Raw genomic sequence first — 115,343 nt, 5'->3', positions numbered from 1 at the left:
CTACAAGCGTACGCGATACCAGTGTGCTCGCCAATAATCCTACGTGTCAATACGACTAGGGAGTCTGTGTCATGAAGAAGGGGATTCATCCAACCTATGTCGAGGCCACAGTCGTCTGTTCCTGTGGCAATACCTTCCAGACCATGAGTGTCAAGCCGGTGCTCAAGGTCGACATCTGCTCAAAGTGCCATCCGTTCTTCACGGGTCAGCAGCGCATCCTCGATACGGCTGGCCGTGTGGAACGCTTCCGCAAGCGCTTTAACCTGCAGGAAGAAGAAGCAGCCATGAAGTGAGGACAGTTGGCAGATGGAACGGGCCGATCGCCTACCTACTACCGTTGCGCGCTCCGGTCTCATTTGACTCAGCTAGACTGAGCTGAACGGATCAGAGCCGCGCGGTTCCTGGGTAGGCGATCGGCTTTGCTATCTGCCGCCCTATCCGTGCACACGGTGTTATATCATGCAGGAGCAGCGGGAGCGAGTGCTGCTTGCTTCTCTGTTCCGGGCTATGCTATACTCGGCCTACCGGTTCCTGCCAGGGAGCCGGGCAGTGAACGGAAGGGGGAGCGTGCCCCAGTGAGTCAACGCTGTATTGTTTTTCTGATCTCTGATACGGGAGGAGGCCATCGTAGTGCGGCCCTGGCCATCAGCAGCGCCATTCAGCTGCTGCAGGAGCGCGCAGCGAGCAATGGAGACAGCGGGCGAGTAGAGCGAAGCGAGGCGGAAGCAACGGCGGATGCCCGGCCCGGCCAGGGCAATGGAGCTGATGCCGGGGCCGAATCAGGCGCAAGAGAGGCTGGTCCACAGCTCAAGCTTGAGATCGTTGAGGCCTTTGAGGAGTGTGGAGCCTTTCCCCTGCGCCAGTTTGCCAGGCTGTATGGCCCGGCCAGTCGTTACACGCCTGGCCTCTATGGGCTGATCTTCCATCTTTCCAACCATCCCGGGCGCATCAACGAAGTGCAGCACTTTCTCAGCCCTCTCATGCTCAAGGGACTGGAGCGGCGCCTCAGCGAGCTGCGACCTGACGTCATTGTCTCAGTTCATCCTTTGCTCAACTATGTCACTGTGGCCGCGCTGCGGCATCTGGCGCGCCCAGTGCCCTTCCTTGTCGTTGTCACCGATCTCATCTCTGCTCATCATTCCTGGTTTACTGAAGGCGCCACAGCCTACGTCGTTCCCACCGAAGAGACCAGGCAGCTCTATCTGGCGCGTGGGCTGGACCCGGAGCGTGTCCATCTCCTCGGCATGCCGATTCACCCGCGCTTTACCCTGCCCGTAGCCAGCCGCGAAGAGCTGCGGGCGCAGCTTGGACTGGAGCCGGAGCGTCCGGTCGTGCTGCTGGTTGGAGGAGGCGAGGGCAGCGGCGGCCTGCGCACCGCGGTTGAAGCCATCTCCCAGGCGCGGCTACCGGTGCAGCTGCTGGTTGTCACAGGGCGCAATCGGCGTCTCTATACGCAGCTGCAGAGAGAGCAGAGAAAGTGGCAGGTGCCCGCCAAAATCATGGGCTTTGTAACCAATATGCCCGAACTGATGCATGCTTCTGATGTCATTGTCACCAAGGCTGGCCCGGGCACCATTTGCGAGGCTCTGTCCTGTAACCTGCCCATCATCCTCAGCGGCTACGTTCCTGGCCAAGAGGAGGGCAACGTCACTTTCGTCGAGCGCAACGGTGTTGGAGTCCTGGCGCGGGAGCCGCACCAGCTGGTGCGGGCGCTGCAAGAGTTGCTGGAACCGGGATCGACTCTTCTGCAGCAGCGAATCGAGAGCGCACGGCGCCTGAGCCGTCCGCAGGCGGCCTTTGACATCGCCCGCCTCATTCTCAGCTACCTACCGCCTCCAGGCCAGCCTGGTCCCTGGGAAGAGCGGCAGGCTGTGACCCAGGTTGCTACTGCCAAAGTGAAGGGAAGATGATGGCCAAGCGCTTCAAAGCGAGTTTCTCCAAATTTTACTACGGTGGACAGGCCGTCATGGAGGGCGTCATGATGCGCGGACGCACTTCGGTCGCGATGGCTGTGCGCCGCCCTGACGGCAGTATCTACCTCTACGAGGAGCCGCTGCAGCCGCGGCTCTATCGCAATCCCCTGTTTCGTCTTCCGTTTCTGCGAGGCCTCTTGCTCCTGTGGGAGACGCTGGTGCTGGGGACGCGCATGATGGCGCTCTCGACCAACATAGCGCTGGGACTGGAGGAGTCGGCGAGGAATGGCGAGGCTGCTGGGGAGCAGAAGCCAGCGCGAGCTGGGGGGGTGACTCTGGCCGGTACGCTGGTGATCTCGCTCGGCTTCGCCATCGCGCTCTTCTTCTTGCTACCGGTCTTTCTGGCCGGTCTGGTACCGCTGCCTCCTGGGAGCAGCTGGCTTAATCTCTTGCTGGAGGGGCTGATCCGCCTGGTGCTTCTCATCGGCTATTTGCTCCTGATCGGGCGCCTGGCTGAGATTCAGCGCGTCTTCGGCTACCACGGGGCTGAGCATAAGGCCATCAATGCGATGGAGCAGGGAGAGCCGCTCGATGTGCTCCACGTACGCACCGCCTCGCGGGTGCACACGCGCTGCGGCACCGGTTTCCTGCTCCTGGTCGTCGTTGTCTCAATCGTGGTCTTTGCCCTGCTTGGCTTCCCCTCCCTCTGGTTGCGGCTTCTTTCGCGCGTGCTGCTTGTGCCTGTCATCGCGTCGGTTGCCTACGAACTGCTGCGTCTGGGGGCGGCTTGCTACCATCTGGCGCCGGTACGCTTTCTCTTAACTCCTAGTCTGGCGCTTCAGGGTTTGACGACGCGCGAGCCTGATGATAGCATGATAGAGTGTGCAATCGTGGCGCTAGAGCGCGTTATGCAGCGCGACGCTGCCGAAGAGCGAGGACAGACTGCTGACTTGCCACCGTTAGTGGCCTCGTTCTAGTCCAGGCGCTGCGTCTGGCCTGATTGGTCCAGGTCCAGGTACCGAGGAGGCTCTGACTGCCGCTGGTGATCGGGGCGTCGCGCAGGAGGGCTGCGGTGGAAGGAGACGGGATGAGGAGGCGGGGTGAGGCGATACGGACGAAAATGAAGATGAGGGGGGCATTTCTTAATAGAGAGCATGGAGCACAAGCAGACGAGCGAACAGCTAAAAGAAGGCTATAGACCGCAGCAGCCGCTCGTGGGGAATCCTGTCTACGCTGATCCGCCGGCGCCAACGGTGGCCGCGACCCCGGAGACCGGTGAGGCCCCACGTCTCCAGTTCTCGCGCTGGCGCTGGGCCTTGACCGGGGTTGTCCGCGTCCTCTATCGTCGCTGGACGCGCATTGCGGCTCGTCTCTTCCCGGAGAACTCGCCGAGCGAGCGGCTGGCGCGTGCCCTGCATATTCCTCTCCCTGATCAGCTCAACCTGAGTTGGATCACGGATCAGCTGGCAGTCGGGGGGCGTATCCACCCGCAGGACATCAAGGCGCTGGCGCGTCTGGGCGTCACCCATGTCGTCGATACACGTGCCGAGTATGTCGATGATCGCCAGGCCCTGGCCAGGGTTGGCATTGAACTGCTCCATTTGCCCACGCCCGATACGCAGCCGCTCTCGCTAGAGCAGCTGCTAGAGGGGGCCCGCTGGGTCAACGAGCGCATCCAGCGCGGCGGGCGTGTGCTCGTCCATTGTGAGCATGGGGTAGGTCGCAGCGCCCTGCTGGCCTGCGCCGTTCTCGTTGATGGGGGCATGCATGCGCGCGATGCCCTGGCGCTGGTGCAGCAGCGGCGCTGGCAGGCGGCCCCGAATCACAAGCAAGTCGAGCGACTGCGCGAATTCGAATCGCTGGTGCGGGCCGCGCGGAGCAAGTAGCGCTCGATGGCGTAGGCCACACCATCCTCGCTATTGCTGGTGGTTGTTGCGCGTGCGGCCTGCTTGACTGCGGCGCTGGCCTGACCCATCGCGATCCCGAGGCCGACCCGCGAGAGCATGCCGATATCGTTCTCGTTGTCGCCGATGGCCATGACCTCGGTCAGCGGGATGTGCAGCAAGTCGGCCAAGGCGGCCACCGCAGTGGCCTTAGAGCAGCCGGCGCGCAACAGGGACAGCTCGCCGCACTGGTAGTTGCCGCGCTCCAACAGAAGCCAGGAGCAGTCAAGCGCGGCCACGGCTGGCGCCAGCAGGCGGAGCCGCTCCGGGGCCTCCAGGGCCACCAGGCGCAGCACTGGTTTGCTTAGCCTCAGCAGCTGCTCACGCGGCAGCCGATGCAACTCGGCGGCGTGGACCGTAAAGTAAATTTGTTGCCAGGGGGAATCCAGCTCGACGGGGCCGGTCCATACTTCCTCGTGCAGAGGGTCGCCGAGTGGTTGGATCACCGGCTGCAAGCCTTCGGCCAGGAGGAGCGAGATGCCCTGTTGGGCAACCTGGTCCGGTAGCGGGTTGCTATAGAGGACGCGCCCGCTGGGATGCTCAACGATCAGGGCGCCGTCGTAGAGGATCAGCGGCGCGGTTAAGGCCAGCTCGTGCGCGATACTGGCGGTGTTGCCGTAGCGGCGGGCAGTGGCCAGGGTCACGATGACGCCAGCAGCCCGGGCCTCGGCAATGGCGGCACGCGTCCCCTCCGTAATCTCGCCCCCGGGCGTCAGCAGCGTGCCGTCGATATCGATCACCAGCAGCTTGCAGGTTGGTTGAGCTGGTGGCGTGGTCATCAATGCTTGTTCTCCCTCTTTCCACATATTCCAGAGACAGATAGAACAATGGGTGTGGGCAGGAAAGCGCAACACAAATGAGAAAGCGACGGGAATAAAGCGCCCGTCGCTTGCACAGCACGCTGTCTGGCTTCCCTGAAAGATAGACTTATTATAGGCGCCGCTCTGAGGGAATGCAAGCACAGGGGGCCATTGCTAGGGCAAGAGTACTGGCCCGTCTGGCAGGGTTGCCGCGCCTTCCTCCCCTCACTGCTTGCCGGGCTGGCTGGTCCTTTGCCGATCCTGCCAGGCACATAGCCAGCCAGCTAGAGTGAGGCAGGCTATGACAGGGTGAGGGCTGGCTCTCCTGGCCAGGAAGCTGGTAGAATCGAAGCATGAGCATGAAGGAGCAAGCAACAGATTCGCTCGCACTTGAGCGTCAAGGAGCGCTGGCGGAGGCGGAGGAAGCGGAGCCGCTGGAGGGGCTGGAGGTGGCGCAGCCGGGCATGTGGCAGCCCTGGCGTGATCGTCGTGGCCTACCGCTCCTACCCGACGAAGAACCCGTCAGCACCGTGCGCGATAGCCTCTATGATCTGATCCCTCTCGGTCCGCGCGAAATCAAGCTGATCGGCAGCGCCCCCTTCTTGCGTCTACAGAAGGTCAAGCAGTTGGGCTTTGTCTATCGCATCTGGCCGGGGGCGACGCATACACGCTATGAGCACAGCCTGGGTTGCTACCATCTGGCCGTGCGCGCCGTGCGGGCACTACTGCAGCGCGGCAGCAACGGTGGTCTCTACGGCGTCTCCCTTAAGAGTGTACAGACGCTCATTGTGGCGGCCCTGCTCCACGATATCGGACACTATCCGTTTTCCCACGTCATTGAGGAGCTGGGTCATCCGATCATTGCCCATGAGCGCGTCGGGCGCTCGATTATTGAGAATAGCGAGATCGCTGCGATCCTGGAAGAAGAGTACCAGCTCTCTCCCGAGCGTGTGGCGGACTTTATTGATCCGCCGCCGGGCAAGCGCTTGCCCGAGGATGACGAGCTGCTACGCAGTCTGCTGAGCGGGGCCCTGGATGTCGACAAACTGGACTATCTCCCACGAGATGCGCGGGCCTGCAATGTGCCCTATGGAGGCGTCGATGTGGCGCGGCTGCAGGGGGCGCTGCGTGTCCATCCCAATGTTCAGGGACAGCGGCGCATCGTGGTGACGCATAAGGGGATTAGTCCACTACATTCGTTGCTGCACGCCCGTCAGGAGATGTTTGACAATATCTATTGGCATCATACCAATCGTGCCTTTCAGGTCATGCTGATGCGGGCCGTGCAGGAGGCGCTCCTGGCGGGGGCACTGAGCGCCGAGCGGTTGACCGGACTAGACGACGCCTCCCTGCTGACTTTGCTGGCTGAGCCACAGATGCCGCCAGCCTCGCGGGCACTGACGGAAGCTCTGGAGCTGCGTCGACCCTATAAAGATGCGCTGGAGATCAGCCGCCCGGCGGGTCAGCTCTTCCAGCGTCTGGATGCTCTCTACTGGGATGCTCAGCGCCGTCGGCGCGTTGAGCAGGCTCTGGCAGCAGAGTTAGCGCGGGCTTTGGGGACAGAAATCGCCGACTATGAGGTGCTGATCGATATCCCGCGCCCGGTCAATTGGGAGATGGATGTCTGGGTCTGGTTCGCCAATCCGCCGGTGGGAATGGAGGCCCTGGTGACCTGGGTTGAGGCGACGGGCCTGCAGCCAGATGATCTGGCGCGCTACGAGCTCCATCAGCGGCGCATTCGGGTGTTGGTGCCTGAGCGTCTGCGAGCGCCGCTGCGCGCCCATCGCCAGGATCTGCTGCTCCCCCTGCTGCAGCGACTGCTGGCGATGTAGTCGAGTAAGAGCAGCCTGAGCAGCTGGGGCGCCTGACGACCTGCACTGAGAGCCGGAAACAGCCGCTCAGCGCAGGCGACGCTCCTTGTGCTGGTACATCAGGCGGACGGCTTTTTCATGGATGCGCTGAGCCGGGCGATAATCGGGGGCCAGCTGCAAGGCGTAGCTGGCGACGCGCGCCGCCTCGCGGTAGCGGCCCAGGCGATAAAGATTATCGGCCTTGATGGTCCAGAAGCGCACATTATGCGGATCAAGCTCCAGCACGCGCTCGATGGCCTCGATGGCTTCCTCGAAGCGTCCCAGGCTGCGCAAGGCCCGCATATGCATCTCCCAGGCCAGCAGACTGCCAGGGGTCAGGTGTGTCAACTGGCTGGTGACCTCGAACAGCTCTTCCATCTCGCCGAGGGCGCGCAGGGCCTGAGCCAGCAACGACAACGAGAGAGGATCATTCGGGGCGAGCTGCAGAGCGCGGTGCATCAGTTCGCGCACTTCCTGGGGGCGGCCCAGGCGCCGTAGCAGCTCGCCTTTCATCTGAAGAACAAAGAGATAGTCGGGGTCGCGGGCCAGGCTTTGGTTGAAGGCTTCGAGGGCCTCGGAAAGCCGATTGAGATTGAGCAAGGCCGTGCCCTTGTTGGCCCAGGCGCGGGCATCATTGGGATCAAGCTCCAGCGCGCGCTCGGCGCTGCGCAGGGCCTCGGGAAAGCGCTGCTGGAGGATTTGCAGGCCGCTGCGGTTGAGCCAGGCGAGCGCCAGGTGATGATTGAGCAGCAGGGCCTGATCATTGGCGATCGTGGCCTCGGAGAGGCGCTCCAGCTTTTGCAGAGCACGCGCCTTACATGCCAGGGCCAGGGCAGAATGAGGCTGCAGCTCCAAGGCCTGCTCGCTGACGGCCAGCATCTGCTCATAGGCTCCGCTGCCATCGAGGGCGAGGGCCAGCCCGGCTAAGGCCTCCTCATCTTCAGGGTTGAGCGCCAGCAGTTGCTGATAGCTGGCAGCGGCGGCCTGCCAGTTACGGCGCTGGAGCTGTTCTCTGGCCTCATAACAGAGGTCCTCGACTGTTGAATGCCTTTGTCCCCCTTGGGGTGTTTGCTTCTCTGCCATTCCTTTTCTGCCTTGGAGGCTGCCTCTTCTCTGTCCTGCAAGCAGAGTGCGCAGCCTCGCTATCTGTAGGTACCATTATCTCATGAGAAGGAGCGTCCGGGCAAGAGGGGTCTCCGTCACTGCTTGCGCTCTAAGCCTGTTGCCGGCTTACAAATCCTTTACACATCTCTGAGGAATCTCTGACGATCTCCCGCTATAGTACAGGCAGAAACACAAAGGTGCGAACCCGGTTGTGTGCGATATCATCCTCTTTAGAGTACATAGTAGAGGCAGCGTGGCCGGGGACCGCCTGATCGACGGCCCGGTGCGCACGAAGCGACGAATGAGCAAGCTTCGTGCCCTGTTTAGCCTGCCCACTGTCTCGCCGGGGACCTTCTCTTTAGTAGTATTATAGAAAGCAGTGTCGGGAGAGAGTATCGACGGAGGTTGCAGGCTCATGTATAATCCGCACGCAGAAGACGAAGCAGGGATGACCGATCCCTACAATCAGCAGGTAGTGGCTGCTCAATATCATCCAGGTGAGAGCGCAGCGGGAACGGGCGGCCCGTATTATGGAGGAGGCGGACCGCTTGTGCCACCGGCGTCGCCGCCTCGACGCGGTTCCTCGTTCCGCGCTGTGCTGATCACCCTGGTCCTGGCCGTGGTCTTCGGTGGACTGCTCTTCGCCGCCGGCTGGGAGTTTGGCAATGCCAACGGTGTTGCCTCGGCGACGTTGCAGACGGGCAGCAGTAACAGCGCTCCAACCACCAAGGTGGTGACGACCGACGAGCAGGCGCGAGAGGCCGCCATTGCCAAGGTCCAGCCTGCTGTGGTGCAGATCAATGTCTCGACGGCCTCGGGCGCTTCGGGCATCGGCTCCGGCGTTGTGATTGACAAGCGTGGCTACATCGTGACCAACTACCATGTGGTGGAGAACGCCCAGCAGATTGAGGTCGTGATGGCCGATGGCACCCACCTGACAGCCCAGGTAGCCGGCACTGATCCCGCCGATGATCTGGCGGTAGTCAAGATCAATCCGCCAAGCAACATCACCGTTGCCACCTTGGGCGACTCTTCGAAGTTGCAGGTGGGGCAGGAAGTGCTTGCCATTGGGAACCCTCTCGGCGAGACGCAGACGGTGACCCACGGCATCATCAGCGCGCTGGGTCGCACAGTCTCTGAGGAGGGCCAGGGAACAGCGGTGATCGCCAACGCTATTCAGACCGATGCCCCGATCAACCCGGGCAATAGCGGCGGAGCGCTGGTCGATCTCTCGGGCAATGTCATTGGTATCCCAACGGTGGCGGCTATTGATCCCGAGTTCAATACACCGGCCAACGGCGTCGGTTTTGCCATTCCTTCGAATCGGGTGCGCTTCATTGTACAGCAGATTATTGCAACAGGGCAGGTGACGCATACGGGGCGGGCGGCCCTGGGTGTGCGGGTGGCCTCAGTCACACCCCAGTTGGCCGCTCAGGATAATCTGCCCGTTGACTATGGCTCCTTGATCGTCTCAGTCACGGCCAATGGGCCAGCGGCCCGCGCAGGCCTGCGGGCGGGCGATATCATCGTCGCTATCGATGGCCAGAAAGTCACCGATAACCAAACGCTCAGCGATATCCTGGTGAATAAGAGTCCTGGCCAGACCGCCAAGGTAACGGTCTACCGTGGCAACCAACAGCTAACAGTCACCGTGACCCTGGGCGAGCTGCAGGCCGGCAGCTAGGCTGAGTTGAGCTGAGCCTGAGCTGGGGCCGCATCTGGTTCCCGGGCCAGCCTAATGCTCCGGCTCGGCAGCCATCCTGTGGAGTGCAGACGGTAGGGAGCAGGCGAGAGGTTGAGAGCCTCTCTCTCGCTTGCTCCCTCCTTGTGTTTTGTTTGCTCAGCAAGAGCAGACAGACAGACAGACGGATCGGTGGCGAGTTGGCCAAGGCGCTACGCTAAGATGAGACTGGTTGCTGACTGGAGACCGAGACTTCAGGTGTAGCAGTGCTGGCCGGCGCTGGCTGACGGGGTCGGCGCCCGGTGAGCAGGACACCGCAGAAGAAGATAATCCAGCCCAGGGCCATAAAGAGCCAGAAAGTGCTTTCCAGTCCCATGAAGCGCGCGAAGCTGCCAGCGGCAGCGTTGAACAGCTCCCCAACCAGTATCAGAATGTTGCCCCAAAAGATGTTGCTGGTCTGCAGGCCGCGGATCGAAGGCTGGCGCCGTAGCAGCTTCCAGAGCGAGTAAAGCAGCACGCCGACGACAGCCACTACGCCAGCGGTGTTCAGGATGATAATAGTAGCGACGCCCGCGCCGAGCTGGAGGACGCCGCGCCCCGAGCTGCCAATGACATGGCTGAGGGCTTGCTGATCAACACCTGCCGTGGCCAATGAGATGATGGCCAGCAGACTAACGAGGGCGAGCGCAATCAGACAGGCCAGAGTCACGCGCCGGCTGCTGACGAGCGCGATGCTACCCAGGCCGAGCCAGGCTGAGGTCAGAGCAGCGCCTAGTATATAGTAGATACGGAAGAGGATGATTCCCAAGGCACTTGTCGGCTGCGCGGGAATCATCAGGACGTAGGCCAGCGTGGCGACGAAGGCCATCGCCAGCGCCAGGGACCAGTAGAGCTGATGGGGCCGATGACGTTGCAGATATTGGGCAAGGACGACGCCAGCAAAGGCGGCGGTGACGATGACATTAACGATGGCAAAGCTTACTAGAAGAACTGTCTCCATAGATGGCCTCCCGCAGGCAGTGCCCCATTGAGAGCGGTGAACCCTGCAAAAGCTTGATCGGATCGTGTAGATTATACAAAAACCTATGCAAACTTGCACTGTCTGCCGCCTGCCCTCCCTCCCCGCTTGCTGGTCTGCCCGCCGACCTTCTGTGAGCTGGCTGTGCGGCTGGCGGGCGCTCTTCCCTGGCTGCCTTACCTGTTCGCTACTGTGGAGGCGCGTGTTGGCCGCCTGGTCCTACCGGATGCGTTCAGCCAGGCTCTCGGCTTCGCTCCGGGTTATCCTATCGCAGGTCTCCCTTATGATATTCCAGATCTGGAATATCAGATCAGAATTTCTCATGAACAATATCACGAGTGACATACCTTTTTTAAGAGATCTCCCCTGTATATCAAGGCAGATTTGCACACGAGAAAGGCCCTATGGTTCGTCTGGAAGCCAAAGAGATCCTGGCGCAGCGTGGCATCAGCATGAGCAAGCTCTCGAAGATGTCGGATGTCTCCTTTAGCCCCATTAACCGAATCTGCAATGATCCGAGCTATAGCCCAACGGTACACACGCTAGAGCAGCTAGCAAAAGCGCTAGGGCTGCATGTCGCGGATCTGCTAGAAGAGGTGCCGGACCCGCCGCAGGAGTGAGCGGGTCGCGAGGGAGGGGAAGGAGGAGCCTGGTGGTGGTGTCAGGACTTGCACGAGGGGAGTGGTCCGGCCTATAGTATGGGATAGATCTAGATGGGTGATCCTCCTGAGCGGAGCGCATCAGACCCTCGCAAGGTTGAAAGCATGGCACAGAAACGAGGAGTTCTTAGCAAGGAGCAGACAGAGAGACAACTGGTGCGCGAGCAGCGACGTGAATTTGAAGCCGAGCTAGCCGCCCACTATGAGCAGCAGGTGGGGAGGCCACGTGACCGGCGGCGCCTGATTTTTATGGGGGTGCTGGTCCTGGTGGTCCTGCTGGCTGGAGGCTACATTGTCCTGACTCTCCTGCCTGCCCCGGCCCAGACGCCGACCCCGGGCATTGCCGTTGGGCAGCCGGCGCCGGACTTCACCCTGCCCGTCTATGGTGGGAGCGGTGGCCCGACCGTCAGCCTCAAAGCTCTGCGTGGCCATCCGGTCGTCATCAACTTCTGGTCGGAATCCTGCGACCCCTGTCGGAGCGAAGTACCGCTACTCCAGCGCACCTATGAACAATATGGAGCGCACGGCGCCTTTGTCCTGTTAGGCATCAACCAGGCTGATCCTAAAGAAGACATCGCCAGCTTTGGGCGAGCCTTCAAGGTCACCTATCCCTTGCTCTTTGACGTCGGCGGCAACGTTAACGCCGCTTACCATATCACAGCCATCCCAACTACCTACTTTATTGATCGCCAGGGCATCGTCCGTGCCGTAGCCATTACCGAACTCACCGAGCAGAGTCTGCGCCAGGGCCTGGCCGACATCGGAGTTCAGCTTCCCTGAAGCCTGAGACTCTGCCTAATGAGCTGTCTGGCTGTTGGCCTCATCTCGATCGTGGCCGGGCCAGGAGGGCGAGCGGGCTTTACGCGTCATCAGCAGGCCGACCAGAGCGACGATCAACAGCAGGCCGCCCAGCAGCAGGCGTCCCACAGGGGCGCTCAGTGCCGCTCCCAGGAGAGCAGCGAGGTGGTGATCCGGCTGCTTCTCGGCAGTGTGGCTGGCGGATGCGGGTGTCGCCGTCAAGCCTGGTCGCACCCCGCGCGGCTCCGTCGTTGAGGCGGCGGGCGTACTAACGGGGTGGCCCTGCTGAGCAAAAGGTGGAGTAACGGAGGCCTCCACTGCCTTCTGGACCGCCATGCTCATGCTGCTCGAAGAGCCTTCTCTCAACGAGGTCAGTAACCCAGAGAGCAGCAGCGCCAGAGCGATCACCGCCGCTAGAGCGCTGAGGACCTGTACAAAGCGGCGCAGATTCTGGCGTCTTGCGCCAGCTCCGCCTGTGGGCCGTAACTGATGCGTCTGAGGCGAGAGCACTGAGGGAGCTGAGAGAGCGACAGGCTCCTCTGCTGCCGCCGGTGCATCAGAAGCGACGCTCTCCGGCCTTTCGAGCGTGGAGGAGGCGCGCAGCAGCTCAGGAGTCAAAGTAAAAGTGCGCGGTGGCGTGGCGCGCGGCAGCGCTCGCAGCAGATCGCGCGTCAGGCGCAGGCTTGCCAACTCTGAGCGGCATGACGCACAGTGGGGCAAGTGAGCAGCGCAGAACGCCTCTTCCTCGACAGAGAGGGCCCCGTCCAGATAGGCCGAAAGCTGCTCAAGTGTCGGATGCTCCTGATGATCCTGTGCCACGACTCTCTCACTCCAGTGCCAGAAGAATGCCCCTCTGCGGACAAGCCTGCCTCGCAGTGGCGCTGCCCCCTTCCTCTTCTCCTCTGCAGCACACCTGCCGGGACGTCGTGTAGAGACAGCACCTCTTAGGGTGAACGAAACTGGCGCGGCAAAAGTTCCTGATAGCGAGCCAGGTAGGTCCGCAGACGGGCGCGGCCTCGTGCGATACGCGAGCGTACCGTCCCGAGCGTCGTATGTGTTACCGCCGCGATCTCCTCGTAGGGGAGTCCCTCGATATCGCAGAGGATCACCGCCAGGCGTTGCTCGGGGGGAAGCTCGGCGAGGCCGCGCTGGATTAGCTCCTGTAGCTCCTGATGGAGCAAGTACAGCTCGGGATTGGCCTCCAGAGCTGGTGATGCCAGCTGAGCCAGGGTGGCCGGCGACTGCGGATCGTCCTCGTCACGGGCCGCCTCCAACGATTCATTGGGGTGACGGCGTTGGCGGCGCCAGTGATCGTAGATCAGGTTGGTGGTGATACGCAACAGCCAGGAGCGAAAAGCCGTCCCGCCGCGGAAAGTCGCCAGATGGCGGAAAGCCGCAAGAAAGGTGTCCTGCGTAATATCGGCGGCGAGATCCGCATCGCCCAGCATGCGCAGAGCCACATTATAGACGCTGGACTGGTAGCGCAGGACCAACTCGTTAAAGGCGTTCACATCGCCGCTCTGACTCCGGGCGAGCAGCTCCCCCTCATCTGCGTCTGGCCGTGCGTGCATCAAGCAGCCTCTCCTCCTGGTCAGATCTCCTCCAGTGTAGCATAAAAAGGCAACAGCGACTACATCTCCTTCTGCCAGACAGAGCGCTGCCTCTCCCCGTGTCGCCGGGCCGGGTCAGCGGTGCCGGGGCTGGCCATAGCCGAATGGATCGCTCGCTCAGCAACCGATCAGAAAATTGCTGGCGCCAGCCCCTTGACAGAACGACCCTGTCCCGGTACACTTATCAGCGTGGTGAATATTTTTTCAGCAATGAATAATTATTCAGAGGCGAGGAGATAGCGACCATGAGCAGCGGCCTCCAGTTTGGCGCAGGTATCTGGCTCTTCGGCCAGTTTATCGACCGTTATGCCACCAACGCTTACGGGCCGCCGGTTGGCACCATTGAGGCCATCGAGCGGGCCGGGCGTGTTGGGGGGTTGGTCGGACTGGACATCAACTATCCCTTTCCCGAAGAGGACCTGAGCCTGGAACAAGTTAAAGAGGCGCTGGAGCGCAACGGTCTGCGCGCGATTGCCGTGACCCCAGTCATCTATGACCAGCGTTTCGCACGCGGCAGCTTTACCCACCCTGATCCCGCGGTGCGGCAGCAGGCTATTGAGCTAGGCAAGCAAGCCACCGACGTCGCGCGGGCCCTTGGCGCCGATTATGTCAAATTCTGGCCTGGGCAGGACGGCTACGACTACCCTTTCCAGGCTGATCATCTGCAGCTCTGGGACTTCACCGTCAACGGCATTCGAGCGGTTGCCGAGACCAACCCTGACATGCAATACGCCATCGAATACAAAGCCAAAGAGCCGCGGGTCCATCTTGTCCTCAGCTCCTCAGCGCGTACCCTGCTGGCCATTCAAGAGATGGGGGTCAAAAACGTCGGCATCGTGATGGATCTTGGCCATTCCCTCTTCGCCAAGGAGACGCCGGCGGAAGCGCTCCAGTTGATCGCACGTCATGGCAAACTGACAAGTATCGAAGTCAATGACAACTGGCGTGAATGGGACGACGACCTGGCCGTTGCCTCCATTCACCTCATCGAAACGATTGAATTTCTGCAAGCAGTCGAGCGTATTGGCTGGCAGCGTCCTATCCTGCTGGATCAGTTTCCCTTCCGCGAAGATCCTGTCGAGGCGGCTCGTGTCAGCATCAAGCGCATCCAGGCTCTTGAGCGCCTGCGCCAGCGGCTCGACCAGGCAGCCCTCAAGGAGGCTCAAGAGAAGCAAGACGCCTTGCAGGCGCAGCAGCTCATCTTTGCGGCCCTGCTAGGACTGGACGGAGGCGAAGAGTAAGCATGGCCCAGGATCGTGAGGACCAGCTTGCGGCCCTGCGCAGGAAAGCCAACCTTTTACGGCAGCGGGACCTTGTCATGATCCAGCGTGCTGGCATGGGGCACATCGGCGGCGACTTCTCCGCGCTCGACATCCTGGTCACGCTCTACTTTGCCGTTCTGCGTGTGGACCCGCAGCATCCCGATGCTCCTGATCGTGATCGCTTCATCCTGAGCAAAGGGCATTGTGCTGGGGCCCTCTACAACACCATTGCCGAAGTGGGCTTCTTTCCAACGAGCGAGCTAGAGACCTTCATGAAGCCGCTCTCGCGTCTCAACGGTCACCCAGATCGCACCAAGGTGCCGGGGGTTGAAGCCAGCACTGGCCCACTAGGTCACGGCCTCCCCATTGGGGTGGGGGCAGCTCTGGCAGCCAGGCTTGACGGGGCCGCCTGGCGTACCTATGTGCTCACTGGGGACGGAGAGCTGCAGGAGGGCAGCAACTGGGAGGCGGCGATGGCCGCCGCTCACTACGCACTGGACAACCTCACCGTCATCATCGACCGTAACCGACTGCAGCAAGGAGCGCCAACCGAGGACACTATCCGGCTGGAGCCGCTGGCCGACAAATGGCGTGCCTTCGGTTGGGCGGTGCGTGAGGTTGACGGGCACGACTACGCGGCACTCCTGGAGATGCTACAGAGCGAGAGCTGGGAGCCTGGGCGTCCGCGCTGCCTGATTGCCTACACACACAAAGGTCAAGGGGTTTCCTTTATGTGCGACAATGTTGACTGGCACCATCGCGTACCGACGCCCGAAGAGGCCGAGCGGGCTTTACAGGAGCTACGGGAGGCGGTGCACGGATGAGCCAGCTCTACGACTGTCGTGATGCCTTTGCCCAGGCTCTCGAAGAGGCGGCGCGCAATGACCCGCGTATTGTCGTAGTCATCAATGATTCCCTCGGCTCCAGCAAGCTCAAAGGCTTCAAGGCGGCCTTTCCGCAGCGGCTGGTCAACGTAGGCATTGCCGAGCAGAACATGGTCGGGGTAGCTGCCGGTCTGGCTAACGGCGGCAAGATCCCCTTTGTCAGCGGGGCCTCGCCCTTTCTGACAGCGCGCGCCCTGGAGCAGATCAAAGTCGATCTTGCCTACTCGCGGGCCAACGTCAAGCTCTGCGGCATGAGCAGCGGCCTGGCCTATGGCGAACTGGGGCCGACCCATCACTCGATCGAAGATCTGGCCTGGACGCGGGCCATCGCCAACCTCACTGTCATCGTGCCTGCCGATCCGCTGGAGACCACTCAAGCTGTACACGAAGCAGCTCGCCTCTCTGGCCCCTTCTTTCTGCGCATCAGCCGTATGCCTGTGCCGCAGGTCCATCCAGCGGACTATCGCTTCCGCCTCGGCAAAGCAAGCTGGCTGCGGCAGGGGAGTGATGTGGCGATTATCGCCACTGGGGTAATGGTAGCTCGTGCCCTGGAGGCTGCCGTGCTGCTGACCAATGACGGCATTGAAGCGGCGGTGATCAACATGGCGACCATTCGCCCACTGGACCGCGAGGCGGTGATCGAGGCCGCGCGGCGCAGCGGCGCCATCGTCACCGTGGAAGAGCATACCGTCTACGGCGGATTGGGAGGAGCGGTCGCCGAGGTTGTGGTGACCACCTATCCCGTTCCCATGCGTATCCTGGGCGTGCCCGGCGTCTTCGCGCCCACCGGCTCGCCTGAGTACCTCTTAGAACATTTCGGCCTGACGCCTGCTGGCATTCGAGCCGCAGCGTTAGAGCTTCTCAGGGCGAGAGCAGAGCAATGAAGCAGACGGCAATCCTGGCCATTGATCAGGGAACTACCAATACCAAAGCTTTGCTCGTCAGTGCAGCGGGCAACGTTCTCGCGCGGGCCAGCCGCCCTGTACAACGGCGCTACCCGCGTCCAGCCTGGGTCGAGCAGGACCCTCTGGAACTCTGGCAGAGTGTGCTAGAGGCCAGTGCGGCCTGTCTGGAGCAGGGCGGTTCCAACGTAGAGCTGGTGGCCGTGGCCATCAGCAACCAGCGCGAGTCGGTCTTGCTCTGGGAGCGGGCCAGTGGTCGGCCCCTGGGGCCCTGTGTGAGCTGGCAATGTCAGCGCTCGCGTCAGCTCTGCCAGTCCCTACAGGATCGGGGGTTGGAACCATTCATTCGCGAGCGCAGCGGCCTCACCATTGATCCCATGTTCTCCGGGACAAAGATCCGCTGGCTGTTGGAAGAGCAGGATCTCCTGGTGCGAGCTGAGGCTGGCGAGCTGTGCGCGGGCACTATCGATAGCTGGCTCTGCTGGCAGCTCAGCGGGGGGGCGGTCCATGTCTGCGACGTGACCAACGCCTCGCGTACGCAGCTCTTCAATCTGCAGCGGCGTGACTGGGACGAGGAGCTGCTGCAGCTGCTGGGTGTGCCGGCGGCCATTCTGCCAGTGGTTGAGCCTTCGGCGGCCATTCACGCCCGAACGGTGGCCTGTGGAGTCATCCCGGCGGGTCTACCGCTAGCGTCCCTGATCGGGGACTCCCACGCCGCCCTCTTTGGCCAGGCCGGCTTCCTGCCGGGCGCCGTCAAAGCTACCTATGGTACTGGCTCATCGCTGATGACGCCAATTCCGGAGCTGCGCCTCTCGCAGAGCGGCCTATCAACCACTATCGCCTGGGCTATTGGCGAGCGGGTCACCTATGCCCTCGAAGGCAATATTTACATCACCGGAGCCGCTGTCGAGTGGCTAGGGCGCTTCCTTGGCCTCAGCGACCCCGTCGTCGAGTTGGCGGCCCTGGCCGACCGCGTGCCCGACAGCGGTGGCCTCTACTTCGTCCCTGCTCTTAGCGGCTTAGGAGCGCCCTACTGGGACAAAGAGGCGCGCGGCCTCATCTGTGGTCTGACCCAGGCCAGTACGCTGCCGCAGCTAGCGCGGGCCACCGTCGAGGCCATTGCCTATCAGGTGCGTGCCGTCTTTGACGCCATGCAGGCCGAAGCGGGCGTTGAACTCCAGGTATTACTTGCCGATGGTGGTGCCACTCGTAACGACCTGCTCATGCAATTTCAGGCCGACATCATTGGCAAACCGGTGCTGCGCTGTGAATCGGCTGATGTTTCCGCGCTGGGAGCCGCCTATCTGGCCGGCCTGGCAGTGGGCCTCTGGGTGAGCGAGGAGGAGATCGCTGCCCTGCCGCGTCCCCGCCAGCGCTTCACGCCGACCCTGTCTGCAGAGGAGCGCGAGGCCCATTACAGTGGCTGGCAGGAGGCGGTCGCGCGCGCCACGCTGCACCGATCCGCAGGGCGCCGGTAGGAAGGATCTTATCCGGCGTAAGGAGTAACGCACGTTATGGCTCGCATTGACGATCTGCGCTTGATGGCCAAGGTTGCCAGTCTCTACTACGAGCGCGGCCTCTCGCAAGTAGAAATTGCCGAGCGGCTGCAGCTCTCGCAGTCCAATGTCTCACGCCTGCTCAAGCGGGCCCAGCAAGAGCAAATTGTGCGTATTACGGTGAGCATGCCGCGAGGGGTCTATACCGACCTTGAAAACCAGCTGGAGGCACTCTATGGCATCAAAGAGGCTATTGTTGCAGATTGTCCGGAAGATGCCAACAACGAACAAATACTTCAAGCTATTGGAGGAGCGGCGGCCTTCTGGCTGGAGTCCAAAATCACGCCGGGAGAGATCGTCGGGATCTCCTCCTGGAGCGCCTCGCTGCTGGCGATGGTAGACGCCATGCATCCGCTGGCGCAGCCCTCGCGGGCCAAAGTTGTTCAGATCCTGGGCGGCATCGGCAACCCGGCGGCGGAAGTCCATGCCACCCAGCTGACGCGTCGTCTGGCTGAACTCCTGCACGGAGAGGCCGTCTTTCTGCCAGCGCCGGGCGTTGTCAGCTCACCGGAGGCCCGCCAGATCTTTTTTGAAGATCCATTTGTGCGCGAGGCCTACCAGCTCTTCGACAGCGTCACGGTGGCGCTGGTTGGGATCGGAGCTGTCGAACCTTCGGCCCTGCTGGCCAGCAGTGGCAATATCTTCTCGCTCGAAGAGCTGCGCATGCTGCGTGAGCATGGGGCCGTTGGCGACATCGTGCTGCGCTTCTTCGATGCCCAGGGGCGTCCGGTCGTGACCCCGCTTGACGAGCGTGTCATCGGCATGCGTCTGGAGCAACTGCAGCGCGTCAAGTATGCGGTTGGAGTCGCGGGTGGCCAGCGGAAGCATGCGGCCATTCGAGGGGCCCTCGAAGGACGCTGGATCAATGTGCTGATCACCGATCATCTGACGGCGCGCTGGCTGGTGGAGCAGAGACAAGAGCAAGCAGCTGCCTCTGAGAGCAGCGGAGGGGCCAGCGCTGCCGCGCCCTAAATAGACCAGAGCGAGAGCAGGCGACCTGTCATGCGTGCAGGAACGCGAACCCAACAACGACCGACCATTGCCCGGTTGGGAGGACTCTATGTACGACCATGCTCAGAGAGTGAGCCGCACGAAGCAGGACAACTGGCCACGGATGGTCTCCAGAGCGAGCAGCCGTGATCGGCTGCCGTTGCTGTGGGGTGGGCTGGCCTTCCTGGTCTGTCTGCTCCTGTCGGCCTGCAGCCTCTACACAGTGCGCCCGCTGAACGCCTCCGGCGACAACGCCGGTAGCGGCGGCCCTCAGACCTTTGACCCCACCAGCTATGTCAACCAGATCTGGGACAGTCGGATCGTGCCGACCGTTGTGCAGCAGGCCCACGATGCCAGCGAAGTGCTGGCTGCTCTCAAGGCGAACCAGCAGGTGGCCCAGCAGCGCTATGGCCATCAGGAAGGTGACGGTCCATATACCTTCATGGTCAAAGGCGTCGGGCGCGTCGTCAGCATCAATACCTCCTCGCGCAACGGTACGCTTGGCCTGGATCTGCCTCCCTACGATGGCAAGCCCGACCTCTCGCTGCAGATCGGGCCGGTCATTCTGGGCACAGCCATCCGCGATGGCGTCGGTTTCATCCACTTCAGCCAGTTCGTCAACCAGATCCAGTATGCCCAGGTGGCCGATGCCCTCAACGCCCGGGCCGTCCAGGTGGCGCAGAGCATCCACCCCACCCAGCTCAAGGGGAAGCTCATCCAGTTCTATGGCATCTTTGCCCTGACTGATCCGCAATTCATTCTGGTGGCTCCGGTCAAACTCCAGGTGGAGGGTTCCGGCTCATGAGTGCAGCTGATCGCGAGATGGCCCCCGATATAGTGCTGCGGGCCGAGGGCATCACCAAGATCTATGGCGGCACGGTGGCCCTTGACAACGTCGACTTCACCGTCTATCGCGGCAAGGTCAACGTCCTGATCGGCGAAAACGGGGCGGGCAAGTCGACCTTAATGAAGATCATCGCCGGGGCCGAGACCGCCACCCGTGGTCGATTGCTCCTGGAGGGGCAGCCAGTCCATTTCAAGTCGCCGCGCGAGGCGGCCCGCGCTGGCATTGGCATGATCTATCAAGAGCTGAACCTCTTTCCCAATCTGAGCGTGGCCGAAAACATCTTTCTCGATCATGAAGCCATGCGTCGCCGTGGCTTCCTGGTCGATCGGCGCCGCCAACAGGAAGCGGCCAGGCGCCTGCTGGAGCGGCTGGAGCAGCCCATTGATCCCCAGGCCTTGGTAGGGAATCTGCGTTTAGGGCAGCAGCAGATTGTCGAGATTGCCAAGGCGCTGGCGCGCGACGTGCGCATTCTGATCATGGATGAACCGACCTCGGCCCTCACCACCGCTGAGGTGGAGATCCTCTTTCGGGTCATCCGTGAGCTGAAGGAACAGGGCGTCTCGATCATCTACATCTCGCACAAGCTAGAGGAGCTGCTGCGCATTGGCGACTACGTGACGATCCTGCGCGATAGTCATCGCGTGGCTGAGGCGCCCGTCAGTGCCATCGACGTCAATTGGATTGTAGAGCAGATGATTGGGCGCAGCGTCAGCGAAACCTATATCCATCAGGAGCGCACGCCTGGTCAGGAGCTACTGCGGGTCGAGCATCTGAGCCTGCCGCGGCCTGGTGGGGGACTGCTGCTGGACGATGTCTCGTTCCAGGTGCGTGCTGGTGAGATTGTGGCGCTCTACGGCTTGCTGGGGGCGGGTCGTAGCGAGCTGCTGGAGTGTCTGATGGGCCTCCATCCTGAAGCCAGTGGCGCGCTGTGGGTCGCCGGCCAGCCGGTGCGCGGGCGCACGGTCGGTGAGCGCATCGCCGAGGGGCTGGTACTGGTGCCCGAGGATCGCCAGCGCGAGGGCCTGGTGCCTACGCTCTCGGTAGCCCACAACATGGTCCTGGCTAGCCTGCGTCGCTATCTGAGTGGCCTGGCTCTCTCGCGCAAGAAGGAGCTGACGGCGGTCCGTCGCCTGATTAGTGACCTGGGCATTAAGGCCCCCTCGCCGCAGACGCTGATCGAGGCTCTCAGTGGGGGCAATCAGCAGAAGGTCGTCGTGGCCCGGGGGCTGTTGACGGAGCCGCGGGTCCTCCTCCTCGATGAGCCAACGCGGGGCATTGATATCGGAGCCAAGGCCGATCTCTTCCGCCTCATGAATCGTCTGGCCAGCGAGGGGCTGGGCGTTCTCTTCGTCTCCTCCGAGTTACGGGAAGTCATGAGCGTCGCTGACCGCATCCTGGTCCTGGCACGCGGACGCCTGACTGGCGAGTTCCGCCGTGAGGAAGCCAGCGAAGAGGCGCTGGTGGCCGCTGCCTCGGCAGGTCAGGGACCAGTCTCTGAGAAAGAAGAAACCGGCGAGTGGTCAACCGGTGGCACGCTGCAGACGGGAACCGCTGATAGCAGCCAGATCGCCACGCCCGCTGCCTCGGCCTCGAAAGAACGGTGCGATCAGCCGCGCCCACAAGCCTAGAAGAGGGAGACCATGCGCAATCCGTCATCTCTGGCCAGCCGTGAGCCGGCGGCCCGCCGCAGCTTCACCCTGCAGCGGCGGCAGATTCAGACCTTACTCTTTCAGTTGCGCGCCTTTGTGGCGCTCATCATCCTGGTGATCATTTTCTCGATTCTCTCGCCCGACTTTCTGACGCTCAACGATCTGACCATTGTGGCTGAGCATGTCTCAATCAATGCACTTCTGGCCATTGGACAGTCGTTCGTCATCCTGACAGCAGGGATCGACCTCTCGGTTGGCTCAATCGTGGGACTCACGGCGATGGTGGCCGGCTATTTGATCAGTCAGGGGCTGCCGCTGCCCATGTTTGGCGTGGTGGTCTACTTCAACGTCTGGGTGGTGATCCTCATTAGCTTACTGGTGGGGATCGTACTGGGCCTGATCAATGGGCTGGTCATCACACGCCTGAGCGTGGCCCCCTTTATTGCCACCCTGGGGATGCTCTATGCGGCCCGTGGTTTGGCCTTGCTGACCTCCAATGGGGCGACCTTCCCCGACCTGGGAGGCGATCCCTCGCTGGGCAACACGGGCTTCCCCTTCCTGGGCACGGGGAACATCCTGGGGGTGCCGATGCCGATCTGGCTGATGATCCTGTTCGGCGTGGTCGCCTCCTTTGTGGCCAGTCGCACGCCGTTCGGGCGTCAGGTCTACGCCATCGGGGGCAACGAGCGCGCGGCCCGGCTCTCGGGCATTCGGGTCAACCGCGTCAAGCTGCTGGTCTATGTGATCTCCGGCTTCTGCGCCGCCATGACGGGCCTGGTCATTGCCTCGCAGCTGCAGGCGGCCCAGCCGGCGACGGGCGAGAGCTATGAATTGAATGCCATCGCGGCGGTGGTGTTAGGAGGGACCTCGCTCTTCGGAGGGCGGGGGACGATCCTGGGCAGCATCATCGGCGCGTTTGTGATCGGTGTCCTCAGCGACGGCCTGGTGCTGATCGGCGTCTCCGAGTTCTGGCAGATGGTCATCAAGGGGGCCGTGATTGTGCTGGCGGTCGTCATCGACCAGCTCCAACAGCGATGGCAGAAGCGTGCTGCCCTGGCCTGAAGCAACGGTCAGTGCAGCGGGAGGCTGGTGGGAAAGAAGACCCTGGGAAGGAGGGAGAGCCGGGCAGGTTCCCTCACCGTAGGGGATCAGCCAGAGAAAACGTAGGCCGTGCAGCCTCAGCAGCTGGGGGCAAAGGAAGCTGCCTGACCGGAAGGCAATGCAGCGGGTGCCCTCTCCTTTGTCCCGTATGATGGCCCGCTGTGTGGCTCACCCGGCAAGGAAGGGGTTGCTCCCGCCCCACTTGCCTGGAAACGAGGCGTAACGGGAGCAGCTGACTGGATCTCTCAAAGAAGAGTGCCGAAAGGAAGGGAAACGACTATGCTTCGACGGATGCTTTATCTGCTGACAGTGCTGATGCTGGTCAGCCTCAGCCTGGCTGCCTGTGGCAGTTCAGGCCAGTCATCGTCGACAACTTCTGGCGGCTCCGGGGGGAAAAAACTGATCTTCGTTATTACCCCGGCCTACGACAATATTTTCTTCAAAGCGGAGGCCGATGCCGCCGTGGCCCGCGCCAAGGCGCTCGGCTACGATACGGTGGCCGCCACGCACGATGATGATGTCAACAAGCAGAATCAGCTGATCGACACCGCCATCGCCCGTCATGCGGCGGCCATCATTCTGGACAATGCTGGCGCGGATGCGACCGTGGCCGCTGTCCGCAAGGCTAAGAACGCTGGTGTGCCTGTCTTCCTCATTGATCGCGAGATGAATGCCACGGGCGTGGCCGTCGCACAAATCGTCTCCAATAACTACCAGGGGGCGACCCTGGGGGCTCAGGAGTTTGTGAAGCTGATGGGCGAAGAGGGCAACTATGTCGAGCTGCTCGGCAAGCAGTCAGATACGAACGCGGCCATCCGCTCGCGCGGCTATCACGATGTCATCGATCAGTATCCGCGCATGAAGATGGTAGCCCAGCAGAGCGCCGACTGGGATCAGACAGAGGCCTTCCAGAAGATGCAGACCATTCTGCAGGCGCACCCCGACATTAAGGGCGTGATTTCGGGCAACGATACGATGGCCCTGGGTGCCTGGGCGGCGCTGCAGGCGGCCCATAAGACGAATGTCATCGTGGTGGGCTTCGATGGCAGCCCCGATGTGATCGCCTCCATCAAGCAGGGAGGCATCAAAGCGACGGTGTTGCAGCCTGCGGTTCATATTGCGCAACTTGCTGTGGATGAGGCCGATAAGTACCTCAAGACCGGTTCTACAGGACAACCGGAGAAGCAGTCGATCGACTGTATCCTGGTGACGGCCCAGAACGCCGATCAGTTCGGGGTTTTCGGTCCAAAGTGAGCGAGTGAGTGTCTGAAGGGGAGGGCCGGCAGCTACTGCCTGTGTGCAGCGGCCTGTCGGCCCTCTCTTGCTGACGAGGCTAAGCGACCTGCCGCCAGCGACGAGCGGCAGCTACAAAGCGCTGCGCCGCCTCGGGGAAGCCGCTAAAGGAGAGGTGCAGATAGCTGGCCAGCAGGTTGTCGCGGGCGAACCCTTCAAGCTGCTGATGCTGACCGTCGGGCGAGCTGAGCATATAAGCGGCCTCCTCGGGCGTCGGGTCTGCATCCAGATGAGAGTAATGAAACTCATGCCCGCGTACCTGGACCCCGCGCGGCAGCAGCAGGCTCTCGCGCTGCGCCCGGGCCAGACGATAGCCGATCCGCAGATCCGTGCTGTTGCCCGCAAGAATGCTCTCGCGCTCGATAACTCCCAGCATGGGATAGCTTTCGCCGCTGGCGGTGCGGATGTGGTGACAGAGGTACATCAGCCCTCCACATTCAGCATAGCAAGGTAAGCCTGCCGCCAACAGCTCGGCGAGCTGGCGGCGCAGCCTTTCGTTGGCGGCCAGGAGGGCGGCATACTCCTCGGGAAAGCCGCCACCCAGATAGAGACCGGAGCAACCCGCTGGTAGCTGGTGATCGCGCAGCGGGCTAAAGGGCACCAGCTCGGCCCCAGCCTGGCGCAGCAGATCGAGCGTATCAGGATAATAGAAGCTGAAAGCTTCGTCATAGGCCAGAGCTAAACGCACGCGCTCCTCGCCTGGGGCTGTCAAGGGCGCCTCGGCCTGAGCCTCGCCCGTCGCCAGGGGAGGCGCCTGACGCGCCAGGGTCAGCAACTGTTCCAGGTCGCAGGACTGGCGGAAGAGCGTCAGCAGGGTGTTGAGGCGTTCGCCACCAAGTGCCTGCTCGCTGGCTGGCAGCAAGCCAAGGTGGCGCTCGGGCCAGGGGGCCTCGCTCAGTGCGGGGAAGGCCGCCAGCAAGGGCATGCCGGAGGAGGAGGCCAGGGCCTCACGCAGCAAGCGCGCATGTCCAGGACCCGCCACGCGATTGGCGATCACCCCGACGAGCGCCAGCTGCGGAGCAAACTGCTGGAAGCCCAGCACGACCGCCGCGGCACTGCGCGCCTGGGCCCAGGCGTCCAGCACCAGAATCACCGGCGTCTGCAGCAGGCGGGCTATCTCCGCGGCGCTGCCTGCATCGCTGTGGGCCTCACGCCCGTCGTAGAGGCCCATCATGCCCTCGATAATGGCCAGATCGGCATCGCGACAGGCTGAGGCGACGATGGTCTCCAGGCGGGCTGACGGCATCAACCAGGTGTCGAGATTGTAGCAGGGCCGTCCGGCGGCCTGGGCGAGATGTGAAGCATCCAGATAGTCGGGGCCAACCTTAAATGGCTGCACGCGCCAGCCCCGCGCCCGCAACTCGGCGATCAGCAGGTAGCTGATCAAGGTCTTGCCGACGCCGCTGGCGGTGCCGGCGATCAGTAAACGTGGCAGATTGAGAGACATCGTCAAAACCTCCTTCGCAGCGTGCACTGGCCGGAGATCGCTCGTCGATGGACTCAGCTCCGTCAGGATCTCGGCCCGGCCTGGCCTGCCTGGCTGGGATGTCCCACGGCCTTCGCCCTGGTTCAGCGTCGCTGACGACAGCTAATCACCCGCTCTTGCGGCCAGTCAAGCGTGATCCGGTTGCTCTTGCTCACTGGCTCTTGTCAATAGCTCAACCTACCTCACAATGTAGGAAAATGTACTGATACCTGTCACCATCAGCGCCCTGGCTCCGTTGTCCTATTACGTGAGAACAATGGGTGCTTTATCTATGGTGTTGGAAGTGATCGGTCAGTCTCCTCCCTGGCGCTGGTTACGGGCTGCTGCTGGCCGGCTGCTGCGTCCTCTTCGCAACCTGCCGGGGCTACTAGAGAGTGATCTCCGCGGCAATACCATTCCAGTGCTCGACGGTGTGCGGGCGCTGGCCTGCCTGGCGGTGCTCGTCTTTCACGTCAACTGGACGACCTATCATCAGCATCTCTGGCAGCCACTGCACTATCCGCTGGTGGGTTCCTTATTGCTGGTCGGCAGCACAGGGGTAACTCTCTTCTTTATTCTCTCGGGCTTTCTGCTGTTCCTGCCCTACGTTGGAGCGTTGTTGAGTGAAGAGCGACCGTGGCCCTCGGGGCGCCGCTTCTATCTGCGGCGGGCTTTGCGTATCTGGCCGGCCTACTATGCGTCGCTCTTTATCTTGATCACGCTCTGGCAGCCGCAATACTGGCAGCCGGCTCATTGGCGCGAGTTACTGCTGTTTATAACCTTCTTCATGGACTCGACGCCGGAGACCTTTCGCCAGATCAATGGTCCCTACTGGACGCTGGCCATCGAATGGCAGTTTTATTTGCTGCTGCCCTTGCTGGCGCTGGGTGTCTCGCTCCTGCTCAGACGCCTGCCGCAGCATCGGCGTTTTCCATTGATCTGCCTCACGCTGGCTCTGGTTATCGTCTACGCCTTGCTCGTGCGACACTGGGGTGGCTATTACGTCCATCATCCCGAGGCCAGCCTGCCGCTGGTACCGCGCACGGTCCTCAACGTGGTCCTCTTCTTTGTCTACGGCATGAGCGGCAAGTTCCTGGAAGACTTTGCCATCGGGATGCTGATCGCTGCCTGCTACACCTATGGGCGCTTGATCCGGCCTGCTGGCGTCTTGGTGAGGGGCTTGCGACGCTGGAGCCTGGCGCTCTGGGGCCTGGGGCTGGTCCTGTTTGTGGGCATGGCTATCTGGCACCTCAACCATGATGTGGGGGCCTTTGCCTGGCTGGATGGCTTCTTGCCCTTCTATGATACCCTGAGCGAGCTTGGCTTTGCTCTGGCCTACGGCTCATGTCTGACCGGCCTGCTCTTCGGGCCGTCCTTGCTGCGGTCCATCTTCTCCTGGCGCTACCTGCGCTGGCTCGGCCTGGTATCCTATAGTCTCTACATCTGGCACCTGCCACTGATCACTTACTTTAGCGTCCATATCCAGCCGTGGCTCAACGGGCTCAATCACTGGTTGATCTACGGCTGCTACTGGCTATGGGTGTTGGTGACGGTGCTGCCGCTGGCCTTCCTCTCGTACCTGCTCATCGAGCGTCCTTTTCTCAAGCTCGGTCAGCGCCGGCTTGGGAGCGGCGGTGGAGGTGGCCAGGTGCTGGCTCCCAGACAAGGGCAGGAGCTAACCACCTCGCACAGGCGTTAGAGCCAGGAAGAGCAGCCAGCCATCTGGCTGCTCTTCCCGCTTATCGGCACAGCTCGCCCGCCCCGTTCACTGAGCTGGTCAAGGCCGCTCGCCCCCGACAGGACCGGCTTCAGCTCTGCGGTTAGGCTAGCTTGCCTGGTGGACAGCAAGGCAGGCCAGCGCCTGCTAGCTCGATTTACGTTGACACTGATGGGAAGGCAAGATTATAATACTTTACACAACCCATATGATTTGTTGTGGCGAAGTAGTCTGCTTCGCTGTGGAAGCAGCGGTTGCCCGACACGTCGGACGTTGAGCTCCGCCTACTGCTCAAGCGAAGCATACGTCCCCAAAAGGAGCTTCTATGCCTACCACCGAAGGTCTCGAAGATGTCGTTGCCGCACATACCCGTATCTGTAATCTGGATGGTCAGCGCGGCAAACTGACATATTACGGTGTCGACGTTCACGATCTGGCCGCTCATTCCTCGTTCGAAGAAACAGCTTACCTACTCTGGCATGGGACGCTGCCGACCCGCGCCCAACTAGAGGCACTCAGTGCGGAACTGCGTGCGAACCGCACCTTGCCGGGACGGCTGATCGATCTGATGCGCTTGCTGCCTTCCTCGACGCCCCCGATGGATGTCCTCCGAACCGTCGTTTCCGCGCTCTCCACCACCGACCCTGATCTCAGTGATCGCTCCCAAGAAGCCAATCTACGGCGAGCAGTGCGCCTGACGGCGCTTCTGCCCTCGATCGTTGCCAGCTGGGATCATATTCGCAATGGGAGAGAGCCGGTAGCGCCACTGGAGGATGGGAGCCTGGCGGAGAACTTCCTCTATATGCTCAAGGGGGAGCGCCCCGATTCATATGATGCCCATGTGCTGGATGTGGCGTTGATCCTGCATGCCGACCATGAGCTGAACGCCTCGACCTTCTCCGCCCGCGTGGCAGCGAGCACGCTGGCCGATATGTACGCGGCAATCACTGCGGCGATAGGCACGCTCTCCGGTCCACTGCATGGTGGCGCCAACGAGCAGGTGATGCGCATGTTCCAGCGCATCGGTGATGTGAGCCGCGCTCAGGAATATATCCGTGGCTTGCTGGAGCGCAAGGAGCGCATCATGGGCTTTGGCCACCGCGTCTATCGCACCGAGGACCCGCGCGGCAAGCATATGGATGCCTTCGCCGTGGAGCTGAGCCGGCGCAAGGGCGACACACGCTGGGTGGAGATGTCGCGCGTCATCGAATCCTATGTCAAAGAGCAGAAGGGCCTGCACGCCAACGTCGATTTCTACTCGGCCACGGTCTACTACTTGCTGGGTATTCCTGTCGATCTGGATACACCCGTCTTCGCTTGCAGCCGTGTCGTTGGCTGGACGGCCCACGTCATGGAGCAGTATGCCAACAACCGCCTGATCCGCCCACGCGGCGAGTATGTAGGTCCCAAAGATGTCCCCTATGTACCAATCGAGCAGCGCGAGCAGGCTCAAGTAAGCTAAGAGAGCCAGGCGGCCATCTGGGTGCTCACCAATCTACTGCGCGCCGCAAGAAGGGTCCGCACTTACTGTCCCAGTGGGAGCAATCGCTAGCAGGCAGATTGCTCCCTTTTCGTTTAGGGAGCGCCGGTCAGGCGGGTGACACTGGCCTGTCCAGACCGTTCAGCCAGGCCAGATCAGAGAGCCGGGCTTGACCTTGACAGAGGCGCTTATCCGCAACTATACTAATTACGAATAGGCTACCACGAGGAGGAAGGGCGACTACGCGAGATACACGTCTGGCCGTTGCTGTCCATGTTCTGACCTTGCTCGCTCAGCAAAGCGAGGCAGATCCGCTGACGTCCGAGCGCATTGCCGGCAGTGTCAATACGAACCCGGTCTTTATTCGCCGCATTCTGGGTCTGCTCAGCCGGGCCGGATTGGTGGCCTCGCAGCCAGGAGTCGGTGGTGGCTGGCGCTTGCGACGCGATGCCGCCAACATCAGCTTGCTGGATGTCTATGAGGCCGTTGGAGCCGGTCCTCTGCTGGCTTTGCATCATCGCCTGCCGAATCCCGACTGTCTGATCGGTCGCAATATTCAGCGCACTCTGCTGAACTACTTCGGCGAGGCGGAGGCTGCTTTCAAGGACGTGCTGGCGCGCCAGACGATTGCCCAGGTACTGGAGACCGCTCAGGAAGGGGAGCTGTCGTCGCCGGCCTAGTGGAGTCCTTTTTTTACGCTTGCATTGAGAACTGTCACAGTTACAGATTGGACGAGCCAGAGCGCAACCCTGCAGCTCCACGGGAGTGGCGCAGGGTTCTTCGGCCACTGAAAGGAGCGACCTTTTCATGAAGCTCGTTGTCTTTGGGGCAACTGGGAACATTGGTCAGCGTATTGTCCAGGAGGCCCTCAACCGAGGTCACGAAGTCAAAGGGGTGGCGCGTCGCCCTGAGCGTTTCGCTCTGAGTCATCCGCGCCTCAGCTTTGAGGCAGGCAACGTTCTTGATCCTGCCGATGTTGCGCGGCTGGTCCGCGGCCACGACGTGGTGATCAGTGCGGTGGGACCGGCGCGCGATCGAGAAGAGGACCCACGTATGGTCGTGCAGGCGGCTCAGGCCCTCATCGAGGGGCTGAAGCGAGCGGGCGCCAAGCGCTTAGTGGTAGTGGGGGGTGCTGGCAGCCTGGAAGTGGCACCCGGTGTGCGCCTGATGGACACGCCTGACTTCCCACCAGGCTGGCGTCCCATTGCCGCGGCTGCAGCTGAGGCGCTGGAGATCTATCGCCAGCAGGGGGCTGATCTCGACTGGACCTACTTCAGTCCGGCGGCCTTTATCGAGCCGGGCCAGCGCACGGGGCGCTATCGCGTGGGGACCGAGCGGCTGGTGACTGATGAGAAAGGCGAGAGCCGCATCTCGATGGAGGATTACGCAGTGGCTTTGCTCGACGAAGTAGAGCAGCCTCGCTTCCTGCGACAGCGCTTCACCGTGGCCTACTAGCGGCGCAGGTGAGGCCGCAGGGCAGTACCAGAGCAGCGCGTGGGCTGGGGACCGATTCTGTTCTCGCTCTAGGGCAGCAGAGGCCTCAGCGCGCGCTGCATCTCTTGATAGGTCTGGTAGCGAGCAGCAGGCTCCTCCTGTAAGGCTCGTGCCAGAATCGCCTCCAGCTCCGACGAGACCAGGGGATTGAGCTGGCGCACCGGTGGATAGGCCGGATAGTGTGGCGGCCCCTGGTTGGTAAGAACGTGATGGATGCTGGCCGCCAGCATGTAGATGCAGGTGCGCCGGTCGTAGCGCCGATCCTTGATCGGCAGATAGGGCGAGAGCGCCAGCTTGCGTGTCGTGCGATGCGGGCTGCGGCTACCGGGCGGACTGTCGAGCGGTGGAGGTGGAATCTGGAAGCCGGTGAGCATGGCCCGTCCGCGCTGACGTTCGATGATGATATTGGCGGGCGAGATATCGAAGTGATAGAGCGGTGGCTGCTGCTGCTCCAGGGCGGCCAGAGTATTGAGCACGCTATAGAGCCAGATCACCACTTCGCGCTCGGGCAGGGGTCGCAGCAGCTTCTGCAGGCGCTCCTCCAGGCTCTCGCCGTCAATGTAGGTCAGGACCAGATAGTAGTGGCGGCCCTCAGCGAAGCGCTCGCGCACCTGGGGGACAAGCGGATGGCGCAGACGGGCCAGGGCCTCGCTAGCGCGGTCGTAGTAGGCCAGCTCCTGGGCACGGCGCGCCAGTGGAAAGTCGGTGCATTCCCAGCGCTTGAGCACTACCTCTGCTCCATTGGCCTGGTGATCGCTGGCGACCATCGTGGTGACGCGCGTCTCCTCGCGGCTTTTGAGGACGCGCTTGATGTCGTAGCGTCCCTGGCGGATGCTGATGCCGAGCAAAGGACTGTGGCGGACGAGTGTCGGCGGAATGGTCAGGCGCCCACAGGCCGAGCAGCAGCGCTGGCCGAAGCGCACCGGGGCATGGCAATAGGGACAGGTGCGGTCATCGTAGTCGGCGCCGCAGTTGCTACAGCGCTGGGCGCCGCTGCGGTTCTGGAAGCCGCAGCGCTCGCAAACATAGCGTTGCAAGGCGGTGGCGACGGCCTCGGCGTAGGCGCTGGCGAATTGCTGCGTGTCATGGTAGCGTTGATGGTAATCCTTGGACAAGGCCCGCAAGAGAACTGCGGCGACCTCGGCGGGCAGGCGCGGATTCCACTGCTGTGGCGGAGGCGGCGGCTCGTGCAGGTGGGCGCGCCACATCTCTTCTAGACGGCTAAAGGCAAAGGGCAGGCGTCCCGTGAGCAACTCGTAGCAGCAGATGGCCAGGGCGTACTGATCGCTCTCGCGGCGCGGATTGCCCTGCCACTGCTCGGGGGCCATGTAGGCAGCGGTACCGGTCACCTCGCCGAGCGAGGCGTGGGTTTGCATGCCCAGGTAGAAGGTGGTGCCGAAATCCGAGAGCAGGAGTTGCCCGTTGCGTCCGATCAGCAGGTTGCCTGGCTTGACGTCCTGATGGATCAGTCCATTCTGGTGCACGTAGTAGAGGGCCTGGGCAGCCTGCTCTACATAAGGGAGCAGCTCCTCGGCGAAGGCAGGGCGCCGACTGCCGTCGGCCTTGCGAAAGAGATCGTAGATGGTCTGTGGCGCGTATTCCATTACCAGATAGGGACGCTCGTCCTCTAGCTGGCCGAAGCTGTAGACAGGGAGGATGTTGGGATGTTGCAGGGTAGCAATGCGCCGCGCCTCGTCAAAGAAGCTGCCGAGGGCCTTGTCGTTGAGCTGGTCGAAGCGCAGGACCTTGAGGGCCAGCGTCCGGCTGAGCGGCTCCGATTCGCGCACCTGGTAGACATGACCATAGCTGCCCGAGCCAATGAAGGCCATAATCTGGTAGTTGCCGACGCGTGCCCCCTCGATGAGAAACTCGCAGCGACGGCAGGAGACGGCGCTCTCGGGATTGTCGTGTCCGCCGCGTGGATTGAGACAACGAGCCACCATGCTTCCTTTCGCCCGGACCAGACTGGCTGAACCGCTAAAACGCGCAGACCTGCTAAGCACGCCTGATAGGGCACGCTGTCTGGGCTGCGCTGGGCTGTTTGCTCTTCACTATATATCTACGTCGACATCCTCTGCAAGTTACGTGGCCTGCTCTGGAGAAGAGGCAAGTGCTGGTCTGGCCTTGCTCGTTGCTGATAGCGGCCTGGCCCTGGCCTCTCTGCCATATGGCAAGGTCTGCCTGGGTACTCCCATCTGACAGGTTGGCGGCCTCCCTGGCTGCCACCTTCTCTTGAAGACTGGCCAGTCCCTCGTCTGGCTTCCTGGCGATCACCGAGGCGGTGCCCGCAAGCGAGCGCTAGCCCGCCCTCTTACTGGAGCAGCGGGTCAATATAGCGGACGGCCTCCTTGAGGCTCTGGCCCGTCTCATCCCGATAAGCTTTGATGGCTTCAAGGCGTTTCCCCTGAGCGATATATTCGGCCACGCGAGGCGAGACACCGGAAGCAATCAGCTGCTCGCGCAAGCGGAAGCGCTCCTCGGGGGAGCGAACCGGGGTGGAGCGCCGGCCCAGAAGCTGGGTGATCACGACCGTCAGTGCGCCTAGACAGACCAGAGCAATGCCAAACCAGAACATCAGACCTTCTTCTCCTTTCTCTCTCGTTCGCGCTGAGGGCAGCGCTCTGGCTGACCTCTCCTGGGGGGTCCTTCCTGGCTCGCACTCGCGAGATGAGCTAACAGAAGGAAGACCCTCCCTATTCATAGTAGACGTTGCGAGATCGCGCCGCTCTAGCCGTAATGCCACGCATATCTCAGGACAACAAGAGGCCACAGATGGCGGCTGGACTGGTTGGGGCCTCTGGTTCTGGTCATTGTCATGACGGCGCCTCCTTTTGGTCCCTGGCCCATTGCTTGCTTCCGCGCCCAGGAAGAGCTATAATCTCAGTCCCTGACTGAATCTTCTTGAGCAGATGAGGTGTTGACATTTGCAGTTCAGGATTCACGAGAACATCTTTGCCCATTTCCCTGGCCTCTCCCTGGCGGTAGTGGTCGCCGATGGCATTGATAACAGCTGCATACCGCCGGAGGTCAGCGAAGCATGGCGGCTGGCCTGGACCAAAGCCGGGCAGGAAGCCGCCGCCTATGGCAACGCCCAGTCGCATCCTCACGTGCGGCCCTGGCGCGAGCGTCTGCGGGCAATCGGCGTCTCCAGTAAGTTCCCCAGCTCAATTGAGGCGCTGCTGCGGCGTGCCCTCAAGGGCGGAGAGCCGTTCAGCATCAACGGGCTGGTGGACTTCTATAACGCCATCTCCTTGCGCTACGTTGTCCCTGTCGGCGGCTTCGACCTGGAGCAGGTAAGCGGACCGCTGGAGCTGCGTCTGACGCGCGAAGGGGATCAGTTCATCGCTCTGGGCGAAGAGGAGCCACAACCGGTGCAGGTCGGTGAAGTAGCCTATACCGATGGCCGGACCATTCTCACGCGCCACTTTGTCTGGCGCCAATCGCGCACGGCACTCATCACCCCTGAGACGCGCCGCGTCTTCCTCGTTTCCGAGTCCCTGGGTGAAGTCGGCCCACAGGTGGCGCAAGCGGTACTGGAGGAGATGACGCATGGCCTCCGTCGCCACTTTGGGGCTGAGGTGCGTCCCTTCCTCCTCTCAGAGGCGAAGCCGCTGGCGGAATGGTAGCGCGGCTGGTTCGCTGCCTGCTCCAACGGTGCTAGAAACGTTCCCTGCTCCGAAGCCGTACAGGGAAGCGCCACGCCAGTCACGCCAGTCAAGGCCGCGAAGCAAGACCCGACGACCTGGCTTGGGCGGCACCCTGGTGCACTCGAGTGGCAGCGGCAGGAGCGCGGCGCCTGCTGCTGGTAACCGATCCTTGCCTGCCTGGAGGGATCTCCACTTTGAATCTTGTGGTGCTGCCGCGTTTATTCTTATCAGGGGGATAGACGGCGTGAGCGGTGAAAGAGAAGACCCCTGGCCTGAACGACCCTACGAGCTGGAGCGTCTCCTCTGAAACGGGTATGCTGCCAGGGGAGGCCCGCGCCGCCCCCCTCAGCAAACTCTACAGAAAGTAAGGGCAAGGAAGCGATGAAAGAGCAGATCGACAACTGTCGTCTCCTGGTTTATCGCTACTGGGTGCACAAGGGTAGGCTACTGGGTTGTGCTGTTCACTGGTATCTGCTGCTCGGTGCTCTGGTGCAACTAGTCGTGATGGTGCTGGCCCTGGTCTTCCTGTTTGGGAATCACGTGCTCGGCGATCACCGTACTGTAGTGGCTCTGCTCTTCCTGCTCGAAGCCTTCTTGGGAGCCATCGTATCGCACCGCTGGAGTCGTTACACTGGCATCTATGAAGTGGATGCTGCTGGCAGGCCGCACGCTTTTGTCTCACACGCGCTGCTGCCCGGCCTGAGGCTCAGGAACAGCCTGGGCCGCAAACGCTTTCTGAAGTACGTGCAGCAGCAGCAAGGAGCAGCCCTCGATTGGCGCTGAGCGCGAGAGATCGTCGGTAGGTAACTCGCCTTCCTCGTCATGGATACGAAACTATTGCGTTTCGTAATTTGGTGTGCTATACTCTATAAAGAAACGATACCGTTTCGTATCTAAATAGGAAGCGAGGAATCAGGGCATGGATACCCTGAACAGCCTGGGATTGAGCCAGCAGGTCAGCGAGCGGCGCTGGTGGATCTTCGCCGTTGTCTGTCTCAGCCTGCTGGTCATCGTCATGGACAACACCATCTTAAACGTGGCCCTGCCGACGCTGGCGCGCGCGCTAGGAGCCAGCGAGAGTCAGCTCCAATGGTTTGTGGACGCCTACACCCTGGTCTTTGCCGGCCTACTCCTCAGCGCGGGCAGCCTCTGCGATCGTTACGGGCGGCGGCTCGTCCTCATGGTGGGCCTGCTGCTCTTTGCGGGAGGCTCCCTGTGGGCGATGCTCTCCGGTTCAGCCGACCTGCTCATCGCCGCGCGTACCGTCATGGGGCTGGGGGCCGCTCTCATCATGCCCTCTACCCTGGCCATCATTGCCGCTGTCTTCAGCGGACCGGAGCGTGGGCGAGCCATTGGGGCCTGGTCGGGCATTGCCGGGCTAGGGATCGTGATCGGCCCGCTGGTGGGAGGCTGGCTGCTCGATCACTTCGCCTGGGGGAGCATCTTCCTCATCAACCTCCCGATCGTCTTCGTCGCCCTGGTCGGAACGCTCTGGCTCGTTCCCGAATCGCGTGATCCTGAGCAAGCGCATCTCGACCCACTCGGTACTCTGCTCTCCATTGCCGGTCTGACGGCCCTCGTCTGGGGATTGATTGAAGCTCCTCAACGTGGCTGGGAAGATCGCCAGATCCTGACGGCGTTGGGCCTGGCGCTGCTGCTGCTGCTGGCCTTTGCCATCTGGGAAGCGCGGACGCACCGACCCATGCTGGACGTGCGCCTTTTCCGTAACCCGCGCTTTTCGGTGGCCAGCCTGGTGATGACCCTTACCACCTTTGCCACCTTTGGCGTGCTGTTGCTCTTGACCCAGTACCTGCAGTTCGTTGTCGGGCAGACGCCGCTGCAGGCTGGGGCGGCGCTCATGCCGCTCGTCCCGACGCTACTGCTTGGCTCCATCGTCGCTCCACGCCTCAACGAGCGCCTCGGTCCCAAGCTGCCGGTAGCGATTGGGCTTTTCATCGTCGCCATTGGGGCTGGCCTCCTGGCCTTCATCCAGCAGGGCAGTGGCTATTCGCCCGTTGCCCTCATGCTCCTGATCACCGGTCTGGGCCTCGGGCTGGTCGCGGCGCCGGCGGCCACCTCCATCATGGACGCGCTGCCGGTGGCGCGTGCTGGTGTCGGTTCCGCCGTCAACGACACCACGCGCCAGGTTGGGGGTGCGCTGGGCGTTGCTGTTCTGGGGAGCGTCCTCTCGACCGTCTACCGTGACGCCCTGCAGCAGCATGCTGCGGCTATCCTTGGGCAGTTGCCGCCCGTCCTGAGAGCAGCTGTACGCGACTCCATTGGCAAGGCCATTGTGGTAGCCGGGCAGCTACCGCCGCCGGCTCAGGCGTTGCTGCGCAGCGCCGCAGAGCGGGCTTTCATCGAAGCATTCGATCGCAGTGCCCTGGTGACTGTCTCCGTGCTCGTTGTCGGGGCCTTAGTGGCGCTGCTCTTCCTGCCAGCGCGAGCCCGCCGCCAGGCTCGGGTCACTAATGCAGTGGACTTGACGCCTGTTGGGTCACCTACTACAATGAAGGCAAGGGAGGAAGAGCCATCTCATGATCATTCCTGACTCTGAGCCAGAATCAGCCCAGCGGAGGCCTGGGCGTCCACGGAGCGCCCAGGCTCACATGGCCATCCTCCAGGCCACCCTGGAAGAGCTAGCCGAAGAAGGCTATCAGGGCATGACCATCGAGGGCGTTGCGGCCCGGGCCGGTGTCAGCAAAGCCACCATCTACCGCCGCTGGTCCTCCAAGGAAGAGCTGGTCATGGAAGCCGCCCATCGCATCTACACCGACATCCCGGTCATCAACACCGGTCACCTGCGGCGCGACTTCGTCGCCATCTATACCCTGGCCTATCGAGCGATCCAACAGAACCCGTTTCTGCAACGGCTGATCTTCCGGGCCCTTGGCGAGGTCCACATCAACCCCGAGATCTATCGCGCCTTTGTTGAGCGTCTCTTTGCTCCGCGCCTGCAACAGTTTATCGAACTGATCAAGCAGGCCCAGGAGCGCGGTGAAGTGCGCTCTGATCTGGACCCCTGGCTGATCATCGATATGGTGGCCGGGCCGCTCTTCTATCACCTCATGCTGGGTCCCCTGGCGCCCTCGCAGCCGCAGCCCTTCAACGAGGCCATCATCGAACGGCTCATCGACACAGTCTTTGAAGGCATTGCCCCGCAGACCGCCACTTCCTGAGTCCCCTGGCTCCCGGCTCCCTCCCTGGCGCTGGCGAGCGCCCCTCTTTCTTGAGCGCCGACACAGGGGTGGAGTTTTGTCCTCTGCTCGACGGGAGTGAGCGGACCGACAAAAAAGGTCATCGCCGTAGGCAGGCGATGACCCTTGGCTGAGAGCTTCTGCTCCGTGCTGGGCGTGAGCTGGGCAGGTGAGATCAACCGACGCTGCCCGACATCTCCAGCTGGATGAGGCGGTTCAGCTCGACCGCGTACTCCATCGGCAGCTCCTTCGTGATCGGCTCGATGAAGCCGTTCACGATCAGCGAATAAGCCTCCGACTCGTCCAGACCGCGGCTCATCAGGTAGAAGAGCTGATCCTCACCGACCTTCGAGACGGTAGCCTCGTGGCCGATCTCCGTCTCATTATTCTCGATCCGCATCGTCGGATACGTATCGGTGCGGGCCTGCTCATCCAGCAGCAGGGCGTCGCAGCGCACGCTGCACTTCGTATGGTGGGCCTCCGGATTGACGCGCACCAGTCCGCGGTAAGAGGCGCGGCCCGTGCCCTTCGAGACCGACTTCGACAGAATCTGCGAAGTTGTGTATGGGGCCAGATGGGTTACCTTCGCGCCGGCATCCTGATGCTGCCCGTCGCCGGCGAAGGCCACTGACAGAATATCGCCGCGCGCGCCCGGCTCCATCAGCAGGACGGCGGGATACTTCATCGTCACCTTCGAGCCCAGGTTGCCATCGACCCACTCCATCGTCGCATCGGCGTAGGCGGCGGCGCGCTTCGTCACCAGGTTATAGACGTTCTTCGACCAGTTCTGGATCGTTGTATAGCGCACGCGGGCGCCGCGCTTCACAATAATCTCCACCACGGCGCTATGGAGGCTATCGGTCGAATAGGTTGGAGCCGTGCAGCCCTCCACATAGTGGACATACGAGCCGGGTTCCGCGATGATCAGCGTCCGCTCGAACTGGCCCATATTCTGGGCATTGATGCGGAAGTAGGCCTGGAGAGGAATCTCCACGCGCACATTCTCCGGCACATAGACAAAGCTGCCGCCGCTCCAGACCGCGCTATTGAGCGAAGCGAACTTATTATCGGAGGGCGGAACGATCGTACCGAAGTACTCCTTCACCAGGTCCGGGTAGAGGCGCAGGGCGCTATCCATATCCATAAAGATCACGCCCATCTTCTCCAGATCCTCGCGGACCTTATGATAGACCGCCTCGCTCTCATACTGGGCCGTCACGCCGGCCAGATACTTGCGCTCCGCCTCGGGGATACCCAGACGATCGAAGGTCTCCTTAATCTCGGGCGGCACCTCGTCCCACGAGCGGCCCTGTTCCCTGACGGGCTTAATGTAGTAGTAGATATCGTCGAAGTTGATCCCCGAGAGGTCTGCACCCCAGGTAGGCAGAGGCCGCTTCAGAAAGAGGTCGAGGCTCTTGAGACGGAAGCGGCGCATCCACTCAGGCTCACCCTTCATCTCCGAGATCTGCTCAACGACCTCGCGGCTCAGCCCCTTCTTCGACTTGAAGGCGTAATTTTCAGGTACATGGAAGCCAGCGGTGTAGCTCGGCTCGGCAGTACCGAAGATTTCTTGCGTGCTCATCTCACATCACCTCAGTGTGGCGTCGAGACCCCTGCCTCACACATGAGGAAACAGCGCCACCTCGATTAATCCTTACTCTAATACTCGGATTTGCTCCTCTAATTATACGGCCCATTGTGACGGCCTGTCAAGGCCAGTTTGAGGCGAGCCGGCAGGCCGTCACGCCTTGCCAGTCCTAGCTTGCCGTCTCAAACAGATAGACGTGAGCGGTGCTGGTAGCAAAAGAGGCCAGCAGGTGGTAGTGAGAGGAGAGCCAGGCGACGCTGGCCTGAGCGCGCTGAACGGCTGCCGCGTTGGGCAGACGAGCAGTAACATAGAAGAGGCGCACATGGTGCGCGGCGTAGGTGACCAGGGCGGATGGATCAGTCGCCTGGCTGGCCTTTTCTGTACCCAGGGTGACGCGCGCGACATTGTAGGGCAAAAGATCGTACTCCACCCAGTGGAACGCCCCGGGCGAGTCGCTATCGAAGTGGGCCAGCGTTGGCGTCAGCGAGAAATAATACTCGAAGGCCAGCTCGCAGCCCTGGCCATTATCGTAGCAGACCAGCCCGTCGCCCTCCTGATAGTGGGCCGCTACCCAGAGGGCAGCGGGTCGCCAGCTCTCCTGCTCGGCGTGGGCATAATAGTAGGGCATATGATAGAGCGCGAGCGCCAGCAGCAGCAGGGCCAGGGCTGTGCGCGGTAGTCGCCAGGGGAGCGTGCTCAGGCCCATCACAGCCAACAAGAAGAAGGCCGCCAGGACCGAGACCAGATAGCGATCGAGAAAGAGGTGGATCGACACCTGGGTGATGGCATAGCTCAGCAGCGTGGGGATAAGCAGCCAGCACAGCAAGACGAAACCAAAGGCGGCCAGCTGCTGATCGTCTTGCACTTGCTGTCTGGCCTGGGCGGTCCTCTCCTCGGAGCTGGAGCGGAGCAGCAGCGTCAGCCTCAGCAGCCATGTCTGCCCTCGTTCCGAGAGGCTGGCGGCTCCGATGCCCAGGCCCAGCAGGCTCAGAGCCGTCAACAGAGCCAGATAGACGCGGCCATGATCAGCAAACGTCTGGAAGAGGTGCAGCAGATCGCGCGGCCCCGGAATAGGAATCCACTCCGTCTGCGCTCCCACCCGGCTCAGGATCAACATCGGCGTCACTAACAGCGTAATGGCCATCAGGCTCAGCACCAGCGGACGCAGCAGGCGGCGCGTTGGCGTGCGCCAGGGTGTTGGCAGCACGAGCAGGCCAAGCAGCGCCACCCCCTGAGCGCCCAAAATCAGCAGACTGAAGAAATGGACATAGACCGCCAGGGTCATCGCCAGAACATAGCATGGCAGCCAGCGCCGCCAACGCTCTGGTCGCTGCAGCGCCGTGAGCAACGCGTACCAGCCGAGCGTCAGAAAAAGCAGCTGAAGGCCATAGGCGCGGGCATCCTGAGCGTAGAAGAGTTGGAGGTTGCTGACGAGATAGAGGAGAGCAGCACAGCAGGCCAGGAAACGGCTGAAGAAACGCCGGGCTAACAGATAGACGAGCGCGACAGCCAGGGCGGCGCAACAGGTCGAGGGTAGGCGGACAATGGCCTCCCCAGGCGGTAAGCCAACCAGGGCTGTCAGTCGGAGCCAGCCATGCAGCAGCAGATAATAGAGCATCATATTGGGCTGGCTGGTGGTGATGATGCGCCAGAGCGTGGGCAACGATTGCGAGGCCCGCGAGACCGAGAGCAATTCGTCGAACCAGAGGCTAGGCGTACCAAGATGGTACAGGCCCAGGGCCAGAGCCACCAGGGCCAGCAACGTAGTCCAGATTCCCTCACCGCTCAACAGAGACCAGTAAGGCGAGAGGCTCCTGATAAAGGAACTGGACCTTCGCTCATAGAAGGAGTTCGATATAGAGATGCTTTCAGGAGTAGAAGTCCTTAAGAACGCTTTAGGATGAGAGCGATAGATGTCTTCCATAGTTACGCTCCTGATGAGAGAGCTAGTCGCCAGGCTGGACGAGGAGCATGCTATGCCGGAGGAATGGGCAGGGGCCGCTTTCACCCGACTCTGCCGGGCGGCTTCGCAAAGTTGTGACGGGTTAAGCGAGAAGCGGTAACACTCATTGCCTAGGTATAAATACTTAATCGTCGATTTTTGCTCATCCTGAGGTGTGTGAGTGTAGAGATAGCATCATCAATGGTATATCTCTCCATCTCTGGGTGTATTTTTGCCATATACATTGACGAAATTGAGCGACTGTGCTAAAATCATGATCAGAAACGCATAGCCATTCCCGAACTGGGCCGGTGGTCCATATGGGAAATTGGATTCAGGAGGTCCGGGGCGAGATGATGGCCCCGGTGAAGAAGAGAGAAGCATGCACAGGCTGATAACCAGAGACCCGGTGAGCGGCGGTGAGCTGATCGTGACGCGCCTGGAGTGTCCCGAGAGCGGTGTAGTGATCGAGGGGCGTTTTAGCCTTGGGTGGATCGGGCGTCTTACTCCCGAGCAGCTCGATTTTGTAGAGCGCCTGGTCAAGAATCGCGGCAATATTCAAAAGCTGGCCAGTGAGCTGGATATTGCCTACAACACGGCGCGCAGCCGTCTGGATGAGATTGTGGCTGCTCTTGGGGGGCCGCCCGAGAGTGAGCCTCGCCCCAGTGTTGATCGACGCGCGATTCTGGATCGCCTAGCCGCGCGCGAGATCACAGTTGAGGAGGCCATGCGCCTACTGCGAGGTCAGTCAGATGCCAGTTCCCGCTGAAGAGCGTGATCGCATTCTGCGTTTGATTGAGGCTGGTCAGGTCAGTGCTGCTGAGGCTGCCCGTTTGCTCGATGCCCTGGCTTCGCCTGCGGAGGCCGCGCCTGCCCCGCGGGCCAGGCCACGCCAGCGCCTGGTACATATTCGTGTGACTGATCTGCTGCAGAATCGTCCCCGGACGAGTGTGACGATCCCGGTGGAGCTCATCGAGGTGGGTTTGCACCTGGCAACCCGCCTGGCTCCTCAGATTAGCGGCAGTGCGCTGGAGCAGCTTCTGCGGGCCATCGCTCAGGCCTCCACTGGGCGTCTGCTCGACTTCCAGGATCTAGAGGAGAATGAACGCGTAGAGATTTTCCTGGAGGAGCGCTAGAGGGGCGTGCCAGGTAGCCAGTCGCTGCCTTGCCTGGCTGAGCTGATCAGACCCTGGGTACCAGCCGGCTAGACGAAGGATGACCTGAAAGCAATGAGCGGAGACTCTGTCCTCTTGCTGACTGATGGGCTGCTGCTCCCTCCGCTCATAGACGAGGGTTTTGTTTGCCTTAAGGAGACTGCCTTATGCGACAAACAGTGAGTGTTGGACCCCTGCCACGGATCACGGTGGGCCGCATCAGTGGCGATCTCGTTGTACGTCCTGGAGAGCTTCAGCGGGTGCTGATCGAGAGCGACCACGCCCTGGAGACAAGGCTGGCGCGTGAAGACGAGGAAAGTCTGGTGATAGGCGATTGTCGCGGTGACCTGAAGCTGTGGCTGCCGGCAGACGCTGTCCTCTCGGTGAGCCGGCTCGCTGGTGACGGAAACATTCAGGGCATTCGCCGCTGTGAGCTGGAGGAGGCGCTCCAGGATCTGGTGGCAGAGCGTCTGACTGAAGCCCTGGTACTTGGTCGTCTGGCTGGTGATCTGAGAGTGCGGGCGGTGCCCCTGGTGCAAGTCCGCGGTGAGATCAGGGGCGAGGGTCGGGTCAGAGAGGTCGAGCGGCTGGAGGTCTCCACGGTGGTTGGCGACCTTGTTGTGGAAGGTGGGGGCACGGTCTTGCTTGGCTCCGTCGGCGGTGATCTGCGTTTGCCTGCTGTTGCAGCCTCGTTACGTTGTGGGCGAGTCGGGGGTGATGCCCTGGTGCAGGGAGGCGGCGATACCGGGGTGGTGCTTGGCCAGGTCAAAGGCGACCTGGAGCTGCTCGGCGCTGCTCAGGTCTACGTAGGCAGCGTTGAGGGAGACGCGGTGCTACGCGATATCAACGGTGGGGTAGAACTCGGGCGTGTCGGTGGCGATCTCGATTGTCGCGAGGTGGCAGGCCAGCTGAGGGTGAGCCACGTGCTGGCTGATGCCGTTCTGAAAAGGGTCCATGCTTCTCTAGAGATTGGGACCGTGGAGGGGGATCTTTCGTTGCAGGCGGATTTCCCACCAGGCTCAGCAACGCGTTTGAATGTGAATGGCGATGCAGTGCTTTCGCTGCCGGCACAGGCTAATCTCACCCTGCGAGCCGTGGTTGGCGGCAACGTCAGTGGCGCCGATCTCGGCCAGGAACTGGGTGAGACGCGCCTGCTCTCGCTGGTTTATGGCTCGGGCGATGCGCTGGTGGACCTGCGGGTCGCTCAAGACCTGCGTCTCCAGGGGGGAGATCATCCCCGCACGAGTGAGGGAACTTTTTACTCCCGCGTCTGGTCCTGGGAGGACTTCGAGCAAGAGATGAAAGCGTTCGGTCGGACCATGACAACCCTGGGTCAGGAGTTGGCCCGCGAGATGACACGCCTGGCTCAGGACCTGACCCGCGAGCTAGCTGAGGCTGGAGGGGAGTCTAGCGCGCGCTGGTCTGAAGAGGTGTTACGCATGTTGGAAGAGCAAACGCGGCGTGCGCAGGAGCGGGCCGCAGCCTGGGAGCGCCGCTTTGCCCGCTTCTGGCCCCAGGGTGGCGGGCCGCGAGTACGTCTGCGCTTCCAGGAACGTGAGTGGCAAATGGACCCCGAGCGTCTTTATCGCATGCTCGATCAGGCCCAGAGGGCGGCGGCGGAGGGAGTAGCGGGGGCGATGGAGGCCGTCGAGCGCGCTCTGCGCAACCTGGGCCTGGCCTCATCGACTGAAGAGCGCTGGCGCGCCCCACGGAGGCCCACAGCTGAGTCGAAGGAGGAAATGTCTGCCACTCAGCCCGCGGAGCCCGCTTCCGGAACAGAGCCGCGGAAGCCGACTTCTTCTGCCGAGCAGTCCGGTTGGCATCCGGCAGAGCAGCCCCAGCCAGTCGCCGCGTCCTCGTCTGATCCCGCTGCGACTGCCGCCGAGCCTGAACGAGAGCGCGAGGCGATTTTGCGCATGATCGCTGAGGGGCGGCTCTCTCCTGAAGAAGGCGATATGTTGCTGGAAGCCCTGGGGCCTGAGTGAGCTGGCCAGGGATCGGCCCAGGGATCGGCCCAGGGATCGGCCCAGGGATTGGCCCAGGGATCGGCCCAGGGATCGGCCAATTGCATCGAATAGTGCGGAGGCTGGCGAGCGATCCACCCGAATGAGCAAGGCGTGCCAGCGTAGCCTGGTGGGATCCCTGTCCAGCAGCGCAAAGGTCCCTGGTTTTAGGGATGGCTGAGCTTGCTAGCTGGTTTGTTTACTCGCTTCCTCTCCGCTGGACAGCGGTTCTCCCAGCCTCTTCTCGCTATTTAGATAGCCTAAATGCCGCTTTTCAGACCTTGAGTCTTCACAACTATCGTTCTCCCCTGGGCGAATTGTGGTATAATTACAACCGCTGTCAATATTTCTGACCACGCGGAGCCGCTGCGAGAGGGGATTGTTTTACCACTGGCACCTTATCCGAAGGATCTCAGTTTTTGCTATCAGGCAAGAGCGCGATCTGTATCCACCCACTATTTCAAAGGATCAAGGTAGTTAGATGCAACAGAGCCGAAACTGGCGGGAACTGCTGGCAAGCCTCATTAGTGACCCGCGGCAGAAACAGACGCTGGCCAACAAGTTGGGCGTCACACCGCTGACCTTGACACGCTGGGCTGAAGGAGAGTCGCAGCCCCGTCCTCAGAATCTGAGGTTGTTGGCTGAAGCTCTCCCACAGTATCGGGCGGAGCTGCAGCAAGCGTTCGGTGAAGAGTTTGGCCTCTCCAATCTGGGGGAGCCGATGCTGGAGCTGGAAGAGGAAGAGATCCCCTCGGCCTTCTATGCTCGTGTCCTCAATACGCATGCCACGGCGCTGGCCATGCTGCGCTTCTGGTCCATCGCCAGCCTGATTCTCCAGCAGGCGATTGGGCAGCTTGATCCACATCAGGTTGGCATCGCGATTACAGTGGTGCAATGCATGCCGCCCTCTGGTCCAGCTGGCAAGGTGCGCAGCCTGCGCAAGAGGGTTGGCATAGGCACTGGTCCCTGGCAGAGCAGTGTCGAGCAGAAAGCGGGCTTTTTGGGAGCGGAGTCGCTCGCCGGCTATACAGTGGCTCAGGGGAGGCTGATCGTGATTCAGGATCTGATGCGCGATCAGGGCTACTATCCGGCGCGCCCGATCGAGGGAGAGGTGGGCTGTGCTATTGCCCCTATTCTGCGCTCCAGCTGCGTGGCTGGGGGCCTGCTGGTCTCCAGCACGCGACCTGACTTCTTCTTGCCTGGGCGCAGTCGGCTGGTCCAGGAGTATGCAGATCTCCTGGCGCTGGCCTTTGAGCCGCATGAGTTCTATGAGCTGCAGCTGATTGATCTGCAGACCATGCCTCCTGAGCATGTTCAGGAGGAACATTTCAAGCATTTCCAGCGACGGGTGGCGGCCCTGATGCGTGAGGCGGCGTTGAACGACCGCCCACTGAAAGTAACGCAGGCGGAGCTGCTGGTCTGGCAGCAGCTGGAGGAGGAGCTGCTGGGGCTGCCATTGCCGGACTTGCAGGAGTGAGGCCAGGCCAGGAGGAGTGCAGCCGAGGTCGTACTCCTGCTTCCTCCTGCCACGCTCACTCGTTCCCTCGCTCCCTCGTTTGTGACTCTAAGCGTTCGCCAACTTCACCTTCTGGCTGGCCGCTCTGTCAGCCGGTACAGGCTCCGGCACTCTGTGGCCTAAAAGTACGAGAAAACTGCGTTCCTCTGGTAGAGAAGGGAGAAGGAGGTGGACGCTGACCCTTTCCTGCGCAGCTTCTGTCTATATCTGCTGTAGGATATTGTTGAAACAGTGCTGCGCTTCTGTTTCTCTTTCTTTTCTTTTTCGGCTTCCTGCCTTCCTCCCTTATTCTTGTCTTGTCTTGCTGGCCCCTTGATTCTCGCTGCTGCTGGCTGTGTTCAGCAGAGTGAGTCGCTCAAAGGAGGCAAAGCCGATGTGGTGGCAGCAGCTCTTTCCTGAGCTACCGCCGGAGTGGATTGTTGAATACCTGCGTCCTCCGGCCCAGGGTTTAGCCTTTATCAACACGCGCCATCTGGAGTATATCAAGCTCTCCTTTGCTCGTCTGCGTGGGGTCAACGCCATTGCGCAGCTGAATGCTCTGTTAGCCGAGCTGCGTCCACAGCTTCAGGAGTTAGAAGCGAGCGACCTGCGGGCCGATGAGGCGCGCCGTCTGGCCAGTTGCCAGCTCCGCTTCAGGCAAGGGGGTCAGTTGCTCCGTGGGGTAGTGGCAGTGCTCTCCGCTCCCCAGCAGGGCGAGGCCCTGGTCCTCTTGCGGGCGGCGCAGGCTGATCTTTATCGCCAGCGAGAGAAGGAGCTAGAGCGTCTGGCCTGGCGGTTGCTGCGGCGCCTGACCGAGCTGACGGGATCGACGGAGCAGGTGAATACCGCTGCTGTTGAACGGGTCCGGCAGGCTCAAGAGGAGCTGGCGCGCACTGGCCGCCCGCTGCATGTGGGCCTTTACTGGATCACCGTTCCTCGGCACTGGCAGCCCTCGCTGGCCAGCAATGGGAATCTGCTCGTTGTCAGCGCCGAGGGCGAGAGTGTTGCCATCTATATGTTGGAGATTCCGGCTGATGCCTTAACGCTGCAGATGATGCTGCAGGGCCTGGCGCTGCTGGGGCTGCCACCGCAGCAGGCCGCTCTCCTGCGCCAGCTCGCTTCGCCCTATCTGCCACCGCTGGAAGTGATCCGTCAGCTCTATCCGCGTCTCTCCGGTGGCAGTGTGCAGCAGCTCCAGATTCTTGGTCACTGGCCTCTGCCGGCGGCGGTAGGTCAGGCGGCGCGTATCCACTATCGCTATCTGCGCCCCTCGCCTGCTGGTAGGCAGCCGGTCGAGGGGGGAGCCGAGGTGATCTCGAGGCCACCGCCGCTGGCGGTTCCGGGAGCCTCTTTCTGGACCGTCGTGGCTCAGGGAGCTGAAGCTCCGCCGGGCCTCTTCGCCCGGCGTCTGCCGCTGTATATGGCGATTCTGGCCTCGGTCCATCCTGATCCCAACGGTATCCAGGCCGCACTGGCCTCGCAGCAGCAACAGAACCGGATCATCCAGCAGATGGCGGCCTCACAGGCGGCGCATTTCCGTCATCAGAATCAGATGATCGCTCAAACCTTTGATCATATGCGGGCCATGCAAATGAACCTCTTCGAGCAGGTTCAGCAGACGAACCTGAATATCGGGCTGGATTGGATGGATGCTTTTGCGGGGCAGGTCTATGTCAAGGATATACGCACGGGAGCGCGCTTCACGGTGCCGAGGGAGTATGTCGACTTTTTCCGCGACCGTGGTGAGCAGGTGCGTGCCTACGGCAAGTATGCCGACCCCTTGCTGTACGGCAGTTATGAGCGAGACATCCTTCAGCCCATTTATCACGGGGAGTAGTTGTTCTGGCAAGCGACGGCTGGGCAGCAGCCCTGGCGCTGGTATCGTATCGGACAGGCGACGATGGGCTGCCTCCAACACCAGCAAGAGGCAGCCTGTTGACTGGACTAACGCTCGCGACCCGTGGCTAGTGGCGTTCCCTGGGTATTCCCTGCAAACAGGCTCTCTGCCTGAGTTTGCGTTTTGGGCTTCCTTTGGCATAAGATGAGAAGGCCAGGGGCTGTGAGGGCCTCCTGAGCACCTACCACAAAGCAGTTGAGATGGTGAACAGGTTGCGGAAGGAGTGTCTATGCAGAAGCGACGCTTAGGGAACACTGACATGGAAATCACGCCGCTGGGGCTGGGGACGTGGGCGATTGGAGGCGGCAACTGGAGCTTTGGCTGGGGTCCACAGGATGATGCGGACTCGTTGGCGGCGATTCATAAGGCGCTGGACCTGGGAATCAACTGGATCGATACAGCAGCGGCCTATGGCCTGGGACACTCGGAAGAGATTGTCGGGCGAGCCGTACGCGAGCGTGCTCCCAACGAACGCCCGTACATTTTTACAAAGTGCTCGCTTGTCTGGGATGAGACCAGCAATGGGCAGGTGCGCAATGTGCTCAAGGCCGATTCGATTCGCCGCGAGGCCGAGGCCAGCCTGCGCCGTTTGGGCGTCGAGGTGATCGATCTCTATCAGATTCACTGGCCGGTGCCCGATGAGGATATCGAGGAGGGCTGGAGCACGCTCGCCGAGCTGCAGCGCGCCGGCAAGGTGCGCTATATTGGGGTCTCGAACTTCAATGTGGCCCAGATGGAGAGGGCGCGGGCCATTGCTCCCATCAGCTCGCTGCAGCCGCCCTACTCCTTGATTCATCGCGAGATTGAGGCGGAGATTCTGCCCTATTGCCAGCAGCATAATATTGGGGTGATTGTCTATTCACCAATGGCCTCTGGCCTGCTGACAGGGCGGATGACCAGGGAGCGGGTAGCGGCTCTGCCCGACAACGACTGGCGTAAGCACCATCCCGATTTCCAGGAGCCACGTCTGTCGCGCAATCTCGCGCTGGCGAAGCTCCTGGGCGACATCGGCTATCGCTATGGGCGCACGGCGGGCGAGGTGGCGGTTGCCTGGACGCTGCGCCATCCGGCGGTAACGGGGGCGATTGTGGGAGCGCGCCGGCCTGAGCAGATCAGCGAGCTGATCGGCGCGGCGGAGTTCCGTCTCTCGCCGAACGACCTGGAGGAGATTGAGAATTTCCTGCGCGCCAATCCCTGACTGACCCCTTGCTGGGTAGAGGCTTCTCTCGGCAGCGAGGCCAGGCCGGCCTCGCTCGCCGTTGATCCTGATCCCCGTTTTATCCCCGTTTTTATCCCCGTCTTATTTCCCTGGCCTTCTCCTGTCTTATGATTTTGGCTCTCGGCTCTCTGCTAGCGATCGGTCCGCAGAGAGCTGAGCTGCCGTGGCTCGTCCTGGCTGGCGATGGTAGCACTGTTGTGACCGGTGGCAGGAGCCATGCGCGGCTGTAGAGAGATGAGGGCGACGCTGCCAAGGATGATGAGCATAGCCAGCAGTTCGAGGGGCGAGACCTGTTCGCCTCCGAACAGAGTGCCCAGGAAAACGGCAACCAGAGGATTGACATATGCGTAGCTGGTGGCGAGAGCGGGCCGGACGCGCCGCAGCAGGTAGCCGTAAGCGCAATAGCCAAGTAGAGAGCCGGCGCCGACAAGATAGATGAGCGCCAGCAGCGCTCCGGGAGCGGGTGGCAGGCTGGGGCGTTCGCCCAGCAGCAGGCCAATGCTGAGTTGGGCCAGGCCGCCCGCTAACATCTGGGTGGCGCTGGCCATCAGACCAGAGGCCAGAGGCAGGCGCGCGCTCCAGACGGAGCCGAGGGACCAGCAGATAGGGGCGATCAGGAGGGCGATGGCCCCTTGGGGATTAGCCCGCAGGCCGCTCTGCAGGTTGAGCAGAATGACGCCAGCGAATCCGATGAGTAGGCCGAGCCATTCGAGGCGCCGCGGCCAGCGCCCGCTAAGACCGGCGAAGAGCGCTGTCCACAAAGGGACGGCTGCCAGGGCAATGGCGGCCAGGCCGCTGGCGACCCATTGTTCGGCGAAAGCTACCATGCCGTTGCTGCCAACCAGCATGAGGACGCCAATGCCGGCGCCAGCCAGCCACTGGTGCAGGCTGGGCCGCGGCTCGCCGCGCAGGCGCAGGAAAAGATAGAGCAGGGTGCCGGCGCAGACGAAGCGCAGGCCACCCATGAGGAAGGGCGGGAAGCTGGTCAGTGCCTGGCGCATACCCAGGTAGGTGGACCCCCAGATAATGTAAAGGGCGAGCAGGGCCAGGATGATGCCTAGCCGATCGACAGGACGCAGGCTGCCCGGGCGCTGCTGGGCTGCTGCTGGGCCTGACCCGCCAGAGTCTCTGACGATAGCGAGATGATCTTCACTCACAAAAGTGTTTGCCTGTTTTCTCTGCATAGCTCTTTAAATATGCTGATAAAGTAAAAGGTGAACAGGACGATACGACAGTGAATAAATTGTCTGGCGTCACAGGGCGGGATAGGTCGCTCCGTGGCGTAGTTGCTGCTGGTCTATCTGGCTGGATCGGAGGTGAAGGGCGGGTGTCCGGGTCCGATCGGGATCGCTGGCAAGAGTGCCAGCAAAAATTTTATCTACCTGGGGGCCGATTGGCTACAGCCAATGGGGGGCAGACGGAGGTGGATTGGCTCTTGCCGTGGTTGGGGCGCCAGTTTGATCTGATCTGCAGGCTTCACGCTCGCTAAGCGGAGAAGGAGGGAGTGGAAGTCAATGACAAGCGACGTGCAGTCCGAGGATGCTACTCGCCTGGCTTGCGCGCCGCTTTTGACTTATGCTGATCTCAGGCCCTAGGTCTGCAGGAAGGTTGACCTAGAGAGCAGGCTGGATATTCTGATTGATGCGGAACAAGTTAGCCGGATCGTAGTGCCGCTTCACCTGGCTGAGTCGCTCGTAGTTCTCGCGATAGGCGGCGCGGACACGCTCATCGCCTTCCCCCTCCATCATAAAGTTGACATAGGCTCCGCTCTCGGCGTAGGGATGCAGCGCTGTCCAGTAGGCACGTGCCCAGTCAGTAATCGTCTCCTTCTGGGCGGGGTCTGGGCTGACTCCCACAATCACCTCGGCCCAGGTGGCATCGCGGTAGCTCCAGGCGGTGGCGTTATTGCTCACGTGGCTGGCGGCCCCATTTACCGGGTAAAGATGCATCGTCGACTGCAGTGTTGGGAGCTGAGGACCGTGCTGCATGTGCAGGCGAATCGCTTCGTCGCTCAGCTCTTTCACAAAGTCCGCTTTCCAATACCACTGCAGGCCAGGTGGATAGAGCGCGTCAAACATGCTCTGCAGCGCGGGGAAGGGAAGTGGCCCTACGAGGTCCAGTGCTGGCTGACGGAACTGACGGATCGGCTGGAAGGTCTGTTCTGCCCTGTCCAGTGGCCCTGTGTAGCACCAGACCACGCCGCAGACCTTCTTATTGTGCAAATGCTCCGGGAACGGTGGGCCTGGCGGCACAGTCAGGAAGGCGAAGAAGCCGTTGAGATCCTCGGGGGCGGTCGTAATCAGGTGCTGGTACCAGTGAAGAATCTCGGGGGCCTTCTCTAACTCCCAGAGCATGGGGCCAGCATAGACCGTGTCGACTGGCTGGGTGCGAAACAGGAAGGAGGTGACAACGCCGAAATTGCCGCCGCCGCCGCGCAAGCCCCAGAAAAGATCAGGGTGCTGCTGCTCGCTGGCCACTACGACGCTGCCGTCTGCCAGCACCGTGGTCGCTTCCAGCAGATTGTCGATGGCCAGGCCGTAGGTGCGCGTGAGATGGCCCAGGCCACCGCCGAGTGTCAGGCCGCCGATGCCAGTGGTCGAGATGATCCCCGATGGCACGGCCAGGCCAAAGGCATGGGTGGCGTGATCGACGTCGCCCCAGGTGCAGCCGGCGCCGACGCGCGCTGTGCGCCGATCGGAATCGACGTGGGTGTAGCGCAGAAGGGATAGATCGATCACCAGGCCGTCGTCGCAGATTCCCAATCCACCGGCATTGTGACCGCCGCTGCGGATCGACAGCGGCAGCTCATGATCGCGGGCGAAGTTGACGGCGGTGATCACGTCGGCTACGTCGGCGCAGCGCACGATGAGGGCTGGCCGCTTATCGATCATGGCGTTGTAGACGCGGCGAGCTGCCTCGTAGGCGGCCTCGCCCTTTTGGATGACTTGCCCGCGCAGATTCGTCTGCAGGGCGCTCGCGTTGATCGCTGAAGACCTCTCCTCGATAGCCATACTTCTTTCGCTCCTTATCTCTGTCGAGGTCGATGCACTAAAAAAACACTCCGCTTTCCTGCAGACGTGGGGTGGCCTGGTCATAAGCAATTCTACTCAGTGCTGGATGGGGGAGCAAGCGCAAGGCTACCTACCTCGTTTGCATTGCAGCCTGGGATGGGTCCTTCACAGGAGCGAGGGCCGTTGATCACGCTTGCCGGCCTCGCGGACGTCTCTGGGACCGGGCGTGCTGCGTCGGGGGGTAGCCGTGTAAATGGCGGGACCTACCTCATTGTGGGGGGGTCCCTCACCCGGAGAAACCTCCTGGGGCTGTTAGCAGCTCGCCGCCCGTTGACTGTTGTGCCAGTTCTGTGCTATGCTACATTACTTTACCTGTGCTGCTATGTTATCGTCAGGCTGTCAGGCGGTGGAGACCCTGGGGCGCAGGCTGGCTGTGCTCGACGACGGGCGACGCAAGATCTTGTCTGAGCAGCCTTGCCTCTCTGTTTGCTCCATGCCCGACCCGGCTTCCTCCTCGCCTGATCTGCCACCCACAGCAATGTGACGGCCTGCACCACCTTCAGCCGGGCCTGATTCTGTTGGCTCTCTTCCGCCAACAAGCGGACGGTAAAGAAACGTTCTGTGATTCGAAGAACAGGCAGGCGGTAATAACGAGATGGGCGATTGATGGGTGTTGCAGGCAATGATGGGTCTTTCTGCCCTGTGCTCTTTTGATGGATCTGGCTGAAGTGCAGAGGTAGAAGAGATGCGGGGCGTGAGCTGTTCCCACGAAGCAAGGAGTGAATGCAGTGCTGAAACCAGAGCAAGAGGCACGACAACAGATCGACGAGCTGCTCCGTCAGGCGGGCTGAGCCGTTCAGGTGAAGGCGACTCTCAACCTGGGCGCGGCGCGCGGTGTGGCCCTCTGCCTGCGCACCGATATCAGCGAGCGCGGGAGCCGGATCGAGCCGCTCTCGGTCGTGGGTCTGCGCGATCGGCGGACGCGCGCCGTGCGCTGGGAGCAGCTTGAAGATGAGCTGGTTTACTATCCAGAGCAGCTTGATCGCGAGGTGGTCTCGCTGGACCAGATCCGTATCATTATTCGCGCCTATCGCGATAGCTACCGCCAGCTCTTCCTGGAGCGCACGAAGGTGCCCAAGACGCTGATCTTTGCCAAGGATGATAGCCATGCCGATACGATTGTGGAGATTGCGCGCCAGGAGTTCATGCCGGAGATTCTGAGCGAGGGATGCAGCGCTAACGATTACGTGCGGAAGATTACCTATCGGACGACAGGGGCGCGACCCGAAGATCTGATCACGGCCTTCCGCAACCGGCTGACGCCGCGGATTGTGGTGACGGTCGATATGATTGCAACCGGTACGGATATTAAGCCGCTGGAGGTCTTGATTTTTATGCGTCCGGTGCGCAGCCGGGGCTTTTATGAGCAGATGCTGGGGCGTGGGAGCCGGACGATTGATGAGACGGAGTTTCAGCGGGTGATGGGCGAGGAGGTGGGGAAGATGCGCTTTGTGGTGATCGATGCGGTGGGGGGTCAGTGAGCGGGTCATGATCGATAGTGGACCGTTGGAGCGCAAGTCGGCCAGCGCCCGGCCCTGGACCGAGCAGCTCTGGATTTACGACCTGCGCATCACCCTGCGCTCCAGGCCGCTGACGCGGACCCACCTCGACGACTTTGTCGCCTGCTATAAGCCTGGGAGGCGCCACGAGCGCGAAGAGAACGAGCGCTTCCGCGCCTTCAGCTATGAAGAGCTGATCAAGCGCGACAAAGTGAACCTTGACATCGTCTGGCTGCGCGATCGCAGTCTGGAAGATGCCAGCGATCTGCCAGCGCCAGACGAGATCATTGGCGATATTGTCGAAGACCTGCAGGCAGCCTTAGAGCAGCTGAACGCCATTATCGAGGACCTCAACGGCAACGGTAACGGCAATGGCAAGAGGAAAACATCGGCGAGCCACTCCTGAACGGCTGGCGATTCCCGATAGATGTCGCGATGCATCTCGAATCTCCTGTGAACGCGACTGGAATCCACGTGACCTTGAAATGTCAAACTGGCAAGCGTCTTAGCATGAGCAAGAAGATCGCGTAGCTGCTGCTCTGAGATACGCTGGCGTCTTTGGGCCTGCTCCAGGCCTGTAATCACGCGCTCCACAATCTCATAGCGTCGGCCCCCGCGGCAGAGCGGTGCCAGTGGCCAGATGCCTGGCAGATCGAGACGCAGCAGATCCTCCGCTGCCACTTCCCACAGCTTCACCACGTGATAAGAGAACGAGAGCGTATCGGCCTCGCCCTTACGCAAACCGGGCCAGCGCAAAGGCGGCGGCGGCATCGTGCCCCCCTCATGCAAGTAGATCACCCATGAAAAGACCTCTTGCTGGTACAGGCGCCGTGCAACTATATTATACGCCCGCAGGCGGTTAGCCATCTGCGCATCGCCTCGCGCTTGAAACTCGATATGGAAGAGGCACGGGCGCCCGTCGACCCGAACACGACACAGCTCATCGGCGCGCAGCTGCAGACTCTGCATCTCACCAGAGAGGCGAGACTCCTCCTCGCACTCGCCGATCAGTTCCACCCCAGCACAGAGCCAGGTCAGCATATCCCTATTTATTAATTGAGCCTTTACATTCCCATAACAGAGCCGTAAAGCAGAGATAAAGCTCTGGCGACATACTCGCAGCATGGCAACTGGATAAGCAGAACATGAGCATCACGAGTGCGCGGCTCATTACGACCGATCAAAGGCCGAGGAGCCATACGTGCTTGTACGTGCTATTCACGAGGAAGTGAAAAACCTTGCAGAGTCATACTGGAGGATTCCTCACCTGTGGCCACTGTGGTACCCCGAACGCGCCCGGTGAACAATTCTGTATCAACTGTGGTTACACGCTGGCCGGACCGCCAACCGGCGTCTATGCTGCCGTAGCCTCCTCGCCAGCGGTCACCGGAGGAGGTCGACGGATCACTGGGGCCCTTAGTCCTGGCGCCCTGCTCAGCGGGCGCTACCGCATCGTCGCCCTAGTTGGCAAAGGGGGCTTCGGAGCTGTCTACAAAGCCCTGGACTTGCGCTTCTCGGCTCGCCGGCAGGTCGCCATCAAAGAGATGGGCGACGCCCTGCTCACTCCCAACGAGAAAGCGCGTGCCCTGGCCGACTTTCGTCAAGAGGCAGATCTCCTGGTTCAGCTCCAGCATCCCAACCTGCCCAATGTCAGCGACTTCTTCGAAGAAGCGGGCAAAGCCTACCTTGTCATGGAATTCATCGAAGGCAAAACGCTGGCGAAGATCCTGGAAGAACACGGCGGACCGCTCGACGAAGCGACCGTCATGGGCTGGGGTCTGGAGCTATGTGCTGTCCTGCACTACCTGCACACGCGCTCCCAGGCGATCATCTTCCGTGACATGAAGCCGGCCAACGTCATGCTGACCCTAGATGGCCAGCTTAAGCTCATCGATTTCGGCATCGCCCGCATCTTTAAGAGCCAGGTCACACGTGACACCACCCTGCTTGGCTCTCAGGGCTATGCCCCGCTAGAGCAGTACGGGCGCGGTCAAAGTGATGCGCGTTCGGACATCTACGCCCTGGGGGCCACGCTCTACGAGCTCCTCACCGGTGAGCTACCCCTTGATGCCCCGACCAGGCGCCTCAATCCTGGTCTCTTTCAGACCCCACGCGCCTTGAACCCGCGAATCTCTGCCGCCAGCGAGGAGATCATCCTGACAGCGATGGCTGAAGATCCAGCGCAGCGCTATCAAACTGCCGCTGCCATGTACATGGCAATCCTGGCTGCCGGCTTCAGCTCCCCTGGCGCCATGAAAGGCTCCATTCCTGGCCTGCCCAATGTCGCCGCGGCTGGCCGAACAGCCTCACCAGTGACTTCGCCACCGGCGAACGCTCTGCCAGTGACCCCGCTGCCCGCCAGCAATCCACCAACGCCGATAACACCGTTACCCGGAACGCCGGGCCAGGGACCCCAGGCGCAGCTTGCCGTTCAAGGAGGGAGACGCATCTCGCGTCGCCTGCTGCTCACCGCAGGCGCAGTGAGCCTTGTCGCGGGTGCTGGCCTGCTCAGCCTCCCTTTCTTCTTCTCGCGCCAGCGTAGCGGAGGAACGACTGGAGTGGCCGGGCAAATTGCTCTCAGCTTTGTCTACAGCACCGAAAAAGAAAGCTGGATCAGCGCCGCCATCGAGGCCTTTAACCAGCGTGGTATGAACCTGGGCGGCAAACGCATCACCCTGTCGCAATCCGAAGGGCGCGGCTCACTCGATGCTCGCGACCGCATTCTCAATGGCCAACTGCGGCCCATTGCCTGGAGTCCGGCCAGCGCACTGGAACTCAACCAGCTCAGTGATGCCTGGAAGGCCGCACACGGCGGCGAAGAGATCCTGGCCTCCTCAGCAGAGTTATCGCCGCGCTCGCTCGTCTTCAGCCCCCTGGTCTTTGCTGTCTGGGAAGAGCGCGCGCGCCTCCTGCTTCAGCGTTACCACGCCATCGACTGGGAGGCCATTCACAGTGCTGTTCTCCTCAAAAATGGCTGGCAAGACCTGGGAGGGCCTGGTGACTGGGGTCAGGTCAAGCTGGCCCAGACTCGTCCCGATCAGTCGAATAGCGGCTTGCTGAGCATTACCCTGCTAGCCTATGCCTACTTCCATCAACAGCGAGACCTTACCAGCGACCAGGTACGTGACAAGGGTTTTCTGCGCTACCTCGGCGATATTGAGGGAGCCGTCACCCAATTTGGGCGCAGCAGCGGCACCTATCTAGAGCATGAAGTCATCCTCAAAGGGCCTTCCTCCTATGATCTGGCCTTCACCTACGAAAATCTCGTGCTCACCTATCAGGCGGAAGCCCATCAGCGCCAGGGCATGGCCCTGCTCCCCTTCTATCCAAGCCTCAATCTGCTGAGCGATCATCCCTTTGCCATCCTTGACGCCGAATGGGTCACCAGTGAGCAGCAAGAAGCGGCACGTCTCTTTCGCGACTTCCTCCTCGGCGAGGAGCAGCAGCGCGAAGCCCTCAAAAGCGGCTTCCGGCCCACCAACGCCGCGGTCACCATCTACGACCGCCTTGCGGGCAACCCTTTTCCCGGCCTGGCGAGCAGTCTCAAGATACCAGCGCAGCTTGGCCCCGAGGCGCAGCCGCCAGCCGGCCCTGTGACCGATGCCTTGCTTCAAGAGTGGCTCAGTGCCTACGACAATAGCGCCACTGCCCCCAGTTAGCCGGCCCGATAGGGGGAAGACAAGCCAGAACAGAAGCGGAGGCTCCACCTCCGAGAGAGGTGGCCCCCAAATCCCCGATCCCTGATGCTGCCACGACCACGATGCTCACGCTTTTGACAGGAAAGGATAGGCGAAGACGATGCTGAGAGCAAATGAGACCTTCAGCCGGCGAAGACGAAGGGCGCCCTGGATCAGCCTCTTCTGCTCTGTTTGTGCTTTATTGCTGCTCTTCACGCTCCTGTTAAGCTGTGAGGCGCCCTGGAGCGCCACCGTGCAGCCCACGCCCACGCCAGCCCCCTATCCGCTGAATTGTCAGCATCATTCGAGCGAGCCGGTGACCCTCACCCTCTACTATGGCTCCGAGAAAGAAGCCTGGATGAGGGAGGTCATTGCCGACTTCAACAACCACCACTACACCGGCTGTGATGGCATCATCACTGTCAACGCCATTCCCATTGGCTCTGGCGACTCCCTGCAGCAGATCCTCAATGGCAGGATCAGGCCCGACGTCTGGAGTCCGGCAGGCAGCGTCTGGCTCAGCCTCCTCAATGCCCGCTGGCGCCAGAAGAGCGGGCAGAATCTCATCGACATGGGAGCCAACTCTACCCCCTCGCTGGTCAGCAGTCCTGTCGTCATTGCCATGTGGAAACCGCTGGCTGAAGCGCTTGGCTGGCCGCAGCGTGCCATTGGCTGGAGCGACATCGCGCGCCTGAGCAGCAATCCGCAGGGGTGGGCTGCCTATGGTCATCCCGAGGCGGGAAGCTTCAAATTTGGTCACACCCATCCGGCATATTCCAACTCCGGACTCGACGCCATCATTGCCATGAGCTACGCCGCTCTGGGCAAACAGCGCGGGCTAACCGTAGCAGATATCAACGATTCTCGCGTCAGCAACTTTATCGCTGGCATTGAAAGGGCAGTCGTTCACTATGGCGACAGCACCGGCTTCTTTGCCGACGAAATGTTCAACAAAGGGCCCAGCTTCCTCAGTGCGGCAGTCATGTACGAAAACCTGGTAGTTGAAGCCAATGACGGTCATAGCTATTCCCATCTCCCCTTTCCCGTCGTGGCCATCTACCCCAAAGAGGGCACCTTCTACAGCGATCACCCCTACGCCATTCTCCACGGTAGCTGGCTGACTCCGGCCAAAGAGAGCGCCGCTGAGGTCCTGCGCGCCTTCCTTCTGGCGCCCCAACAGCAAGCCAAAGCCCTGCGCTATGGCTTCCGTCCTGCTGTGGCCTCGGTAGCGATTGGCGCCCCCATTGACAGCGCCCACGGCGTCGACCCAGAGCAGCCGCGGACCGTCCTGCAGGTTCCCTCGGTAGACGTTGTCAATGCCATTGAGGGCACCTGGCAGGCGCAAAAACGCCGTGTGGCCGCTATGCTCATTCTGGACACCTCGGGGAGCATGAACGACGACTTCAACGGGATGAGCAAGATCGATGCCGCGCGGCAGGGCCTCAGCGACTTTGTGCGGCTGATGAGCGATGATGACATCCTTGGGCTAACGACCTTCAGCGATGAAGCCAGGGTCATCAGTCCGCTCTCAGAGGTTGGCCCCAAGCGTCAGCAGGTCCTCCAGCAAATTGCCACCATTACAGCGGACGGCAGTACCCGTCTCTTTGATACCATTGCTGAGCAAGTGCAGGCGCTCAATAGTTTTGCCACCGATGACATCAAAGCCGTTGTCGTCCTGACCGATGGGCTGGATAACGTCAGTCAGCTCTCACGAGATAAGCTGCTCCGGCGCATTACGCCGGAAGGAGAAGACGCCGGCAGAGGTATCAAAGTCTTCACGATCGCCTATGGCGACGATGCCGATGTAGACGCCCTCAAGTCGATCGCCGCAGCCACCGGTGCCCAGGAATACGCCGGCACGCCGCAGAACATTCGCGCTGTCTACAATCAAATCAGCCTCTTCTTCTGAAAGCATCTGACCTGGCCGCGGGGAGGCGCTTACAGACCTGCGCGGAGAGAGATTGCGGTGAACAGCGAGATGCCTGCCTCGCTCGCTACGCTGGCGACCTCTCGCAAGAGGTCGAACGGGGACGAGACGGGCGTCTCTCTGTCTTCAACGACTGGTAAGCGCGCAAGCGCAGAAGTGAAAAAAGGAACGTCTCCCATGCGGCCCTCGGTCTCCGCAGCCGAAGCCCACGGGAAGCGCTCCCATCAGAGAAGACGGCATCGCCGGTGGAAACTGGTAATGAACGTCCAGCTAATCGCGGTTCTGGCCAGGAAGCTGGTTGGGTGCGGCAAAAAGATCGTATTCCAGTTCCCTGTTATCACGCCCTCGTCCAGCGACGGACTCCCCTCAGCACCTTGCCTGGACAGTATGAGAATGGCAAATTCCTTTCTCCTGCCCTCGCCAGCGAAAAAGGCGGCGACCGATGAGGCTTGCGTCCTCTCGCTCTCCGTTTCCTCCTGGCTTTCGTCCTGATTGGATCTTGCTCGTTCGGTAGGAGAGGTCAGCGAAGGAAGCCGGTGGATAGGCGGGTAAAGATAGGCGACAGGCGACCACACTCGACGCAGCTCCCAATTCAATTGACCAGAGTATTTGTCCTTATCGTCCTCCTGCGCTACAATACAGAGCACGAGGATGCCACCATCCGAGAGCTGCCAGCCAGAGAGAAGCAGAGGAGAAAGTGGCGTGCGAACCAACCGAGACAGCTTTGAGCACAGTGGTCCTGTGCCTGCAGGCATGGAGCTGCCCATTCTCATCAATCGCTGGATCGTCGCCTTCAATGCTCACGACGTCGATGAGCTTATTGCCCTCTATCATGAGAGCGCTGAACTCTTTGACACGGGTATGCGCCATGCGCGTCGCGGCCATCAAGAGATCGCGCGCTGGTTTAGTCAGCGCTTCGCTAGTATGCCGACCATCCAGTATACGCCGACGCGCCGCTTCTTTGGGGATGGGCAGGCGGCAGTCTGCTGGATTGCCTCCGGCGAAACGCCGCGCCTCCTGAGACAGTCCTGGCTTTCTCGACCGTTTCAAGTCGATGGCGTCAGCATCTTCTTGGTCAGAAATGGCCTGATCCTGCGGCAGAGCGACTACTACGATCATTTTTCGATCGTCGAGCAGGTCTTTCCCCCTCTGCGCTGGCTCCCCTTCAGGCTCTAAGTCTTGAGTCAGAGCAACCCCAGTCAGAGAGCTGTTCTGGTACAGGCTTTCTTCCAGGCGTGCTGTGCTTCAGCTCCAAAAAGCGTGTGAGGCCAGCCAGCCAGCCGGCCAACTCGCTAACCAACTAACGAACCTCGGCGTAGCCTCTCGGCCCTGATTGATCAGGCAGGGTAGCCAACGAGCTGAGCGTGACCGGGTCTAGCGGTGCTCTTTCCCTGCCCGAGCCTGCCGGGTCATGTCTCCTCTTTCCTCTTATGAGCTTGCATGAACGCCTCTATTTTACATATTCTTAATACTTTGCCATTTAGATCATTGATATCTATTCAATAGAGTGCTATACTCTAATTGCATCTCCTTGGAGAGTCGAGAGGAACGCGACTTGGGGAGACCTCCCTGTCAGGCGTGCCACCTGACAGGCTCTCAACATTGGAAGCGCAAGGACAGGGCAGAGCGCGGCGGGGAAGGTCAGCGTCCGGGCCGCGGCTACTGGCCGGAGGAAGAGGGCCTTACTCCTGCTGCCAGGGGCGAGTTGCAGCCATGCTGTTCTTGTGTGCCAATCGATCAACCAACCGGTGGACCTGCAGCGATAAAGGAGGAACCTATGTGTCATCGCACCTGGTCCCAGCGCAACCCCGTGGGGGGACGCTTCCGCTTCATCGAAGCGAGCTGTCTGCTTCTTCTCATCATCAGCATCCTGCTACCAGCGGTGAAGCCTGGTGGTGCCGCTGCTGCTGCGATGAGCGAGGGTGATGCGACCTGTCGTCTCAAAAACGGCATCAAGCACGTCATCTACATCCAATTTGATAATGTACATCTGATGAGGGACAACCCTAATGTTCCCTCTGATCTAGAGCAGATGCCTCATCTCCTCAGCTTCATCGAGAGTAACGGCGTCATGCTCTCCAACAACCACACTCCCCTGATTGCCCACACCGGCACCGACATTCTCACCTCACTCACCGGTGTCTACCCGGATCGTCACGGAGTAGCGGTCAGCAACAGCTATCGCTATTTCAATCCTGACGGGACCAGTAGCCCGGCCTCAGCCTTCGCCTACTGGACCGATCCCATTTACGACCCCACCAATCCGACGCCGACTGATACCACCTACAACATGCTCAACGAGCTGGGGGTCAACGCCCCGGCGCCGTGGGTGTCCTATACCCGGGCTGGCTGTAACGTTGGAGGTGTTGGCGCTGCCAACATGGTCCTGGAGAACACGGGGACTGACATTCCCACTGTCTTCGGGGCCGACTCGCCGGAAGCCCATGAAGTCAAAGCCAATCCTGGCCAGGCGTATGCCGATTTCGTTGGCATCAGCATTCATTGTGCCCTCAACAACCCGCTCTGCTCCTCTGAGCATAACGGCAAACCTGATCTTCTGCCCGACGAACCTGGGGGTTATGAAGGCTACCAGGCCCTCTTCGGTCACAAATACGTTGTTCCCCAGATCAGCCCCGACGGGCCGCTTACTGACCTCGACGGGCACATCATCCAGGATTCCCAGGGACACATCGGCTTCCCCGGCTTTGATGGCATGGAAGCCAGCGTCAGCCTGGCCTATGTAGCCGCCATGCAAGAGCACGGTGTACCTGTCACATACGCCTACATCTCCGATGCCCACGACAAACACCCGGGCGGGCCGGCCTTTGGACCTGGTCAAGCGGGCTATGTTGCTGCCCTCCGTGCCTATGATCAGGCCTTTGCTCGTTTCTTCCAACGGCTAGAGCAAGATGGCATCACGCCAGCCAACACGCTCTTTGTCATCACCGCTGACGAAGGGGACCATTTTGTCGGCGGGCCCCCGACTCCGGTGGACTGCGATGGCATCAATGTGCCTTGTAGCTACAGCGTGATTGGCGAAATCAACGTCAACCTGACGGGCTTGCTTGCCACTCAGCAAGGCGTTACTACCCCCTTCCAATTGCATGCCGACTCGGCCCCGGCGATCTACATCACCGGCAATCCGGGGCGCACCGATCCAGTGACACGAGCTTTTGAGCGGGCCACTGGCAAACTCACAGCCGTCAACCCCATCACGGGCAAGACAGAGCAGCTGACCCAATACATGGCCGATCCCGTCGAAATGAAGCTGCTGCACATGGTCACCGCCGATCCGGCTCGTACACCTACCTTTGTCTGGTTCGCCAATCCTGACTACTACCTCTATGCCGGGCCAGCCAACTGCAACGCGCCCTGTGTCCAGGTTGTGCCTACCTATGCCTGGAACCACGGCGATATTGCCCCCGACATCAACCGCACCTGGCTGGGGCTGGTTGGGCCTGGCGTGCGCCATCTTGGTCTCAACGACAGCATCTGGGCCGATCACGCCGACATTCGTCCCACGATGATGGAGCTACTCGGCCTCAAAGACGACTACCGTCATGACGGACGGGTTCTTATCGAAGCGCTGGATGACAGCGCGCTTCCGCCCACGGTGAGGCGCAGTCGTGGCTTGCTCCTCCAGCTTGGTCAACTCCTCAAGCGCATCGATGCGCCCGTAGGTGACCTTGCCCTGAGCACCCTGCGCATCTCCACCCTGGCGCTAGAGAGCGGTAGCCCCGACAACGATAGCACCTATACCCGGATGGCTTCCCAGCTTCAGCTGCTGACCGCGCAGCGCAATGCCCTGGCCGACGAGCTGCTTACTCTCCTGGAGGGAGCCGAGTTCGGTGGCAGTGGGCAGCAAGCTGCAGCGAAGCTCACCCCGGCCCGCACAGCTAACCTTGTGGCCAAAGGCAACAATCTGCTCCAACGCGCTCGCAGCCTGACGACCCGGCATTCTCGTTAGCGCTCTTGATCTGCCCTTGTGCTGGTGCTGGCTGATCACTGACGGCTGAGCTGCCAGCTGCCAGCGGTTTGCAGACCGGCTCTTACCGGAGAGGAGCCGTCTCTGAGCGTGGGGCGGCACAGCCTGGTATATCGGGGCCGTGTCCGCCTCGCGCTTCTCATTGGGGCGAGGCAGAGAGGCAAATCAGTGCGACCAGCCTGCTGCTGCTCATGGAAGATGGACAACCAGAGCTGAGCTGGGGGAGCTTTCATGATACAGACGGTCCAGCGCGGTCACGTAGTACGTATAGAGTGCGTCCTGGGGTGCGAGCTGGTCGACAAACAGCTGCCAGCCTGTTCCAAAGCGTCGCTGGGTCGCCAGCAGGGCGGTAGCAGCCTTCAGCGCGCACAGGCCAGGGGGAGCGGCGCCATCCAGGCGGTAGAGAGCATAAGCGACTGTCTGGGCCTGCCCACCAGAGCCATCCTGCCAGCGCAGCGTCACCGTCCACCAGTTCGTTCCCTGGGGCTGCAATTGGGCCTGCAAGGCCCTGGGTGTCGGCGGAGGGCCCCCGCCCAACCAGGGCATCACTGGAATCAGCGCAGGATGGCGATAGAGAGCCGTGCGCAAACGCCGGGCGAAGCCGAGGGGATCGGCCAGTAAGGACTTCAAGCGGAAAAAAACTTCGCCTTTTATCGCCGCAAAGTGCAGATCAAAACGCAGATGGCGCGGCATCTCCTCCGCGTCGTTCCAGGGGCCGCCGCTCCCGATCTTATAGGCTGCCTGTCCAATGTAGAGATGGACCGGCCAGCCCTGCACCTCATGGACCCACCAGCGCACGAGCGTCGCATAATCGGCGGGTCTGAAGCCGATGGGCCAATACAGTTGCGGGGCGATATAATCCAGCCAGTGGTGCCTGATCCAGGTGCGTGTATCTGCATAGAGCGAATCGTAGCTTGTCACCGCTGCTGCGGTGGCCGAGCCTGACGGATCGCTGCGGCGGCTGCGCCAGACCCCGAAAGGACTCACGCCGAACTTTACTGTTGGGCGCAAGCGGTGGATTGTCTGCCTGAGAGTCGCTATCAGCTCATTCACGTTTGCCCGTCGCCAATCGGCGATCGAGCGATAGTGGCCGGCGCCGTACTGGCGATAGGTCTCGCTATCTGGAAAAGGCAGCTTTCCCACTGGATAGGGGTAGAAGTAATCATCCAGGTGAATTCCGTCGACATCGTAGTGACGCAGCAGCTCCTCGACCGTGGCCGCCAGGAGCCGGCGTACGGCGGGCAAACCTGGATTCAGGTAGAGGGCGCCGGCGTAGTGCACTACCCACTCGGGATGTTGCCGCGCGGGATTGGTCGGGGCCAGGGCGGCGAGATTGTCGTGGAAGCTGATGCGAAAGGGGTTCAACCAGGCGTGAAACTCCAGGTTGCGCCGGTGAGCCTCGTTCAGCAGGAATCCCAGTGGGTCATAACCTGGACTGCGCCCCTGGACGCCGCTCAGGTAGGCCGACCAGGGAGCGTAGTGCGACGGATAGAAGGCGTCCCCCAACGGGCGTACCTGTACAAAGACTGCATTGAAGCCCAATGCCTTCACCTGGTCGAGCAAGCGCCGCCCTTCTTCCTGCTGAACGGCGGCGGGCAGGCCCGGGCGTGAGGGCCAGTCCAGATTGGCCACCGTGGCGATCCAAACCCCACGTAGCTGTCGTAGCGGCGTCCCAATTGCTGGTGAAGGGGAGCACGACCGCGCTCTGCCCTCTCCGCGCTGCCAGCTCTGTGCCTGGGCTGACATCGAAAGGGGGTTGGCCGATCCTACAGCCGGGGCCGACGGCAGCACACTCAGCAGCCAGATCAGAACCACTGCCACCCAACGCAGGTATCCATAACCTCCATAGCCACTACCACATTTGCCCATCTGCTTCTTCTCCCCGCTACGCTGAGATTGATGTAGACAATAGTAGCGATGTGTAGGAGTATTGTACCGCACTCCTTTGTGATTGTGAAATCAACTTCTTCGATATGAGAAGGTTGCTGTCAAATATCGATGAAATTGGATAGAAGAGGGAAGATGAGAGAAGAACGGGGAAAGAGGGGCGAAAAGGGGGGATTGGCGGGGGGAATAAAGCGAATATGAGTCCGGGCCTGGCCGGGGGTGGAGCGAGCCATCAGACTCGCCGGCTGGCCTCAAGGCTAAGGGGAAAGGATGGGAGGGTCAAAGCTAGAGCAGGGCCTCCACCTCAGTGCGCGTCGGTAGAGAAGGCAAAGCGCCCTTGCGCGTAACGGTGATGGCTCCTGCGGCGTTGGCCCAGCGGAGCGCCTCCTCAAGAGGGGCACCCATTGAAAGGCGAGCGGCCAAAGCGCCGCAGAAAGCGTCGCCGGCGCCGGTCGGATCGACCTGCTGCACATTGAAAGCGCGCTGCCAGCGATGGAAAGGCGGAGCGCCGTTCTCGCCATGAGTGCACCACGTCGCGCCCAGCGCTCCCAGCGTAATAATCACATGCTGGGGGCCGCTCTCAAGCAACCGCTCGGCTGCGGTTTTGGCCGTCATGGCCGTATCAATGGTCAGGCCGGCCAGGAAACTCGCCTCAATCTCATTCACCACCAGAATATCCACCATCCTGAAAAGCTCGGCAGGGAGCGTCTCCTGGGGGATCGGGGCAGCGTTGAGAATCGTCAGGAGACCAGCCGCGCGTGCCTGGTGCAAGGCGGTGGCGATCGTCTCGATGCCTGTCTCGCATTGTGTCAGAAAAACGCCGGGTGGGGTCATAGCGGCTCTCTGTTGCGAGCCGAGCAGCTCCTCCATTGCCCGGCGTACCGTCTCTGCCGACAGGGTCAGATTCGCGCGTGGCAGAGCGACAATGGCATTTTGCCCGATCTCAGTTGCTATCGTCACGCAGCCTACCCCCGTGCCAGCCGTGGCATCGCGGCTAACGTAGGTACAATCGACGCCCTCGGCGGCCAGCGCGGGGAAGAAGGCATCGCCAAAGGCGTCTTGACCGACATTGCCGATCAGACTCGTCTGGGCGCCGAGACGGGCGGCAGTCACCGCCTGATTGAAGCCTTTGCCGCCGATGAACATCGCAAACTCTTCGCCGATCAAGGACTCCCCGGGGAAAGGGAAGCGAGGTGCGCGGGCTACCAGGTCGGTCATCAGGCTGCCAAGAACAATGACTCTACCCATAGAAGGACCCCCTCAATCCCTGTGGCCGCTTGCCGGCCTGCCTGCGTGTTGAAAGATATCTCTATTATAGGGTACAGAAGCGCCAGATGTAAATGCTGGACCTGCCGGGTTGATTGCAAGGCTAGACTCTGTCTGCAGGGGAAGCGACGAGAGAACGATCGTCCTCGATGCGTCCATCGCGCATAGTGATCAAACGCTGCGCCCGGCGTGCGACCTCCAGGGCGTGTGAGACCCAGACAAAAGTCAGTCCCTGCTCGCGATTGAGGGCCAACATCAGGTCGAGGATCTCCTGACTGGCCTCGCTATCCAAGGCCCCGGTTGGCTCATCGGCCCAGACGATAGCAGGGCGAGTAGCCAGGGCGCGGGCAATGGCCACTCGTTGGCACTGCCCACCGCTCATCTCCGCCGGGCGGTGGCGAGCCCAACGGCTCAATCCGACCTGCTCAATGCTGGCAAGAGCTCGCTCGCGCGCTTCGCGAGGTGGCACTCCGCTCACCAGTAGCGGCAGTTCGATATTCTCCAGAGCCGTCAACACTGGCAATAGATTGTAGTTTTGGAAGATGAAGCCCATTGAACGAGCGCGGAAGGTTGTTAGCTCGTTATCGGTCAATTCCTGAATATCCTGACCTGCAATGCGGATTGTCCCCGAGGTCGCCCGGTCCAGGCCGCTAAGGCAGTTCAGCAAGGTAGTCTTACCGCAGCCGCTTGGTCCCATGATCGCTACAACCTCGCCGCGGCGAATTTGGAGGCTGACGCCGCGTAGCGCCTGGACCTTGAGTGCCCCTTCGCCGTAGTCCTTGTGCAGGTCAATGGCCTCGACAATCAGCTCCTCTTGTGCTGGTAAGCTGGGGATCGCTGGGCTGGACATGCTCCTGTTCCTTCTCACTTGAAGGCTGCTCACCGTCCTGCCTGCTCTCGTTGCTGGGAGAGGGCAGGGCATTCTCACTCTGAGAGTGTAGCGCGGGCCGGCCTCACGTGCAAGGGCGGGCGACATGAGAACCAGGATTGGTCTCTGACTGGCCAGGGGCGCGAGGCCGGCGCCGACGCGACGCTGTCTCGTCGGATCAGCTGCTCACCTGGAGCGCCGACTACGGCTGACCCGGTTCTCCCAGGGGAGCGCCACGCCTGCTGGCCTCCTCTGGGTTAGCGGCCAGGGCGCTTTCTGGCAAAGCTCCCAACGGTGGAACGTCTGCCGGAGGCGTAGGAGGCTCGCCGGTGCCGGCTGCGGTGGAAACAGCCTCCTGCTGCACGCCAGCGGGAGCTGTAGCGGTAGCGGGATCGGGGCCAGAGGCCGCTGTAGAGGTGCTCTCGGGAGCTGGAGGCGGTACGACGACGGTGGTCCCGTCGCTGGTGGGTGTGGCTGTGACGGCAGGAGAACCCGTCAGTGGGGGAACGTAGCCCGGAGGGGCGTAGCCTGGGCTGAGAGCAGGTCCTGTTGGCATTGGCATGGCAAATGGCGGTGGGTAGGCGATCGGGCCGCCAGCAGGATAGGCTGCTACAGGGGGAAACGAAGGGGGATAAGCTGGATAGGCCGCAGGAGGAGCAGCCGCACCACTGGCCGATGGCTGAGCAGGCAAGGGACCTGACGCCGCTGCTGGCGGGGCACTGGCCTGCTCCTGTCCTTCGCCATGCAGACGCTCCAGCTCCTGCTGGATTTCTTGGATGTGCTGCTCAAGGGTGGCGAGATTCTGACAGAGTGGCAGCAGCTCGCTCTGGCTGAGTCTCCCACTGCAATACAACTCCATGACTTTGTTGGAGAGTGTCCGGTGCTCCAGACTGGCCTTGTAGCTCAGGTCATTCAGCACGATCTGCAAGTGCTGAATACGGGCCAGGCGAGCCGCCTGCTGGGCTGCCTTTTCCAAACCATGCTGGATGCTTTCTAAAATACTCATCAATACGCTCCTTCTGCTGCTCGCGGGCGATAGTACCTCTCAGGTCTGCCCTCACCGGCCCTCATTATAGCAAAGGGGCGACGCTGGCGTCGAGACAGGGTCGGTGGCAGCGGCCCATTTGACAGGCCAGCCCTCCTGTGCTATACTAAGGTGTCCATTATGTGGATGATATTCCACTATGTGGAAAGGAGGCGCTGAAGTAATGCCCTCGGAGGAGGCGCGTGCGACGCGGGTGGGAGTCCTGGACAAGGCGATGGCCATTCTCGAGGCCTTCCCGCGGGGGGAGAGTGCTCTTCTGCCCCAGGAAATTGCCGAGAGGACCGGGCTACCGCTCCCGACAGTCTATCGGCTGGCTCAGGCTCTTGCTGAGCATGGGCTGCTGATGAAAGAAGGCTCGCGCTTTCGTTTAGGGCTGACCCTCCTGCGTCTTGGTTTGCTGGTAGCCGAGAGCATTGACGTACGCAGGCAGGCTCTGCCTCATCTCACCTGGCTCAACGGCCAGACGGGAGAAAACGCCGAGCTGCACATTCGCCAGCACGAGACCAGGGTTGTCATCGAGGTCGTGCGCAGCCCCCACAATTTGCGTCCCTTTGCCGAGATCGGGGCCCCGCTTCCGCTGCATCGAGGCGCTGCTGGCAAGGTCTTACTGGCCTGGCTCTCGGGCGAAGAGCGCCTGGCTCTGGCCCGGGCCAGCCGTGAGCGCTTTGACAGCGAGCAGGTGGCTGGAGGACGGGATTGGGATGAAGGGAGCTTTTTGGCCGAGCTGGAGAGGGTGCGGCGTCAGGGATGGGCCTACAGTGAAGGCGAGCGGGTTGCTGGAGTAGCGGGCCTAGCCGCGCCCATCTTTGATAGCAGGGGCCGGATAGCGGCAGCTCTCACGCTCGTGGCGCCCGCTGCTCGTCTTGGGCCGGAGCAACGGGCGCGAGCTATCCCCCTGGTCTGTGAGGCCGCGCGCCGTGCCTCCTACGACATGGGTCATATCGCCAGTGCCGCCAGCCTTACCGGCGCGGCAGGCTCAGAGCGGCAAGAACAGCGCCATCAGCGCCACGACGGTGTCGGCGCTGAGCCGCCCATGCCTTGAGCAAATGAAGGCGCATGTGAAACCAGCCACTCCTCTCGGGAGTACTGGCATTGGGAAGGAGGTCAGCAATCATGACGCTCGTTGAAGAGCTAGCAAACTTTGTGGTACGCAGCAGCTATGAGGATCTCTCGGCAGAGGCGCGCCGTGAGTTAAAGATTCGCGTGCTCGATTCGCTGGGGTGTGCCATTGGCGCCTTAGAGGGGCGGCCTCTGGCTATTTTGCGTGAGCAGATCAAAGACTTTGGGGGCAATCCACTGTCGACCTTGATTGCTGGAGGTCAAACGGCGCCAGACCGAGCGGCTTTCTACAACTCTGCTCTGGTGCGCTATCTCGACTATAACGATACCTTCATTGCTAAAGGGGAGAGCTGCCATCCCAGCGATAATCTGGGCGCTGTCCTGGCGGCCAGCGAATATGCTGATCGCAACGGCAAGGAGCTCTTGACTGCCCTGGCCGTGGCCTATCAGGTGCAGTGCCGGCTATCGGAGGTGGCTCCGGTACGGGCCAGGGGCTTTGACCATACCGTTGAGGGCACGTACGCAGTGGCGGCTGGCGTCTCGCGCGCTCTGGGCCTGGATGCACAGCGCACAGCTAACGCCATCGCCATCAGCGGTACTGCCTATAACGCCCTGCGCGTCACCCGCACAGGCAGCATCTCCCACTGGAAAGGGATGGCCTACCCGGCGGTGGCCCACGCTGGTACTCATGCCACCTTCCTGGCCATGCGCGGCATGACCGGGCCGATCGAAGTCTTCGAGGGCAATAAGGGCTTTATGGAGAGCATCGCCGGACGCTTTACCATCGACTGGTCACGCGAGAATCTGGAGATTGTTCGGCGCACCAGCATCAAAAAGTACAACGCTGAATTCCACTCTCAGCCGACTCTGGAGGGCATTCTGCAGCTGCGAGAGCAGCACCAGCTACGAGCAGATCAGATTGAGCGTATTGAGATTGATACCTTCGATGTCGCCTACCATATTATCGGTGGGGGGGAAGAGGGAGATAAGCGCATTGTGCGCACCAAGGAGGAGGCTGATCATAGTCTCCACTACATGGTGGCAGTAGCCCTGCTCGATGGCAAAGTGACCCCCGAACAATATCGGCCCGAGCGCATCGTGGCCAGCGATGTACAGGCCCTGCTGCGCAAGGTCGAGGTGCGGCCTGCCGACGATCTCAGTGCCCGCTTCCCTGTCGAGATGCCCTGTCGCATCCGTGTCCTGCTGACCGATGGGCGGCGCTATGATCTGGAGATTGCCGACTATCCTGGCTTCTATAGCCGCCCGCTGAGCTGGGAGCAGGCACTAGAGAAGTTCGAGAGCCTGACAGCTCCCTACACTGACGGCGAGCTGCGGCGCGCCATCGCCGAGACAGTGCAACATCTGGATGAGGTGCCGGTGCGCCAGCTCACGGCCTTGCTGGCCCAGGTGCGCCTGCCAGCCGCTGGCGGGCCTGCCCTCTAGCGCAAGAGGGAGGTGGGCGGGTCGCAGCCCCCGAGCGGCAGAGCGGCGCGCGTGGGTCCTGCGGCCTGCCAGTTCGGCCAGTGAACCTGGCGAGAGATAGTAAGCGAACGATCAGACAAGGAGGGAGACAATGGCAGAGCGTGGCTTTACCTTCCTACGCATGAATGAGCGGCAGAGCAAGCCGCGAACACGTGGTATTACCGAGATTCGCGGCCCCTACTACACGGCGATGGGGAAGCGCTACCTGGAGGACGTGCTGGAGACGATGGGTGAATACGTTGACTCGCTCAAGTACGCTGGCGGCTCTTTCACGCTGATGCCGCCCAAAGCCGTACGCGAGCTGAACGAGACCGCCCACCGCTACAATGTGCTGGTCTCGACCGGCGGTTTCATCGAGTATGTCCTCACTCAAGGGGCGCAGGCGGTTGATCGCTATGTGAAGGAGTGCCGCGATCTGGGCTTCGACATTATCGAGATCTCCAGCGGCTTTATTACGATCCCTATCGATGACTGGCTGCGCCTGGTGGAGAAGGTGCAGAAGGAGGGTCTGAAAGCCAAGCCCGAAGTGGGTATTCAGTTCGGTGCAGGCGGCGCGACCAGCGTTGAGGAGTTGGAGGCCGAGGGGACGCGCGATGTGGGCTGGGCCATTGCTCAGGCCAGGCGCTTCCTGGAGGCCGGCGCCTACATGATCATGATCGAGTCCGAAGGAATCACGGAGAATGTCAAGACCTGGCGTACCGATGCGGTGGCCAGGATCATCGCCGAACTTGGCCTGGAAAAAGTCATGTTCGAGGCCGCCGACCCCGAGGTCTTTACCTGGTACATCAAGAACTACGGTCCCGAGGTCAATCTCTTCGTCGATCACAGCCAGATCGTACAGCTGGAGTGCCTGCGCGCAGGTATCTGGGGCACGAAGAGCGTCTGGGGCCGCATCCTCACCTACAAAGGCGAGCAATCCTGATTCAACGCCTGCCTCTAGCCAGCGGGGAGAACGCACTTCTAGTTCTCCCCGCTTTTTGTTCTCATTCAGTTTCACTGCAGGGAGGCTTGCTTTCTCATCTATGTAATGTTATTCTCTAAAGAGAATTATGCGCATAGTTGCATAGAAATGAAAGGAGAAACTCACCTGTGGACCACAAGCCGGTAGTGGGGTCAGATGTGCGGCGAGAGATCGCTCTGGCGCCTGTCTACAATGCTCTCAACAGCCTGGCGCTTCTCTGCGAGGCCGGACGGCTACGCGGCCTCAACGCCTGGGTAGAGCGCAGTGCTCAGCGCCTGACTGCCGAGCAGCGGCAGACGCACAAACTTATCTTTAGCGGGTTACGCGATGTACTCGTAGCTGGGGTAGCCGCAGCTTCATTCGCTGATTTTGCCACGTACCTGGAGGAGCTGGCTGGTGTTGATCCAGAGAATCTACGTGATCGGGCGCTCCAGCACCTGCGCACACGTTGCGAGCGCCGTCTGTCTGCCACAGATGCTGATGGACCCGCACCAGTGCCGTCGCCCGCACGCCTAATCGCTGAACCAGAGACCTACCTTGCCTGTGCTGCCTATGCTGACGGTGCTACCACGGTGGCTGAACCTGCCTTGCTGCGTGAAGCGCATCGCTGGCTCAATCAGCCGGCGGCCATGCAAGAGCTGGTCGTGCAGCATCTCCGTACACTCTGGCAGAAGCTCCTTGAGGCCGAGTGGCGGCGGGTACAGCCCATCCTACGCTGGCAGGTAGAGCAATTCAGTCACTATCAAGAATCAGCAGAGGAAGAGGGAGCAGCTGATCTGTTTCTGGCCCTCACTGGGCGTGAGCTACCCACGGCTATCGAGGAGCGTGCTATCAGGGCGGAGCGGCTGGTCCTGGTACCGTCCTGGCATATGGGGCGTCACGTTAGCTACTGGGAGCATGAGGAAGCGCTCTATCTCTTCTTCAGCGAGCCGCCCAACTACGATGTGGCTTTGCTCATTGCTTCCGTTGGACAGGCTGAGCTGCGCGCGCGGCTGGCGGCGCTGGCGGATGAGACACGCCTGCGCCTGATCGAGCTGCTGGCCGAGCGTGATGAACTGACTGCTCAGGAGCTGATTACGGCTCTGGGCCTGAGCCAGTCGAATGTCTCGCGCCACCTCAAACAGCTGGTCTCGCTTGGTTTTCTCTACGAAAGTCGCGCCAGTGGGGCTGCGAAAGCCTATCGCCTCAGTTCGCCTTACTTTGTGCGGACCGCTCGCGCGCTGAAAGAGTTGGTCAGCCTACCAGTGGGGCAGCGCAGTACTGACGAAGAGGCGCATCGTGGCGGATCGCATGCCCCCGATGTGCGTCGCTTCCTCGATCGGCAGGGGAGGCTCTGCCTCTGGCCGCCGGCCAAGCTGAGCGATAAGCAGCTTGTCCTCAGCTATCTGGCCTCCTTCTTTGAAGCGGGGCGGCGCTACAGCGAGCAAGAGGTAAATGCCATTCTGGACCAGCATAGCGCGATCAACGATAGCGCAGCCCTGCGTCGCGCGCTGTGTGAATATCGCTTCTTAGAGCGGACGCGCGACGGTACCTGCTACTGGCTGGTTACAGCAGAGGCCCAAAGCTGAACCGAGGCGACCGTTGGCGTTGGGCGCGTCGCGTCAGCGTGAGTGCCAGCTCATGGGAAGAGCGTAAGCAGCTCCGCTGGTTGATGGGCCCAATACTCAGGTCGCTCGGCGAGCAGACTTTCTGGAGGGAAGATACCTCCCCAGAAAGCGGCGATGGCCACCATCCCTGCGGCGTGAGCGGCGGCCATGTCACCAGGATGGTCGCCCACATAGGCCAGCCTCTCCGCTGGGGTCTCAGCCGCGATCAGGCCAGCCGCAATCAGCTTCTCGCGCGCCTTCCAGAGCGGAGCGGGATGGGGCTTACGCTCCGAGGTATCCTGGGAGGTCACGGTGACCGTCAGCAGCGCGCTCAGCTCCAGATGGCGCAGATCGGTCGAGAGGCGCTCTGGCCCGGTATTAGTTACCACTACTAACGGATAGCCACGGCGGCGCAATTCTTCCAGCAGCTCGCGCACCCCGGGATAGAGGCAGGTCGAGCGATAGCCTTCGTGAGTGTAATACCAGAGGTAAGAGGCAGCCACCTCTTCAGCATGGGGGCCAGCGTAGCGCGCCGTACTTTCAGCCAGACGCAGCGGCGAAAGCTGGCGGAATTCCTCCATGTTCCGCGGAAAGATGCGCCCTGTATGTTGCTTATAGGCAAACTGCATAGCTGCCATCATACCGCGGGTCGAATCGGCAATGGTCCCATCCCAATCAAAAAGCACAGCCTGGAAAGGCCGGGCGGCCTTGCTCTCTGCAGTTTCAGTCACGCTCCTGATCACTCCTTCTCTTCCGCCGCAGCTCTCGCTCTCTTTGCCCAGGCGAGAGCCTTATCGCTGCAGGCTATTATAGCGCATCCATTCGGTGGGTGGAGGAGCTGAACCTTGTGGCTGCCCGCCAGCAGCCGCGTCTTGTAACTGCGGTGAGAGCGGAGAGGAGAAGGATAGGGGCCATGTAACCGTTTTGGGGAGCGCGCGGAAGAAAGAGAAGACGAGCTGAGCGGGCGACCTGGCAGGAGGGGAGCGCCGGACAGGGCTTCTCGTCGCCCGCTCCCTCCATCTCTAACCAGCCGGCCCATCTCCTTGTTGGGGAGGAGCGGCAGCCGTCAAGCGAGTTGCTAAGCAAGGCGGCACTGCCAGCGTTACCAGAGCCGCACAGCCGAGGGCCAGCGCGCCAGCCGCCAGCTTTCCCAGCAGCCAGACCGCTGGCCAGGCTGAAAGCACTGCTCCCGCCATTGCCAATCCCAGAAGCAGAAGCCAGGCGCGCCAGCCTGCCTGGCGCCAACGCGGGTGAGCCGCGCCGCCCAGGAGGCCGCAGAACAGGCCGATCAGGAGCCAGAGGCCAGTCAAAGCCAGTGCCAGCGAAAGCGTCATCGCAGACCTCCCTTGCTTGTCAGCCGCTCAAGAGCCAACGAGCATAATCTTCCAGATAATAGCTGCCAGGCGGCTGCTATCGCCGAGCACTTGCAGCGGACTGAGTCCGCTCCGTACCTCAACGTGTTGAAAAATGCCAAACTCGGCCAGATCGTAAGGATGGTGCAGGCGCTGGAGGGCAGCCGCGAACGCCAGTGTCTCCGTAAACGGAACATAGGCGTCGCTGCGGTCATGTAGCAAGAAGATAGGGGCTGCAATCTCGGTCACCGCGCTCGCTGGCGAGAGTTGTGCCAGCAACGCGCGCATCTGAGGAGACAGAGCTGCCAGATTAGCTGCCACCTGCCCGGGCTGGTCGCCGGCCAGCAGATGGTAAGCCGCGCGTGTACTGGGAGAAAGCTGGTTCAACTCCGCCCTCGTCAACGGCCTGCCGTTCTGGGCGAAAGCGGCGCGCAAAAGAGCCGCTTCGCGGGAAGGGAGGATAGTACCCAGCGTGTGGGCCAGCGCCTGGAGCGGCACATAGTAAGGAATCCAGGTCTGGGTGTGTCCATCAACCTGTAACTGATGAGTAGCGATGGCCTGTAACAGCGTTGTAGCCTCAAAAAAGCCACCGAAGGAGAGTACGAACGCCACCTGATGGCGGATGCGCGGATCGGCAGCTGCAAAGCAGGCGAGAGCATTGCCAGCGCTGAAGCCCACCAGGCCAATTCGTGAAGGGTCGACATCGCGACGCTGGGCCAGCAGCTCAAAGACCTGCACCACCGCGGCACTATCCGCCCGACGCAGCACGAAATCAAAGAGGGCTGGGGTTCCAACGATGGCCACCACCATCCCATCGCTCGCCAGCGAACGTGCAAAGTTCACCAGCTGAGCATCGGCGCGATTATCCCCCAGGCCGGCAATGACCACCACGGCCTGACGGCGCCCTGGGACCAGGGGAGCGGAGTCAGTGGGGGCATAAAGATCTAGATATACCAGACCAGTGGCAGCAGAAGAGAGCGTCGTACGAGTAAAGCGGATCGGCTCGCCGAAGAGCCTGAAAGCGGGTCCTTGAGAAACGCTCAGCAGAGCCGGGAGCAGTAGCCCTGTTCGCAGGCTGGCCCGGCCCCAGGGCGTGAGCGAGAGCAGGAGACCAAGCAGCATCAGCACAGTCAGCAGAGCCTGAGCTGCCCAGCGTCCAAGGGGTGGCCTTCGCTTCCGGTAGGTCCCTCTTAGAGAGGAGACAGGCGGTGGACCTGTCTGCCCGCGGTCGCCGGCAGGGGCCGCATCGGTCGGCACTGGCGGGTTATCGAGAGGGCGAGGCGCAGGAGCCGAAGATGCCTCCGACTGCGAGCAAGCCATCTCGCCTGCCAACCTTAGCGCTATCGACTGCGCTTGTGCAGAACGGCACTGGCCTCTTTGCCAGGCGCGGGCCAGCCATGACAGCGGCTCTGCATGGCAGAAAGAAAGAAGCGGGCTGAAGCGACCTGAGAGCCAGATTAGGGGCCGGGCCAATGGGTGGCAGCTCAGCGGCTGCGAGAGTAGCGGAGGCCTCATGTACATGGCCGCCTCCCTCTGAAGCAAAAGCAGGAACGACAGCACCAGTCATAGTCTCAAACGAAAGAGGCAGCCCACAAGCAACAGCACACACAGGTCCCCGTGCAGAGCATGGTAGAGTTCCGAGACCAGGGCTGGATTGGGTTGAGCCAGGACCTGCCGAAGCGAAAACAGAGGGGCAGCCACACATGCCAGCCAAAGCGCTGCTTGGCCCGGCGGCAGCCGGATGGCGGGCTGCCCATCCTCTCGCGGAGCCGTCTCACTCGCTCCGCCTCCATCAACTGCTCAGTCCGCGGCAGCCTCAACCACCACAGGGCCGCTAATCACCTCTTGCGAGACGAGCACCACGGAGCTGCCCAACGTGCCCATCCAGGTAGTGGCCACCTCATCGGCCTCACGGAGCTGGCGCGGGTCAGCAGAGAGATTGATCGTCACCAGCTGATCCTCGCGGTTCAAGACATAGAAGCCCATGAAACCGGGCAAGCGGCGTACCAGAGGGATCAGATCCTCCTGAATGCGCCGGGTCACGGTAATCACCTTGCCGCTATCGATACGGTACTTACGAATCGTGCCTTGCATGGTAGTCGTCTTCCTTTCACCAGGTCCAGCAAAAATAGAAGCGAGAGAAGAGAAGGCGAGAACAAGCGCTATACCTCGCGTCTCTGGCCAGGCAGAGGAGCGGGGCAAGCATTCACCCAATAGTATAAAGTATGGAATCAATGAGGGAGCCGGAGCGAGCGGTCAGACAAGGCCGCGCCGCTCCAACGGCGACAGGCCCGCGACGAAAGCGCTCCACTGCTGCAACTGGTCGCAGGTCTGCGTACAATATTTCAGGAGAAAGGCCAAGGGCATCGGGCGGGAGTAGCAAGCAAGCAGAGAAGAAGAGGACAGGAGGGGTTGGGGAGAGCTTTCCTACTCTTGGCTGAATAGTGGACGCTTCTATATGTGCTAATCCCGCTCCGGTGTGATATGCTTAATGGTGGCAAGCTGGTTAAGAATCGGCATTGTGTGGAGATAGGCATGGACCTGAGTGTTGATGGCAAGTCAGAGCGTATTCCATACAGCTCGCACATCTGTCAGCTGTACAGCAAAGTGACAGAGATTGCCGGGGTCACGGCCCGGCTGTTACGTGCGGGGATTGTCGCATCGGAGAAGTGCCTGTTCGCGGCGGCGCCAGCGCAGGTGCAGGAGTTGCGTGAAGAACTGGTGAAGCTGCAACTAGATGTAGACGCCTTAATTGCCAAAGGGCAGCTCATTCTCTCCAGCGAGCGGGAGCCGTTTCTCTCCAATGGGAAGCGATTTGATCCTTATTTTTTATTGTCCACGCATCAGACCTTTATTACGCAGGCGCAGCGTGATGGCTGGAAAGCAGTGAGGATCTCGATCGACATGACCTGGTTGGCCGGAGAGCTAGCCACGCCCGAGCAGCTCTTAAAATACGAGGCCCTCTGTGATGCGGTCTTTACCTTTCAGAACCGGCCCATCATTGCCCTGATGCATTACGATTACGGGAAATTGCTGCCCAGCCTTGTGGTGGAGATGCTCAAGCTTCATCCTATCTCCGTCGTAGGCAAATTCATCCGGCGCAATCCCTACTATTTGAACTCCGAGCAGTACATGATCAAGATTCTGCGGATGCATCGGGAGAAAGAGAAAAGGGAGCCAGGGCCGTCAGAACGTGGGGGCGGGCGAGACTAGCGGAGACCAGTAGCGATCAGCCATGCCTGGTCATGCCTGGTCATGCCTAGCCACACCGGAGTGCCAAGAGGTGCGTGAGCGAGCCAGGGAGGAGGACCGCGTCTCTGCTCGCCTGCTGTTGCCAACAGGCGAGCACGGCCAGCTAACTCGTCTTCAACTCCTTACTCGCTCCCTCTTTTCTCACCCTGGTAACCCGTCGGTACTGCGCACCAGGTGGACGCCCAGGCGCTCCCAACGCGCCAGCTCCTCCTCGGCCAGGGCGTCGAAGTCGATCGTTGGGTGTTGGACAGAACTGATGCAATCGCGTAGTACATAGAGGCGTTGGAGCACAGCGGGCCGTTGACTGAAGTACTGAACAAGCTGGCGACCGCTCTCCAGCACGCAGTGAGACTTGGCCTCGCCGGCCAGGAAGACGCGGTCGTGCTGCATAATCGTCTCAAGCAAGGCCGTATTGAGCTGGCTAGCGGGATCAGAAGGATCGGGCACCTCGGCGCCGAAGATGCCGTAGAACTCCGTCCGTGGAGTCAGGCCCTTCACAATATAGTGAGGCTGCGTCTGTCGAGCCGCGCTGTGCCAGGCCAGGGCCTCGCTGATAGGGGCCACCAGCATATGGCCCAGCGTGCCCTGCATCGTATGATAGGGCCAGATCATCAGCTCCTTGCGGGCCTGCTGGCGCAGCGCTTGCACATAGTGGCGCGACCACTCTGGCTCCCGGAGGGGGAGCCAGCGACCTTCCTGGACATCTTCGACGGTGATCGTCGTAAACGGAGCCGGATGCTCGCCCGTTTGAGGGTTCTGCCACCAGGTAGGATAGAAGATCTGGAAAGGCAAATGCGTATCGAGCGAGGCGTAGATCGCCGTAATCTGATCGGCGTAGGCATAGAACCAGGTCAGCAAGCGCCCAACATCCTCTTGCGCGCCTGGGACAGAGAGCGTGCCACTGGGATCGACAAAATCATGCTGATAGTCGACCAGCACCAGCGCGATGCGCTCGCGGTCCGTGCTGGCGGGAGCGAGGCCCGCCTGACGCCCGGCCTCACTGAACTCTGCGATACGGGCGGCGTAAGGGCCTCTGAAGGCATCCTGCGGATCAAAACTTGCTGGAGCCAGAGATCGTGCACTCATAGTAGACTCCCTCATCCAGACCAACGTCGCGGGGCAGAAGCCACGCAGAAGAGCGCGGACTCGGGAGCCGTGGCCAGCAAGGAGGTAGCCTAAGCCTGGCCAGCTCCTGCTCTCTCTGGGCCTGCCTGCCCGCGCGCGTCGAGAACGGCGACGCAGCGAGCGCGAGGCGAGTCCTGCCCGTAGGGTGAAGGGAGGAGAGAAGCCGCTCCTCCCGTTGGCCAGCCGGGCGCTCGCCTGACCATACAGAAAGTGTTAAATCTACACTAAATGGTCATTTAGAGTATAGCCTGTCCTGAGAGAAAAATCAAGGGGAGGGAAAACGAATCGCAAGCTCTTCGCCCTGCCTTGCGTTGAAAAAGATGACATGATATAATACCTTAGAACATAGAGGAACCTTGAGAAAAGTGGGGCCCCCCCACTTTTCTGCTTGCCAGGGACTTTTTCTTTGCACTCGAACAACTTGCAGTAAGTGTTTACTGGGCGACCAGCGAGCGGGAGGGAGAAGGCATCATGAGAAGTGAATTTCAGGCTGCTATTGCGCAGTTGATTGCCGAAAAAGGATTGCCCCGCGAAGTGGTGATGGAGACCGTGGCCAATGCCCTCTTATCTGCCTACCGCAAGAGCTTCGGGGGCGGGGACAACGTGCGCATCGAGGTGGACAAGAACGGCGAGGTCCACGTCTGGACCACCAAGCGAGTGGTTGCCCAGGTCAAAGATCCCAACGAGGAAATCTCGCTGGCGGAGGCCCAGCGTCTCATGCCGAAGGCCGCCCTGGGGCAAACGATTGAAGTGGACTCATCGCATATCTTCGAGCGCATTCCTACCCAGACGGCCAAGCAGGTGATCCTGCAGCGCATTCGTGAGGCCGAGCATGAGCATCTCTACGAGCAGCTCAAAGAGTGGGTGGGGGAGATCCGGCTGGGCACGATCACGCGCCGTGATCCGGCGCGCGGGTGGGTGCTCGACTTTGACCTTGAACGTGTTGACAAGGTCGAGGGACTGATGCCTTTCAGCGAAGAGGTGCCCAGCGAGCACTATCGGGTCGGCCAGCGATTGCGTGTCTATATTGTCGATGTGCGTCGTGTCCAGGGGCGGCTGTTGCAGATTGTGGCCTCGCGCTCCCATCGCGACCTGGTGCGGCGGCTCTTTGAAGCCGAGGTGCCCGAGATCTACGAGGGCACGGTCGAGATCAAGGCTATTGCTCGTGAGCCGGGCAGCCGGACCAAAGTGGCGGTGGTTGCTCACCAGGAGGGCCTTGACCCCATCGGCTCCTGTGTTGGAGTGCGGGGCTCGCGCATCAATAATATTGTGCGCGAGCTGAACGATGAGAAGATCGATATCATCTTGTGGAGCCCCGACCCGGCGACATTTGTGGCGAATGCTCTCAGCCCCGTGAAACCTCTGCGTGTCGAGCTGCGGGAAGCCGAACGTACTGCCCAGGTAGTGGTCGCCGAGAAGCAGCTGTCGCTCGCCATTGGTAAGGATGGGCAGAACGCGCGCCTGGCTGCAAAGCTCACCGGCTGGCGGGTCGATGTGGTCAAGCCTGCCGAGGGCGAGGTCTATGAGGAACCTGTAGAGGAGGCCATCTCGTCGGTGAGCGCTCGCCGTGAGCGTGGGCGTCATGATGGTGGCAGGCGCTCCGCCTCGTCACGCAGCGGGAAATATCGCTAAAGGACTGCTCGTTTATCCGCAGCACCTTCGCCTGTCTGTCGGCCTCTTAACGTTTGCTCGCTGCCTGCTGGCCCAGGAAGTCGCTGATTCACCTCTGCTTCCTGGCCCGCGCCAACCTGGCGGGCCAGCGGCGCGGCACGAGTAGATCCTGTGGCTCTCGGCCTTCTCTCCTCCACTTCCCGGCAGACAGCAGGTGTTGCCTTTCACCGGGTGGCTGTAGGGGTGGGTCAGGAGGCGGGGACGATCTGCGACGAGCCAGTCCAGGGCCACATGACCAGCAAGGGGCCTGGCTGTGGCTGGGGCTGACCGGCACCCATCGAGAAGCATATCGAGAAGAAAGGGCAGGAGTACCTCATGATGGCCAAAGCCGCTAAGGGAGGGCGCCAGAAACACGTTCCGCTGCGTACCTGCATTGCCTGCCGCGAAACCAGGCCAAAGCGCGAACTGCTGCGCATTGTGCGCACGCCCGAGGGACGGATTCTACTCGACCCAACCAGCAAGAAGTCCGGGCGCGGAGCTTATCTCTGCGCTCGCTATTCCTGCTGGCAAAAGGCGCTCAAGGTCAAAAAGGCAGGTGATCGCTGTCTGTTAGAGCACGAGTTTGAGCTGCCGCTCTCCGCCGAGGACCGTGCGGCGCTGGAGGAATACCTGGCCACCTTGCCGCGAGAGGAGCAGCCTCCCACAGGCCTGGCCAGGCCCGTGACCACCTAGGCGCGCGCTAAGCTGGGCGAGCGCTCTTGCATGCGGCTGCCAGAGGGTAGACAGACGCTCGTTGCTCTCCCGCTCTCCATGTCCTTCCCAATCTGAGCCGTGGTGGCACAGAGCGGCAGGACCGGGGAGAAAATTGGCTACAGGCTCAACTATAGCGGGTTGCAAGGGTCCAGCGAGTAGGCTATACTGGAGAAAAGTTCGCAGCTTCCTGAATCCTTTGTTACCCTGTCCAGGGTCGAGGGATAGGAAGCGAGTGGGCGCTTTCCTTGTTGTTATTGTTGTATGTGTCACGCGATCTTGACTCTTCTTTACAGAGACACAGCCCCTCGTCTACAGGGCAGACGTGGTGCGCCAATGTTTGCGGAGCAAGGGCTATGCTAGGATAACCATAGCAGCGACTACGCCAGAGTGCGCAGACTGAGACAAACATGCCTGGCCTGCATTAGCGAGGGCTGTCTCCTCCCTTCATCCGAATGGCGCCTGCCTTTGTTGGAAGGGAAGGTGACAGTCCTTTGTTGTGGCTGTGAAGAGAGGTCTCCACCGCCAATTGTGGCGCATCATTCTCGATAGAAGGGAGTCTTCTTCATGAGAAATACATCTGAATCAACCACGAACACCAACGAGCAGGCGAAGGCAGCGACGACGCGCAGCCGTACCGGCACTCGCCCGAAAACTGAGAACGCCACACAGGGCGGTCAGGAACGTTCGACCAAGCCAGGCGCTCAAGGTGCACAGCGCCGCAGTGCGCCGCCGGCGGGTGCGCCTCCGGCGCGCAGTCAGCCGCAGCACCAGCAGCATCAGCAGCATCAGCAGTATCAACCACATCAGCATGGCAGCGGAGCTGGCCAGCCGTCGCAGCAGAGTGGTGCGGGTGTAACCTCCGTTCAATCCCAACGCCCGGGACCGGGGAGCGGTCAGCGGGGTCAGCGGCCCGGAGGAGGGCCTCAGTCCCAGCGCTCTGCCTCGCCCACTGGTGGGGGAGCGACCAGGTCGACAGCGGGAGGAGGGACTTTCAGCGGTGGAGCCTCTGGGAGCGCCACCGCCACTCGTAGTGGTGGACACGGTGGGGCGGGTCCCACTGGGGGAGGTGGTGCCAGTGCCCATGCCCCGGTGCCGACCTCGGCCTCCTCGCGGCCTGCGGCTCGTCCCCGTCCTGGTGGAGGACGGCCTGGCTCCTCATCTCAGCGCAGCCATGAGCGGCATAGCAGCATTGTCAGGGAGAAACCCCCGACTGGTCCCGTGGCTATTCCGCCGCAGATTGTCGTCAGGGACCTGGCCGAGCTACTGCACGCGACGCCTACGGAGATCATTCGTCATCTGATCAAACATCACATCTTTGCCAGCATTAACCAGGTGGTCGATTACGAGCAGGCGGCCCTGGTAGCGCGCGATCTTGGCTTTGAGCCGACGCCGCAGGTTATCTCGCCGACCAGCGCCAGCCTGCAGCGGGGGGCGTTGCCGACCAGCGCTGTGTTGGAGGCGGCGCGCGACGACAAAGATACCGTGCCTATTCCGCCGGTGGTCACCATTATGGGCCATGTCGATCACGGTAAGACCACCTTGCTCGACATGATCCGTAAGACCCGTGTGGCCGCTGAAGAGGCTGGAGGAATCACTCAGCACATCGGAGCCTACCAGGTAGAGGTCAAGGGGAAGAAGATCACCTTCCTCGATACGCCTGGCCATGAGGCTTTCACCGCCATGCGCGCGCGTGGAGCGCAGGTCACACACATTGCTGTCATCGTAGTGGCCGCCGATGACGGGGTGATGCCGCAGACGCGTGAAGCTATTGATCACGCTCGCGCCGCCAATGTGCCGATCATCATCGCTATCAACAAGATCGACAAGCCGACGGCCAATCCTGAGCTGGTCAAACAGCAGCTGGCCGAGATCGGTGTGATCGTCGAGGACTACGGCGGAGACACGGTCTGCGTACCCATCTCGGCCCGCACCGGGGCTGGCATCGACGAGCTGCTGGAGATGATCCTGCTGGTCGCCGAGATGCAGGATCTGCGGGCCAACCCGAATCGTCCAGCTGTCGGCGTGGTCATCGAAGCCAAGCTGGAGAAGAATACTGGTCCGATGGCCACCATCCTGGTCCAGGAAGGAACCCTCAAAATGGGCGACCACATTGTCGTCGGGCCATTGGCGGGCAAGGTGCGCGCTATGTTCAACGACCGGGGCAAGCGCATCCAGAAGGCGCCTCCTAGCACGCCAGTGAGCATCCTTGGTCTGCCCGAGGTACCTCAGCCTGGCGATCGCCTCGAAGTAGTGCCTGATGAGCGCACTGCCAAGCAGCGCGCTGCAGAGATTGCTGAGCAGCGCCGTGCCGAGAGCAGCTTGCCGGGCCATGTCAGTCTCGATACCCTCTACATGCAGATGCAGGAAGGAAAGACCAAAGAGCTGAATATCGTCCTCAAGTGCGATGTTCAGGGAACGGTCGAGGCGATCAAGAATGCCTTGCTCAAGCTGGGCGAGGAGAAGATCAAGCTGCATCTCATTCACGAGGGCGTTGGCAACATCACCGAGACCGATGTCCATCTGGCTGCCGCTTCCGGAGCCATCATTATCGGCTTCAACGTTAAGGCCGATAACGCAGCTCTGCGTCAGGCTCAGAAAGAGGGCGTCGAAATCCGCTATTATGATGTGATCTATCAGCTGATCGAGGACATCGAGGCCGCCCTCAAGGGCCTCCTGGAGCCAACCTATCACGAGGTGGTCGAGGGCCATGCCGAGGTGCTGCAGCTCTTCCGCAGCGGCAAGAACACCGTGATCGCCGGCTGCCGGGTTACGGATGGCAAGATTACCCGCGCTTCGCAGGTGCGTGTGCTGCGTAACGGAGCGAAAGTGCACGAGAGTCGTGTGGCCTCATTGCGGCGAGGCAAAGATGATGTGCGTGAAGTGGCCGCCGGTTATGAATGTGGTATGATCATTGAAGGCTTCAGTAACGTACAGATTGGCGATATCATTGAAGCCTTCAGGCAGGAAAAGGATTGAGGCCCAGGAAGGGGATGGATCATGCCAAACCTGTATCGCCAGGAAAAGCTGGGTGAGTTGATTGCCGAGGAGCTCAGCGATCTGCTGCGCACGCGCATGAAAGACCCGCGCATCGGCTTTGTCAGTATTACGCGGGTAGAGGTGAGCGGTGATCTGGCCCACGCCAAGGTCTATGTCAGTGTGCTGGGCAGCGATGAGGAGCGCCGCAATACGATGGCGGCCCTCAAACGGGCTACCGGCTTTCTGCGCCATGAGCTGGCGGGTCGTCTGGTACTGCGACATGTGCCTGAGCTGGTCTTCAAGCTGGACCTCTCGCTAGAGAAAGGGGCCCAGGTCATGGAGCTGATCAAGCAGATCGAGCAAGAACATGCTCAGCAGCAGGAATCTCAGACTGGCCTGCCTCCTCAGCCGGACGTGGAAGAAGAGCGAGGTCAGACCACTGATTCAACGGAGGCGGAATGAGCGCATCTGCGACTGCCCTGGCCGCTCAGCTACCAGTGGATCAGGTGGAGCGTGCCCTGGCCTTGCTAGGTCCGGCCCGGCGCGTGGCCCTGCTGGCCCATGAGCATCCTGATGGGGACTGTCTTGGCTCCGCCCTGGGCCTGGCGCATATGCTCTGGGCCTTGGGCAAGGTAGCGGTGCCCTGTTGTGCCGACCCGCCGCCGCGTGCTTATTCCTTTCTTCCAGCGCAGGAGCGCTTTCAGCAGGACCTGGGAGATGAGGATTTCGATCTGGTGGTTGCGCTTGATGCAGGAGAACTGCCGCGCTTTGGCCGCCTCTATGAACGTCACCGCTCCTTTCTGGAGCAGGTGCCGCTGCTCAATATTGATCACCATATCAGCAGTGCGGGCTGTGGGCAGGTGGCGATCATTGATCCAACAGCCGCGGCTACAGCGGAGCTGCTGGTCCTCTTCCAACAGCAGGCCCAGCTGCCGCTGATGCCGGAGGCGGCCCTCTGCTTGCTGACAGGCTTGATGACCGATACTGGCTCGTTCCAGTTTCCCAGCACGACCGCTCGCACGCTGGAGGCAGCCGCTCTGCTGCTGCAGGCCGGAGCCTCGCCCGAGCCGATCGCCCAGGCCGTCTTTCGTACGCGCCCGCTGGCCCAGGAGCGCCTGCGGGCCAGGGTCCTGCTGCAGGCGCAGACGGCCTGCGATGGGCAACTGATCTGGTCGTGGGCCAATGATGCCACGCTGGCCGAGACTGGAGCTTTGCCGGAGATGGATGATAATCTGTCCGGCCTGCTCCGTGATATCGAAGGAGTGAAGATTGCGGCCTTCTTCAAGAGCTACGGTACACCCGGCACGACGCGCCTGAGCCTGCGCTGTGCGGCTCCCTATAACGCCGCAGAGATCTGCCAGCGCCTGGGGCGCGGCGGTGGCCATGCCCGCGCCGCCGGGGCCACACTTGATCTGCCGTTGGAGCAGGCGATTCCTTTTGTAGTAGCCAGGCTGGAGGCTGAGCTACGGCGGGGAGGGGAGCAATGGACGGCATCCTCAACATCAACAAACCCGTAGGTCTCACCTCGCACGATGTTGTCGCGCGCGTGCGCCGTCTGCTGCGTCAACAGCGTGTGGGCCACGCTGGGACGCTGGACCCGCTCGCCAGTGGCGTTCTGCCCGTCTGCGTCGGTCTCGCCACGCGCGTTGCCGACTATCTGAGCGAGAGTGGCAAAGCCTATCAGGCCGAGATTGTCCTGGGGGTAGAGACCGACACCTATGACCGCGAGGGGCAGGTTCTGAACACGCAGCCGGTCCCAGATATTACTCGTGAGCAAATTGAGAGTCTCCTGCGCACCTTTCTCGGGCCACAGCTGCAGGTGCCTCCGCCCTACTCAGCGATCAAGCTGCAAGGGGAGCCGGCCTATCGTCGCGCGCGGGCTGGTGAAAGCCTCAAGCTGGAAGCCCGCCCGGTCGTGATTGAGCGCCTGGTCCTCCTCGCCTGGGAAAAGCCGCGGCTACAGCTAGAGATCGAGTGCAGCAAGGGAACCTACATTCGCTCACTGGCCCACGACCTGGGCCAGCGCCTCGGTTGTGGAGCTTATCTGAGCGCCTTGCTGCGTACGCGCAGCGGGCCATTGACGCTGCAGGAAAGCATCACGCTGGAGCAGCTGGCCGAGGCGCTGGCAAGCGGCAACCTTGAGCGTTATCTGCTGCCGCTGGATATTGCTCTCCAGCATTACCCGGCTCTTGTCGTCGATGCTAAAACTCTGGAGCGGGTCCTGCATGGGAACAGCTTTCGCGCTCCCGGGTCGGAGTCAGACAGCCTGACCTTCGCCCTGGCCTCCAGCAGGGAACAGGACGGCCCCCACCCAGGAGAGCAGCCCCCGCTGGCGCGCGTCTGCGACGAGCAGGGCCGGACCTGGGCCTTAGCTGTCTGGCAGCCAGAGCAACGCCTCTGGCACCCGATGCGGGTCTTTCGACCCGAAAGACCCTCCTGAGCGAGACGGCAACGGCGCGCAATTCCCCCAGGCTGGTTAAGAAAGGGCGCGATTGTTGCCTGACCACTAGAGCTGTGATACTATTAAAACGCCCGCTGCGGGTGCGACACTGAGCAGAACGTAAAGGGCCACCACTATTCATTATGAACTATCAAACCACCGTAACCGCGCAGGAACCAATTGTCATCACCATCGGGAACTTCGATGGCATTCATAGAGGGCACCAGCGCCTGCTCCATGAGCTGCGAGCATTGGCGGCGACCCTGGGCTGTAAACCAGTGCTGCTGACCTTTGAGCCGCATACGCTGGCGGTCGTACGGCCCCATGTGCCACTGCAGTGCCTGACCTCACTGGAGGAGAAACTGGCGCTGGCGCGGCGCTATGGCGGGGTCGAGGACTACATCGTAATAGAGTTTACGCCGCAGGTCGCGGCCATGTCGGCACGCCAGTTTCTGGATGAGCTGCGTGCGGCCTTTGACCTGAAAGGGCTTGTGGTAGGCGAGAACTTCAGCCTGGGGCATAATCGCGAGGGCAATATCGCCTTCCTGCAAGGCTATGGCGCAGAGCATGGGCTGGTGGTCCGCGCGCTCCCGCTGGAGGAGATTCGCGGGGTACGCGTGAGTAGTACAGAGATTCGCGCGCTCGTCAGTGCAGGCCGAATCGCCGAGGCTGCCGATCTGCTCGGACATCCCTTGCTCTTGAGCGGCATCGTCGTTCACGGCGATCATCGTGGCAGGCTGTTGGGTTTCCCAACGGCCAATATTGTGCCAGAGCCGTTTCGCTTACTGCCGGCCAATGGCATCTACGCGGCGCGGGTGGCGGTGGAGGAGGCGGGAATGAGTGACGTGTTTTCTTCTCCTCACGTCTATAAGAGTGCGGTAAACGTCGGGATTCGTCCTAATTTTCCCAGCAAGCGCCCACTGGTGGAGGCGTACCTGCTGGATGTCGAGCTTGATCTCTATGGCAAGCGCATTCTGGTAGAATTCATCGCGCGATTACGCGATGAGCGGCGTTTTGACAGTATAGAAGCCTTGAAGGAGCAGATGGCCGCCGATGTGGAGCAGGTTCGGCAGATTCTGTAAAGGGAGCGTGAGCCAGGGTGAAAACGCGCCAGAATCCACTCTCACGGTTTGAAGCCTTTATGCAGCGGCTGATCGAGGGGCCGTTTGCCTTTCTCTTTCCTTCGAGACTGGAGCCGGTGGAGGTGGCCCGCAAGCTGGAGCGGGCGATGGAGGATAACGTTTTCCAGGGGGTGGATCGCCTGCTGGCACCAAACGTCTACGATATTTATTTGAGTATCAAGGATCATCAGCGTTTCTCCCCCAGCCAGGCGATTCTGGTCCGAGAGTGGCAGGAAGATCTAGTGAATCTGGCCCGCCAACGACACTATACCCTGCGCTCCAATCCGGTACTGCGCCTGCACGCCGACAGCAGCTTGCGCCCTGGCCTGGTTCGCATCGAGGCCGAACTGGTTGACCGGCAGCATCGCACCGGCGATCCCAGCGTCGATGGCGAGGTGATGGAGACCCAGGCCCTGAGCGCCGAGCAGCTCGCGCAGCTGCGGGCCCAGTTGCAGTCTGGCCAACTCTTGCCCGGCATCGATGTGCCCGCCGGCTCCTCGATGAGTGGCCTGGCTACCGTCCGCCCCGCTCCCCCTATGCCGCAAGCCTGGCTGACCATTCGCGTGCCACAGGGCCAGCAGATCTATCGTATCGAGAAGCCAGTCATCAATATCGGGAGACAGCTCAATAACGATATTATTGTGGAAGATAAGCGCGTCTCGCGCTACCATGCGCAAATCAAATATCAGCCCAATGGCCAGTTTATGCTCTTCGATCTCGGTAGCACGAACGGAATCACAGTGAATGGGATGCCCGGGGTACGGCAGCATACCCTGCGCAGCGGCGATCGTTTCACCATTGGAAGCTACGATTTCTACTTTGAGCGAAGGTAGGGACACTGACTCATGCCTTTGGATGTCTTTTTATTGATATTAAGGATCTTGCTGCTCATCCTTCTCTACCTCTTTTTGATGCAAGTTGTGCTGACGATCTCCCGCGATCTGCGCAGGACGGCGGCGCTGGGAAGCGAGATGAATGTGCGCACGCCGCCGGTGGTCGGGCATCTGGTGGTGGTCGATAGCGGTCCCAGCAATCTGCTGCCGGGGACGCGCTTTGACCTGATGCCACAAACAACGATTGGACGTGGCCCTACCAACACGATCCAGCTGCCCTACCCTTTTATTTCCGCCGAGCATACGCGGCTCTGGTATCGCAATGGTGTCTGGTATGTCCAGGATGCCGGTAGCGTCAATGGTACCTTCCTGAATAGCAAACCGGCTCGTGAGCCATTACCCGCCCGGCCCGGTGATCTGATCCAGATCGGGCCGGTCTCTTTTAAGCTCACGCCCTAGCTCGCAGAGCCTGCTCTTCCCTCCCCGATCCCTCTGACTCGCTCACTGGCTCGTTTGATCGGTTGAGGGGCGCGCTAGTAGGCAGCGGCGTGGCTGGTTGGGTTCGGTTCGGTCACTCTTCATGCGCTCGCTAGGGTTCGGGGGGATGGCGCGGCGCGCTCCGGTTTGCCAAGACTCGCTGACAGTGAAAGGTCTGGCTGCAATGACGTTTCGCTATCGCTGGAAAGAACTGGGATTGTTCATTATCCCATTCCTGATTCTGCTGCTGGGCATGTCCCAGCTCTTGCTTGCTAATCGTGATCAGACCTCCTCGCTGAGCACGCGCAATTTGCCGCCGATCCAGGGCCTTATCCCTATCCTGGGTCTGATCGCCCTGTTTGTGACGGTCAACATCGTGCTGAGCTTCTTTTTCTCGCGAGCTGATCAGATGCTCCTGCCGCTGGTGGGATTACTCAGCGGCCTGGGGGTCCTGATGGCGATGCGCATCGGTCCCGATATCAATCGCCCTACGCTGGGGACGCAGCAGCTGATCTGGGTGATCCTGGGCATTATCATGTGCATGGTCACGCTCTTCGGCCTGCGTCGCATGCAGTGGCTGGAGCGCTACAAATACACCTGGGCTGTGCTGGGCCTCGTTCTGGTCTGTGTCACCCTGATCAATACCCTCCATGTGAAGAACCTTGACAGCCCGACGCATGACCAGCTCAAGCTGGGTCCTTTTGCCTTCCAGCCCTCGGAGTTGCTCAAGATCTGCATTGTCATTTTCTTTGCGGCCTACCTGAGCGAGAATCGCGATATTCTGGCTGGCAAAGGCCCGCGCTTTGGTCCTTTCCGTCTGCCGCCATTGCGCCAGCTCGGCCCTGTCTTTATGATGCTGGGCATTGCCTTGCTGCTCTTCCTGGTGGTCCGCGAGTTAGGGCTGGCCCTGTTGATCTACGGCCTCTTCCTCTGCATGATCTACCTCAGCTCGCAGAAGAAGTCCTATGTCTTCTTTGGGTTGCTCCTCTTTGCCCTGCTGGCCCTCATTGGCTACTCACTCTTCAGCTATGTGCGCACCCGCTTCGCGGTAGTTAGCTTTGATGTGGTAAACTGGCAGCACTGGACCGCCGCCCAGACCAACTTTGCCGAGAACCAGGGCTTCCAGATCGTCCAGGGACTGATCACGCTCTCTAGCGGTGGCATTCTTGGCGCCGGCCTCGGTCTGGGGCATCCGACGATAGTTCCGGTAGTGGAGTCGGATATGGTCCTGACGGCCTTCGGCGAAGAGTTGGGGCTGGCGGGCTTATTGGCCCTCATCGGCCTCTATCTGCTGCTGATCTACCGCGGCTACCGCATTGCTATGGAGGCCCGTGATCCCTTTAACCAGCTGCTGGCGGCGGGCCTGACCTCCATCTTCGCCCTGCAGACCCTCATTATTGCCGCTGGCAATATCAAGCTGCTCCCCCTCACTGGTATTCCCCTGCCTTTCCTGAGCTATGGTGGTAGCTCGGTGATCGCTAACTATATCATAATCGGCCTCCTCCTGCGCATCTCTCATAATACCGCCCTGGAGCGTGAAGGGCTGGCTTAGCTGCCAATACTCTGCCCTCGGTGGCTCCAGGCGCATCGGTTGAGCCGAAGCCGGCGCGCCGTCTGATCAGAGCCCAGGTGACGCGCCGGAACTCTGGCTCGCTTCCGCGGAGGAAGTTGCTCTGTCCATCTCGCCCATTGCCTCTTCCCTGGCACTCACTCAGGAGACTGGCAAGCGCCCCTGCCGTTGCGGGTCGCGTCCCTGTCCGCGGCTCGCCAGCGGCAGCGGTGGCGCTGCTAGCGTTGACCAGGTTCGCTGACGCCGACGCTGGGCCAGCATGAGCGGGATGAGCAGGAGCAGGAAGGACCAGCCCCACAGGCCGCGCAGCCAGCTGATCTGTAGGCCTGGGAAGAAGGGAAGCCCTGTGCGCTCCATTCCCCAGACATAGCCGGCGTAAATTGAGAGCATGCAGAAAGCGGTGAAGGCCGTAGTAACGGCAAAGGCTCGCGAGCGGAGCAAGGATTGCCAGCTCTTGTCGCTTGCCAGCACGAGCAGGCTTAAGCCAACCCAGCTCACCAGATACCACGGCCAGAACCAGGTTGAGCCGACGAAACAGAAGAGAAGCCAGGCCAGGGCCATCCAGCCGAAGAGGGCCGGAAGCGAACGGATAGAGGCAGGCCGTCGCAAGGTGTAGAGGCAGAGGCTACCATAAGCGAGGACGAAGAGCAGGCTGGCGATAGCGTGGGCGATAATCTCAGGATAGGAACCCGTATTTGGATCAATCTGAATCAAGCGAATCTGGGCAATCGTCGCATAAAGATGTACTAGGAATTCATATGGGGTGTTGCGGGCCATCGAGGCGCTGGGGTTGACCTGGAACAAGCGCAGGACTGCCCCGTGCTGCCAGAATGGCCAGTAGAGCAGCACAATACAGCCAGCGTAAGCGAGCAGCATGGCGGCTGGTAGGCGCAGGCGCTGCCAGAAAGGACGCCGCTCCTCGCGGGCCAGGAGGAAGAGCAGCAGACCGGGGAAGATGACAATAAAGGTAATTTTGAGACAGGCAGCCAGGGCCAGAACCAGCGTGGCTGCCAGCAGCCAGGGCAGCTGCTGACGGCGCTGCCAGTGGAAGAGGAGCCAGCAGGCCAACATGATGAGGAAGAGAATAGTGGCGTCGTTGTGGGCATTGACGCAGGCCTCCAGGAGGAGCAGGGGATTCCAGGCCAGAGCCAGGGTGGCGGTGAGACGAACCAGACGGAGGCGCGGGGACGGGGCCTCTTGCGGCGCAAGCGCCAGGCCGCTGCTGCTCCAGAGAAGGATGGTGGCGCCGAGATGCATGGTCAGACCGAAAAGACGCAGGAGAAGAACCATGCTCCAGACGCTGCTGTGGTGAAGCTGCAGAGCCAGCCACTGGAGCAGGCTGGTGCAGGCAATCCAGGTTGGGCCATAGGCCGAGGGCTGAGTTGTCCAAAAGATGTATTGGTAGATGGGATCATGAGAGATAGCAATGGGCAGAGTGGTCAGGGGATTGAGATGGTAAATTACGCCTATGCGAGCGTAGGTAATGTAAGAAAAAACGTCTTGTGAAGTCAGAGCAGGATATAATACTAGAATGAAACCGAGGAAAGCGGTCGATAAGAGGATAAAGCGGTAGGAGATCAGGGGAGGCAATGCGCGCAGGGCTAGCAGATAGAGCAGACAGACCAGAGCCAGCCCGCCGCCGAGCAGGAGCAGATCGTGCCAGTTCAGCGGAACATTGTGCAGGGCCTGATTGTCAAGGGGATGCCGCGATGAGACGAGTGGCTGGTGGGGAAAGAGGAGGTGCGTTGGCAGGAGTAGCCAGTGCTCCACCCACGAGCCGGGAAAAGCCTGGTAAAAGTAGAGTGCGCGCAGGGGAAGGATGAGGCCAAGGGCCATCAGGGCCATCCCTAGCAGCAGCACGAAGAAGACGGGTAATGATCCTGAAGCAGGCTCCGTCTTCCGCGATTCTTTTGTATAGCCTTGAGCTAGAGGAGTTGCTGGGTATGTCATCTGAAAAGGTACCCCCGCCGTGATCTGAGTACTATCCACGCCCTGGTCCTGTTGAGATGGGACCAGCACCGGTATTTATGCCTATCGCTAGGCATAAATACCTAAACATAGTATACGGTCTCGTGTAAAGTGCCGCTTGTTCGTGGGGGCCAGGCATGGTATACTTTGGCAGAAGGGAGCCGCGTGCCATTCAAGCGACTGCTTTGGGCAGAGCAAGTACAATGGGCCAGTACCAGCAATGGCTACTCTGTCAGGAGACTGATCAGAGCCTGAGACGGAAACTGGAGGCGCTGGAAGCTGAGCGAGCCTCTTTGTTAGAGCAGCTCAGCCAGCTAGAGAGAGCGCAGCCGCGGCCAGAGAATCAGCTGGTGCGTCTGCTGCTGAGCGTATTGGAGGGGGAAGGGCAGCAGCAGGGTCAGCAGCAGGCGCGTGTGAATCTCTCGCCGTCGTCCTCCGGTGGTTCTGGAGCCTTACCAAGGCGTCAAACGAGCGAGGCTACTGGGAGCTTTGGCCCCGCTCCTGTGCGGACACCCTTGCCCGCGATAGGGGCTGAACAGCGTGGTAGTAGTCTTCCTGCTCCTCACCAGGAGAGCCTGGCTCAGCTGGGATGGCCGGTGAAGTTGCAGGAGCTTGAGCTGCCTGAGTGGCTCCATCGTCTGACCATCTCCTCGGGTAAAGATCGGCGCCCCGGTCCCATCGATGAAGAGCGGATACGCACCAATCGCCTGGTACAGCGCTGGTTGGAGCGCTGGGGGCGCATTTCCCCCTCGCCATCTTCGCCCCAATCCCCCGCCTTGGGAGAGGGCCCAACCCAGGAGTAGGAGTGAAGGCTCCTGCCGACTGACTGGCCCCATGCTCTGCTTGAGGATACTGAGATGAATAACAGCGAGCAGTTGCAGCGTCTCTACAGCCGCCTGAGCCGGCGCGACATAGAGGAGTTCTATGCTGGCTATCAGCTCTGGTTAGCCGAGCAGCGCCTGGCTGTGTTGCAGGCGGAAATCCAGGCTCTGCGTCAGCAGATTGAGCAGAACGCGGAGCGTCTGCGTCAGCTTCAACCGCCCGAGGGGGTGGTGAACCTGCTGACTGCTCTGCGCGAGTGGGGTGTCAGCGATGTCGTCTTGCTCGATCGCCTCTGCGAGCGAGGTGAGGAATGGTTACAGGCGATGTTTCACCGGCTCGATACCTGTCGTCAGCTGGGCCTCTTTGATGGCGATTATACGCGTTGGTGTGAGCATGCTCTGGAGGGAGCCTATGACTGGCTCGATTCGATCGAGGAGGGCACGCTCCCGGCTGCTGAGATGTTGGCCCCGGCTGAGAGTGCTGCGCTTGCGGCGTGTGAAGAAGATGGGACTGAAGACGAGCTGACAGAAGATGAGTTCTTGCGCCGCTTGCTGCGTGAAGAGGCCACTGCTGGTAGCCTGCCCGCCATTGCACCAGCGGAGGTGGTGCTGGTCGACGGCTCTGAGCCTGCAGCCGTGGCGTCTCCTGTGACAGCCGAGCAAGCCGAGCAAGCCGCGCCCGCTGAGGTGGTTCCGCTGTCTGAGAAGGAGGTGCTCCAGGCGACCGAGGCCGAGCTGGCGAGCGGGGCTGCGATAGCAGAGGCGCCCGCTGACCAGAGCGATGGAGCAACGGAGGCGGAGACGCTGGAGAGGACTGGCGAGGGACTGCTGCCCAGTGATACAGCTGAGACGCTGGCCTCCGAAGCTGGACTTGAGCAACCCTGCTCTTCCCTGGCAGAGCCGGCTATGCGTGAATATGCGAGTGACGCCACGAATGAGGCAACGCTGGTCTCTGAGTCCGCAGAAAACCAGGAGCTAGAGAGCGAAGATGGAGCCGAGGGACGTCTTTCCTCGGCAGAGCAGGAGAAGATGGAGTCCTCTCCAGAAGGGGCTTTCTACGAGTTTAGCCCTGCCGGCTCCCCCGAAGTCATTTCGACAGCGGAGGAAGTGATCTGGCCCGAAGAGGAGAACTTGCTCTTCTCAGCAGGGGGGGATGCTACCAGCGCCGAGCTGGAAGGTGATGAAAACGGTGGGGACACGGCAGAAGTGTCTCAGCTCGCTGCTGAGGCTCAGGTCCAGAGCGACGCCCCTGCTGAAGCGGAGGCCGCAGCTCTCGTTGAGCTGGACGAGCAGCCGCAGGAAGAGGAAGAGCAGTCTGCGCAAGTGCCAGCCAGGAGTGAGGGAACCAGCGATGCCAGCGAAACGGTGACCAGGGCTGGCGAGGCGATTCGCGTGCGGGAAGATGATGAGGATACGGCGGCAGAGCTGCGTTTCTGGCAGCGCATTTTTGGCCGGCATGGCGTCGAACTCGATTGATCGGCTGACGTGTGGTGTGACTCACTGCCCTTCCTCCTCAAGCGGACAAACAAAGGAGAGAAGGACGCTGTGAGGAAGAATCATCATCCCTCGGGACGGGAAGCGCCAACCCGTCCTTTTCTTATGCCAGCTCTTCATGCGCTCATGGAGCTGGCTGAGCCGTAGCTGATCACTTCACTGATCGACTCACGACTCAGACCAGGCATCCGGCGGCACGTCCAGTTTCACCAAAGAGGAGAGAGCATGGTCTGCCTCGGACCAGAGAGGAGGCGAGGCGGAGCTGCTCTCGCCTTAATAGCCTCCAGGCGGATAACCGGCGGGAGGGCCGGGATGATGGCCAGGGGGGGTGCTGGGACCGGGCATGCCTGGGATACCGGGCATTGGGACAACCGGAGGCATCTGCGGAAGCGGGCCGGAAGGAATGCGCGCCACCTGCGCAGCCTGCAGGGCTGCCGCCTTCTCCCGCTCAAGTTCTTCCACACGCTGGCGCAGTCGCTCCAGCTCTCGCCGGTCCTTGAGCGAGGCCAGAACCGCGATCACATAGAAAACCAGTGCGCCCAAGAGGAACGAAAGCAAAAGCAGCACCCCTACCGGAAGAGGAATATGGAGGTGCCAGGAGAAGAGTGACAGCTCAACGTCGCTCAATGGAGACCCGTTTGCAGTCATCATGGTGCACCGTTCAACAGCAGATCTATCGATGCGTGCTTATTGCTACATATAGTGCCAGCGTCTCGACGCTCATGCGTGAGCTTACCTTACGAGCGAGATCGGAGGAAGAGACCGCGCCAGGAAGAGCCGGGCCTCGCGACGTGGTTCCTCCAGCCCACATGGGGATGTTCAAAGTATATGCAAAAGCTAATCGTACTGGCAACCGAGTAGGACTGAACAGCTAGCGGTGCTGACGAGCGGCAGGATGGCTAGAACGCTTTTACAAAGCGGTGGATTCGGGGTAAACTAAGCATCACGCCAAGAGTCTCTGGGAGAGGTGAACCGTGCTATTTGAGGAGTACGAGAGAGGTCAGCAGAGCAACCATAGTCCGATCCGGTCTCAGTATCTTGCCATCAAGGAGCGCTATCCCGACACCATCCTCTTTTTCCGTATGGGCGACTTCTATGAGATGTTTGACGAAGATGCCGAGATCGTGGCGCGGGAGCTGGAGATCGCCCTGACGCGGCGCGATTTTGGTCGCGGAGAGAAGGCTCCCATGGCCGGGGTGCCGCATCAGGCAGCTGAAAGCTACATTGCTCGCCTGGTAAGCAAGGGCTACCGGGTAGCTGTCTGCGAGCAGGTCAGCGATCCGGCCCTCTCGCGGGGGCTGGTAGAGCGCGAGGTGACGCGCATTGTGACGCCGGGAACGGTAGTTGAGCCGGCCATGCTGGCTGCCAAGCGTAATAACTTTCTGGCGGCGGTGGTGATGGGGCGCAACGCCGTCGGCGTGGCCTATGTGGACATTACCACGGGCGAATTTGCCACAACGCAGATTACAACGGGCGAGCCGGAACTGACTTTACAGCAGGAGATAGCGCGCATTGCCCCGGCGGAGGTTCTGGTGGAGGCCCACTATGGGCAGTCAAGCAATCGCAAGCGGCGCTGGCTGGCAGCGCTGATGAGTGAGAAGCCGCTTCCCCGCCTCGGCAGCAATGGCGATCCTGAAGGGGCGGCGGCCTTCTTGGGGGAGCAGAACGAGCTGGATGAGGACGATGATGAGGATTACGCTCCGCTGGCGCGCCTCTTCAAGGGGCTGGCTGGTCATGTGACCCCCTACGATGCCCGCTTCTTCAGCGAGGCGGATGCGCGCCATCGCCTGCAGACTCACTTTGGCGTCGTCTCTCTAGAGGGCTTTGGCTGCGAAAAGCTACCGCTCGCCATCCGCGCCGCCGGGGCTGTTCTGGCCTATGTGCAAGAGACGCAGAAGGAGATTGTGCCCCAGCTCGCCGCTCTGGAGACCTACTCGACCGCTAGCTTTATGACTCTTGACCCCCATACTCGGCGCAACCTGGAGCTCTTCGAGAGTGGACGCAGTGGTACCCTCAAAGGTTCGCTGCTTTGGGTGCTCGATCGTACGCGCACTCCAATGGGCGGACGCTTATTGCGCCGCTGGCTTGGTCAGCCGCTCCTGGATATTACGGCCCTGCGTCAGCGCCAGGAAGTGATTGCCGAGCTGTTAGCCGACCCGCTGGTGCGGGCGCGGCTTGGTGAGATCCTCAAAAAAATTGGCGATGTCGAGCGCCTGATCAATCGTGTGCGCCAGCGCATCGCCGGTCCACGCGATCTCATCGCCCTGGCCAGCAGCCTGCGCGGAGCGGCGGAGATCCGCGCCGACCTGGCGGCTGATAAGGAGGGGGCGGCAGCGCTGCGCGCAATGCCCTCGCTAGCGGCCTTGCTGCAACGGTTGGCTGATACCGAAGAGGTCATTACGCTGATTGAGCGCGCCATTGTGCCGGAACCGCCGGCAAGCACCTCCGAGGGGGGGATCATCCGGCCCGGTTTCAACGACGAACTCGATCAGTTGCGCGCGCTCTCACAGGATGGGCAGCGCTGGTTAGAGCGTCTGGAGCAGCGCGAGCGGTCCCGAACTGGCATCAGCTCCCTCAAGGTAGGCTACAACAAAAACACCGGCTATTTCATTGAGGTCTCCAATGCTCACAAGCAGCGTGTGCCTGCCGACTATCAGCGGCGCCAGACTCTGACCAACAGCGAGCGCTTTGTGACGCCAGAGTTGAAGGAGTACGAGGCGACCATTCTCAATGCGCGCGAGCGCATCAACAAGCTGGAGAGCGAGCTGTTTGCCCAGATTCGGGCAGAGATCGCCGCTCAAGGCTCGGAGCGAGTGCTTGCCACGGCTCATGCCTTGGCCGAGATCGACGTCTATCTGAGCCTGGCCGAAGTGGCAGCGCGCAATAACTATTGTCGTCCTGAGCTGAACGACGGGGATACCATTCGCATCATTGCCGGGCGCCATCCGGTTGTGGAGCAGGCTCAGCCGGATGTGCCCTTTGTCCCCAACGATGCGGAGCTGTCGAATCACGAGGCGCAGATTCTCATTATTACTGGGCCGAATATGGCGGGGAAGTCGACCTATCTGCGCCAGGTGGCGCTGATCACCCTGATGGCCCAGATCGGCAGCTATGTGCCAGCCCAGGCGGCCACCATCGGCATTGTGGACCGCATCTTTACACGCATTGGGGCCCAGGACGACCTGGCGACGGGCCAGAGCACCTTTATGGTCGAAATGGTGGAGACGGCCAATATTCTGCACCATGCTACCCCGCGCAGTCTGGTCATCCTCGATGAGATCGGGCGCGGTACCAGCACCTATGATGGCCTGGCCATCGCGCGGGCAGTGGTCGAGTATCTGCATAACAATAAGCGCTGTGGAGCACGGACGCTCTTCGCTACCCATTATCACGAATTGGTAGAGGTAGCGCGAGTCCTGCCGCGCATCCGCTGCTTTAATGTAGCGGTCAGTGAGGAGGAGGGCCGTATCCTCTTTCTGCGCAAGATCGTCCCGGGCGGGGCCGATCGCAGCTATGGGGTGCACGTGGCCGAGCTGGCCGGCATTCCACGCCCGGTCATCCATCGGGCACAGGAGATTCTGGCGGAACTGGAGAGCAAGGGCGAGGCTCAGGCGCGACGTAAGGCTATGAAGGATATGACTATGCCCTTGGGTTGGCAGATGACGCTCTTTGCCGCGGAGTCGCATCCGATCCTTGAGGAGCTGAAGACCCTGGATATCGAGAGTCTGACCCCGATTGAGGCCATCAGCAAGCTCTACGAGCTGCAACAGCGAGCGCGCCGTGAGAGCTGAATCGCGCGCTGCGCCGGCCTACCTCTGCGGCCCTTCTCTCCCTTCGGCGGGGGAGGGAGCCTGCCCATCTGGCACGAGGGCGGCCTCTCTGTGGTATATTTCAAAACACAATGGTTGTGTCCTGTGCTTTGTTTCTGATCGAGATCCAGCAAAGGAGCGTCGTCTATGGCGGTTTCTCATCTCTCTCCCGAAGAAGAGGAGCTGATTGCGGCTATTCGCGAAATTGCAACCGAGCGTGTGGCGCCGCGCGCGGCAGAGATAGATCGCACGGGGGAGTTCCCCTGGGATATGAAAGAGCTGCTGGCGCAGCAGGATATCTATGCCATGCCCTTCCCCGTGGAGTATGGGGGTCTCGGCTCAACGAAGCTGGCGGTGGTCCGTGCTATTGAGGAGTTGTCGCGCTGCTGTGCGACGACGGGCCTGCTGCTGGCAGTGCAGCAGCTGGGGGCTATGCCGATCTTGCTGGCTGGCAGCGAAGAGCAGAAGCGCAAGTATTTACCACCGCTGGCGCGCGGCGAGTGGCTGGCAGCCTTCGGCCTGACCGAGGCCGGCTCTGGTTCGGATGCGGCGGCCATGCGCACAGTGGCGGTGCGCAAAGGGGATCGCTACATTCTCAATGGCTCGAAGCGCTTCATTACCAATGGAGGTCTGGCTCAGGTCAATACGGTCTTTGCTCTGACCGATCCGCGGGCGGGAACACATGGCATCAGCGCCTTCATTGTGGAGCGAGATTTTCCAGGCTTCGCCGTGGGGCGTATTGAAGATAAAATGGGGATCAAAGGATCGCAGACGGCGGAGCTGATCTTTAATGATTGTGAGGTGCCGGTGGAGAACCTGATCGGGCGCGAGGGCGATGGCTTCCGCATTGCCATGCGCACCCTGGATCGCACGCGGCCCGGCATCGGGGCCCAGGCCGTGGGCATCGCTCAGGGAGCACTGGATCTGGCTGTCTCCTATTCCAAGCAGCGGGTGCAGTTCGGGCGTCCGATCGCTGAAAACCAGGGCATTCAGTTTATGCTGGCCGATATGGCCACCAAGGTCGAGGCGGCGCGCCTGCTGGTCTATAATGTGGCGGAGATGATCGATCGTGGCGAGGAGCGCTTTACAATGTACTCCTCGATGGCCAAGATGTTCGCCTCGGATATCGCGATGCAGGTAACCAGCGATGCCATCCAGATCCTGGGCGGCTATGGGTACATGAAAGAGTATCCGGCAGAGAGGATGCTCCGCGATGCCAAGATCACCCAAATCTATGAAGGAACCAATCAAATTCAGCGCCTGGTAATTGCGCGCGAGTTGCTGGCGCGAGCCTCAGCCTAGGTAAGACCGTGAGGCTGGAGCCGTGAATAAGCGGGCGATCCGTCGCCCGCCTGCTTTTGCCTGGCGAGAGGCGCAGCTGCCACAGGATTGTGGAAGCCTGTCCTAACCCGGGGTTGCGCCTCTCCCGGCGAAGGGACCAGGGACAGAACCCTCTTACGACCCAAGATTGTTCTGATTGTGGGTATCGGGTGCAGAAATCGCTCAGTGTGCGTACTCAGCTTGGTCCTCCCTGTGGCCTGATACTTGACCGGGACTGGAACGCCGCGCTCAGTATTCTTGTGACTGACCTGGCATGGCTGGCTGCGCACCCGGCGAGCGCAGGGCAAAGCCGTACCGCCAGGGGCAAGCGGGAATGGGTGCCTCGCCAGAGGAACAGAACGCTTCGAGACAGACCGCCCCTACGCGCGTGTTCGCGAGGGCACGACGCAAGCGGGCTGGATGAACGAAGAATCCCCCCCTACATTTATGCGGGGGAGTGTCAATGCACCGTCTCTGTAAAGGCTTGGGAATAACAGAGCTGTACAACCAGAGAAAACCATCCCATCTTCTTGCGAGCAGTACCTCGTGAAAATCCCTCAACACGAGCGCAAGCATCGACAATCTTCGATCGCTTTGTGCTATCATGAAGGAAGATGCGAGGGGAGCTGGCCACCGATGGCAAACTGATGCTCTCCGCCGCACCCGGCATCGGGCGGGCAGCAAAGTGGGCATGCCGCCAGCAGCTATCACGTGCGAGCAAAGTAGCCGATTGCCAGAAAGCTAGGTCTATGAAGCAAGCAGCCAGGAGAAAGCAGACGGCTGCTTGCGGCGGGATTGTCCCAGTGGCTCGCCTGTGCCTGATTGGCAGACCTGATTGGAGATGGGCACCGGATCATGAAGAAGCTGGAATACAAATGGATCGCGCTGTCGGTTGTCACCCTCGGCTCATTGATGGTCGCCATTGACTCGACCATCGTCATCCTTGCCCTGCCAGCTATGTTGCAGGACCTCCATTCTGACCTGGTGCGTATGACCTGGGTGATCACCAGCTATTTGCTGATCAGCACTGTTCTATTGCTCTCCTTTGGCAGAATGGCCGACATGTTTGGCCGCGTTCGTCTCTATAACCTGGGCTTTCTGGTCTTCACCATTGGCTCTGTGCTCTGCGGCCTGGCTCCCAACGATCTCTTTCTGATTGCGGCCCGTGTCCTGCAGGGGGCTGGGGGAGCCATGCTTAATGCCAACGCGATGGCCATCATCACCGAAGTCTTTCCCCCGGGCGAGCGCGGCACAGCGATGGGCTTTAACTCCATCACCTGGGGAGCCGGTAGTGTTCTCGGCCCCGTTCTTGGTGGCCTCATTCTCTCGCTGGCCAGCTGGCGCTGGATCTTCCTTGTCAACCTGCCCGTCGGTCTGGTTGGGATGCTTGCCGCCTATTTTCTCCTGCACGAAATCGCCCCGCGTCAGCAGCGGGAGCGTTTCGACATCCTCGGCGCCCTCCTCTTCTGTGTCGGTCTAGTGGGCCTCCTCTTTGGTCTTCTGGAAGGTATCAGCGTTGGTTGGCGCTCGCCCCTTATTGTGGCTCTGCTCCTCATTGGCCTTGTCGCTCTGCTTGCCTTCCTCTGGCGTGAGCGCCACTATGCCTATCCCATGCTGAACCTGCATCTGTTCAGCAACCGTGTCTACGCTTTCTCAGTCCTGGCGGCCATGCTGCAATCGCTGGCCGTCTTCGCCGTCAACTTCCTGGTCATCTTCTATTTACAAGGCGTGCGTGGTTACTCGCCGCTAGTTGCGGCCCTGCTCATTCTCCCGCTGCCTCTCTTTATCTCGCTCGTAGGACCGCTGGGAGGGCGCTGGGCTGATCGGGTTGGGGGGACCATCCCGGCCACCGTCGGTCTGGCTCTTCAAGCTCTCGCCCTGCTGCTGCTGGGGCTGCTGACGCCGACCACACCCTACTGGCAACTGGCCCTCATCCTGGCCTTGATGGGCATCGGTGGCTCCTTCTTCTGGTCGCCGAACACCAGCACCACCATGAGCGCCGCCCCACGCAGCCACCTGAGCGTCGCCTCAGCTACCCTGAACACCTTGCGCAACGTCGGCATGATCTTCAGCTTTGCCGTCGCTCTGGACGTGGCCGCTGTCTCTCTGCCACCGGCCCTCGTTGCCAGCGTCTTTCTGGGTACCGTCGGTCATCTGGCGCCCTCCATTGCCCGGGCCTTCACTGCCGCGATGGATCACGCCTTCCTCGCCTCAGCCCTGATCTGTCTGCTGGCTATGGCCTGCTCACTGGTACGGACTGGCAAAGGGCCACAGCTGACGGGTCTTGCCAGCAGACCGCTCCAGTCCACAGCCTCCGAACGCCAGGAGTAGGCAGACAGACAGGCAGGAGCGAGCAGCATCGCTGCTGCGATCCGTATCGTCGATCAAAAACAAAAGGTGCCTCACCGGCTAGGGCTGATCCCTGGCCCTGGAGCTGACCCGGTGAGGCCTCCCGTTCCTCTGCACACAGAAGAAGATGCCGGGCAGACAAGACAACTGGCTATCATCGTCTGCCCGGCAGACTCTCAGAGACTCGTGGCTTGCCGATCCGTTCTGATCAGGAGTGGGCTGTGCCCTGTGCCGGCTCCTGCGAACGTCGGGCCAGCATATTGCCCAGTGGAATCAGGATCAGCAGCAGCACGACCAGAACAACCAGTCCAATCAGGAAGGTCAGCGGCTGAGGCGGAGCGAAGCTGAGCACCTGGTCCAGCGAGAAGCTACCAGCGCCCGTCAGTCCGAGCACCACGCCCATCATCAGCAGGGCCAGGTTGAACTCAAAGCCGCCCTGGCTATTCCAGAAGCCCTTAGCCCAGTGCACCTTAGCGATCGCCACCAGCATCGAACCCATCGGGAGCAAGACCGCCAGAGGCGTCAGCAGACCCAACGCCACCAGCAATCCGCCACCAAACTCACCCAGGGCCACAACCCAGGCCCAGAACGGAGCCGGCTGCAGACCCAGCCTGTTCATCATCTCCTGTGTGCCACGCAGCCCATGACCGCCAAACAGACCGAACAGCTTCTGAGCACCGTGAGCCATGATGATGAGACCAAGTGTCAGGCGCAACAGCAAGAGACCGGTGGCAAGAAGCGCATTCATGGTCCTCTCCTCCTTTCTTTAGACGTCCAGATTACGTCAGATCAGACCAGGCAGACTGTCTGGCGAGAGCCGGTTTGCTTCCCGCTTAGCCGACCCCGAGCGACACGACCTACAGGCCGGAGCGCCAGGGGTTACCGAGCGCCGGCAACTGGCCAGTCTGCTGGAGAGCAAAGGCCAATGAGAGACGATGGACAGGGCAAGCAGCCTGACCGAAGTCGTCACGTCAGGCAAGGGCTGTCCCTGTTGAAAGCGTGGCATCTGAAGCCAGGCAGCGAGGGTGCAGGGGCGGTGCTCAGTGTGCGGAGGTCGCCCCTGCACTCAGCGCTGCTAGTGAGTGAACGAGCGATCAGCGGGCGAGGCTTGACTCGACCGTCAGCGGCTGACCAGAGCCGCTGCGCACACTGATGTGCTTCGGACGACTCTCCTCTCTAATTGGCAACCAGAGCGTCAGCACCCCGTGCTCGTAGGTGCATTCCACATGATCGGCATCGATGGGCTTGGGGAAGATGATGCTGCGCTCAAAGTGACCAGGAGTAATCTCCTGAGCCAGCCAGCGCACCTGCTCATCGGAACCAACGAAGGCCGGCAACTGGCCCTTGAGCGTCAGCGTATTCTGCTGAATGCTCACATCCAGATCCTCTGGCTTCACACCAGGCACCAGAAAGCGTACCCGATAACCCTGCTCCGTCTCGTAAGCATCCAGCAGTGCGCTTGGACTCTGGCGACCAGCCAGTGACCAACCCGTACGCACAAAACTCTGCTCAAAGAGCTGGTCAATTGCCTTCCGCAGGCTCATTGCCTCCCGGAAAGGATCAAACGGCAGCAGCATTGCCATCGCTTACACCTCCGTACTGACCCGCATCCGCTTCCTCATGCTGAAAAGAAGACCTGCAACTTTCCTGACCGCGACCATCCCATCGACCGTCACCTGCCAGACGGCGCCGGCCAGGCGCCAGCTCTGCCCGCTCACTGCCCGGCAATCACCTCCAGCGTCAGCCGGCACCCGCTCTTTCGTTCGTCCGGCCATAGTATAACTCATCTCACAAAAAATGTCAAGTCATATAACGGTTTTCTGACAGTCTTCTAACACAACTCTAACAGTCGTCTCTAGCTATGAGGAGAAAAGGAAGCGCCCCGGTCTAATCAACCGGGGCGCTTTGGGGGAGAGACAGTCAATGATCCCTGGCTCAAGCCAGGGGCTTGTCCACAGCCTCATCGATCCGGGCTTTGGGGCTGGTTGACGGCAGCCCGCTTTCCTGTCCTGCAGGACAGGAAAGCGGGATTGACCCGTTCGTTCCCCCTCCCCCTGCATGAGATGGGGCGAAGCCGTTGCTGACCAACAGGTCAGTGCCTTTAGCTCTACGGGAAGATGATACCAAGAGAGAGCGAGAGGGTGCCGCCTTCCTCCCCTCGATGAAGCCAGGGGAGGAAGGCGGCACATCCAAATGGAGGAGAGAGACCGGCAGGGTCGGAACGAGAACTACTGACCGGCGCGGGAGGCGCTCGGGGTAGCGGCCTCCTCCAGAGCGCGGGCCACGATCTCGGCGATATCCTCGACCTGGAGGCGTTCCTCTGCCTCCACGCCCTTCACGCCATCCTCAAACATCATGATGCAGAATGGGCAGGCGGCGGCCAGCACTTCGGCCTCGGTCTCCAGGGCCTCATTCACGCGTGTCTGATTGACCCGCTTGCCGATGCGCTCCTCCATCCAGGCGCGACCGCCGCCGCCGCCGCAACAGAAACTCCTGTTGCGGTTGCGACGCATCTCCGTCACCCCATTGCTATTGAGCACTGTCAACACCCGGCGTGGCTCGTCGTAGACCCCATTATAGCGGCCAACGTAGCAAGGGTCGTGGTAAGTCAGCTTACGGTGGTCGAAGCCGGAGGGGAGCTGCAGGCGGCCCTCCCTGATCAAGCGGTCGATGAAAACGCTGTGGTGGATCACCTCATAGTGGCCGCCGAGCTGCGGATACTCATTTTTAATCGTATTGAAGCAGTGCGGGCAGGCCGTAATGATTGTACGCGGGCGGCTGGTCTGGCCGTTGTGGCCGTGGCCATTCTGGGCAGTCGCTGTCTCTGTCTGAGCCGTATTAAAGCCGTAGCTATTGAGCACCTCGATATTCTGCTGAGCCATCATCTGCCAGAGGTACTCATTGCCGATACGGCGAGCCGGGTCGCCCGTACAGGACTCCTCGGGGCCGAGGATGGCGAAATTGACCCCGGCGGCCTTCAAAATCTTCACCAGCGCTGTGGCCACCTTGCGGTTACGCTGATCGAAAGACCCCATGCAGCCGACCCAATAGAGCACCTCGGCATCGGGGTTTTCCGCCATCAGCGGCACACCCAGGCCGGCGGCCCACTCCGCGCGGCGATCGTTACTGATCTCCCACGGGTTACCATTGCGCTCAATATTGTTGAACAGCGACGTCACCTCGGGTGGGAAATCGCTCTCCTCCATGACCAGGGAGCGTCGCATATCAACAATCTTGGGCACATGTTCAATTGAAACCGGGCAGATCTCCATGCAGGCGCCGCAGGTTGTACAGGCCCAGAGAGCCTCTTTGCTGATCACCCCGCCCACGAGCGGCTGAATCTCCTCATGGCCGTTGCTGCGCACATCGGCCAGCGGCAGCTTCTGGAAGAGGTTCGGTTCGCCCACAATCTCATGGCGGCGGTCCAGCAGCGACTCCTTGACGCCCAGGATAATCTCCTTGGGCAGCAGTGGCTTGCCGGTATTGGTCGCCGGGCAGACCGTATTGCAGCGTCCGCACTCCGTGCAAGCGTAGCCGTCCAGCAGCTGTTTCCAGGTAAACTGCTCTGCCTTGGAAACGCCGTAGTCCTCGCGCTCCTCCAGATTCTCCAGCAGCGGCAGCGCGCCGCGGGGGCCGTAATTACGGAAGAAGACATTGAAGGGAGTAGCCATCAGGTGCAGATGCTTCGAGCCTGGTAGATAGACCAGGAAGCTCAGCACCGTCAGAATATGGGCCCACCAGAAGACGCGGTAGAGGGCCACATTGGTCGCCGTGCCCAGACCATAGAAGGAGGGGCCGAACCAGGAACCGAGCAGCGACCACTCTTCGCCGTGGCTGGCGGCGAAGCCGAAGGTCTCAACCAGGGCCAGGGTCAGCAGAACCAGGAAAATGAGGCCCAAGATAATGAAGCCGTCCCACGGGCCATGCAGGCGGCTCGATAGCTGCCGGGGCCGCACGATGCCGCGCCGGACCGCGAAGACAATCAGCGAGACCAGCACGAAAAGCACAAAGAGATCGAGCAGGGCTGCGAACGTATGATCGTGGCCGATCAGCGGAAGCGAGCCATTGAAGGCTCCCAGGATCAGATTCAGCAGCCCGAACTGAATAATGATGAAGCCCCAGAACGTAAAAAAGTGTGCCAGGCCGGGGATCGGGTCACGCAAGACGCCGCTCTGGCCGAGCACCACCAGCAGGAAATCGCCGATGCGCTCCTCCAGATGGTCGGTGCGATCCTCGCGGCGAGCCTTGGCCAGCAGCGTTACCAGCTGTCCGACGCGCAGGCCGAAGACTGTCAGCGCCGCCAGGAAAATCACCACGAAGATGGTCGTCCCGATCCACCCACCGGTTGGAGAAATGGCAGGGGGTGCCATGACAACCTCCCTTAAAGGCGGCGGGGCCCCGTCGCCCTGCCTATCTGCCTGCTTGCTACTTCGCAGCGGCAGCCGTGCCCCACCGCAGTAGTATGCTGCTTCTTGCCTGCTTGTGCGTCAGCGAGAACGAGCGAGCGTGGGCCAGCTAGAGCTGGGCTTTGCGTCGCTTCACTTCCTCGATCAGCTGGGGCAGGACCGTCAACACATCGCCGACGATGCCCAAATCGGCTACCGAAAAGATCGGCGCATGCTCATCTTTATTGATAGCGATGATATACTTCGAGCCTTTCATGCCAGCCAGATGCTGGATCGCGCCGCTGATGCCGCAAGCAATATAGAGGGTTGGCTTGACCGTCTTGCCGGTCTGGCCGATCTGATAGCTATAAGGAAGCCAGCCGGCATCGACGATAGCTCGTGTCGCGCCCGGCGCTCCGCCGAGCACTGCCGCCAGCTCCTCGACCAGGTGGTAATTCTCGGGCTTCCCCAAGCCGCGGCCTCCGCTCACAATGATGCTGGCGTCCTCCAGGGCGGGACCTTCGCTCTGGACCTCGACGCGGTCAAGAATCTTCATCTGCTGCGACTCGGGCCGCAGTGTCACCGAAAGCTGCTCAATCTCAGCCTGACGGCCCTCGAAGCGCTCCACCGAGAAAGCTTTCGGTCGTGCCAGCACGATCCCCGTTCCCTGGTAAGGATGCGTTGCAACCACTACGTTCTCACCGCCCCAGGGGACCGTCACCTCCAGGCGCTCGCCCTCGTAACGGAGGTCGGTGGCATCGGTGATCAGGCCCAGATTATGGCGGGCACTCAAGCGGGCGGCGATATCGCGGACATCGTAGGTAGTGGGGAAGAGTAGAAGATCGGGCTGCTGCCGCTGCAGCAGGTCACTTAGGGTATCGACGGCGGGGAGCGTCAGGTAGGTATCGTAGGTAGGATCGGCGTGCACATAGACCTTTTCGGCGCCGAACTCACCCAGGGAGGGGGCCACCGTTGCGGCGGCGGAGCCGAGCACAATGGCCTCGGCGCGACCCAGATGGGCCGCCTTGCTCAGCACCTCTAGAGACGAGCGAGCTGGCCGGCCATCCTCAATTTCGACCAGGACCCAGATCGTTTTTGCCATAACCTGCACTCCTCCTAGAGCAACTGGTGACGCTGCAAGAAGTCGGCAATGATCTCGGCAGCGTTGCCCTCGTCCTTAATGATCTGCCCGGCGGCGCGGGCCTCAGCCTTGCCAATTGAGAGGACCTGCTCGCGTGCGCCGGCCTCTCCGACCTGCGATGGGTCCAGCCCGAGGTCGCTCAGGCTCAGCTGGCTGAAGGGCTTCTTACGTGCGCTCATGATGCCCTTCATCGTCGGATAGATCGCCTCAAAAGAGCCGCTGGCGATGGTCACTACTGCCGGCAAAGGACTCTCAACCACCTCGTAGCCGGTCTGCGTGACGCGCTTGATGACGGCCTTGGTTCCCTCGACGTTGATCTCGCGTGCGAAGGTGAGCTGGGGCAGACCCAGAAACTCGGCGATCGCCCCGGGTACCATGCCAGTGTAGCCATCGGTGCTCTCGGTCGAACAGAAGATGAGATCGGGATTCTCGCGCTTAAGAGCAGCGGCCAGCGTCCGTGCCGTGCCCAGCACATCCGAGCCAGCCAGGGCCGAATCGCTGATGAGGATCGCGCGATCAACGCCCATTGCCAGGGCGCGCCGCAGGGCCTCCTGGGCGCTGGCTGGACCCATGCTGATCGCCGTCAGCTCACTGTTGCCGAGACTATCGCGCAGCTTGATTGCTGCTGCAATCGTTGTCTCGTCTCCCGGGTCAAGCACCAGCGAGACCCCGGTGCGCACCAGTCGTTTGGTAGCAGGGTCAAGCTTGCTTTCGACGGTGTTGGGGTCTGGAATCTGCTTTACACAGACGAAGATCTTCATTGCGTTGTTGCCTCATCTTACCTATGTGCGAGCAAAGGCGCAAGACACAAGACAGCCTACAACTGCGTAAATGGCTCCTTCTCAGCAAAGAAGAACGGCAGCGCCTTCTTTGCCATTCTCCGTCGGAAAAGGGCCGTGTGCTGTCTGCGTTCGTCAGAAGAGAGGACTGCCCCGGGCGCCTTACGTCTGCACAGATTCTCTCGCTATGGATAGAACGAGCAGGCCAATCGCTGTATTTACCAGGCCCTTTGTATTGTACCTGTCGCAAAAAGAACGTGTCAACGTTGCTAGCTAACGGCCAAAGCTCTCCCAGCTAACAAAGGGAGCAAAGGCAGGAAGCGCTCCCGCGCTGACCAGCCTTAACGCTGACGATAGACGAGGATGGCCGTGAGCACCGCCAGCAGACCAGCACCAAAGGGCGGCAGGCTGGTGGCCAGACTGCCGGTGGTTAGCCAGAGGTAGACGGCGATGATTTCAAGGATGAGGCCGCAGGCGAAGATCGCCGCAATGGCCGTGGGCGAACGCTCGGCGGTGCCGGCAAGCTGCCGGCGGGCAAAGTGTGGAGACTGTCCACAGCTAGGCTCTTGCTGGCTGCTGGCAGCACGGGTTGGCGACGGCTCCTGCTCTGCCGCCATTGGGCCTGGCTCCTGACGGCTCCCCTCGCTTAGATGGCGCAGGGTGTCATAGAGATAATCGATCGTGCGCTGCGGAGCACGCAGCAAGACGCTTCCTTCCCCAAAGCTGATCAGCAGTTCGTATAGAAGGACCCTGCTCTGGGGCATGCGCAGCGTGATGGCGGTGATCTCCGTAAGAGGAATAGCCTCCAGGAAAAGGCGTGGGCGTGGGAATCGGACCTGATAATAGCCGAGCAGGCGCCTGTTGGTGAGGATGACGTCACAGGCGACCCTGCCATGCTGCTGGCTGCTCCAGATGACAGGCCGACTCCCTAGTAGCTCTTCGTCCGGTTGTAGATGGGCCTGCAGGCCACGGAAGCGTCGGAGAATCCGACGCCCTGCCCTTGCCTGGCTGGGTGTAGGGGAGGGGGCGGTCATGCTCCTCTCTCTCTTGCTTGGATACGCTGGGCTTGCTTATTGCTCTCTCATTATAGCACAGAGCTGGCTGAGTGGCCCTGATGGATGTGGGACGGATACGGCCCATTTGACAAGCGTTGCTTCTTGCGCTATCCTTTCTATTGGACCCCCACCGGGGGGGTATGGGTTAGTTGGTGCCAAGCAAGAGGAGTAAGGTAGCATGACAACGCATCTGTCTGGTCCTGATGGACAGCAGCGTACCATAGATCGACCTGAGCCTGAAGCGCTGACTTCGATCACGCTCGCTCTAGAGGGCATGAGTTGCGCTTCCTGTGCCAGGCGTATTGAGCGTGGTTTGCAGCGTCTGCCGGGCATCAAGGAGGCCAATGTCAACTTTGCCACCGAGCAGGCCACCGTTGTGTATGATCCCGCGCTGGTGAACCCGACGCTGATGGTGGAGAAGGTGGAGCAGCTAGGCTATGAGGCGCTGCCGCTCCTGACGCAGGCGGCGGGGGGAGCTGAGGCTGCAGAGTGGCTGGATGCTCGTCCTGGAACAGCGAGTTCCCTGGTTCAGGGTGAGGGGGACCAGGAGCTGCCGGCGGTCTCGGGCCTGGCTGAAGCTCAGCGGCGGGCGGCTCGGCGCCGACTGTGGCTCCTGCTGATGGCGATCGCGCTCTCGCTGCCCGTCGTTGTGCTCAGCATGTTCTTCATGGACCGTTTCCCTGGGGAGAACTACCTGCTACTATTGCTGACCACGCCGATCTGGGCAGTAGTTGGTTGGGAATTTCACCGCAACGCCCTCAAGAATCTGCGGCACGGGGTGGCCACGATGGACACGCTCATCTCGGCTGGCTCGACGGCGGCGTATCTGCTAAGCTTGCTGGCTACGATCTTGCCGCAGCTGGCTGACGAGCCGACTTTCTACGACACCGCGGCCCTGATCATCACGCTCATCTACCTGGGGCGCTACCTGGAAGCGCGGGCCAAGGGTGAGGCCGGGCAGGCCATCAGGCGCCTGGTCGGTTTGCAGCCGCGCAGTGCTCATGTGCTGCGCGAGGGTCAGGAACGCGAGCTTCCGATTGCCGAGGTCAAGCCGGGTGACCTGCTCATCGTGCGTCCCGGCGAGCAGATACCCGTTGATGGTCTCGTAGTGGCCGGTCACTCGACGGTCGATGAGTCAATGGTCACTGGGGAGAGCCTGCCCGTAGAGAAAGGGGAAGGCGAGCCACTGATTGGGGCTACCATGAATCAGGATGGGCTACTGACCATGCGGGCCACGCGCGTCGGGGCCGATACCCTGTTGGCCAATATCATTCGTCTCGTTGAGCAGGCCCAGGGCAGCAAGGCGCCGGTGCAGCGCCTGGCGGATCAGGTGGCGGGCGTTTTCGTACCGGCGGTGCTGGTGATGGCCCTGCTGACTTTCCTCGGTTGGGGTTTGGTGGGAGCCATGAGTGGCATGGGGGCTGCTGGCTGGATCAGAGCCTTAATTGCAGCGGTGGCCGTACTGGTGGTAGCCTGTCCCTGTGCCTTGGGACTGGCAACGCCTACGGCGATCATTGTGGGCACCGGTATGGGTGCCGAGCAGGGTATTCTGATCAAGGGGGGTGAGAGCCTGGAACGTATTCAGGCAGTGCAGGCGGTACTCTTTGATAAGACAGGGACCTTAACGCGTGGCAGGCCCCAGCTCACTGGACTGATGGCGCTGGCTCCGTGGGACGAGACCGGGTTGTTGCGTCTGGCCGCCGAGGTCGAGCAAGGCTCAGAGCATCCCCTCGCGCGCGCGGTGGTGGAGGCGGCGCGTCAGCGTGGCCTGTCTTTGGAACGCAGGCCGGAGCGACTGACGGCTTTGCCCGGTCGCGGCCTGGAGGCTGTGCTGGCAGGGCAAGAGATACTGATCGGTGGGCCTCGCCTGCTGGAGGAGCGCGGCCTGGGACTGGAAGAGGTGCATGTCGAGCTGGAGCGTTTGGAGCAGCAGGGGAACACTGTGATGCTGGTGGCTGTTGCTGGGCGGCTGGCAGGTCTGCTGGCGCTGGCTGATACCTTGAAACCAGGCTCGGCTGAGGCGGTGCGCCAACTGCAGGCCCAGGGGTTGCAGCTCTGGCTTGTCAGCGGCGATCATCCGCGCACGGCCCAGGCGATCGCGGCGCAAGTCGGTATTCCCAGCGAGCACGTGCTCGCCGGCCTCTTGCCAGCAGAGAAGGCCGAACAAGTGCGCCGCCTTCAGCAGCAGGGGCTGACTGTAGCTTTCGCAGGCGATGGCATCAATGATGCGCCAGCGCTGGCCCAGGCCGATGTTGGGATTGCGATGGGTAACGGCAGCGATATTGCCCTGGAGACAGCTGATATTGTCCTGGTGAAAGGGAATCTCCGCAGCCTGGCCACCGCTCTGGCTTTGTCTCGGGCGACGCTGCGTACTATCAAGCAAAACCTGTTCTGGGCCTTTGCTTATAACGTTGTGCTCATTCCGACAGCGATTCTCTCGCCAATGATTCCTTTCCTCAAGGAGCAGGCGCCGATCTTTGCGGCGGCGGCGATGGCCCTCTCCTCTGTCTCTGTGGTTGGGAATGCCCTGCGTCTGCGTCGCTTTGGGCAGCGGGTCTTGCGCTAGTCGCTGGGCTGAGGCTGAGCGAGTGCCTGGTGCCTCATAACAGGGGATGGAAGAAGGAAGAGCAGAGCAACCAGGGAGGGAACCGCGGCCAGCTCCAGAGGAGGTGGCCGCCGACCGCCGTGGTCGCAGGTGCTCTCTCCTTCTTCCGCCCGCTACCAATGGTGTGAGAGCGATGGGGGTATTACAGGTAGGCTGACCGCTTGGGCTTAGAACTGACTACGCGCAGGGCGCAACAGCTTGTGGAAAATGCCGAAGAGCAGGAACGCCGGCGGCCACTGGCCGACGAACAGTCCCCAATCGCGCTTCCCACTTAGGAAAAGCACTGCCGAGGTAATGATCGAGACCAGAGCAGCCCAGTACCACATCTCGCCAGGTAGACGATCGGTGGTCCGAAAATACTGCTCTTGCATATCACGAGCAGCTTTTGTTGTCTCATGAATATCGACTTTAGCCATAGCTTCTCCTCGTCTCAACTCAGCAGTTTAGCGGAGCAGTACGCACTTCGCCGGATATCTCTTGACAGCCGGCGATTGGTACTCTGCTCTAAAGACGTTGCGAGGCGTGACTCTAGGTAAGGATAGCGCTCTGGCTGTTTTTCCTCTTGATGCCGCTCTTTTTAGAAGAAGGATGGGCACGTTGGTGACCACCGTTCAGGGGGGCCCTGGCATGACAGTGTCTGGTGTCGACGCGGGACATGATACAATGCTCGATAGGGCAGGAGAAGGAGATCAGGTGTAGACAGGGGGCGGGCATGTGGCCTGGCCTAGCCTGTCAGCCTGCCCAGTCGGCGCGTGGGCGGTGGCGAGCAAACTCAGGGAGTGCGTACTGAATGAAGAGGGAAAACAAGATCATTGCTCAAGAACGGCGAAGGAAGATATTTGAAATTATTGAGTCCAGTGGGATTGTCTCGGTGCGCGATCTGGCGCGGCGCTTTACCGTCTCTAGCATTACGGTGGTCAGAGATTTACAGGAGCTGGAAGAGCAGGGCTTGATCAGGCGAGTACATGGGGGGGCTATCAGCTTGCGCGGGGCCAGCTATGAACCGCCGTTTAGTGCACGTGAGGCCGAGCATGCGGAAGAGAAGCGGCGCATTGCGGCGCGGGCGGTGGAGCTGGTCAACGATGGGGAGAGTCTGCTCCTTGATGTAGGGACGACAACGTTGGAGATCGCGCGGGCGCTCAAAGGGAAGCGCAATCTGACAGTGCTGGTGACGAATCTGCGGGCCGCTTTGGAACTGGCGAATCAGTCTGCGATTCAGGTGATCGTCGTGGGGGGAAAGCTGCGCCCGAGCGAGCTGTCGCTGGTGGGCCATCTGGCTGAGCGAACGCTACGCAGTTTTCAGGTGGATAAGGCTTTTATCGCTGTCGGTGGGATTACGATCGAACATGGGCTGACTGAGTTCAATTTTGAGGAGGCCGGCACGAAGCAGGCAATGATTGAGCGAGCGCGGAGGCGCATTGTGGTGGCCGATCATAGCAAGTTCGGTAAGGTGATGCTGACAACGGTGGCTCCTCTGCAGGCTATCGATACCATTATCACGGATAGTGGGCTGGATAGCGAGACGCTGACTCGTCTGCGCGAGCTGGGGATCGAGGTCATTCTTGCTTAGCCTCGGCGCTCCCAGCTGTCTGCTTGCTTCCCTGTCCCCTGCCGTATTCAACTACCTTGCTTGCTTGTAATAGAAGCAAGCAAGCTACAGTGAGATTTGGTACACTCTTTCTTGTGTATCTCGAAAAGAAATATGAAGATATCCTTTTGGAGAACTTGCTTTTGGTGTCTGGATCTGTTATCCTCTTCTCATGGTTCTGGTAGTATTGAGCAGGACCAGCGTAGTGACCAGGCCATCTATTTTGAGAGAAGGGAGCTAAACGGAGGATGTCGCTAGAGCGGTCCTGGCTGGCCGATCGCGTCCGTGCCCAGGAGCATGCCATTGCTGTGCTTAGTGCGGATGTCAGAGGGCTGGCTGCCGATATGCAGGTGAGTTTTCGACAGCTGGCCGAGTATCAGCTACGCAGCGAGCGCCAGAGCGAGGCCCGGTTTCAGCACCTGGAGGCGCTAGTGGTGGCGACCCGCGATGAGGTGCGCGTTGTGCAGGAGCGAACGACTCTGCTAGAGATGCGCACTGGTAGCCTGGAGAACCGCATGGCAGGTCTGGAAGGGCGCATGGTAGGGCTGGAAGGGCGCATGGAGAAGGTTGAGGGGCGACTGGAGGCGTTGGAAGGGCGCATGGAACGTCTGGAAGGGCGCGTGGAGAAGGTTGAGGGGCGGCTGGAGGCGTTGGAAGGGCGCATGGAGAAGGTTGAGGGGCGACTGGAGGCGTTAGAAGGGCGCATGGAACGTCTGGAAGGGCGCGTGGAGCGTCTGGAAGGGCGCATGGAGAAGGTTGAAGGGCGGCTGGAGGCGTTGGAGGAACGTGTCGTCTCGATCGAAGAGAAGATGGTCACCAAAGAAGATATGGCGGCCTTAGAGGCGCGTATTATGGAGGCATTGGCCCAAATCACCACTTTGCTCAATGCACGGCAGGGAGGTCAGGCCAATTAGTTCTGCTTGCTCTCTATTTTTATATATGGCGATGTATTCCTAAACTGGCAGCAGCACAGCAGAGCAAGAGAGGCCAGGGGGAGCACCTATCTAGGTCCATAGGCAGGCGCTCCCCCTCTCGTGCGAAGTTGTGAATGTGGAACGACTGTCTGTCGAGGGAGCTAGCTGCTTGTTAGAGAGGGGATGGCCTGGCTCCTTGCTGGAAGCGACTGTCAGGCCGATCTGGCTCAGAGCGAAGCCAGTATGATCCCCAATGCCAGCACCAGGCCCCCGAGCCAGAAGCCTGGTCCCAGGGCTTCCTGCAGCAAGAGTGCACTCAGCAAGCCACCGACCAGTGGCTGGGCAAAGAAGAAAATTGCTGCCACCCCGGCAGGCAACCGCTCCACGCCGCGGTACCAGAGAAACCAGGCGAGGGCCGTTGCGCCTAGTCCCAGGTAAAGTACGCTCGCCAGCGAGGTGGGCGAGAGAGAAAGAGCAGGGCGCTGAGCCAGCTCCCAGAGGGCCAGAGGAGCAAAAAAGACCAGGCTCCAGAGCGTCCCATAAGTCGTAACCGCCAGGGCTGAGTGCTTGCGTACCAGCGGCGTCCCGAGCACAGTGAACAAGGCCCAGAAGAAGGCCGAGATAATCAGCAGCCCATCACCAATGAGCAGCGACCCGGCCTGCGCACTCAAGCTGCTCCCCTGCTCACTGCCGACGATGATCACCACGCCAGCCAACGCCAGCAAGGTACCGGCGACAACGCGCCAGCGTGGGCGCTCGCCAAGCAGGAGCCAGGCCAGAGGTACGATGAAAAGCGGCGTGATCGTGGTCAGCAGCGCTCCATCATGGGCGCTGGCCAAATCGGTCCCAATGAACTGCGTAGTGATAGTAGCGGTGATGCACAAGCCAAGCAAGGGCAGGCGCCAGCCTTCCTCACGAGGGAGAGGTTCCCGAGGACCGCTCAGACGCAGTACCAGCCAGAGAGCAGCACCTCCCAACAAAAGGCGCAACAGCCCTAACGTGACGGGAGGAATAGCGCCAAAACTAGCGCGACTCACAACGTACATGCCTCCCCAGAGGCAAGAGGCTCCAAGTGGGGCCAGGCCCGCAAGGCTCTGTCTGCTGCGGCGCTGGCTTGTCGGAGGTCTGGAAGAA

94 protein-coding genes (2 of these 94 only partly in view) are annotated in these 115,343 nt (G+C 61.1%); 62 read left to right on the top strand and 32 right to left on the bottom strand.

Annotation, left to right across the window (positions count from 1 at the left end; all coding sequences use genetic code 11):
* From KTAU_RS09070 to KTAU_RS09050, 5 genes are all read left to right on the top strand, one after another.
* On the top strand, positions 1 to 59 hold the 3' portion of the coding sequence (locus KTAU_RS09070; protein ID WP_151728079.1) for a hypothetical protein. 172 nt of this gene lie to the left of the window's left edge; 59 of the gene's 231 nt are visible here — the last part of the coding sequence; the start codon falls outside the window, past its left edge; the stop codon is at positions 57 to 59.
* A gap of 12 nt (positions 60 to 71) precedes the next feature.
* Positions 72 to 293, top strand: coding sequence for a 50S ribosomal protein L31 (gene rpmE / locus KTAU_RS09065; RefSeq protein ID WP_052889984.1), 222 nt, complete (start codon positions 72 to 74; stop codon positions 291 to 293).
* Positions 294 to 575: 282 nt separating this feature from the next.
* On the top strand, positions 576 to 1,910 hold the full coding sequence (locus tag KTAU_RS09060) for an MGDG synthase family glycosyltransferase (RefSeq protein ID WP_151728078.1): 1,335 nt from the start codon (positions 576 to 578) through the stop codon (positions 1,908 to 1,910).
* A complete protein-coding gene (locus KTAU_RS09055; protein WP_228026372.1) occupies positions 1,907 to 2,890 on the top strand; it encodes a DUF1385 domain-containing protein in 984 nt (327 codons plus the stop codon). The genes KTAU_RS09060 and KTAU_RS09055 overlap by 4 nt, the downstream gene beginning before the upstream one ends.
* Positions 2,891 to 3,067: 177 nt before the next feature.
* Entirely contained in the window at positions 3,068 to 3,799 is a 732-nt protein-coding gene (locus KTAU_RS09050) for a protein-tyrosine phosphatase family protein (protein ID WP_151728077.1), read from the top strand.
* On the opposite strand, the gene KTAU_RS09045 is transcribed toward KTAU_RS09050, so the two are convergent.
* Positions 3,736 to 4,635 carry a Cof-type HAD-IIB family hydrolase gene (locus KTAU_RS09045; protein WP_170293171.1) on the bottom strand — a complete coding sequence of 300 codons (900 nt, stop codon included), beginning with the start codon at positions 4,633 to 4,635 and terminating at the stop codon, positions 3,736 to 3,738. The two genes, KTAU_RS09050 and KTAU_RS09045, sit on opposite strands and share 64 nt — an antisense overlap.
* Positions 4,636 to 5,009: 374 nt before the next feature.
* Between KTAU_RS09045 and KTAU_RS09040 the strand changes: the two genes are divergently transcribed.
* Entirely contained in the window at positions 5,010 to 6,488 is a 1,479-nt protein-coding gene (locus KTAU_RS09040) for an HD domain-containing protein (protein WP_228026371.1), read from the top strand.
* A 66-nt stretch (positions 6,489 to 6,554) separates the two neighbouring features.
* Here the strand turns inward: KTAU_RS09040 and KTAU_RS09035 are convergent, their stop codons facing one another.
* Entirely contained in the window at positions 6,555 to 7,589 is a 1,035-nt protein-coding gene (locus tag KTAU_RS09035; protein ID WP_151728075.1) for a tetratricopeptide repeat protein, read from the bottom strand.
* A 436-nt stretch (positions 7,590 to 8,025) separates the two neighbouring features.
* Here KTAU_RS09035 and KTAU_RS09030 point away from each other — a divergent pair, with 436 nt between their 5' ends.
* Complete coding sequence (locus tag KTAU_RS09030; protein ID WP_151728074.1) at positions 8,026 to 9,294, top strand: S1C family serine protease; 1,269 nt, start codon at positions 8,026 to 8,028, stop codon at positions 9,292 to 9,294.
* Positions 9,295 to 9,508: 214 nt separating this feature from the next.
* On the opposite strand, the gene KTAU_RS09025 is transcribed toward KTAU_RS09030, so the two are convergent.
* Positions 9,509 to 10,291: a hypothetical protein gene (locus KTAU_RS09025; protein ID WP_151728073.1), complete on the bottom strand. Its 783-nt coding sequence runs from the start codon at positions 10,289 to 10,291 to the stop codon at positions 9,509 to 9,511.
* 422 nt (positions 10,292 to 10,713) lie between these two features.
* On the opposite strand from KTAU_RS09025, the gene KTAU_RS09020 reads away from it, so the two are divergent.
* Positions 10,714 to 10,929: a helix-turn-helix domain-containing protein gene (locus tag KTAU_RS09020; RefSeq protein WP_151728072.1), complete on the top strand. Its 216-nt coding sequence runs from the start codon at positions 10,714 to 10,716 to the stop codon at positions 10,927 to 10,929.
* A 144-nt stretch (positions 10,930 to 11,073) separates the two neighbouring features.
* Positions 11,074 to 11,748 carry a TlpA family protein disulfide reductase gene (locus tag KTAU_RS09015; protein WP_170293170.1) on the top strand — a complete coding sequence of 225 codons (675 nt, stop codon included), beginning with the start codon at positions 11,074 to 11,076 and terminating at the stop codon, positions 11,746 to 11,748.
* Positions 11,749 to 11,763: 15 nt separating this feature from the next.
* Here the strand turns inward: KTAU_RS09015 and KTAU_RS09010 are convergent, their stop codons facing one another.
* Together KTAU_RS09010 and KTAU_RS09005 are read right to left on the bottom strand one after the other, a co-directional pair.
* A complete protein-coding gene (locus KTAU_RS09010) occupies positions 11,764 to 12,585 on the bottom strand; it encodes an anti-sigma factor family protein (protein WP_151728070.1) in 822 nt (273 codons plus the stop codon).
* Positions 12,586 to 12,710: 125 nt separating this feature from the next.
* Complete coding sequence (locus KTAU_RS09005; protein ID WP_151728069.1) at positions 12,711 to 13,337, bottom strand: sigma-70 family RNA polymerase sigma factor; 627 nt, start codon at positions 13,335 to 13,337, stop codon at positions 12,711 to 12,713.
* A gap of 284 nt (positions 13,338 to 13,621) precedes the next feature.
* Between KTAU_RS09005 and KTAU_RS09000 the strand changes: the two genes are divergently transcribed.
* The 9 genes from KTAU_RS09000 (at position 13,622) to KTAU_RS08960 (ending at position 23,821) form a co-directional block, all read left to right on the top strand.
* Entirely contained in the window at positions 13,622 to 14,617 is a 996-nt protein-coding gene (locus tag KTAU_RS09000; RefSeq protein WP_151728068.1) for a sugar phosphate isomerase/epimerase family protein, read from the top strand.
* A 2-nt stretch (positions 14,618 to 14,619) separates the two neighbouring features.
* The gene (locus KTAU_RS08995) at positions 14,620 to 15,462 is read left to right on the top strand and encodes a transketolase (protein WP_151728067.1); all 843 of its coding nucleotides are present in this window, start codon (positions 14,620 to 14,622) and stop codon (positions 15,460 to 15,462) included.
* The gene (locus KTAU_RS08990) at positions 15,459 to 16,406 is read left to right on the top strand and encodes a transketolase family protein (protein WP_151728066.1); all 948 of its coding nucleotides are present in this window, start codon (positions 15,459 to 15,461) and stop codon (positions 16,404 to 16,406) included. Before KTAU_RS08995 ends, KTAU_RS08990 begins: the two co-directional genes overlap by 4 nt.
* A complete protein-coding gene (locus tag KTAU_RS08985; RefSeq protein ID WP_151728065.1) occupies positions 16,403 to 17,902 on the top strand; it encodes an FGGY family carbohydrate kinase in 1,500 nt (499 codons plus the stop codon). The genes KTAU_RS08990 and KTAU_RS08985 overlap by 4 nt, the downstream gene beginning before the upstream one ends.
* A gap of 36 nt (positions 17,903 to 17,938) precedes the next feature.
* A complete protein-coding gene (locus KTAU_RS08980) occupies positions 17,939 to 18,952 on the top strand; it encodes a sugar-binding transcriptional regulator (RefSeq protein WP_151728064.1) in 1,014 nt (337 codons plus the stop codon).
* 34 nt (positions 18,953 to 18,986) lie between these two features.
* Positions 18,987 to 19,775: a DUF2291 family protein gene (locus tag KTAU_RS08975; RefSeq protein ID WP_151728063.1), complete on the top strand. Its 789-nt coding sequence runs from the start codon at positions 18,987 to 18,989 to the stop codon at positions 19,773 to 19,775.
* Complete coding sequence (locus tag KTAU_RS08970) at positions 19,772 to 21,445, top strand: sugar ABC transporter ATP-binding protein (RefSeq protein WP_151728062.1); 1,674 nt, start codon at positions 19,772 to 19,774, stop codon at positions 21,443 to 21,445. The genes KTAU_RS08975 and KTAU_RS08970 overlap by 4 nt, the downstream gene beginning before the upstream one ends.
* 12 nt (positions 21,446 to 21,457) lie before the next feature.
* Positions 21,458 to 22,528: an ABC transporter permease gene (locus KTAU_RS08965; RefSeq protein ID WP_151728061.1), complete on the top strand. Its 1,071-nt coding sequence runs from the start codon at positions 21,458 to 21,460 to the stop codon at positions 22,526 to 22,528.
* 318 nt (positions 22,529 to 22,846) lie between these two features.
* Complete coding sequence (locus tag KTAU_RS08960; RefSeq protein ID WP_151728060.1) at positions 22,847 to 23,821, top strand: D-ribose ABC transporter substrate-binding protein; 975 nt, start codon at positions 22,847 to 22,849, stop codon at positions 23,819 to 23,821.
* Between the two features lie 79 nt (positions 23,822 to 23,900).
* On the opposite strand, the gene KTAU_RS08955 is transcribed toward KTAU_RS08960, so the two are convergent.
* A complete protein-coding gene (locus KTAU_RS08955; protein WP_151728059.1) occupies positions 23,901 to 25,307 on the bottom strand; it encodes a cobyrinic acid a,c-diamide synthase CobB in 1,407 nt (468 codons plus the stop codon).
* A gap of 310 nt (positions 25,308 to 25,617) precedes the next feature.
* On the opposite strand from KTAU_RS08955, the gene KTAU_RS08950 reads away from it, so the two are divergent.
* From KTAU_RS08950 to KTAU_RS08935, 4 genes are all read left to right on the top strand, one after another.
* Complete coding sequence (locus KTAU_RS08950; RefSeq protein ID WP_170293169.1) at positions 25,618 to 27,024, top strand: acyltransferase family protein; 1,407 nt, start codon at positions 25,618 to 25,620, stop codon at positions 27,022 to 27,024.
* Positions 27,025 to 27,367: 343 nt separating this feature from the next.
* The gene (locus KTAU_RS08945) at positions 27,368 to 28,504 is read left to right on the top strand and encodes a citrate synthase (RefSeq protein WP_151728057.1); all 1,137 of its coding nucleotides are present in this window, start codon (positions 27,368 to 27,370) and stop codon (positions 28,502 to 28,504) included.
* 224 nt (positions 28,505 to 28,728) lie between these two features.
* Positions 28,729 to 29,202 (top strand): Rrf2 family transcriptional regulator, encoded by a 474-nt coding sequence (locus tag KTAU_RS08940; protein ID WP_151728056.1) that lies wholly within the window; start codon positions 28,729 to 28,731, stop codon positions 29,200 to 29,202.
* Between the two features lie 127 nt (positions 29,203 to 29,329).
* The gene (locus KTAU_RS08935; protein ID WP_151728055.1) at positions 29,330 to 29,977 is read left to right on the top strand and encodes an NAD(P)-dependent oxidoreductase; all 648 of its coding nucleotides are present in this window, start codon (positions 29,330 to 29,332) and stop codon (positions 29,975 to 29,977) included.
* Between the two features lie 68 nt (positions 29,978 to 30,045).
* On the opposite strand, the gene KTAU_RS08930 is transcribed toward KTAU_RS08935, so the two are convergent.
* Positions 30,046 to 31,959, bottom strand: coding sequence for a protein kinase domain-containing protein (locus KTAU_RS08930; protein ID WP_151728054.1), 1,914 nt, complete (start codon positions 31,957 to 31,959; stop codon positions 30,046 to 30,048).
* 368 nt (positions 31,960 to 32,327) lie between these two features.
* On the bottom strand, positions 32,328 to 32,591 hold the full coding sequence (locus tag KTAU_RS08925) for a hypothetical protein (protein ID WP_151728053.1): 264 nt from the start codon (positions 32,589 to 32,591) through the stop codon (positions 32,328 to 32,330).
* 349 nt (positions 32,592 to 32,940) lie between these two features.
* Between KTAU_RS08925 and KTAU_RS08920 the strand changes: the two genes are divergently transcribed.
* The 4 genes from KTAU_RS08920 (at position 32,941) to KTAU_RS08905 (ending at position 36,842) form a co-directional block, all read left to right on the top strand.
* Complete coding sequence (locus tag KTAU_RS08920; RefSeq protein ID WP_151728052.1) at positions 32,941 to 33,642, top strand: B3/B4 domain-containing protein; 702 nt, start codon at positions 32,941 to 32,943, stop codon at positions 33,640 to 33,642.
* 402 nt (positions 33,643 to 34,044) lie between these two features.
* Positions 34,045 to 34,446, top strand: a complete 402-nt coding sequence (locus KTAU_RS08915; protein WP_151728051.1) for a hypothetical protein — start codon at positions 34,045 to 34,047, stop codon at positions 34,444 to 34,446.
* 136 nt (positions 34,447 to 34,582) lie between these two features.
* On the top strand, positions 34,583 to 36,214 hold the full coding sequence (locus KTAU_RS08910) for an MFS transporter (protein ID WP_151728050.1): 1,632 nt from the start codon (positions 34,583 to 34,585) through the stop codon (positions 36,212 to 36,214).
* Between the two features lie 58 nt (positions 36,215 to 36,272).
* A complete protein-coding gene (locus KTAU_RS08905; RefSeq protein ID WP_170293168.1) occupies positions 36,273 to 36,842 on the top strand; it encodes a TetR/AcrR family transcriptional regulator in 570 nt (189 codons plus the stop codon).
* A 193-nt stretch (positions 36,843 to 37,035) separates the two neighbouring features.
* Here KTAU_RS08905 and sufB read toward each other — a convergent pair whose 3' ends face one another.
* Positions 37,036 to 38,442, bottom strand: coding sequence for a Fe-S cluster assembly protein SufB (gene sufB / locus KTAU_RS08900; protein ID WP_052889953.1), 1,407 nt, complete (start codon positions 38,440 to 38,442; stop codon positions 37,036 to 37,038).
* Positions 38,443 to 38,617: 175 nt separating this feature from the next.
* Positions 38,618 to 40,372 carry a glycosyltransferase family 39 protein gene (locus tag KTAU_RS08895; RefSeq protein WP_151728048.1) on the bottom strand — a complete coding sequence of 585 codons (1,755 nt, stop codon included), beginning with the start codon at positions 40,370 to 40,372 and terminating at the stop codon, positions 38,618 to 38,620.
* Between the two features lie 400 nt (positions 40,373 to 40,772).
* Here KTAU_RS08895 and KTAU_RS08890 point away from each other — a divergent pair, with 400 nt between their 5' ends.
* The 6 genes from KTAU_RS08890 to KTAU_RS08865 all read left to right on the top strand — a co-directional run bounded on the left by KTAU_RS08890 (position 40,773) and on the right by KTAU_RS08865 (position 48,137).
* Positions 40,773 to 41,159 (top strand): DUF2089 domain-containing protein, encoded by a 387-nt coding sequence (locus tag KTAU_RS08890; protein WP_069803131.1) that lies wholly within the window; start codon positions 40,773 to 40,775, stop codon positions 41,157 to 41,159.
* Positions 41,143 to 41,526 carry an SHOCT-like domain-containing protein gene (locus KTAU_RS08885; protein WP_151728047.1) on the top strand — a complete coding sequence of 128 codons (384 nt, stop codon included), beginning with the start codon at positions 41,143 to 41,145 and terminating at the stop codon, positions 41,524 to 41,526. The genes KTAU_RS08890 and KTAU_RS08885 overlap by 17 nt, the downstream gene beginning before the upstream one ends.
* A gap of 185 nt (positions 41,527 to 41,711) precedes the next feature.
* On the top strand, positions 41,712 to 43,529 hold the full coding sequence (locus tag KTAU_RS08880; protein WP_151728046.1) for an SHOCT-like domain-containing protein: 1,818 nt from the start codon (positions 41,712 to 41,714) through the stop codon (positions 43,527 to 43,529).
* Between the two features lie 499 nt (positions 43,530 to 44,028).
* The gene (locus KTAU_RS08875) at positions 44,029 to 45,024 is read left to right on the top strand and encodes a helix-turn-helix domain-containing protein (RefSeq protein ID WP_151728045.1); all 996 of its coding nucleotides are present in this window, start codon (positions 44,029 to 44,031) and stop codon (positions 45,022 to 45,024) included.
* A 412-nt stretch (positions 45,025 to 45,436) separates the two neighbouring features.
* Complete coding sequence (locus KTAU_RS08870; RefSeq protein WP_151728044.1) at positions 45,437 to 46,879, top strand: hypothetical protein; 1,443 nt, start codon at positions 45,437 to 45,439, stop codon at positions 46,877 to 46,879.
* 289 nt (positions 46,880 to 47,168) lie between these two features.
* On the top strand, positions 47,169 to 48,137 hold the full coding sequence (locus tag KTAU_RS08865; protein ID WP_151728043.1) for an aldo/keto reductase: 969 nt from the start codon (positions 47,169 to 47,171) through the stop codon (positions 48,135 to 48,137).
* 152 nt (positions 48,138 to 48,289) lie between these two features.
* Here the strand turns inward: KTAU_RS08865 and yedA are convergent, their stop codons facing one another.
* Positions 48,290 to 49,315 carry a drug/metabolite exporter YedA gene (yedA, locus tag KTAU_RS08860; protein WP_228026370.1) on the bottom strand — a complete coding sequence of 342 codons (1,026 nt, stop codon included), beginning with the start codon at positions 49,313 to 49,315 and terminating at the stop codon, positions 48,290 to 48,292.
* Positions 49,316 to 49,771: 456 nt separating this feature from the next.
* Positions 49,772 to 51,169 (bottom strand): FAD-binding oxidoreductase, encoded by a 1,398-nt coding sequence (locus KTAU_RS08855; protein ID WP_151728041.1) that lies wholly within the window; start codon positions 51,167 to 51,169, stop codon positions 49,772 to 49,774.
* An 860-nt stretch (positions 51,170 to 52,029) separates the two neighbouring features.
* On the opposite strand from KTAU_RS08855, the gene KTAU_RS08850 reads away from it, so the two are divergent.
* The 6 genes from KTAU_RS08850 to KTAU_RS08825 all read left to right on the top strand — a co-directional run bounded on the left by KTAU_RS08850 (position 52,030) and on the right by KTAU_RS08825 (position 62,299).
* Positions 52,030 to 52,710, top strand: coding sequence for a helicase-related protein (locus KTAU_RS08850; protein ID WP_151728040.1), 681 nt, complete (start codon positions 52,030 to 52,032; stop codon positions 52,708 to 52,710).
* A 7-nt stretch (positions 52,711 to 52,717) separates the two neighbouring features.
* On the top strand, positions 52,718 to 53,134 hold the full coding sequence (locus KTAU_RS08845) for a hypothetical protein (RefSeq protein ID WP_151728039.1): 417 nt from the start codon (positions 52,718 to 52,720) through the stop codon (positions 53,132 to 53,134).
* 832 nt (positions 53,135 to 53,966) lie between these two features.
* A complete protein-coding gene (locus tag KTAU_RS08840; protein ID WP_151728038.1) occupies positions 53,967 to 56,387 on the top strand; it encodes a protein kinase domain-containing protein in 2,421 nt (806 codons plus the stop codon).
* Positions 56,388 to 56,526: 139 nt separating this feature from the next.
* Positions 56,527 to 58,314, top strand: coding sequence for a substrate-binding and vWA domain-containing protein (locus tag KTAU_RS08835; RefSeq protein ID WP_151728037.1), 1,788 nt, complete (start codon positions 56,527 to 56,529; stop codon positions 58,312 to 58,314).
* A gap of 720 nt (positions 58,315 to 59,034) precedes the next feature.
* Positions 59,035 to 59,508: a nuclear transport factor 2 family protein gene (locus KTAU_RS08830; RefSeq protein WP_170293167.1), complete on the top strand. Its 474-nt coding sequence runs from the start codon at positions 59,035 to 59,037 to the stop codon at positions 59,506 to 59,508.
* 601 nt (positions 59,509 to 60,109) lie between these two features.
* Positions 60,110 to 62,299 carry an alkaline phosphatase family protein gene (locus tag KTAU_RS08825; RefSeq protein ID WP_151728035.1) on the top strand — a complete coding sequence of 730 codons (2,190 nt, stop codon included), beginning with the start codon at positions 60,110 to 60,112 and terminating at the stop codon, positions 62,297 to 62,299.
* Positions 62,300 to 62,506: 207 nt separating this feature from the next.
* On the opposite strand, the gene KTAU_RS08820 is transcribed toward KTAU_RS08825, so the two are convergent.
* The 4 genes from KTAU_RS08820 to KTAU_RS08805 all read right to left on the bottom strand — a co-directional run bounded on the left by KTAU_RS08820 (position 62,507) and on the right by KTAU_RS08805 (position 67,344).
* On the bottom strand, positions 62,507 to 64,186 hold the full coding sequence (locus tag KTAU_RS08820; protein ID WP_151728034.1) for a glycoside hydrolase family 10-like protein: 1,680 nt from the start codon (positions 64,184 to 64,186) through the stop codon (positions 62,507 to 62,509).
* A gap of 303 nt (positions 64,187 to 64,489) precedes the next feature.
* Positions 64,490 to 65,452, bottom strand: a complete 963-nt coding sequence (locus tag KTAU_RS08815; protein ID WP_151728033.1) for a ribokinase — start codon at positions 65,450 to 65,452, stop codon at positions 64,490 to 64,492.
* A gap of 121 nt (positions 65,453 to 65,573) precedes the next feature.
* Positions 65,574 to 66,320 (bottom strand): ABC transporter ATP-binding protein, encoded by a 747-nt coding sequence (locus KTAU_RS08810; protein WP_151728032.1) that lies wholly within the window; start codon positions 66,318 to 66,320, stop codon positions 65,574 to 65,576.
* A gap of 220 nt (positions 66,321 to 66,540) precedes the next feature.
* The gene (locus KTAU_RS08805) at positions 66,541 to 67,344 is read right to left on the bottom strand and encodes a hypothetical protein (protein ID WP_151728031.1); all 804 of its coding nucleotides are present in this window, start codon (positions 67,342 to 67,344) and stop codon (positions 66,541 to 66,543) included.
* A gap of 202 nt (positions 67,345 to 67,546) precedes the next feature.
* On the opposite strand from KTAU_RS08805, the gene KTAU_RS08800 reads away from it, so the two are divergent.
* The 4 genes from KTAU_RS08800 to KTAU_RS08785 all read left to right on the top strand — a co-directional run bounded on the left by KTAU_RS08800 (position 67,547) and on the right by KTAU_RS08785 (position 72,453).
* A complete protein-coding gene (locus tag KTAU_RS08800; protein ID WP_170293166.1) occupies positions 67,547 to 68,425 on the top strand; it encodes an IclR family transcriptional regulator in 879 nt (292 codons plus the stop codon).
* 71 nt (positions 68,426 to 68,496) lie between these two features.
* Positions 68,497 to 69,885, top strand: a complete 1,389-nt coding sequence (locus KTAU_RS08795; protein ID WP_151728029.1) for an MmgE/PrpD family protein — start codon at positions 68,497 to 68,499, stop codon at positions 69,883 to 69,885.
* A gap of 130 nt (positions 69,886 to 70,015) precedes the next feature.
* The gene (locus KTAU_RS08790; RefSeq protein ID WP_151728028.1) at positions 70,016 to 70,846 is read left to right on the top strand and encodes a phosphosulfolactate synthase; all 831 of its coding nucleotides are present in this window, start codon (positions 70,016 to 70,018) and stop codon (positions 70,844 to 70,846) included.
* A gap of 167 nt (positions 70,847 to 71,013) precedes the next feature.
* Positions 71,014 to 72,453, top strand: coding sequence for a DUF2087 domain-containing protein (locus tag KTAU_RS08785; RefSeq protein WP_151728027.1), 1,440 nt, complete (start codon positions 71,014 to 71,016; stop codon positions 72,451 to 72,453).
* A 50-nt stretch (positions 72,454 to 72,503) separates the two neighbouring features.
* On the opposite strand, the gene KTAU_RS08780 is transcribed toward KTAU_RS08785, so the two are convergent.
* The 4 genes from KTAU_RS08780 to KTAU_RS08765 all read right to left on the bottom strand — a co-directional run bounded on the left by KTAU_RS08780 (position 72,504) and on the right by KTAU_RS08765 (position 75,917).
* Positions 72,504 to 73,202, bottom strand: coding sequence for an HAD family hydrolase (locus tag KTAU_RS08780; RefSeq protein WP_170293165.1), 699 nt, complete (start codon positions 73,200 to 73,202; stop codon positions 72,504 to 72,506).
* 291 nt (positions 73,203 to 73,493) lie between these two features.
* Positions 73,494 to 73,805, bottom strand: a complete 312-nt coding sequence (locus tag KTAU_RS08775) for a hypothetical protein (protein ID WP_151728025.1) — start codon at positions 73,803 to 73,805, stop codon at positions 73,494 to 73,496.
* Between the two features lie 27 nt (positions 73,806 to 73,832).
* Positions 73,833 to 75,143, bottom strand: a complete 1,311-nt coding sequence (locus KTAU_RS08770; protein WP_151728024.1) for an alpha/beta hydrolase family protein — start codon at positions 75,141 to 75,143, stop codon at positions 73,833 to 73,835.
* Positions 75,144 to 75,623: 480 nt separating this feature from the next.
* Entirely contained in the window at positions 75,624 to 75,917 is a 294-nt protein-coding gene (locus tag KTAU_RS08765) for a hypothetical protein (protein ID WP_112432987.1), read from the bottom strand.
* Between the two features lie 441 nt (positions 75,918 to 76,358).
* Here KTAU_RS08765 and KTAU_RS08760 point away from each other — a divergent pair, with 441 nt between their 5' ends.
* A complete protein-coding gene (locus KTAU_RS08760) occupies positions 76,359 to 77,036 on the top strand; it encodes an MEDS domain-containing protein (RefSeq protein WP_170293164.1) in 678 nt (225 codons plus the stop codon).
* Positions 77,037 to 77,216: 180 nt separating this feature from the next.
* Here KTAU_RS08760 and KTAU_RS08755 read toward each other — a convergent pair whose 3' ends face one another.
* Positions 77,217 to 78,161 (bottom strand): cysteine hydrolase family protein, encoded by a 945-nt coding sequence (locus KTAU_RS08755; protein ID WP_151728022.1) that lies wholly within the window; start codon positions 78,159 to 78,161, stop codon positions 77,217 to 77,219.
* Between the two features lie 510 nt (positions 78,162 to 78,671).
* Between KTAU_RS08755 and nusA the strand changes: the two genes are divergently transcribed.
* The 10 genes from nusA to KTAU_RS08705 all read left to right on the top strand — a co-directional run bounded on the left by nusA (position 78,672) and on the right by KTAU_RS08705 (position 89,963).
* Positions 78,672 to 79,832 (top strand): transcription termination factor NusA, encoded by a 1,161-nt coding sequence (gene nusA, locus KTAU_RS08750; RefSeq protein WP_151728021.1) that lies wholly within the window; start codon positions 78,672 to 78,674, stop codon positions 79,830 to 79,832.
* Positions 79,833 to 80,186: 354 nt separating this feature from the next.
* On the top strand, positions 80,187 to 80,543 hold the full coding sequence (gene rnpM, locus KTAU_RS08745) for an RNase P modulator RnpM (RefSeq protein ID WP_228026369.1): 357 nt from the start codon (positions 80,187 to 80,189) through the stop codon (positions 80,541 to 80,543).
* 585 nt (positions 80,544 to 81,128) lie between these two features.
* The gene (gene infB / locus KTAU_RS08740) at positions 81,129 to 83,540 is read left to right on the top strand and encodes a translation initiation factor IF-2 (protein ID WP_151728020.1); all 2,412 of its coding nucleotides are present in this window, start codon (positions 81,129 to 81,131) and stop codon (positions 83,538 to 83,540) included.
* Positions 83,541 to 83,561: 21 nt separating this feature from the next.
* Positions 83,562 to 84,002 (top strand): 30S ribosome-binding factor RbfA, encoded by a 441-nt coding sequence (gene rbfA, locus KTAU_RS08735; RefSeq protein ID WP_151728019.1) that lies wholly within the window; start codon positions 83,562 to 83,564, stop codon positions 84,000 to 84,002.
* The gene (locus KTAU_RS08730) at positions 83,999 to 85,057 is read left to right on the top strand and encodes a DHH family phosphoesterase (RefSeq protein ID WP_151728018.1); all 1,059 of its coding nucleotides are present in this window, start codon (positions 83,999 to 84,001) and stop codon (positions 85,055 to 85,057) included. The genes rbfA and KTAU_RS08730 overlap by 4 nt, the downstream gene beginning before the upstream one ends.
* On the top strand, positions 85,024 to 85,980 hold the full coding sequence (truB, locus tag KTAU_RS08725; protein WP_151728017.1) for a tRNA pseudouridine(55) synthase TruB: 957 nt from the start codon (positions 85,024 to 85,026) through the stop codon (positions 85,978 to 85,980). Before KTAU_RS08730 ends, truB begins: the two co-directional genes overlap by 34 nt.
* A gap of 143 nt (positions 85,981 to 86,123) precedes the next feature.
* Positions 86,124 to 87,062, top strand: a complete 939-nt coding sequence (locus KTAU_RS08720) for a bifunctional riboflavin kinase/FAD synthetase (protein ID WP_151728016.1) — start codon at positions 86,124 to 86,126, stop codon at positions 87,060 to 87,062.
* Between the two features lie 17 nt (positions 87,063 to 87,079).
* Complete coding sequence (locus tag KTAU_RS08715; protein WP_151728015.1) at positions 87,080 to 87,934, top strand: FHA domain-containing protein; 855 nt, start codon at positions 87,080 to 87,082, stop codon at positions 87,932 to 87,934.
* 12 nt (positions 87,935 to 87,946) lie between these two features.
* A complete protein-coding gene (locus KTAU_RS08710; protein WP_112433009.1) occupies positions 87,947 to 88,393 on the top strand; it encodes an FHA domain-containing protein in 447 nt (148 codons plus the stop codon).
* 202 nt (positions 88,394 to 88,595) lie between these two features.
* Complete coding sequence (locus KTAU_RS08705) at positions 88,596 to 89,963, top strand: FtsW/RodA/SpoVE family cell cycle protein (protein ID WP_151728014.1); 1,368 nt, start codon at positions 88,596 to 88,598, stop codon at positions 89,961 to 89,963.
* Positions 89,964 to 90,122: 159 nt separating this feature from the next.
* Here the strand turns inward: KTAU_RS08705 and KTAU_RS08700 are convergent, their stop codons facing one another.
* Positions 90,123 to 91,931, bottom strand: coding sequence for an MptA/MptB family glycosyltransferase (locus KTAU_RS08700; protein ID WP_151728013.1), 1,809 nt, complete (start codon positions 91,929 to 91,931; stop codon positions 90,123 to 90,125).
* Between the two features lie 155 nt (positions 91,932 to 92,086).
* Between KTAU_RS08700 and KTAU_RS08695 the strand changes: the two genes are divergently transcribed.
* Both KTAU_RS08695 and KTAU_RS08690 read left to right on the top strand, forming a co-directional pair.
* A complete protein-coding gene (locus tag KTAU_RS08695) occupies positions 92,087 to 92,752 on the top strand; it encodes a hypothetical protein (RefSeq protein ID WP_151728012.1) in 666 nt (221 codons plus the stop codon).
* A 54-nt stretch (positions 92,753 to 92,806) separates the two neighbouring features.
* Positions 92,807 to 94,246, top strand: a complete 1,440-nt coding sequence (locus KTAU_RS08690; protein ID WP_151728011.1) for a hypothetical protein — start codon at positions 92,807 to 92,809, stop codon at positions 94,244 to 94,246.
* A 291-nt stretch (positions 94,247 to 94,537) separates the two neighbouring features.
* Here the strand turns inward: KTAU_RS08690 and KTAU_RS08685 are convergent, their stop codons facing one another.
* Positions 94,538 to 94,915 (bottom strand): lipopolysaccharide assembly protein LapA domain-containing protein, encoded by a 378-nt coding sequence (locus KTAU_RS08685; protein WP_151728010.1) that lies wholly within the window; start codon positions 94,913 to 94,915, stop codon positions 94,538 to 94,540.
* 323 nt (positions 94,916 to 95,238) lie between these two features.
* Between KTAU_RS08685 and mutS the strand changes: the two genes are divergently transcribed.
* The 4 genes from mutS (at position 95,239) to KTAU_RS08665 (ending at position 101,724) form a co-directional block, all read left to right on the top strand.
* Positions 95,239 to 98,055, top strand: coding sequence for a DNA mismatch repair protein MutS (gene mutS / locus KTAU_RS08680; protein WP_151728009.1), 2,817 nt, complete (start codon positions 95,239 to 95,241; stop codon positions 98,053 to 98,055).
* A 165-nt stretch (positions 98,056 to 98,220) separates the two neighbouring features.
* Positions 98,221 to 99,375: an acyl-CoA dehydrogenase gene (locus KTAU_RS08675; RefSeq protein WP_151728008.1), complete on the top strand. Its 1,155-nt coding sequence runs from the start codon at positions 98,221 to 98,223 to the stop codon at positions 99,373 to 99,375.
* A gap of 89 nt (positions 99,376 to 99,464) precedes the next feature.
* Positions 99,465 to 99,887 carry a zinc ribbon domain-containing protein gene (locus KTAU_RS22350; protein WP_228026368.1) on the top strand — a complete coding sequence of 141 codons (423 nt, stop codon included), beginning with the start codon at positions 99,465 to 99,467 and terminating at the stop codon, positions 99,885 to 99,887.
* 361 nt (positions 99,888 to 100,248) lie between these two features.
* Positions 100,249 to 101,724: an MFS transporter gene (locus tag KTAU_RS08665; RefSeq protein ID WP_151728007.1), complete on the top strand. Its 1,476-nt coding sequence runs from the start codon at positions 100,249 to 100,251 to the stop codon at positions 101,722 to 101,724.
* A gap of 226 nt (positions 101,725 to 101,950) precedes the next feature.
* Here the strand turns inward: KTAU_RS08665 and KTAU_RS08660 are convergent, their stop codons facing one another.
* The 7 genes from KTAU_RS08660 to KTAU_RS08630 form a co-directional block, all read right to left on the bottom strand.
* Positions 101,951 to 102,490, bottom strand: coding sequence for a DoxX family protein (locus tag KTAU_RS08660; protein WP_151728006.1), 540 nt, complete (start codon positions 102,488 to 102,490; stop codon positions 101,951 to 101,953).
* A 346-nt stretch (positions 102,491 to 102,836) separates the two neighbouring features.
* Positions 102,837 to 103,325 (bottom strand): Hsp20/alpha crystallin family protein, encoded by a 489-nt coding sequence (locus KTAU_RS08655; protein WP_151728005.1) that lies wholly within the window; start codon positions 103,323 to 103,325, stop codon positions 102,837 to 102,839.
* 3 nt (positions 103,326 to 103,328) lie between these two features.
* Positions 103,329 to 103,517, bottom strand: coding sequence for a hypothetical protein (locus tag KTAU_RS08650; protein ID WP_151728004.1), 189 nt, complete (start codon positions 103,515 to 103,517; stop codon positions 103,329 to 103,331).
* Between the two features lie 453 nt (positions 103,518 to 103,970).
* Positions 103,971 to 106,112, bottom strand: coding sequence for a (Fe-S)-binding protein (locus tag KTAU_RS08645; protein ID WP_151728003.1), 2,142 nt, complete (start codon positions 106,110 to 106,112; stop codon positions 103,971 to 103,973).
* 145 nt (positions 106,113 to 106,257) lie between these two features.
* Positions 106,258 to 107,229, bottom strand: a complete 972-nt coding sequence (locus KTAU_RS08640; RefSeq protein WP_151728002.1) for an electron transfer flavoprotein subunit alpha/FixB family protein — start codon at positions 107,227 to 107,229, stop codon at positions 106,258 to 106,260.
* Positions 107,230 to 107,243: 14 nt separating this feature from the next.
* Positions 107,244 to 108,029 (bottom strand): electron transfer flavoprotein subunit beta/FixA family protein, encoded by a 786-nt coding sequence (locus KTAU_RS08635; protein WP_151728001.1) that lies wholly within the window; start codon positions 108,027 to 108,029, stop codon positions 107,244 to 107,246.
* 359 nt (positions 108,030 to 108,388) lie between these two features.
* Positions 108,389 to 109,081, bottom strand: coding sequence for a hypothetical protein (locus KTAU_RS08630; RefSeq protein WP_151728000.1), 693 nt, complete (start codon positions 109,079 to 109,081; stop codon positions 108,389 to 108,391).
* A 199-nt stretch (positions 109,082 to 109,280) separates the two neighbouring features.
* On the opposite strand from KTAU_RS08630, the gene KTAU_RS08625 reads away from it, so the two are divergent.
* Positions 109,281 to 111,668: a heavy metal translocating P-type ATPase gene (locus KTAU_RS08625; protein WP_151727999.1), complete on the top strand. Its 2,388-nt coding sequence runs from the start codon at positions 109,281 to 109,283 to the stop codon at positions 111,666 to 111,668.
* 206 nt (positions 111,669 to 111,874) lie between these two features.
* Here KTAU_RS08625 and KTAU_RS08620 read toward each other — a convergent pair whose 3' ends face one another.
* Entirely contained in the window at positions 111,875 to 112,123 is a 249-nt protein-coding gene (locus tag KTAU_RS08620; protein WP_151727998.1) for a hypothetical protein, read from the bottom strand.
* 374 nt (positions 112,124 to 112,497) lie between these two features.
* Between KTAU_RS08620 and KTAU_RS08615 the strand changes: the two genes are divergently transcribed.
* Both KTAU_RS08615 and KTAU_RS21535 read left to right on the top strand, forming a co-directional pair.
* Positions 112,498 to 113,277 (top strand): DeoR/GlpR family DNA-binding transcription regulator, encoded by a 780-nt coding sequence (locus KTAU_RS08615; RefSeq protein ID WP_151727997.1) that lies wholly within the window; start codon positions 112,498 to 112,500, stop codon positions 113,275 to 113,277.
* A 266-nt stretch (positions 113,278 to 113,543) separates the two neighbouring features.
* A complete protein-coding gene (locus KTAU_RS21535; RefSeq protein ID WP_170293162.1) occupies positions 113,544 to 114,209 on the top strand; it encodes a hypothetical protein in 666 nt (221 codons plus the stop codon).
* Between the two features lie 227 nt (positions 114,210 to 114,436).
* Here the strand turns inward: KTAU_RS21535 and KTAU_RS08605 are convergent, their stop codons facing one another.
* Positions 114,437 to 115,343, bottom strand: the 3' portion of a protein-coding gene (locus KTAU_RS08605) for a DMT family transporter (RefSeq protein ID WP_228026367.1). The gene runs 8 nt beyond the window's last position; only the last 907 of its 915 coding nucleotides appear in the window; its start codon lies beyond the right edge, outside the window — the gene reads right to left on this strand; it ends in the stop codon at positions 114,437 to 114,439.

It is taken from the genome of Thermogemmatispora aurantia (genome assembly GCF_008974285.1).
Taxonomy (GTDB): domain Bacteria; phylum Chloroflexota; class Ktedonobacteria; order Ktedonobacterales; family Ktedonobacteraceae; genus Thermogemmatispora; species Thermogemmatispora aurantia.
Note: the sequence above shows the minus strand (reverse complement) of the source record. Positions and strands in the feature narration are given on the sequence as shown.

Bases quoted from the DNA above. Each gene is read 5' to 3' on its own strand.
- rpmE (WP_052889984.1), top strand. From the start codon at position 72: ATGAAGAAGGGGATTCATCCAACCTATGTCGAGGCCACAGTCGTCTGT.
- KTAU_RS09055 (WP_228026372.1), top strand. From the start codon at position 1,907: ATGATGGCCAAGCGCTTCAAAGCGAGTTTCTCCAAATTTTACTACGGT.
- KTAU_RS09050 (WP_151728077.1), top strand. From the start codon at position 3,068: ATGGAGCACAAGCAGACGAGCGAACAGCTAAAAGAAGGCTATAGACCG.
- KTAU_RS09045 (WP_170293171.1), bottom strand. From the start codon at position 4,635: ATGACCACGCCACCAGCTCAACCAACCTGCAAGCTGCTGGTGATCGAT.
- KTAU_RS09040 (WP_228026371.1), top strand. From the start codon at position 5,010: ATGAGCATGAAGGAGCAAGCAACAGATTCGCTCGCACTTGAGCGTCAA.
- KTAU_RS09035 (WP_151728075.1), bottom strand. From the start codon at position 7,589: ATGGCAGAGAAGCAAACACCCCAAGGGGGACAAAGGCATTCAACAGTC.
- KTAU_RS09030 (WP_151728074.1), top strand. From the start codon at position 8,026: ATGTATAATCCGCACGCAGAAGACGAAGCAGGGATGACCGATCCCTAC.
- KTAU_RS09025 (WP_151728073.1), bottom strand. From the start codon at position 10,291: ATGGAGACAGTTCTTCTAGTAAGCTTTGCCATCGTTAATGTCATCGTC.
- KTAU_RS09020 (WP_151728072.1), top strand. From the start codon at position 10,714: ATGGTTCGTCTGGAAGCCAAAGAGATCCTGGCGCAGCGTGGCATCAGC.
- KTAU_RS09015 (WP_170293170.1), top strand. From the start codon at position 11,074: ATGGCACAGAAACGAGGAGTTCTTAGCAAGGAGCAGACAGAGAGACAA.
- KTAU_RS09005 (WP_151728069.1), bottom strand. From the start codon at position 13,337: ATGCACGCACGGCCAGACGCAGATGAGGGGGAGCTGCTCGCCCGGAGT.
- KTAU_RS09000 (WP_151728068.1), top strand. From the start codon at position 13,622: ATGAGCAGCGGCCTCCAGTTTGGCGCAGGTATCTGGCTCTTCGGCCAG.
- KTAU_RS08995 (WP_151728067.1), top strand. From the start codon at position 14,620: ATGGCCCAGGATCGTGAGGACCAGCTTGCGGCCCTGCGCAGGAAAGCC.
- KTAU_RS08990 (WP_151728066.1), top strand. From the start codon at position 15,459: ATGAGCCAGCTCTACGACTGTCGTGATGCCTTTGCCCAGGCTCTCGAA.
- KTAU_RS08985 (WP_151728065.1), top strand. From the start codon at position 16,403: ATGAAGCAGACGGCAATCCTGGCCATTGATCAGGGAACTACCAATACC.
- KTAU_RS08980 (WP_151728064.1), top strand. From the start codon at position 17,939: ATGGCTCGCATTGACGATCTGCGCTTGATGGCCAAGGTTGCCAGTCTC.
- KTAU_RS08970 (WP_151728062.1), top strand. From the start codon at position 19,772: ATGAGTGCAGCTGATCGCGAGATGGCCCCCGATATAGTGCTGCGGGCC.
- KTAU_RS08965 (WP_151728061.1), top strand. From the start codon at position 21,458: ATGCGCAATCCGTCATCTCTGGCCAGCCGTGAGCCGGCGGCCCGCCGC.
- KTAU_RS08960 (WP_151728060.1), top strand. From the start codon at position 22,847: ATGCTTCGACGGATGCTTTATCTGCTGACAGTGCTGATGCTGGTCAGC.
- KTAU_RS08955 (WP_151728059.1), bottom strand. From the start codon at position 25,307: ATGTCTCTCAATCTGCCACGTTTACTGATCGCCGGCACCGCCAGCGGC.
- KTAU_RS08950 (WP_170293169.1), top strand. From the start codon at position 25,618: ATGGTGTTGGAAGTGATCGGTCAGTCTCCTCCCTGGCGCTGGTTACGG.
- KTAU_RS08945 (WP_151728057.1), top strand. From the start codon at position 27,368: ATGCCTACCACCGAAGGTCTCGAAGATGTCGTTGCCGCACATACCCGT.
- KTAU_RS08935 (WP_151728055.1), top strand. From the start codon at position 29,330: ATGAAGCTCGTTGTCTTTGGGGCAACTGGGAACATTGGTCAGCGTATT.
- KTAU_RS08930 (WP_151728054.1), bottom strand. From the start codon at position 31,959: ATGGTGGCTCGTTGTCTCAATCCACGCGGCGGACACGACAATCCCGAG.
- KTAU_RS08925 (WP_151728053.1), bottom strand. From the start codon at position 32,591: ATGTTCTGGTTTGGCATTGCTCTGGTCTGTCTAGGCGCACTGACGGTC.
- KTAU_RS08915 (WP_151728051.1), top strand. From the start codon at position 34,045: ATGAAAGAGCAGATCGACAACTGTCGTCTCCTGGTTTATCGCTACTGG.
- KTAU_RS08910 (WP_151728050.1), top strand. From the start codon at position 34,583: ATGGATACCCTGAACAGCCTGGGATTGAGCCAGCAGGTCAGCGAGCGG.
- KTAU_RS08905 (WP_170293168.1), top strand. From the start codon at position 36,273: ATGGCCATCCTCCAGGCCACCCTGGAAGAGCTAGCCGAAGAAGGCTAT.
- sufB (WP_052889953.1), bottom strand. From the start codon at position 38,442: ATGAGCACGCAAGAAATCTTCGGTACTGCCGAGCCGAGCTACACCGCT.
- KTAU_RS08895 (WP_151728048.1), bottom strand. From the start codon at position 40,372: ATGGAAGACATCTATCGCTCTCATCCTAAAGCGTTCTTAAGGACTTCT.
- KTAU_RS08890 (WP_069803131.1), top strand. From the start codon at position 40,773: ATGCACAGGCTGATAACCAGAGACCCGGTGAGCGGCGGTGAGCTGATC.
- KTAU_RS08885 (WP_151728047.1), top strand. From the start codon at position 41,143: ATGCCAGTTCCCGCTGAAGAGCGTGATCGCATTCTGCGTTTGATTGAG.
- KTAU_RS08880 (WP_151728046.1), top strand. From the start codon at position 41,712: ATGCGACAAACAGTGAGTGTTGGACCCCTGCCACGGATCACGGTGGGC.
- KTAU_RS08875 (WP_151728045.1), top strand. From the start codon at position 44,029: ATGCAACAGAGCCGAAACTGGCGGGAACTGCTGGCAAGCCTCATTAGT.
- KTAU_RS08870 (WP_151728044.1), top strand. From the start codon at position 45,437: ATGTGGTGGCAGCAGCTCTTTCCTGAGCTACCGCCGGAGTGGATTGTT.
- KTAU_RS08865 (WP_151728043.1), top strand. From the start codon at position 47,169: ATGCAGAAGCGACGCTTAGGGAACACTGACATGGAAATCACGCCGCTG.
- KTAU_RS08855 (WP_151728041.1), bottom strand. From the start codon at position 51,169: ATGGCTATCGAGGAGAGGTCTTCAGCGATCAACGCGAGCGCCCTGCAG.
- KTAU_RS08845 (WP_151728039.1), top strand. From the start codon at position 52,718: ATGATCGATAGTGGACCGTTGGAGCGCAAGTCGGCCAGCGCCCGGCCC.
- KTAU_RS08835 (WP_151728037.1), top strand. From the start codon at position 56,527: ATGCTGAGAGCAAATGAGACCTTCAGCCGGCGAAGACGAAGGGCGCCC.
- KTAU_RS08825 (WP_151728035.1), top strand. From the start codon at position 60,110: ATGTGTCATCGCACCTGGTCCCAGCGCAACCCCGTGGGGGGACGCTTC.
- KTAU_RS08820 (WP_151728034.1), bottom strand. From the start codon at position 64,186: ATGGGCAAATGTGGTAGTGGCTATGGAGGTTATGGATACCTGCGTTGG.
- KTAU_RS08815 (WP_151728033.1), bottom strand. From the start codon at position 65,452: ATGGGTAGAGTCATTGTTCTTGGCAGCCTGATGACCGACCTGGTAGCC.
- KTAU_RS08810 (WP_151728032.1), bottom strand. From the start codon at position 66,320: ATGTCCAGCCCAGCGATCCCCAGCTTACCAGCACAAGAGGAGCTGATT.
- KTAU_RS08805 (WP_151728031.1), bottom strand. From the start codon at position 67,344: ATGAGTATTTTAGAAAGCATCCAGCATGGTTTGGAAAAGGCAGCCCAG.
- KTAU_RS08800 (WP_170293166.1), top strand. From the start codon at position 67,547: ATGCCCTCGGAGGAGGCGCGTGCGACGCGGGTGGGAGTCCTGGACAAG.
- KTAU_RS08795 (WP_151728029.1), top strand. From the start codon at position 68,497: ATGACGCTCGTTGAAGAGCTAGCAAACTTTGTGGTACGCAGCAGCTAT.
- KTAU_RS08790 (WP_151728028.1), top strand. From the start codon at position 70,016: ATGGCAGAGCGTGGCTTTACCTTCCTACGCATGAATGAGCGGCAGAGC.
- KTAU_RS08775 (WP_151728025.1), bottom strand. From the start codon at position 73,805: ATGACGCTTTCGCTGGCACTGGCTTTGACTGGCCTCTGGCTCCTGATC.
- KTAU_RS08770 (WP_151728024.1), bottom strand. From the start codon at position 75,143: ATGGCTTGCTCGCAGTCGGAGGCATCTTCGGCTCCTGCGCCTCGCCCT.
- KTAU_RS08765 (WP_112432987.1), bottom strand. From the start codon at position 75,917: ATGCAAGGCACGATTCGTAAGTACCGTATCGATAGCGGCAAGGTGATT.
- KTAU_RS08760 (WP_170293164.1), top strand. From the start codon at position 76,359: ATGGACCTGAGTGTTGATGGCAAGTCAGAGCGTATTCCATACAGCTCG.
- KTAU_RS08755 (WP_151728022.1), bottom strand. From the start codon at position 78,161: ATGAGTGCACGATCTCTGGCTCCAGCAAGTTTTGATCCGCAGGATGCC.
- nusA (WP_151728021.1), top strand. From the start codon at position 78,672: ATGAGAAGTGAATTTCAGGCTGCTATTGCGCAGTTGATTGCCGAAAAA.
- rnpM (WP_228026369.1), top strand. From the start codon at position 80,187: ATGATGGCCAAAGCCGCTAAGGGAGGGCGCCAGAAACACGTTCCGCTG.
- infB (WP_151728020.1), top strand. From the start codon at position 81,129: ATGAGAAATACATCTGAATCAACCACGAACACCAACGAGCAGGCGAAG.
- rbfA (WP_151728019.1), top strand. From the start codon at position 83,562: ATGCCAAACCTGTATCGCCAGGAAAAGCTGGGTGAGTTGATTGCCGAG.
- KTAU_RS08730 (WP_151728018.1), top strand. From the start codon at position 83,999: ATGAGCGCATCTGCGACTGCCCTGGCCGCTCAGCTACCAGTGGATCAG.
- truB (WP_151728017.1), top strand. From the start codon at position 85,024: ATGGACGGCATCCTCAACATCAACAAACCCGTAGGTCTCACCTCGCAC.
- KTAU_RS08720 (WP_151728016.1), top strand. From the start codon at position 86,124: ATGAACTATCAAACCACCGTAACCGCGCAGGAACCAATTGTCATCACC.
- KTAU_RS08710 (WP_112433009.1), top strand. From the start codon at position 87,947: ATGCCTTTGGATGTCTTTTTATTGATATTAAGGATCTTGCTGCTCATC.
- KTAU_RS08705 (WP_151728014.1), top strand. From the start codon at position 88,596: ATGACGTTTCGCTATCGCTGGAAAGAACTGGGATTGTTCATTATCCCA.
- KTAU_RS08700 (WP_151728013.1), bottom strand. From the start codon at position 91,931: ATGACATACCCAGCAACTCCTCTAGCTCAAGGCTATACAAAAGAATCG.
- KTAU_RS08695 (WP_151728012.1), top strand. From the start codon at position 92,087: ATGGTATACTTTGGCAGAAGGGAGCCGCGTGCCATTCAAGCGACTGCT.
- KTAU_RS08690 (WP_151728011.1), top strand. From the start codon at position 92,807: ATGAATAACAGCGAGCAGTTGCAGCGTCTCTACAGCCGCCTGAGCCGG.
- KTAU_RS08685 (WP_151728010.1), bottom strand. From the start codon at position 94,915: ATGATGACTGCAAACGGGTCTCCATTGAGCGACGTTGAGCTGTCACTC.
- KTAU_RS08675 (WP_151728008.1), top strand. From the start codon at position 98,221: ATGGCGGTTTCTCATCTCTCTCCCGAAGAAGAGGAGCTGATTGCGGCT.
- KTAU_RS08665 (WP_151728007.1), top strand. From the start codon at position 100,249: ATGAAGAAGCTGGAATACAAATGGATCGCGCTGTCGGTTGTCACCCTC.
- KTAU_RS08660 (WP_151728006.1), bottom strand. From the start codon at position 102,490: ATGAATGCGCTTCTTGCCACCGGTCTCTTGCTGTTGCGCCTGACACTT.
- KTAU_RS08655 (WP_151728005.1), bottom strand. From the start codon at position 103,325: ATGGCAATGCTGCTGCCGTTTGATCCTTTCCGGGAGGCAATGAGCCTG.
- KTAU_RS08650 (WP_151728004.1), bottom strand. From the start codon at position 103,517: ATGGCCGGACGAACGAAAGAGCGGGTGCCGGCTGACGCTGGAGGTGAT.
- KTAU_RS08645 (WP_151728003.1), bottom strand. From the start codon at position 106,112: ATGGCACCCCCTGCCATTTCTCCAACCGGTGGGTGGATCGGGACGACC.
- KTAU_RS08640 (WP_151728002.1), bottom strand. From the start codon at position 107,229: ATGGCAAAAACGATCTGGGTCCTGGTCGAAATTGAGGATGGCCGGCCA.
- KTAU_RS08635 (WP_151728001.1), bottom strand. From the start codon at position 108,029: ATGAAGATCTTCGTCTGTGTAAAGCAGATTCCAGACCCCAACACCGTC.
- KTAU_RS08630 (WP_151728000.1), bottom strand. From the start codon at position 109,081: ATGACCGCCCCCTCCCCTACACCCAGCCAGGCAAGGGCAGGGCGTCGG.
- KTAU_RS08625 (WP_151727999.1), top strand. From the start codon at position 109,281: ATGACAACGCATCTGTCTGGTCCTGATGGACAGCAGCGTACCATAGAT.
- KTAU_RS08620 (WP_151727998.1), bottom strand. From the start codon at position 112,123: ATGGCTAAAGTCGATATTCATGAGACAACAAAAGCTGCTCGTGATATG.
- KTAU_RS08615 (WP_151727997.1), top strand. From the start codon at position 112,498: ATGAAGAGGGAAAACAAGATCATTGCTCAAGAACGGCGAAGGAAGATA.
- KTAU_RS21535 (WP_170293162.1), top strand. From the start codon at position 113,544: ATGTCGCTAGAGCGGTCCTGGCTGGCCGATCGCGTCCGTGCCCAGGAG.